The organism is Solibacillus daqui (genome assembly GCF_028747805.1).
GTDB lineage: Bacteria > Bacillota > Bacilli > Bacillales_A > Planococcaceae > Solibacillus > Solibacillus daqui.
Genome location: NZ_CP114887.1, coordinates 3,599,042 through 3,714,384 on the forward strand (window position 1 = coordinate 3,599,042; position 115,343 = coordinate 3,714,384).

General features: G+C 38.9%; 87 protein-coding genes, 6 rRNA genes, 1 pseudogene and 4 riboswitches (2 of these 98 running past the window's edge). Of the genes and pseudogenes, 15 read left to right on the plus strand and 79 right to left on the minus strand.

The window, feature by feature from the left end; translation table 11 throughout:
* From O7776_RS17670 to O7776_RS17700, 7 genes are all read right to left on the minus strand, one after another.
* Positions 1-1,481, minus strand: the 5' portion of a protein-coding gene (locus O7776_RS17670; RefSeq protein ID WP_274308245.1) for a hypothetical protein. 43 nt of this gene lie to the left of the window's left edge; the window shows 1,481 of its 1,524 coding nt (coding positions 1-1,481); the start codon lies at positions 1,479-1,481; its stop codon lies off the left edge, out of view.
* 77 nt (positions 1,482-1,558) lie between these two features.
* Positions 1,559-2,533 (minus strand): Gfo/Idh/MocA family protein, encoded by a 975-nt coding sequence (locus O7776_RS17675; RefSeq protein ID WP_274308247.1) that lies wholly within the window; start codon positions 2,531-2,533, stop codon positions 1,559-1,561.
* Positions 2,533-3,162 carry a peptide ABC transporter substrate-binding protein gene (locus tag O7776_RS17680; protein ID WP_274308248.1) on the minus strand — a complete coding sequence of 210 codons (630 nt, stop codon included), beginning with the start codon at positions 3,160-3,162 and terminating at the stop codon, positions 2,533-2,535. Before O7776_RS17680 ends, O7776_RS17675 begins: the two co-directional genes overlap by 1 nt.
* A gap of 8 nt (positions 3,163-3,170) precedes the next feature.
* Positions 3,171-4,223 carry a Gfo/Idh/MocA family protein gene (locus O7776_RS17685; protein WP_274308249.1) on the minus strand — a complete coding sequence of 351 codons (1,053 nt, stop codon included), beginning with the start codon at positions 4,221-4,223 and terminating at the stop codon, positions 3,171-3,173.
* A 1-nt stretch (position 4,224) separates the two neighbouring features.
* A complete protein-coding gene (locus O7776_RS17690; RefSeq protein ID WP_274308250.1) occupies positions 4,225-5,238 on the minus strand; it encodes a zinc-dependent alcohol dehydrogenase in 1,014 nt (337 codons plus the stop codon).
* Positions 5,231-6,286 carry a dihydrodipicolinate synthase family protein gene (locus tag O7776_RS17695; protein WP_274308251.1) on the minus strand — a complete coding sequence of 352 codons (1,056 nt, stop codon included), beginning with the start codon at positions 6,284-6,286 and terminating at the stop codon, positions 5,231-5,233. Before O7776_RS17695 ends, O7776_RS17690 begins: the two co-directional genes overlap by 8 nt.
* A 1-nt stretch (position 6,287) precedes the next feature.
* A complete protein-coding gene (locus tag O7776_RS17700) occupies positions 6,288-7,304 on the minus strand; it encodes an NAD-dependent epimerase/dehydratase family protein (protein ID WP_274308252.1) in 1,017 nt (338 codons plus the stop codon).
* Between the two features lie 80 nt (positions 7,305-7,384).
* Here O7776_RS17700 and O7776_RS17705 point away from each other — a divergent pair, with 80 nt between their 5' ends.
* A complete protein-coding gene (locus tag O7776_RS17705) occupies positions 7,385-8,680 on the plus strand; it encodes a helix-turn-helix domain-containing protein (protein ID WP_274308253.1) in 1,296 nt (431 codons plus the stop codon).
* 1 nt (position 8,681) lies between these two features.
* On the opposite strand, the gene O7776_RS17710 is transcribed toward O7776_RS17705, so the two are convergent.
* The 4 genes from O7776_RS17710 to O7776_RS17725 form a co-directional block, all read right to left on the minus strand.
* Positions 8,682-9,509 carry a Gfo/Idh/MocA family oxidoreductase gene (locus tag O7776_RS17710; RefSeq protein ID WP_274308254.1) on the minus strand — a complete coding sequence of 276 codons (828 nt, stop codon included), beginning with the start codon at positions 9,507-9,509 and terminating at the stop codon, positions 8,682-8,684.
* Positions 9,510-9,519: 10 nt separating this feature from the next.
* Entirely contained in the window at positions 9,520-10,323 is an 804-nt protein-coding gene (locus tag O7776_RS17715) for a carbohydrate ABC transporter permease (protein ID WP_274308255.1), read from the minus strand.
* A 24-nt stretch (positions 10,324-10,347) separates the two neighbouring features.
* A complete protein-coding gene (locus O7776_RS17720; protein WP_274308256.1) occupies positions 10,348-11,277 on the minus strand; it encodes a carbohydrate ABC transporter permease in 930 nt (309 codons plus the stop codon).
* 69 nt (positions 11,278-11,346) lie between these two features.
* The gene (locus O7776_RS17725; protein ID WP_274308257.1) at positions 11,347-12,669 is read right to left on the minus strand and encodes a sugar ABC transporter substrate-binding protein; all 1,323 of its coding nucleotides are present in this window, start codon (positions 12,667-12,669) and stop codon (positions 11,347-11,349) included.
* A 189-nt stretch (positions 12,670-12,858) separates the two neighbouring features.
* Here O7776_RS17725 and O7776_RS17730 point away from each other — a divergent pair, with 189 nt between their 5' ends.
* Both O7776_RS17730 and O7776_RS17735 read left to right on the plus strand, forming a co-directional pair.
* Positions 12,859-13,479 carry a YesL family protein gene (locus tag O7776_RS17730; protein ID WP_274308258.1) on the plus strand — a complete coding sequence of 207 codons (621 nt, stop codon included), beginning with the start codon at positions 12,859-12,861 and terminating at the stop codon, positions 13,477-13,479.
* Positions 13,476-14,384 (plus strand): alpha/beta hydrolase, encoded by a 909-nt coding sequence (locus tag O7776_RS17735; RefSeq protein WP_274308259.1) that lies wholly within the window; start codon positions 13,476-13,478, stop codon positions 14,382-14,384. Before O7776_RS17730 ends, O7776_RS17735 begins: the two co-directional genes overlap by 4 nt.
* Positions 14,385-14,453: 69 nt before the next feature.
* On the opposite strand, the gene O7776_RS17740 is transcribed toward O7776_RS17735, so the two are convergent.
* The 14 genes from O7776_RS17740 to O7776_RS17805 all read right to left on the minus strand — a co-directional run bounded on the left by O7776_RS17740 (position 14,454) and on the right by O7776_RS17805 (position 31,684).
* Positions 14,454-15,326 carry a GNAT family N-acetyltransferase gene (locus O7776_RS17740; protein WP_274308260.1) on the minus strand — a complete coding sequence of 291 codons (873 nt, stop codon included), beginning with the start codon at positions 15,324-15,326 and terminating at the stop codon, positions 14,454-14,456.
* Positions 15,313-16,512, minus strand: a complete 1,200-nt coding sequence (gene nagA, locus O7776_RS17745) for an N-acetylglucosamine-6-phosphate deacetylase (protein WP_274308261.1) — start codon at positions 16,510-16,512, stop codon at positions 15,313-15,315. The genes O7776_RS17740 and nagA overlap by 14 nt, the downstream gene beginning before the upstream one ends.
* 165 nt (positions 16,513-16,677) lie before the next feature.
* Positions 16,678-18,123, minus strand: coding sequence for an Asp-tRNA(Asn)/Glu-tRNA(Gln) amidotransferase subunit GatB (gatB, locus tag O7776_RS17750; protein WP_274308262.1), 1,446 nt, complete (start codon positions 18,121-18,123; stop codon positions 16,678-16,680).
* Position 18,124: 1 nt separating this feature from the next.
* Positions 18,125-19,588 (minus strand): Asp-tRNA(Asn)/Glu-tRNA(Gln) amidotransferase subunit GatA, encoded by a 1,464-nt coding sequence (gene gatA, locus O7776_RS17755; protein WP_274308263.1) that lies wholly within the window; start codon positions 19,586-19,588, stop codon positions 18,125-18,127.
* A gap of 17 nt (positions 19,589-19,605) precedes the next feature.
* On the minus strand, positions 19,606-19,896 hold the full coding sequence (gatC, locus tag O7776_RS17760) for an Asp-tRNA(Asn)/Glu-tRNA(Gln) amidotransferase subunit GatC (protein ID WP_274308264.1): 291 nt from the start codon (positions 19,894-19,896) through the stop codon (positions 19,606-19,608).
* A 209-nt stretch (positions 19,897-20,105) separates the two neighbouring features.
* Entirely contained in the window at positions 20,106-21,281 is a 1,176-nt protein-coding gene (locus O7776_RS17765) for a CamS family sex pheromone protein (RefSeq protein ID WP_274308265.1), read from the minus strand.
* Positions 21,282-21,299: 18 nt separating this feature from the next.
* Positions 21,300-23,297, minus strand: a complete 1,998-nt coding sequence (ligA, locus tag O7776_RS17770) for an NAD-dependent DNA ligase LigA (protein ID WP_274308266.1) — start codon at positions 23,295-23,297, stop codon at positions 21,300-21,302.
* Positions 23,298-23,310: 13 nt separating this feature from the next.
* Positions 23,311-25,563 carry a DNA helicase PcrA gene (gene pcrA, locus O7776_RS17775; RefSeq protein WP_274308267.1) on the minus strand — a complete coding sequence of 751 codons (2,253 nt, stop codon included), beginning with the start codon at positions 25,561-25,563 and terminating at the stop codon, positions 23,311-23,313.
* A 51-nt stretch (positions 25,564-25,614) separates the two neighbouring features.
* Positions 25,615-26,307: a heptaprenylglyceryl phosphate synthase gene (pcrB, locus tag O7776_RS17780; protein ID WP_274308268.1), complete on the minus strand. Its 693-nt coding sequence runs from the start codon at positions 26,305-26,307 to the stop codon at positions 25,615-25,617.
* Positions 26,308-26,477: 170 nt separating this feature from the next.
* On the minus strand, positions 26,478-26,792 hold the full coding sequence (locus tag O7776_RS17785) for a YerC/YecD family TrpR-related protein (RefSeq protein WP_241370251.1): 315 nt from the start codon (positions 26,790-26,792) through the stop codon (positions 26,478-26,480).
* Positions 26,793-26,811: 19 nt separating this feature from the next.
* Positions 26,812-27,873 carry a DUF3048 domain-containing protein gene (locus O7776_RS17790; protein ID WP_274308269.1) on the minus strand — a complete coding sequence of 354 codons (1,062 nt, stop codon included), beginning with the start codon at positions 27,871-27,873 and terminating at the stop codon, positions 26,812-26,814.
* A 26-nt stretch (positions 27,874-27,899) separates the two neighbouring features.
* A complete protein-coding gene (locus O7776_RS17795) occupies positions 27,900-29,630 on the minus strand; it encodes an adenine deaminase C-terminal domain-containing protein (RefSeq protein WP_274308270.1) in 1,731 nt (576 codons plus the stop codon).
* A gap of 380 nt (positions 29,631-30,010) precedes the next feature.
* Entirely contained in the window at positions 30,011-30,208 is a 198-nt protein-coding gene (locus tag O7776_RS17800; protein WP_274308271.1) for a hypothetical protein, read from the minus strand.
* A 483-nt stretch (positions 30,209-30,691) separates the two neighbouring features.
* Positions 30,692-31,684 carry a hypothetical protein gene (locus tag O7776_RS17805; protein ID WP_274308272.1) on the minus strand — a complete coding sequence of 331 codons (993 nt, stop codon included), beginning with the start codon at positions 31,682-31,684 and terminating at the stop codon, positions 30,692-30,694.
* Positions 31,685-31,931: 247 nt separating this feature from the next.
* On the opposite strand from O7776_RS17805, the gene O7776_RS17810 reads away from it, so the two are divergent.
* The 4 genes from O7776_RS17810 to O7776_RS17825 all read left to right on the plus strand — a co-directional run bounded on the left by O7776_RS17810 (position 31,932) and on the right by O7776_RS17825 (position 34,442).
* Positions 31,932-32,567, plus strand: a complete 636-nt coding sequence (locus O7776_RS17810; protein ID WP_274308273.1) for a BMQ_0737 family morphogenetic spore coat protein — start codon at positions 31,932-31,934, stop codon at positions 32,565-32,567.
* 133 nt (positions 32,568-32,700) lie between these two features.
* Positions 32,701-33,261 (plus strand): hypothetical protein, encoded by a 561-nt coding sequence (locus O7776_RS17815; protein ID WP_274310540.1) that lies wholly within the window; start codon positions 32,701-32,703, stop codon positions 33,259-33,261.
* A gap of 2 nt (positions 33,262-33,263) precedes the next feature.
* A complete protein-coding gene (locus tag O7776_RS17820; protein WP_274308274.1) occupies positions 33,264-33,593 on the plus strand; it encodes a hypothetical protein in 330 nt (109 codons plus the stop codon).
* A 75-nt stretch (positions 33,594-33,668) separates the two neighbouring features.
* Positions 33,669-34,442 (plus strand): coiled-coil domain-containing 22 family protein, encoded by a 774-nt coding sequence (locus tag O7776_RS17825; RefSeq protein ID WP_274308275.1) that lies wholly within the window; start codon positions 33,669-33,671, stop codon positions 34,440-34,442.
* Between the two features lie 682 nt (positions 34,443-35,124).
* On the opposite strand, the gene purD is transcribed toward O7776_RS17825, so the two are convergent.
* The 30 genes from purD to qoxA form a co-directional block, all read right to left on the minus strand.
* A complete protein-coding gene (purD, locus tag O7776_RS17830; protein ID WP_274308276.1) occupies positions 35,125-36,375 on the minus strand; it encodes a phosphoribosylamine--glycine ligase in 1,251 nt (416 codons plus the stop codon).
* 400 nt (positions 36,376-36,775) lie between these two features.
* Positions 36,776-38,311, minus strand: coding sequence for a bifunctional phosphoribosylaminoimidazolecarboxamide formyltransferase/IMP cyclohydrolase (purH, locus tag O7776_RS17835; protein WP_274308277.1), 1,536 nt, complete (start codon positions 38,309-38,311; stop codon positions 36,776-36,778).
* Positions 38,312-38,385: 74 nt separating this feature from the next.
* Positions 38,386-38,952, minus strand: a complete 567-nt coding sequence (purN, locus tag O7776_RS17840) for a phosphoribosylglycinamide formyltransferase (protein ID WP_274308278.1) — start codon at positions 38,950-38,952, stop codon at positions 38,386-38,388.
* Positions 38,952-40,007 (minus strand): phosphoribosylformylglycinamidine cyclo-ligase, encoded by a 1,056-nt coding sequence (gene purM / locus O7776_RS17845; RefSeq protein WP_274308279.1) that lies wholly within the window; start codon positions 40,005-40,007, stop codon positions 38,952-38,954. Before purM ends, purN begins: the two co-directional genes overlap by 1 nt.
* Before the next feature lie 164 nt (positions 40,008-40,171).
* A complete protein-coding gene (purF, locus tag O7776_RS17850; RefSeq protein WP_274308280.1) occupies positions 40,172-41,590 on the minus strand; it encodes an amidophosphoribosyltransferase in 1,419 nt (472 codons plus the stop codon).
* Positions 41,566-43,797 carry a phosphoribosylformylglycinamidine synthase subunit PurL gene (gene purL / locus O7776_RS17855; RefSeq protein WP_274308281.1) on the minus strand — a complete coding sequence of 744 codons (2,232 nt, stop codon included), beginning with the start codon at positions 43,795-43,797 and terminating at the stop codon, positions 41,566-41,568. Before purL ends, purF begins: the two co-directional genes overlap by 25 nt.
* Positions 43,784-44,467 carry a phosphoribosylformylglycinamidine synthase subunit PurQ gene (gene purQ / locus O7776_RS17860; protein ID WP_274308282.1) on the minus strand — a complete coding sequence of 228 codons (684 nt, stop codon included), beginning with the start codon at positions 44,465-44,467 and terminating at the stop codon, positions 43,784-43,786. Before purQ ends, purL begins: the two co-directional genes overlap by 14 nt.
* A 4-nt stretch (positions 44,468-44,471) precedes the next feature.
* Positions 44,472-44,717, minus strand: coding sequence for a phosphoribosylformylglycinamidine synthase subunit PurS (gene purS, locus O7776_RS17865; protein ID WP_274308283.1), 246 nt, complete (start codon positions 44,715-44,717; stop codon positions 44,472-44,474).
* A gap of 3 nt (positions 44,718-44,720) precedes the next feature.
* On the minus strand, positions 44,721-45,431 hold the full coding sequence (gene purC, locus O7776_RS17870; RefSeq protein WP_274308284.1) for a phosphoribosylaminoimidazolesuccinocarboxamide synthase: 711 nt from the start codon (positions 45,429-45,431) through the stop codon (positions 44,721-44,723).
* Positions 45,432-45,461: 30 nt separating this feature from the next.
* On the minus strand, positions 45,462-46,763 hold the full coding sequence (purB, locus tag O7776_RS17875; RefSeq protein WP_274308285.1) for an adenylosuccinate lyase: 1,302 nt from the start codon (positions 46,761-46,763) through the stop codon (positions 45,462-45,464).
* 15 nt (positions 46,764-46,778) lie between these two features.
* A complete protein-coding gene (gene purK / locus O7776_RS17880) occupies positions 46,779-47,903 on the minus strand; it encodes a 5-(carboxyamino)imidazole ribonucleotide synthase (RefSeq protein ID WP_274308286.1) in 1,125 nt (374 codons plus the stop codon).
* Positions 47,900-48,388: a 5-(carboxyamino)imidazole ribonucleotide mutase gene (gene purE / locus O7776_RS17885; protein ID WP_274308287.1), complete on the minus strand. Its 489-nt coding sequence runs from the start codon at positions 48,386-48,388 to the stop codon at positions 47,900-47,902. Before purE ends, purK begins: the two co-directional genes overlap by 4 nt.
* A 282-nt stretch (positions 48,389-48,670) precedes the next feature.
* Positions 48,671-48,770, minus strand: a riboswitch (purine riboswitch).
* Between the two features lie 98 nt (positions 48,771-48,868).
* Entirely contained in the window at positions 48,869-49,057 is a 189-nt protein-coding gene (locus O7776_RS17890; RefSeq protein ID WP_241370231.1) for an NETI motif-containing protein, read from the minus strand.
* Between the two features lie 148 nt (positions 49,058-49,205).
* A complete protein-coding gene (locus O7776_RS17895; protein WP_274308288.1) occupies positions 49,206-50,243 on the minus strand; it encodes a LolA family protein in 1,038 nt (345 codons plus the stop codon).
* Positions 50,240-51,682, minus strand: a complete 1,443-nt coding sequence (locus O7776_RS17900; RefSeq protein ID WP_274308289.1) for a sensor histidine kinase — start codon at positions 51,680-51,682, stop codon at positions 50,240-50,242. The genes O7776_RS17895 and O7776_RS17900 overlap by 4 nt, the downstream gene beginning before the upstream one ends.
* A complete protein-coding gene (locus tag O7776_RS17905; protein WP_241370228.1) occupies positions 51,679-52,374 on the minus strand; it encodes a response regulator transcription factor in 696 nt (231 codons plus the stop codon). Before O7776_RS17905 ends, O7776_RS17900 begins: the two co-directional genes overlap by 4 nt.
* A gap of 417 nt (positions 52,375-52,791) precedes the next feature.
* Positions 52,792-53,769: a hypothetical protein gene (locus O7776_RS17910; protein ID WP_274308290.1), complete on the minus strand. Its 978-nt coding sequence runs from the start codon at positions 53,767-53,769 to the stop codon at positions 52,792-52,794.
* A 162-nt stretch (positions 53,770-53,931) separates the two neighbouring features.
* Positions 53,932-54,047, minus strand: a 5S ribosomal RNA gene (gene rrf / locus O7776_RS17915).
* A gap of 64 nt (positions 54,048-54,111) precedes the next feature.
* Positions 54,112-57,039 (minus strand): 23S ribosomal RNA (locus tag O7776_RS17920).
* A 304-nt stretch (positions 57,040-57,343) separates the two neighbouring features.
* A 16S ribosomal RNA gene (locus O7776_RS17925) occupies positions 57,344-58,896 on the minus strand.
* Together the 16S, 23S and 5S rRNA genes form the textbook arrangement of a ribosomal RNA operon.
* Before the next feature lie 955 nt (positions 58,897-59,851).
* Positions 59,852-61,882, minus strand: coding sequence for a methyl-accepting chemotaxis protein (locus O7776_RS17930; protein ID WP_274308291.1), 2,031 nt, complete (start codon positions 61,880-61,882; stop codon positions 59,852-59,854).
* Positions 61,883-62,315: 433 nt separating this feature from the next.
* A 5S ribosomal RNA gene (gene rrf / locus O7776_RS17935) occupies positions 62,316-62,431 on the minus strand.
* Between the two features lie 64 nt (positions 62,432-62,495).
* Positions 62,496-65,423 (minus strand): 23S ribosomal RNA (locus tag O7776_RS17940).
* Positions 65,424-65,727: 304 nt separating this feature from the next.
* A 16S ribosomal RNA gene (locus O7776_RS17945) occupies positions 65,728-67,279 on the minus strand.
* 886 nt (positions 67,280-68,165) lie between these two features.
* Complete coding sequence (locus O7776_RS17950; protein ID WP_274308292.1) at positions 68,166-69,497, minus strand: NCS2 family permease; 1,332 nt, start codon at positions 69,495-69,497, stop codon at positions 68,166-68,168.
* Between the two features lie 139 nt (positions 69,498-69,636).
* A riboswitch (purine riboswitch) is annotated at positions 69,637-69,738 on the minus strand.
* 286 nt (positions 69,739-70,024) lie between these two features.
* Positions 70,025-71,215, minus strand: coding sequence for an MFS transporter (locus tag O7776_RS17955; RefSeq protein WP_274308293.1), 1,191 nt, complete (start codon positions 71,213-71,215; stop codon positions 70,025-70,027).
* Between the two features lie 376 nt (positions 71,216-71,591).
* Positions 71,592-71,876, minus strand: coding sequence for a cytochrome aa3 quinol oxidase subunit IV (gene qoxD, locus O7776_RS17960; RefSeq protein WP_274308294.1), 285 nt, complete (start codon positions 71,874-71,876; stop codon positions 71,592-71,594).
* Between the two features lies 1 nt (position 71,877).
* Positions 71,878-72,477 (minus strand): cytochrome aa3 quinol oxidase subunit III, encoded by a 600-nt coding sequence (gene qoxC, locus O7776_RS17965; protein ID WP_241371157.1) that lies wholly within the window; start codon positions 72,475-72,477, stop codon positions 71,878-71,880.
* On the minus strand, positions 72,474-74,420 hold the full coding sequence (gene qoxB / locus O7776_RS17970) for a cytochrome aa3 quinol oxidase subunit I (protein WP_274308295.1): 1,947 nt from the start codon (positions 74,418-74,420) through the stop codon (positions 72,474-72,476). The genes qoxC and qoxB overlap by 4 nt, the downstream gene beginning before the upstream one ends.
* A 38-nt stretch (positions 74,421-74,458) precedes the next feature.
* Positions 74,459-75,328, minus strand: coding sequence for a cytochrome aa3 quinol oxidase subunit II (qoxA, locus tag O7776_RS17975; RefSeq protein WP_274308296.1), 870 nt, complete (start codon positions 75,326-75,328; stop codon positions 74,459-74,461).
* 331 nt (positions 75,329-75,659) lie between these two features.
* Between qoxA and pdxR the strand changes: the two genes are divergently transcribed.
* Positions 75,660-77,105 carry a MocR-like pyridoxine biosynthesis transcription factor PdxR gene (pdxR, locus tag O7776_RS17980; protein ID WP_274308297.1) on the plus strand — a complete coding sequence of 482 codons (1,446 nt, stop codon included), beginning with the start codon at positions 75,660-75,662 and terminating at the stop codon, positions 77,103-77,105.
* A gap of 674 nt (positions 77,106-77,779) precedes the next feature.
* Complete coding sequence (locus O7776_RS17985; protein ID WP_274308298.1) at positions 77,780-78,124, plus strand: transposase family protein; 345 nt, start codon at positions 77,780-77,782, stop codon at positions 78,122-78,124.
* 137 nt (positions 78,125-78,261) lie between these two features.
* Here the strand turns inward: O7776_RS17985 and O7776_RS17990 are convergent, their stop codons facing one another.
* The 7 genes from O7776_RS17990 to O7776_RS18020 form a co-directional block, all read right to left on the minus strand.
* Complete coding sequence (locus tag O7776_RS17990) at positions 78,262-78,411, minus strand: hypothetical protein (RefSeq protein ID WP_274308299.1); 150 nt, start codon at positions 78,409-78,411, stop codon at positions 78,262-78,264.
* Positions 78,412-78,774: 363 nt separating this feature from the next.
* Positions 78,775-80,328: a glutamine-hydrolyzing GMP synthase gene (gene guaA, locus O7776_RS17995; RefSeq protein WP_274310541.1), complete on the minus strand. Its 1,554-nt coding sequence runs from the start codon at positions 80,326-80,328 to the stop codon at positions 78,775-78,777.
* Positions 80,329-80,446: 118 nt separating this feature from the next.
* Positions 80,447-80,548: riboswitch (purine riboswitch) on the minus strand.
* Positions 80,549-80,786: 238 nt separating this feature from the next.
* Positions 80,787-82,097: a glutamine-hydrolyzing GMP synthase gene (gene guaA, locus O7776_RS18000; protein ID WP_274310542.1), complete on the minus strand. Its 1,311-nt coding sequence runs from the start codon at positions 82,095-82,097 to the stop codon at positions 80,787-80,789.
* A 117-nt stretch (positions 82,098-82,214) separates the two neighbouring features.
* Positions 82,215-84,371, minus strand: a complete 2,157-nt coding sequence (locus tag O7776_RS18005; RefSeq protein WP_274308300.1) for a transglutaminase-like domain-containing protein — start codon at positions 84,369-84,371, stop codon at positions 82,215-82,217.
* Positions 84,368-85,546, minus strand: a complete 1,179-nt coding sequence (locus O7776_RS18010; protein WP_274308301.1) for a DUF58 domain-containing protein — start codon at positions 85,544-85,546, stop codon at positions 84,368-84,370. Before O7776_RS18010 ends, O7776_RS18005 begins: the two co-directional genes overlap by 4 nt.
* Positions 85,543-86,487, minus strand: a complete 945-nt coding sequence (locus tag O7776_RS18015; protein WP_274308302.1) for an AAA family ATPase — start codon at positions 86,485-86,487, stop codon at positions 85,543-85,545. Before O7776_RS18015 ends, O7776_RS18010 begins: the two co-directional genes overlap by 4 nt.
* Before the next feature lie 164 nt (positions 86,488-86,651).
* Positions 86,652-86,990 (minus strand): hypothetical protein, encoded by a 339-nt coding sequence (locus tag O7776_RS18020; protein WP_274308303.1) that lies wholly within the window; start codon positions 86,988-86,990, stop codon positions 86,652-86,654.
* A 329-nt stretch (positions 86,991-87,319) separates the two neighbouring features.
* On the opposite strand from O7776_RS18020, the gene O7776_RS18025 reads away from it, so the two are divergent.
* Complete coding sequence (locus O7776_RS18025; RefSeq protein WP_274308304.1) at positions 87,320-88,063, plus strand: DUF4230 domain-containing protein; 744 nt, start codon at positions 87,320-87,322, stop codon at positions 88,061-88,063.
* 82 nt (positions 88,064-88,145) lie between these two features.
* On the opposite strand, the gene nadE is transcribed toward O7776_RS18025, so the two are convergent.
* Together nadE and O7776_RS18035 are read right to left on the minus strand one after the other, a co-directional pair.
* Positions 88,146-88,970: an NAD(+) synthase gene (gene nadE, locus O7776_RS18030; protein WP_274308305.1), complete on the minus strand. Its 825-nt coding sequence runs from the start codon at positions 88,968-88,970 to the stop codon at positions 88,146-88,148.
* Between the two features lie 13 nt (positions 88,971-88,983).
* Positions 88,984-90,453, minus strand: a complete 1,470-nt coding sequence (locus O7776_RS18035) for a nicotinate phosphoribosyltransferase (protein ID WP_274308306.1) — start codon at positions 90,451-90,453, stop codon at positions 88,984-88,986.
* Positions 90,454-90,839: 386 nt separating this feature from the next.
* On the opposite strand from O7776_RS18035, the gene O7776_RS18040 reads away from it, so the two are divergent.
* The 4 genes from O7776_RS18040 (at position 90,840) to O7776_RS18055 (ending at position 94,507) form a co-directional block, all read left to right on the plus strand.
* On the plus strand, positions 90,840-91,181 hold the full coding sequence (locus O7776_RS18040; protein ID WP_241371144.1) for a P-II family nitrogen regulator: 342 nt from the start codon (positions 90,840-90,842) through the stop codon (positions 91,179-91,181).
* A 30-nt stretch (positions 91,182-91,211) separates the two neighbouring features.
* Entirely contained in the window at positions 91,212-92,519 is a 1,308-nt protein-coding gene (locus tag O7776_RS18045) for an ammonium transporter (RefSeq protein ID WP_274308307.1), read from the plus strand.
* 213 nt (positions 92,520-92,732) lie between these two features.
* Positions 92,733-93,455 (plus strand): ABC transporter ATP-binding protein, encoded by a 723-nt coding sequence (locus O7776_RS18050; protein WP_274308308.1) that lies wholly within the window; start codon positions 92,733-92,735, stop codon positions 93,453-93,455.
* Between the two features lie 80 nt (positions 93,456-93,535).
* Entirely contained in the window at positions 93,536-94,507 is a 972-nt protein-coding gene (locus O7776_RS18055) for a proline dehydrogenase family protein (protein ID WP_274308309.1), read from the plus strand.
* Positions 94,508-94,552: 45 nt separating this feature from the next.
* On the opposite strand, the gene O7776_RS18060 is transcribed toward O7776_RS18055, so the two are convergent.
* The 15 genes and pseudogenes from O7776_RS18060 to O7776_RS18130 all read right to left on the minus strand — a co-directional run bounded on the left by O7776_RS18060 (position 94,553) and on the right by O7776_RS18130 (position 114,581).
* Complete coding sequence (locus O7776_RS18060; RefSeq protein WP_274308310.1) at positions 94,553-95,002, minus strand: helix-turn-helix domain-containing protein; 450 nt, start codon at positions 95,000-95,002, stop codon at positions 94,553-94,555.
* A 185-nt stretch (positions 95,003-95,187) separates the two neighbouring features.
* Positions 95,188-95,793 carry a response regulator transcription factor gene (locus O7776_RS18065; protein ID WP_241371139.1) on the minus strand — a complete coding sequence of 202 codons (606 nt, stop codon included), beginning with the start codon at positions 95,791-95,793 and terminating at the stop codon, positions 95,188-95,190.
* The gene (locus O7776_RS18070) at positions 95,790-96,926 is read right to left on the minus strand and encodes a sensor histidine kinase (RefSeq protein ID WP_274308311.1); all 1,137 of its coding nucleotides are present in this window, start codon (positions 96,924-96,926) and stop codon (positions 95,790-95,792) included. The genes O7776_RS18065 and O7776_RS18070 overlap by 4 nt, the downstream gene beginning before the upstream one ends.
* Before the next feature lie 80 nt (positions 96,927-97,006).
* Positions 97,007-98,041: a Delta(5) desaturase DesA gene (gene desA / locus O7776_RS18075; protein ID WP_274308312.1), complete on the minus strand. Its 1,035-nt coding sequence runs from the start codon at positions 98,039-98,041 to the stop codon at positions 97,007-97,009.
* A 155-nt stretch (positions 98,042-98,196) separates the two neighbouring features.
* Positions 98,197-99,303 carry a GerAB/ArcD/ProY family transporter gene (locus tag O7776_RS18080; protein ID WP_274308313.1) on the minus strand — a complete coding sequence of 369 codons (1,107 nt, stop codon included), beginning with the start codon at positions 99,301-99,303 and terminating at the stop codon, positions 98,197-98,199.
* 84 nt (positions 99,304-99,387) lie between these two features.
* Positions 99,388-100,575 (minus strand): Ger(x)C family spore germination protein, encoded by a 1,188-nt coding sequence (locus O7776_RS18085; protein WP_274308314.1) that lies wholly within the window; start codon positions 100,573-100,575, stop codon positions 99,388-99,390.
* Positions 100,576-100,596: 21 nt separating this feature from the next.
* A pseudogene (locus O7776_RS18090) lies at positions 100,597-102,204 on the minus strand (spore germination protein).
* A 450-nt stretch (positions 102,205-102,654) separates the two neighbouring features.
* Positions 102,655-103,167, minus strand: a complete 513-nt coding sequence (locus O7776_RS18095) for a GNAT family N-acetyltransferase (RefSeq protein WP_274308315.1) — start codon at positions 103,165-103,167, stop codon at positions 102,655-102,657.
* Between the two features lie 188 nt (positions 103,168-103,355).
* A complete protein-coding gene (gene metH / locus O7776_RS18100) occupies positions 103,356-106,787 on the minus strand; it encodes a methionine synthase (protein ID WP_274308316.1) in 3,432 nt (1,143 codons plus the stop codon).
* Positions 106,780-108,624, minus strand: coding sequence for a bifunctional homocysteine S-methyltransferase/methylenetetrahydrofolate reductase (locus O7776_RS18105; protein ID WP_274308317.1), 1,845 nt, complete (start codon positions 108,622-108,624; stop codon positions 106,780-106,782). The genes metH and O7776_RS18105 overlap by 8 nt, the downstream gene beginning before the upstream one ends.
* Positions 108,625-108,729: 105 nt before the next feature.
* Positions 108,730-108,828: riboswitch (SAM riboswitch) on the minus strand.
* Positions 108,829-108,980: 152 nt separating this feature from the next.
* Positions 108,981-110,366 (minus strand): protoporphyrinogen oxidase, encoded by a 1,386-nt coding sequence (gene hemG, locus O7776_RS18110; RefSeq protein WP_274308318.1) that lies wholly within the window; start codon positions 110,364-110,366, stop codon positions 108,981-108,983.
* A gap of 148 nt (positions 110,367-110,514) precedes the next feature.
* On the minus strand, positions 110,515-111,810 hold the full coding sequence (locus O7776_RS18115; RefSeq protein ID WP_274308319.1) for a globin-coupled sensor protein: 1,296 nt from the start codon (positions 111,808-111,810) through the stop codon (positions 110,515-110,517).
* Positions 111,811-112,253: 443 nt separating this feature from the next.
* Entirely contained in the window at positions 112,254-112,739 is a 486-nt protein-coding gene (locus O7776_RS18120; RefSeq protein ID WP_274308320.1) for a chemotaxis protein, read from the minus strand.
* A gap of 131 nt (positions 112,740-112,870) precedes the next feature.
* The gene (locus tag O7776_RS18125; protein WP_274308321.1) at positions 112,871-113,689 is read right to left on the minus strand and encodes a tetratricopeptide repeat protein; all 819 of its coding nucleotides are present in this window, start codon (positions 113,687-113,689) and stop codon (positions 112,871-112,873) included.
* Between the two features lie 4 nt (positions 113,690-113,693).
* On the minus strand, positions 113,694-114,581 hold the full coding sequence (locus tag O7776_RS18130; RefSeq protein WP_274308322.1) for a LysR family transcriptional regulator: 888 nt from the start codon (positions 114,579-114,581) through the stop codon (positions 113,694-113,696).
* Between the two features lie 195 nt (positions 114,582-114,776).
* Between O7776_RS18130 and O7776_RS18135 the strand changes: the two genes are divergently transcribed.
* On the plus strand, positions 114,777-115,343 hold the 5' portion of the coding sequence (locus tag O7776_RS18135) for an alpha/beta hydrolase (RefSeq protein ID WP_274308323.1). 180 nt of this gene lie beyond the right edge of the window; the window shows 567 of its 747 coding nt (coding positions 1-567); the start codon lies at positions 114,777-114,779; the stop codon falls past the right edge of the window.

Genomic DNA, 115,343 nt, shown 5'->3' on the forward strand with positions numbered 1-115,343 from the left:
TTTAAAGCTTGAGCATAATGTTGTAAAGGTGCTTCTGGACTTGCTTGCTCGATGACTTGTTCAACAGCCGTAAGCATTTGAATAACGTCCGATTTTGCTTCTGGATTTTTCGCTTCCACGACACGGCTAGGGAAAAACTTTGCATTGAATTGACTATTTTGTCCAAGCTGATGCTCGATTTGCTGTGCGAACTGTTGCATAGACTCTGATAAAAGATGTGGTATCGTTTCAAGTCCTTCCCACAATGAACGGGCAAATACAATATTATTTAACTGCTGGTATTGCTGATAATCATAATTTCCCATATGCGCTTGTGCTTTTGCCACTTTATGCAATGGTACAACCAAGTTCACCATGCCATCACAGCCTAGCTCTTCATAACGGTCAACATCTACTGCAATTTGTTTAAATAGTAATGGGAATAATTCGCTTAACATGAAATGATCACTGTAGTATTCAAACACCGTAATGGATTTTTCAGTTGCTTGTCGCCAATCCTCTAAACTTTGCCAAGCACGTACATCGCGTTCAGATTCATAGCTTTTTGTATAATCACGTCCCCAATACGCATATAAAATATCCGTTGTGCCTACTCGCTGTTGTTTTCGTTCAAGCATTTCCCAGCTTAATCCTGCATTATAAACGATGTGCTCTACATCCACTTGTAAGCCAACCTGTTGTAAAGCTAGTTGTACTTTTTCTGCAAAGGCAATATAGCGAGTTAAAAATTGAACAGCTCCCTCTCCTATTGCCCCTACATCTTCTGGCCATAAGGAAATACGGCGAATTGCTGGCTCGTTTTTGCAATACGAAACAATGAGTTCAATTACTTGTTGTTGTGCCTGCTCATCTTGTAAAAAATCATGGTTTTTTATCGCATGAGCCGTTGTAAATTCTGTTTCTTCACCAATTAAGTCATTGACAGCACCATCTGCAGCTGCTTTGCCCGTTACTTGAAGTCCTCTAGCTTTTGCAATTAAATAACGTAGGCTATGTCCACCTAATGTTACTTCAATGCCGCGCTTTCGTATGTCTTCAAAAAGCGCGTCCTTCACTTCATCCCATAAGAAAAATGTGAAAAATACTTCATTTAATCCATTTTTCGTTCCAACATCGAGCATACTTTTTAAAAATGGTACATCATCAATCGTTTCAAACACATTCCCACGACGTGTAAATCTCGGCTTGCCCACATATACGCCGTCAATCCCAACCGCTTCAATCGTTTGCTGCTTCTTTAAATCAAGGAAGAGAATCCCTTCCACCTTTTCAATAAAGCGATACACCCCATACAAAATGGCACGACTTGAATTGCCTCGAATAACATATTGATTGTCTTGCTGAATCATTTCAAAGTGATCATCTGTTAGTCCCATATCAACGTATTCAAAATGAACTGGTTTTTCACCTGTGTAATAGCTGTTTAATTCAGTTAACGCAAATTGTTCGATTTCATTTTGAATTTTAATTGATGTGTTCATATGCTCTATCCCCTTTGTTGTTATTTCTCGTAATTCAACAAAAAGGATACTCTTAACGGAGTACCCTTTTCATTTATTTATACAATTACTGCTTGCTTTTTAGCGTTCGATTCATAAGCTGCCAATGCAATTTCTAAGGATTTCAATCCATCATATCCAGAAATAAGTGGCTTTCTTCCTTGTTGAATAGCCTGTAAAAAATCAACGATTAATTCAAAATCTGTATTATTTCCACTATATAAATGCGTGATCGATTTTTCGCCTTTACTATATAAGTTTAGCTTTTCATTAAATACATCGACTTTACGGGTTGCTTTCGTTCCGATAATTTCAATCATGACATCGCCCCAAGTCGGAAATTGTGGAAAGCGTGACCAACTCGCATCATGTGAAGCAATTACACCATTTTCAAAAACAATGGTCATAATCCCTGCATCATCGGTATCAAGCTCGGTAAAGTAACGATTTGCAAACGCACTAACTTCGGCTACTTCACTATTTAAATACCAGCGCATAATGTCTACCATATGCACGGTATGGTCCAAAACAGCTCCTCCACCCGCTAATTGCTCATCGATAAACCAGCCGCCCGGATTTTGGCCACGATTTGTAGAACGTATCGCGACAATATCTCCAAGCTCTCCTGCTTCAATCGCCTGTTTGACATCTCGAATTGCCGCACTGTAACGCACAGGATAAGCAATTGACAGTTGCACCTCATTTTGATCACAAACTGCAATCATATCCTTTGCATCTTCAACTGTTGTAGCAATCGGCTTTTCACATAAAATATGCTTTTTCGCCTTTGCAGCCGCAATAACCATTTCTTTATGCAATATATTTTCACTACATACGAGCACAACATCAATTGGTTGCGCTAAAAATAATTGAATATCTGTAAAAAAAGGTACCTCATATTGCTCACTCGCCTGTTGACCACGGTTGTTATCCGTATCATAAATCGCGGTTAATGTTGCCCCAGGTATCCTTTTAATCGCATCGGCATAGCTTGTTGCATGAATGTGTGCAAAGCTCATAATCCCAATATTCATCACTGTTCACCTCGTTGTAGTAACGCTTGAATTTTTTTTAGCTTTTCATCATAGCTCACGTCCCAAGAAATCGCATGTTCAACAATTGCCTCAACATGTTTATACAGATTATGATTATTGCTTGAATCCCCTGTCATTTGGGCACTATCAAACTCCACAATATGTTGGTGACTGCTCCATTCAAATTCAATACGCGCTTCGCCATGCATATATTCTAAATGAGCCATAATTTGCTCTCCGAATTCACACAGCACGATGACATATTTTGTAGCACCGATTGCATTGGAACGAACCTTGATGTTGCGAACAGGACCGTACCATTCCTCTAAAGCAAGCAAGTCCTCTTCAATTGGAAAGGCATTTTCTGTTGTTCGGCGAATCCGAATTACACCTTTTACAACATCATGTGCCTTTAATACTTGATACAGTTGAAGCGCAAATGAATACGACCATAAATCAAAGTAAATGAAGCCTTCATGTTGCAACAACGAAAATGGTTTATATGCCTCTGTAGTTGGTTGCTTTAAAATCGTAATGGTATTTGGCTCATGTCGAATTTCAGATGTAAAGTTGTACAATGGTGAGTGCATTAAAATTTGTTCGTTATTTGGTAATACGATTTGTACCATTTCATCACCTACAATTTAATTTCTTGTCCCGTAGCGGCTGATTCATAAATCGCTGTTAACATTTTCATAACGGCCACACCATCTTCTACTGGAGAGATGGGTTGCTTGCCCGTTAGACAACAATCCACAAAATGATGGATTTCGTTCGTGAAAGCACCTTCAAAATCAAAACCAAGCGCATCAATTTGCGGCGTAATGTTTAGGATTGTCTCATGTCGTTCTTGTACAATTACTAACTTAGGCTCAATTTCTGCGCCACCCTTTTCTCCGTAAAGCTTTACCGATATTTCATCTTGCTTTGCCTGCAATGTAAAACTCACATCTACAAATAAAGAGGCACCATTTTCAAAACGAATTAATGCATTCGATAAATCCTCCACATCATTCAGTTCTGCATTATAATCTGCTGCTTTATAAAACGATAAATTTTCGATATGCGCACGATTTCCTAATTTCTTATATGTATTACCTGAAACAGAAATCGGCTTTGGCTTGCCCATCAAGTACCAGCAAAGATCGACCATATGCACACCTAAATCCATTAGTGGGCCACCACCTGATTTTGATACATCGCTAAACCAGCCACCAGGATTCCCTAATCGGCGCAAGCAAGAAGCTTTTGCATAATAAAGTTCCCCTAATTCATTGGCATCAATAAACTTCTTTAATACCCCAACATTCGTGGCAAATCGGCGTACATAACCTACTTGTAAAATTTTATTCGATTTTTTTACAGCCTCTTCAATGGCATAGGCTTCATCCATACTGATACTTAAAGGTTTTTCAAGTAATACATGCTTACCGCTTTCTAATGCTTTAATGGCAAGCGCTGCATGAGAATTATTCCATGTACAAATGCTAACTGCCGCTACTTCTTCGTTTGCCAATAATTCATCAACATTTGTATAAAGCTTTGTCACTTTATACTTTTCACCTAACTGATGTAATCTGTGTTCATTTTGGTCACAAACCGCTACTAGCTCTACTTCTGGATGTGCAGAATAAGGACCTAAATGAAATTCAGAAATCGAACCGCCACCAATAACGCCAACTTTCAACATGTTAGTTTCCTCCTGAATAGTCGAGAACAGCCGTTAATGCTTCACTCGTTACTAATTTTTCATAGACGCTTGCCGATTGTTCAAATGGGATTTGTAATTGAACAAAATCAGAAACATCAATTGCTTCTCGTTCTAACAGACGAATATACGCAGCTAAATTGCGTCCCTCTGTCCAACGCACATAATGATATGGATAATCGATTGCCTCTTTTTCGTAGCGAGCATCATAACGACCAGGGCCACCAGCGCGAGAAATTGTAATAATTGCTTCTTTTGCAAAAAGTTGTTCTCGATTAAATTCGGGTTCTACATCTCCAACAATGACAATTCGTCCCTGTTTACGCACCCATTCTAAACTTCGGGCTGTTGTTTCTGAATGCTTCCCACCTGCGCAAAGAAGAACGGCATCTACACCTTGTCCATTTGTAAATTTTTCAATATGTTGCTCCATTTGTTGTAAATCTGAAAAAACTTCAATGCCAGCTATATGTTGTAGCATCGACGCACGTTTTTCATTAGGTTCATAACAAATGACATCATAGCTTGCCGCAGCACAAATTTTAGCAATCATTTGACCAAGAACACCTAGCCCAATTACAACAATGGATTCACCAAATTGAAGCTGCGCCTGACGAATCGCATGAATCGCAATCGTACCATGTGCGGCAAATGCTGCATGCTTTAAAGCTACGTTTGGCGGGCATTTCACAACAAGTGTTTGCGGAACAGCTAACAGTTCCATATGGCCAACATACGGTGCACCGTAGCACGCAACAACATCTCCAACTTGAAACGCTGTAACAGATTGGCCAATTGCTTTGACAACGCCAACCGCACTATAGCCTAGCTGTCGGACACCTTCTTTACTTCCTTCAATTAACAATTTTTCTGTGCCGGGGGAAACGGCTGTATAGCGCGTTTCAACTAGTACCGCTGAAGGAAATAATTCTGGTTGTTCAATTTCTACTAATTTTGTCATACCATCATGTGCCTGTAGCGCTTTCACATTACTCACCTGATTTCCATTTTGCTAAATTCGCTTTGACAAAGTCATCATCATGTAAGTGTGGGTACATTTCATATACGCGTGTAATTTCTTCTGCCTGCCCCTCACTTAACACTTCATGATCCGCTAAACACCAATTGCCTTTTAATAGTCCTTGTCTCGTTAGCACTTCATTAATCCCTGCAATACTGCCTTTAAATCCATTCGCTGGATCGAAAAATGCAGCATTTGCATCCGTTACTTCGATTGCTTTTGTTAACCATGCTGAATAAATTTGATCATTTTCGCGCGCTGCTTTAATGTCTTCAAAATAGTGTACAGCGGTTTTCGCCCAAACAGACCAATGCCCTAATAAACCGCCAACAATTCGTTTTTTCACCGTTTCACCATTAATTGTAAATGCATATTCCGACAATAAATCAACAAGGATATTGTCATCATTTCCTGTGTAGAGTGCAATTTCATCGCGACGTTTGCTGCAACATACTGCACGTACAACATCCAATGTTTGATAACGATTGAATGGCGCCATTTTAATCGCACAAACATTATCGATATTCGCCAACTCTTGCCAAAATTGATACGTAAATACACGTCCACCAACAGATGGCTGTAAGTAAAATCCTACTACTGGAATAATTTTTGCAATTTCTCGTGTGCGCTCCAATAGTTGTTGTTCTGTTAAATGAGCTAAACCTCCCATGCTTAATAGCGCTAAATCATAGCCTAAATTTTTTAAAATCATTGCCTCTTGAATCGCTTGTTCTAAAGGTCCACAAACGCCTCCAATTTTAATGAAGGAATCTGGTACATTTGCTTTCTTCATTTCTTCAATCGCTAATGTTAGAACACGCTCATATAAATTGAACTGTGGATCACGAATTTCAAACTGTGTAGTATGAACACCGACAGCTAAGCCACCAACACCTGCATCAATATAGTATTTTGTTAAAGCGCGCTGACTTACTTCGTCTAACGATTTATCTTCGTTTAATGCGAGTGGATGAGCGGGAATAAACGCACCATCAAACAATGCTTTCTTAACTGCTTCATTCATATTAATACGCCCCTTTTCGTTCTTGAAAATGCGTTGGTTTATTTAGTGTAGCACCATCTGCTTGCACCCAGTTCGCCACTAAATCTAACATTTGCTCTAATGTCACACGTGGATAACCAAACAATTTATGTGCATGAGATGCCGTATTTAACAGTGCAGTTGGCTGTTCTTCACCAACAATTTTTGCCTCTTTGCCAAAGCGCTTCGCAAATTCTTTTGTTAACCAACGTACAGATAATGTTTCTGGACCCGTTACATTTAAAATTTTCACTGGTGATTCACAATGTAATAATGAACGAATGGCATATTCATTTGCATCGCCTTGCCAAATCACGTTGACACTTCCCATCGTGACATCAACGGGCTCATCGTTGTATACGGATTTTGCAATTTCTAATAAAACGCCATAGCGTAGATCAATCGCATAGTTTAATCGGAACATTACCATTTTTGTTTGGAAGCGATTTGAAAAGTTCGTGAAAATTCGTTCGCGTCCTAATGTTGACATCGCATATTCTCCAATTGGAACAGGTGTTACATCTTCTGCACAGTTGCCCGCTGTTACAGGTGTGAATGGATAAATATTTCCTGATGAAAAGACGACAATATTAGAATTTTTATATTTATCAGCAACACGACCCGGCACATACGTGTTCATCGCCCATGTAAAATGCTCATTATTGATTGTACCGAATTTATTTCCTGCCATAAAAATAACGTTTGGCACATCTGGTAATTGAGCTAGTTGTGCTTCATCTAGTAAATCGCAAGTGATTGTTTCAATCCCAGCGTCTTCTAATTCTTGCTTCATTTCTTGATTCGAAAATCGCGCAACACCGATAATACGCTTCTCTATGTCTGCCTCTTGTACAGCACGTTTCGCCATTTTCGCTAATGTTGGTCCCATCTTGCCAGCGATTCCTAAAATTAATATGTCACCATCTATTTTTTTCATATCCTCTACAAGCGCTGCAGAAGGTCTCGTCATAAATTCTTCCAATTTTTCAATCGTTTGCATAACAAACACTCCTATACAATTTGAATATTATTACATTTTTTCGTAGAATTGTTATAGTACAAAGTCTTGGAGGCGCTAACATGACAAATCACAACACACTATATACCTCTCAAAGTTTAGTAGCAATTATTAGTCCTGAAATGATGCTCCCCGCTATTAAAGAATCTTTGCGAGGATTTCCAAGTATCCAAGCACAGTATTTTATACTGCATGATTCGTTACTAACAGAGGAATTAATAACATTTATTACACAATACGAAATGCTGGTAATTGCCGATCCTTTTATCTATCACCAACTAAAAAACTATGATTCTTCATTGAAGTTATATCAACTAAATAGCCGAGCAATCCAGCTTTATCAGTTGCTATTAACACATCAAATTACAAAAGAAGAAAAGTCGTACAGCTTTGATTTCATGCAAGAAAGTGATATTTTGGCGATTACGCATCAGCTTCACCAAAAAATCGATTATGTTTTTTCAACAGATGTAGCAATTGAACAAATTGTTGAAAATCATATTTCTTATGCCAAACAAGGTTATCACCCCGTCACTACTGTTGCAGCCGTATATGAAAAATTACAGTCTTTAAATTTAGCTAGTGACTATTTAATTCCTACAAAGCAGGAAATGATTGTCGCATTTGAACGCGTACTCCTTGCAAGTAAAAGTCGGCAAAATAAGGAGAATCAAATTGTTTATGGTATTATCCAATTTGAAGCAATTGCGTCGCAAGATCATTCAAAAGTGAAGCAAATTTTGCAACAGTTTTCTCAACAAATGGATGGACACCTTATTACGCTAAATCCTTTGCAATATAGCTTTATTACGACACGCGGCCAATTCGAGCGCGAAACGCTTGGCTACAAACACTTACCGCTTCTTTCTCAGTTCAAAGAAGAACTACATATTAATTGTACGATTGGTATTGGCTTTGGTATAAATGCCTATGAATCTGGACGCCATGCAAAGCAAGCGCTTTACCAAGCTAATGATAATGGTCCAAATGTCTGTTATATTGTCCGTGAAGATAGCCGTGTCATCGGTCCCATTGATACGACCGTCTTTATTAACTACGAACAATACCCTTTAGCTATTACCGATTTGCAGTTACTAGAACGTGCCGAAAAGGCTGGCATGTCTGCATCGTATATTTCAAAATTAATGGGACGAATTACAAAGCATCAAAAATATATTTATACAGCAGAGGAATTAGCCCAAACATTGAATATTACGTTACGCAGTGCGAATCGCATCTTGCTAAAATGGTTGGATGCAGGGCTAGTCGATATTATTGGCGAGGAAAAAGTAGCCCATCGAGGTCGCCCGAAGCGCATCTATTTCATGCAGTTTTTAGAAGAACTTAAAAATCAGTAATTCATTTTGCATGCTGTGTCATCTTTTCAAGGATACGAATAATTTGAAGTGTTTCGGCTAATGCGATCGGGCTTTGTTTTGTCATGAAAAATCGTTCCATTTCATCTATGAGTCGATCATAAAAATGCAAATCACCTTCTGCAATTGTGTACATTTCACTCAATGATGAGGTATGTGTCACAAATTGAAAGCTTTGACGATTTTGTAAATAGCCGCGAATGGTTGAAACTGTATCATCTTCAAATCGTACCGTAATGAAATGCTGCTGTTGATGATTATGTACCGAAACATCCTTTATCGGGATTTTCTTTAATACACATATCATTTCTAATGCATGAATTCCGTAATAAAAATAATCATTTGGTTCGAGCATCGGGAGCGGAGCACTAATATCCACCGCCTCGATGCATTTATTTTTTACTGCTTGTACAGGATCTGCAAAGCGTAAAGCGGAACTACTCATTAATGGAATCGCTTGTTCACTTGCCAGTTTTATAATGGCAATCGCCTCTACGCTATTTTGTGCGAATGGCTTATCAATAAAGACAGGCTTTTTGCATGAAACAAGCTGCTTGAATTGTTCGAAATGCTGTGTCGCATCAACAGAAGTAATTATGAATGCGTCACACTGTGTTTGCATTTGCTCCAGCGTTTCTACAAAAGGTATACCGATTTGCTGCATTTGTGCGGAAATCGTGTCAATCCTTGTTTTACTAAATGCAATGGTAGATCCACCTTGATACGCAATGATTTGATGTCCTTTTGCTAGCAGTCGCTCAGAAAAAGCTACTGCATGAGACGAATCCGTTCCAATGATTCCAATTTTCATCCAATGCCTCCTATTTAATACCTGACATTGTGATTCCTTCCGTGAAATAACGTTGGAAGAAAATAAAGATTAAAAATGTCGGAATAAATGAAATCGTTGCTCCGGCCATTTCAACACCGAAGTTTCCTTCTTTCCCAAGCATTGAAGCAAGGCCGACTGTTACTGGGAACATTTTTTCATTCGTTAAGTAAATTAATGGTTGGAATAAATCATTCCAATTTGAAATGAAGGCAAATGTACCAACCGTTGCGATGACCGGAAATGATAGTGGAAAAATAATTTTAAAGAAAATTTGCCAGTCATTTGCTCCATCAATGTACGCCGCTTCCTCCAAATCTTTCGGAATCCCTTGTAAAAATTGACGAACTAAAAATACACCCATAATCGCCCAAAGCTCTGGAACGATTAGTGCCCAATACGTATTAATCCAACCAAAATCAGCGAACATAATGTATTTAGGAATAATAAATAGCTGCTGTGGAATCATAATAACCGCCATGAAAATCCAGAAAATTGTTTCTTTCCCCCAAAATTGCTTTTTTGCAAAGATATATCCAAGAAGGGCGGCAAAAAGCATTTGTGTAATTACTGGAATAATCGTAATGACGATAGAGTTCCAAATCCAGCGAATAAAAATACCATTTGTAAAAATCGTTACATAGTTTTGTATAGAAGGATCCGTTGGTAGCCAGAATAGTGGATCAATTTGTGCTTGCTTAACTTCTTTTAATGAACCAAACACCATTACAACGAATGGTAAAATGAAGATAATTGCCAAAATTGCTAACGCTGTATACGAGATTATTTTTTTCATTTATCTGCTCCTCCCCGCACCAGCTTAATAATGATTTGGGTCTTTCCCAATGTATTTTCGTTGGATTAACGAAATAATTAAAATGATGAAGAATAATACATAAGACAATACAGCTGCGTAGCTTAAATTTAAGCTCGTAAAACCTTGGTGATATAAGTAATACACAATTGTTGTCGTTGCATAGTTAGGTCCACCATTTGTTAATAAGAACGCCGAATCGAAAATTTGGAATGAACCAATTGTCGTTGTAATCGCCACATAAAAGTGAATTGGCTTTAACATTGGGAATGTTACTTTCCAAAAAGTCTTCCAGGAATTCGCTCCATCAATACGAGCCGCTTCATATAAATGACGGTCGATTGATTGTAATCCAGCATAGTAGTAAATCATCGTTGTACCGGCTACTTTGAATATACTTAGCCCAGCTAATACGATAAGCGCTTGTGAAGAGCTCGACAAAAATAGCTGTGGATCAATTCCAGCAAAACCAATTAAGTAGTTAATGAAGCCATCGTCTGTACCACGGAATAACCAGCCCCAAATACCTGCAATAATTACGAACGATGTAACTACCGGTAGGAAGAATAATCCTTTAAAGAAGCCTGAAAACTTGACACCTGAACTAATAATTAACGCTAATACTAAGCCTAACGCCATAGTAGGTACTATATAGTAGATGGAAAATTTCACTGTATTCCATATTGCTTTCCACGCGATTTCATCATCTAATAATGTTTTCCAATGTTTTAGCCCTACGAATTCAGGGTCGCCAATTATTTTCCAATCATGGAAAGTTAAATAAAAACTTAACGCAAACGGGTAAACTTGAAAGATAATAAAGTGAATAATAACAGGAATGAGCACGACATAGACTAATAGATTTTTGTTAAATTCACGCTTAATTTTAGCACCGAGCGACTGCTTATTCTCCTGTTTAGATGTTGTAGCGTTCACGTGTCTCACCCTTTCTGGACATTAAGTAAGGAGAGAGTTTGATCACTAAGACCAAACTCTCATTATTTGTTATTTGTTAATTAACTTATCAATTGCATCTGCTGACTTATCTGCAGCTTCTTGAGGCGTTTGTTTACCTTCTAACATTGCTTGAATTTCAGCTTGAACTAGAGGCATAATATTACGTCCTTCTGGGTGAATAACACCTGGTTTTGCATATTTCGTGTATTCTGATAATTGCGCCATGAATGGCTGTGCCTCGAAAATGTCTTTCGCTTCATCACGAGTTGGAATGTATTGTGTAATGTTGTTGAATGTACGTTGGTTTTCAGCATTTGTTATATATTTCATAAATTCTGCAGCTGCTTCTGGATTTTTAGAAATCGCAGAACCTACGAACATACCTACAGTACCATATGTTAATTGCTCAGCATCTTTTAATGGTGGAGCAATAACAAATTCGAATGGTTTTTCAGCTAATAGGTAGTTTACTGAGATACCAGAACCGTTTACTGCTAATAATTTTCCGCCGTAGTATAGAGAATCATGTTCTAAAGCTGTAATTGAATCTTGTGGAATCCAACCTTTTGTATACATTTCGTTAATTAACTCGAATGCTTTTACTGATTCTGGTGAGTTAATTAAAATGTTGTTATCTGCATCAATTACATTCCCGCCAGCTTGCCACAAGAATGGATAGATTGTGTTGTTTAATGAACCACCACCAGCATAAGAGAACGCATAGTAACCCGCTGCTTTTGCTTTTTCTGCTAATGCTTTAAACTCATCCCAATTCGTAGGTAAGCTGTTTTCATCAACACCAAGCTCCTTTAAAATATCTTTGTTATAAATTAAAGATTCAGCTGTTTGTAAAATTGGCATACCATATTGTTTGCCTTTCCAACTTGTTGCTTCAATCGCTGTTGGGACAAATCCACTTAATTCTTCTTGGGATACATATTGTGAAATATCTAAAATTAATTGTTGTTCTGCGTATTGTGGCATTTGGTCTGGAATAACGTAGAATACGTCTGGACCTTGGCCAGCTGCTAACGCTGTTAAGATTTTTTGATCACGGTTTGCCCATGGAATTTGTTCAAAGTTTACTTTTACGCCTGTGTCAGCTTCAAAGTTTGCTACTAAGTCTTTCCACATATCGCCTTCACCAGTTGTACCATCTGTATATGGATGTGCCCATACCGTAATTTCTCCCGATAATTTTGATGCATCTCCGTTGTTTGTGTTAGCGCTTCCATTATCAGTCGTACCACTCGATGAATTATCTGATCCATTTGAAGTATCTTCCATGTCATCGTTACATGCTGCCATAACAACTGAAATAACTAGAACTAAGAATAATAGCCCGAACTTTTTAAAAATAGAATTTTTCATTATGAATCCCCCTTATTTATAAAATAATTAACCCCTTACTCAAAATAACATTTACTGAATTTGTAATTGCTATTTTTTTCAGACTACAAAAAATTCTATCCTAACTCAAGTCCATTAAAAGTCCTTAATTTGATTTTTATTATTTTTCTGAAAATATATTTTATAATAAAGTGTAAAGGAGGGCATTATATGACATTTTGGGAAGGTTTTCATACCTTAGGTGTAAAGCTATTAAAAATTGTGTACCTAAATTTTTTATGGCTGTTCTTTTCGATGCTTGGATTTTTTATATTTGGGCTTTTTCCAGCAACGATTGCCCTATTTACCGTTATCCGTCAATTATTACGTGAAGTTGAAAAACCGATTTCACAAACATTCTGGCAAACTTATAAAAAAGAATGGCTACGTGGAAATGGTTATGCTGCAATCAGTTATGTAGTCATCGCTATTTTAGCAATTGATTTTTACGCGATTTATTCATTTGAGTTTTTAACGATTTTGCTCATTCCAACAATGATCATTGCTTTTCTCGTTTTCGGGACACTGTGCTTCTTTTTCCCAGTGTATGTTCATTTTGAGCTATCATTCTTCACAACAATTAAACAAGCATTTTTATTTACATTAACTTCACCTTTCACGGTATTATTAAATGCTTGTATAGTGTTGTTGATGTATGGCGTCTTTAATCTACTTCCGGGGGCCATTCCATTATTTGCAGGCAGCGTGCTTAGCTACTGCATGATGCAATTTTCAATGCGTGCCTTCAAAAAAATTGAACAAAAGAAATTAAAAGAGGCGGTTTCTACATGAACGGTTTACATCCAGAACTGGTGACAATTTACGAAAATAAATTAAACAATACCGTTACTTTTGAGCAATTTATTGCCAATCGTTCGTTCACTCATTTTTCGGAGCAGCCGATTGATACGAATGGTTGCGTCATCGAGGAAATCATGCTTGATAAACTTCGTGTCATTTACATAAAGCCAAAACAGGCACATAAAAATGCACCATGCTTCATTTGGTTTCATGGGGGCGGAATGGTATTCGGAAATCCAGATGATAGCATTTCGTATTTGCTTGATTTTGTTCATAAGTTCCAAGCAGTTGTCCTTATACCGCAATACCGATTAGCCCCGGAACATCCTTATCCTGCAGCATTAGAAGATGGCTATAACATGCTTCTATGGGCAAATAAACAAGCGCAAAGCTTAAAAATAAACCGCGAGAAAATTATTGTTTGTGGTGGGAGTGCAGGTGGAAATTTAGCATTAGCTGTGACATTAAAAGCACGCGATGAACAAGGACCATCTATTGCTGGGGTATTGCCGTTGTATCCAATGCTTGATTGGCAAACTCGCCCATTCCATAAGCAATTTACTTCTCCTGGTCTTTGGAATGTAGAGAAAAATGAAAAAAGTTGGATGGCCTATTTGAAAAACTGCCAAAAAGTGCCGCCATATGCATCACCATTTTATGCCGCATTGCATGAGTTACCGCCAATTTATACGTTCATTGGCACACATGACCTATTTTTTGAAGAGGTTTGTGAATTTGTTGAGAAGCTAAATAATTCGAAAACGACTATTATATTTGATATTTATGAAGGCTGCTTCCACGGCTTTGATTTAGAAAATGTTCCAATTGCGAAAACAGCCAAAAAAAGGTTGTTGGACGTGACGGAGGAGATATTAAATAAGGTTGTGACTAAATAAACATACACTAATAAATACAATTTTTCTCCGCGGTGAAAAATTGTATTTTTTTGTCTCTAACTCATTTTCTCATGCTAATCCGCTATATGGATATAACACATCATTTGGATAGTGGAGATTACTTTGTTCCTTCACAAACATCGCGCCCTCATCCTGGAAAATTCCTTGCTGTACGGGTACTTTTAAATTTTCAGGAGTAAAACATAATTCGACCATTTTTTCCTGAATCGGTAAACTTTCAATAATCTCTAGTAAATCAACATATTGTTTTGAAATAACATCAATGAGTTGGAAATACCCGTTCTGCTCCTTTGCAATCACAAAAGCATTGAATTTCGGTACGTAATAAATGGCATCCTTATATTGTGTTAATGCATGGAACATGACAATATTTTCATTTTGTAACATGCTCATTTTCGAGCTAATTGGCATACGGTGTTTCGTCGTTTCGTAAAATAATTTACGAGCAGCTTCATCCGAAATATCTACTTTTTTTACTTCCGTCGGCTGCAGATTTAAATCCTTCGTTTCGATCATAAATGTTGCTTGTCTACGTGTTTCAAAGCCGAATTTCGGATAAAAATTAAGCACGGTTTCGTTCGCAAATAAGTAAATAATTGCAGCATCTGCTGTATCTTCTATCACTTTCTCCATCAGCTTTCGAGATAAGCCTTGTCCCTGAAACGCTGAATTCGTCATAACTGTTCCAATTTGAATGGCTTGATATGTTTTTCCTTCTACTAGCATCGTCCCAATATTTGCAGATACATTGGCTACAATTCTCCCATCCACTTCAAAAGCATACGGACAATACGTGTTATCCCAATAGCCTAAAGCGTCCCAATGTTCAAATTCAAGGTCAAATGTCTCTTTCGCTAATTGAAGAAAGCTTTGTTTCAGTTGAACATTATTACGAATTGCCTCACCTTTAATGAAATTCATTTAATAACCTCTTTTTCAATTTTGTATTTTGATAGACTATTTTTCCTTCGCAAACTGTTAGTACAACTTCCTCTTGTTCGTTTAAGACATATAAATCGGCATCTTTTCCAACAGCAATGGAGCCTTTATCATTAGCAAGCCCTAAAAGTTTTGCACTATTTGTTGCAGTTAATTTTGCTAATGTAACATCCGATAATTTAAGCCATTGTTTCATATTTTTGCGAGCTAAATTTAAATTAAGTGTACTGCCTGCTATATTTTCTTTCCCCACTAACTTACATAGTCCATTTTCCACCTGCACTTGTTGTCCACCTAAATCATAAATACCATCCGACAAATCGGCCGCACGCATACTATCAGAAATTAAAATCATCCGTTCTTCACCCACTGTATCAAATAAAAAGCGGATCATTTTCGGGTGGATATGATACCCATCTGCAATGATTTCAATCATACTATCACTTTGTAGCAGCGCAATTTGCAATCCAGGCTCGCGATGATGAATTGCACGCATCCCATTGCTAAAATGTGTGGCATTTTGAATAAGCTGCTTATTTAATACTGTTTGTGTTTGTTCGAACGTAGCATCTGAATGACCAATTGATCCAACAATCTGCTTTGATTTAAAATAATTACATAGTGAATGGTCTTCGTCTAATTCCGCTGCAATCGTTACAAGCTTAATCGTTTGTTGCGCTGCTTGCTCGATTTGGGTAAATAGCTCAACTGAAGGCTTTATAATAAATTGATCGGACTGTGCCCCTTTTTGAATCGGGTTGATAAACGGTCCTTCTAAATGGATACCAATTATTTTTGCGCCATTTACCTGTTCTTTATTTTGTGCAATCGTTTGTACGACTGATTTTACTAATTCAACATCGGCAGTCATTGTTGTAGCTAAAAAACTCGTTACACCATATTTAGCAAGTGATGTACTAATGGTTTGTAAGCTTTCACCCGTTCCATCCATCGCATCGGCACCCGCTATACCATGAATATGCTGATCAATCATGCCGGGCATTAGTTTAAAATTAGGCTCTGCATGCACAATCTCACAGTCAGCTGGTAGCTGCTTTGCATCACAGATTTGACAAATTTTTTTGCCTTCAATGACAACGTATTGATTTTCTAATATTTGTTGCTCTGTCACAATTTGTAACGGACCTATCCCCCATATTTTTTCCATTTCCCCATCTCCCCTTGTTGAAGCTATTTTACTTAATGATGTTTGCTCATTTCATTTCCAATTATTAACTGATTCAATACTATCTATCAAGTGTTTCATAGCAAAAATATTTTTTCGTCAAAAAAACGACAGCCTATTTTTAGACTGTCGTTGCATAGAGAAGAATTAACGTTTATTTAATTCTTCCATTAAAATTTGGTTTGTTAATTGTGGATTTGCTTGACCTTTTGAAGCTTTCATAATTTGGCCAAGAAGCGCTTTAATTGCACGCTCGTTACCGCCTAAGAAATCTGCTACTGATTTTGCATCGTTATCAAGAACTGTTGTAACGAAGCCACGGATTACTTCTGGATCAGAAATTTGAACTAAGCCTTTTTCTTTCACGATTTTCGCTGCGTCGCCACCGTTTTCAACAAGTTCAGTGAATACTTTTTTCGCGATTTTAGAAGAAATTGTGCCATCAGAAATTAACTTGATCATACCTGCTAAGTTTTCTGGTGTTAATGCTGTATCTTTTAACTCTTTCTGCTCAGCATTTAAGTACGCAGAAATATCACCCATTAACCAGTTCGCCGCTAATTTCGCATCTGCACCAGCAGCTGCTGTTGCATCGAAGAAATCAGAAATCTCTTTGTTAACAACAAGTACGTTTGCATCATACTCTGTTAAGCCTAACTCAGAAATGTAGCGTTCTTTACGTGCATCTGGTAATTCAGGAATTGATTGACGTACGCGCTCAACCCACTCGTCAGAAATCGAAAGACGTACTAAATCTGGCTCTGGGAAGTAACGGTAATCGTCCGTACCTTCTTTAACACGCATTAAAATTGTTTTACCTGTTTTTTCGTCATAACGACGTGTTTCTTGCTCGATTTCACCACCGCTAGAAAGTACTTGTGCTTGACGAATTTCTTCGTGCTCAAGACCTTTACGTACGAAGTTAAATGAGTTTAAGTTTTTAAGTTCTGCTTTTGTACCGAATTCTTCTTGACCATATGGACGTAAAGAAATGTTGGCATCACAACGTAATGAACCTTCCTCCATACGCACGTCTGATACGCCTGAATATTGGATAATTGATTTTACTTTTTCAAGGTATGCATATGCTTCGTCTGGCGTGCGGATGTCTGGCTCAGAAACAATTTCAACAAGTGGCGTACCTTGACGGTTTAAGTCAACTAAAGAGTAGCCATCTGCGTGCGTTAATTTACCTGCATCTTCTTCCATGTGAAGACGTGTAATACCTATTTTCTTTTTATAACCTGGTGTTTCACCTTTAGCTGGAATTTCGATTTCAACCCAACCATTTTTACCGATTGGCTTATCAAATTGTGAAATTTGGTAAGCTTTCGGATTATCTGGATAGAAGTAGTTTTTACGGTCAAACTTTGTCTCTTGTTCGATTTCCATATTTAATGCTAAAGAAGCGCGCATCGCATAGTCTACTACTTCTTTATTTAATACTGGTAAAACGCCTGGATAACCAAGGTCAATTACAGTAGTGTTTGTATTAGGCTCAGCACCAAAGTGGTTTGGTGAAGCTGAGAAAATTTTAGACTTAGTTTTTAATTCCACGTGAATTTCTAAGCCGATGACTGTTTCAAAGTTCATATTATTTTACCTCCCATAGCGCTGGAGTTTGTGTGTTAAAGTCTGTTTGTTGCTCATACGCATAAGCAACGCGGTAAAGTGTTTCCTCGTCGAAGTGTTTACCGATAATTTGTAAACCTAATGGTAAGCCATTTTCGAATCCACATGGGATCGAAATCGCTGGTACACCCGCTAAGTTAATAGGAATCGTTAAAATATCGTTTGCGTACATTGTAAGTGGATCATCTACGTTTGCACCAATTTCGAATGCTGGTGTTGGCGCAGTTGGTCCAATAATTACGTCATAGTTTTCGAAAACTGTGTCGTAATCTTGTTTGATTAATGTACGTACTTGTTGTGCTTTTTTGTAGTAAGCATCGTACGTACCTGCTGATAATGAGTACGTACCAAGCATGATACGACGTTTTACTTCGTCACCGAAGCCTTCAGCACGTGTGTTTTTGTAAAGCTCTAATAAGTTTTTCGCGTTGTCTGTGCGGTAACCGTAACGAATACCATCGAAACGAGAAAGGTTAGAAGAAGCTTCTGAAGATGAAAGAATGTAGTAAGCTGCTAATGCGTATTTAGAGTGTGGTAAAGAAACCTCTTCTACAGTAGCGCCTTGAGCCTTTAATACTTCTAATGCATCAAGAACGGATTGTTTCGCTGCTTCGCCAACGCCTTCACCAAGGAATTCTTTTGGCACAGCGATTTTTAAGCCTTTGATGTTACCATCTAAAGCTGCTGCGTAGTTAGGCACTGGTACGTCAGCTGATGTTGAGTCCATTTCGTCTACGCCTGAGATTGCTTCTAAAAGTAATGCGTTATCTGTAACATTGCGTGTAATTGGTCCGATTTGGTCTAAAGAAGATGCGAATGCAACTAAACCAAAACGAGATACACGACCATATGTAGGTTTCATCCCTACAACACCACAGTAAGCTGCTGGTTGACGGATTGAACCACCTGTATCAGAACCTAATGAGAATGGTACTTCACCTGCTGCTACTGCAGCTGCAGATGCACCTGAAGAGCCACCTGGTACGTGTTTTGTATTCCATGGATTTTTCGTTGTTTTGAATGCTGAGTTTTCATTTGAAGAACCCATCGCAAATTCATCCATGTTTAATTTACCAATTGTAATCATGCCCGCATCGCGTAATTTTTTCACGATTGTCGCATCATAAATTGGCATGAAGCCTTCTAGGATTTTAGAAGCACAAGTCGTTTCTAAACCTTCAGTTACGATGTTATCTTTAACCCCGATCGGCATACCGAATAATGGGCCGCGCTCCTCGAAAGGAACTTTATCTAATTCTGCAGCTTTTGCAGTTGCTTGTTCTTTATTTAATGCTAAGAAAGCTTGTACATCGCCGTCTAACTTTTCTACACGGTCAAATGCTTCTTTTGTTAAGTCCGCAATTGTTAGTTCGCCAGACTTTAAGCTCTCTTGTAATTGTGCTGATGTGCGCTCAAATACTGTCATGCGTTCATTTCCTCCTATTACTCCATAATTGATGGTACTTTAATTTGACCAGTTTCTTGTTCTTTTACATTTAGCATTACTTTTTCGCGTGATAAACCTTCTTTTGCTACGTCTTCGCGAAGTACGTTTACTAATGGTAAAACGTGAGAAGTAGGCTCTACGTTTGTTGTATCTAATTCATTTAACTGCTCTGCGAAGTCAGTAATTTTACCTAATTGTTCAGCAAATTTCTCTGCTTCTTCTTCTGTGATGGCAAGACGAGCTAAATTCGCTACGTGTTTTACTTCTTCTTTTGATAATTTTGCCATTTGTTACACCTCCAAAATTCGTTTAGACCATGCTTATTATCATATCATTTTTCACTCTAAAAATCTGCGCTTCACTTAAAAATTAACGAAAGAGACGCATCACGTAGATGTTTTTTCGTCAAATTAATGCATTAGTGAAGTGAAGTGTATTTTCTCTTAACAAAGCAAAAATACCACGCTACTTTAAGCATGGTATTTTTGCACAAAATTTACTCATAAATATGCACAAACGGCTCGTCATTGTTTGGTTCTTTAATAATTAAGACTTCTGGTCCGTTTACCGATGTAATGCTGACCGTAATATGCAGATCAAGTGGTAAATGGCTGAGCATTAAGCCTGTCAAATATTGTGTAAAGCCTGTAATTTCAGCTGTTCCATAAAATTGGATTGGAATTTCAATATCAAGCTTTTGAATTTTTTTATTTTGATAGAAGCCTGTTGCAAATATACTAGTAAAGTTTGAGAAGTACTTATCAACATCTTGCTTAAAGTTCATAAATTTTGTGTTCATGTCACGGTATACATCATCAGGCGAATTCATTGGGAATGTGACATATTTTTCGTTAATGTCCTCCCAATCACCTAATGCTGTTTTACCACTATCAGCAAAGTTATACGTCAAATATGAACCTGGAACAATTGAATTACGTTCTTCCTGTTTAAAGAGGGCCACTGTAATCGGAATATCCGCTAATTCTGAACGTGCGCGTAATCGGTTAACAACCTCTTGTGCAATCTTTTTACCTTCTTTAATCAGCTCATCTTCGGGAATTTTTTGTTCATAAAACTCACCGTATTGCTCTTTTTGATAATAGTAAACTGAGTTTAATGCAAGACCAATAGACATCCCTGCAAGCTTTACTTTATTATCATCTGTTTTAGTTAAATAATTTTGCTCGATGATGTGTGCTAAATAAACAGGTGCTTCCGTTGCTCTAACCGTTGCTTCCATTTCTTCACCTGTTTTTTCATCAATACTTGATGGATTTAAACCTTGATATTCAGGGCCTTTATCCGTTGTTTGATTTGGACGAGCTAACCAATATTTTAGCGTTTCTTCATCTAAATATTGGCCTTCTTGGAAATAATATTTTTCTGTGTCGAAGAAATTTTGAGAAATACGCATTAAGCCGGTTTCGACTTCTTTCATATCATATTTCGTATAAATATTCGAAACGACTAACCCACGACTTGCGCTTTCCTTGTAAGGAATTAGCGTACGATAAGATTTATCGCTAATTTGCATGTTTGGGATAATCGTAGTTTCCACCTGTTGAGTAGAGTCCGATTCCTGTGTGAGCTCTGTTTCAGGTGTAATTTTTGGTGTACACGCTGATAGCATCACAGCTGCAATCATCGCCGGTATCCAGCGGTAACGTTTCATGAGAACAAGTCCCCTTTACTATAGTAATTGGTCGATTAGGCGTAGTTCATCCCAAATTTCAATGCCGAGACTTTGCGCCTTTTCAAGCTTTGAGCCGGCATCTTCACCTACGATAACAAGATCGGTTTTTTTACTTACACTCCCTGCTACAATTCCACCTAACTGTTCTATTTTCGCCTTTGCTTCGTTACGTGTCAATTGCTGTAGTTTTCCTGTAAGTACAATTGTTTTTCCGGCAAATGGGTTAGTACCCACTTCCACAACTACTTTTTTGCCTTTGTATGTCATATTAATGCCGCGGTCTTTTAGGCGGTTGATTAATTCCTGAATTTGCTCATTTGCAAAATATGCTACTACTGATTCTGCCATTTTATCGCCAATTTCGTGAATATCCTTCAGTTGCTCGACTGTTGCTAGCATTAATGCATCCATCGTTTCAAAGTGTTCTGCTAAAATTTTCGCTGCCTTCTCCCCAACGTGACGAACACCTAACCCAAATAATAAACGCTCGAGTGAATTGTCCTTGGATTTGGCAACAGCATCTACTAAGTTTGTTGCAGATTTTTGTCCCATACGTTCTAGGTTTACAAGCTGCTCGATCGTTAAATCATAAAGACCTGACACATCTTGAATATAGTTTTCACGCAGTAACTGCTCTACTACTTTTTCACCTAGCCCATCAATATTCATCGCATTACGCGATACGAAATGCTTCACGCCCTCTGCAATTTGTGCTGGACAAAGCGGGTTCACGCAGCGTAATGCTACGTCTGTTTCGATTCGTACTACTTCTTCGTCACAAGCCGGGCAGTGTGTGGGCATTTGATAAGGTATCGCATCTTCTGGACGCTGTTCTACGATGACACCAACTATTTGCGGAATGATATCGCCTGCTTTACGCACAATGACCGTATCCCCAAGGCGAATATCCTTTTCACGAATTAAGTCTTCGTTGTGCAGTGAAGCACGGCTAACCGTTGTTCCTGCAACAAGTACAGGCGTTAAGATCGCAGTTGGTGTTATTACACCTGTGCGGCCTACTGTTAGTTCAATATCTATAAGCTTTGTCACAACTTCTTCTGCTGGGAACTTATAAGCAATTGCCCAGCGCGGTGATTTTGCGGTAAAGCCTAATTCATCTTGCTGTGCATAAGCATTTACCTTAATAACAATGCCATCAATTTCATAAGCTAAATTTGGGCGTGCCTCTGTCCACTTTTCTATAAACGCTAAAACGTCGTCAATTGTTTCACAGTATTCACGTTCTTTATTAGAAGGGAAACCTAAGTTTTCTAAGTACTTCAGCATCTCCCAATGACCAGCCATACCGTAACTCTCACCGTCGCCACCAATCGAATAAATAAATGTTGATAAATTACGGCTGGCGGCAATTTTTGGATCTAGCTGTCGTAGTGAGCCTGCTGCGGCATTACGTGGGTTGGCAAATAATTCTTCGCCGTTTTCGATACGACGAGTATTTAATTGTTCAAACGATTTTTTCGGCATATACGCTTCCCCACGTACTTCGATTGTTACCGGTTTTTTTAATCGTAGTGGAATGGCTTTAATCGTTTTTAAGTTCGCTGTAATATCCTCACCAACAGAGCCATCACCACGCGTTGCCCCTTGTACAAACACACCGTTTTCATAGCGTAGTGAAATCGCTAAACCATCGATTTTCAATTCACACACATACGAATAATTTGAACCGATCGCTTGAGCAATTTTTCGGTCAAAGTCGCGTAAATCTGCTTCATTAAAGGCATTCGATAAACTTAGCATCGCCGTTTGATGTGTTACTTTTTGGAAGCCCTCAAGTACCGCGCCACCAACACGTTGCGTAGGAGAGTCTACATAAATAAATTGTGGATTCGCTTCTTCTAGCGCAATTAACTCATGTAGTAGCTGATCGTACACGCTATCTTCTACAAGTGGCTTATCTTCTACATAATACGCATAGCCATATTCATGAAGTAGCTTATTTAGCTCCGCAATTCGTTGTTCAATTTCATTCATTAAGTTTTTCCTCCTAAGCCTTTGTAATCGGTGCGAACTTTGCAAGCAATCGTTTAATTCCTGTTGGTGCTGGGAATGCGATATCTAGTTCCATTCCGTCACCCTCCCCTTTTACACTGACGACCATACCTATGCCCCATTTACCATGAGATGCTTTGTCGCCAACCTTCCAGTCAAACTGATTGCCACCAGTAGAATTTAAGCGGGAAATTTGTGAAGATGGCTTTTGTATTTCGCCAAGTGAGCGCGCGCGATCGTAGCGGTTTGAAGAAAACGGTAATGAGCTATCGCGGTAGCTATTTGCGTTACTGCGTGTTACTTGTTCTATTACTTCTTCATCAATTTCACGTAAAAAGCGGGACGGAGCATTGTAGCCTGTACGACCAAAAATCGTACGTGATCCTGCACAAGTTAAATACAAACGCTGTTCTGCACGCGTTGCTCCTACGTACATTAAACGGCGCTCCTCAGCCATTTCTTCTTCATTTTCAAGTGAGCGTGAATGTGGGAAAATATTTTCCTCCATTCCAATAATGAACACAATCGGAAATTCTAGCCCTTTCGCTGCGTGCATTGTCATTAATATAATAGAGCCTTTCTTTTGCTCTTCTTCATCTAATGTATCAATATCCGCGACAAGTGCTAAATCAGTTAAAAATGCGACTAATGATTGGTCTTCACTACGCGCTTCAAACGCTTGTGTGACAGTTAAAAACTCTTCAATATTTTCTAAACGGCTTTCCGCTTCAATGGACTTCTCACCTTTTAGCATTTGGCGGTAGCCTGATTTTTCGAGTACTTCTTCTACGATTTCAGTCACAGAAAGCTCTTGCTGTCGCTCACTTAATGAACGAATCATATTGTAAAATGCTTCAGCTGATGCGGCCGCCTTGCCTGTTAAGCCCATAAACACTAGCTCGCCCATCGCGTCAAAAATCGAACGGTCTTGTTCTAGTGCATAGCCAAGCATCTTATCGAATGACGTAGCACCAATTGAACGCTTTGGCTCATTAATAATGCGAGCTAACGATAAGTCGTCGTCATTGTTTGCAATTAAACGTAAATAAGCAAGTAAGTCTTTAATTTCTTTGCGGTCGTAGAATTTTGTACCTCCCACGATTTGATAGTTCATATTCGATTTCACAAGTACATCCTCGATTACACGCGACTGAGCATTTGTGCGATAAAGTATAGCAAAATCGTCTAACTTATAGTTATCCCCTTGCATCAACTTTTGTATTGTGCGCACAACGTATTGCGCTTCGTCCTGCTCATTGCCCGCCTTATAAAGCTGCACTTTTTCACCTTCAGGATTATCTGTACGTAGAACCTTTTTATAGCGATTTTTATTATTTTTAATAACGCTATTCGCTGCTTGTAAAATACGTTGTGTCGAACGGTAATTCTGCTCAAGCATAATGACTTTCGCGTCTTTGTAGTCTTTTTCAAACGATAAAATATTTGTAATATCGGCACCACGCCAACGATAAATCGATTGATCCGAATCCCCTACCACGCAAATATTGCGGAACTTTTTCGCTAGCATTTGAACTAATAAGTATTGTGTTTTGTTTGTGTCCTGATACTCATCAACATGAATATACTGGAACTTATTTTGGTAAAATTCTAATACGTCTGGCGCTTCTTTAAATAAGCGAATTGTTAGCATAATTAAATCATCAAAATCGACACTTTGATTTTGTTTTAGGCGTTTTTGATAGCCTTTATACACTTGCGCCACAATTTTTTCGAATGGATTATGCGGGTTCATATTGGTTTCGAACCCACTTGCCGTAATGCATTCATTTTTCGCGGAGCTAATCGTATTCAAAATTGCACGTGGATCGTATTTTTTCGGGTCGATATTGTCCTGCTTTAAAATGTTTTTAATAACAGTTAACTGGTCAGAGCTATCTAATATCGAGAAGCTCTTTGAGTAGCCGATACGGTCGATATTGCGACGTAAAATACGCACACACATCGAGTGGAATGTCGATACCCACATGCTTTCTGTCGTACCGTTTCCTAAAATGCCATCAATACGCTCACGCATTTCGCGCGCCGCCTTGTTTGTAAATGTAATCGCTAAGATTTTTGATGGATATACTTCACGTTCAACGACTAAATACGCGATACGGTGCGTTAGTACACGTGTTTTTCCTGAGCCAGCACCCGCCATAATCAATAGCGGGCCTTCTGTAGTTTTTACTGCTTCGGCTTGCTGTGAATTCATGCCTGTCAGTAAATTTTTTGCTATGTGCTCCATACCGCAACCTCCTATAAAAAGAACGTTCGTTCCCATTTGTTCTATTGTAATTTATTTTACTGTATTTTTCACGGCTTGTACTGTTTTTAATGCAGCTTTTAAATCATCATAAATAATATTGCCAACTACAACTGTATCTGCATAAGCTGCCATCTCTTTAGCCTGTTCTACCGACGTAATGCCTCCACCGTAAAACAGCTTTGTATTTTCTAGTACTTCGGCAGTAGCCTTCACCATCTCGACATCACCATATGCACCACTATATTCTAAATAGAAAATTGGTAGTTTGAAATAATTTTCTGCCATGCGTGCATAAGCAACAACATCATCTTCGGTTAAATCTGTCTTGGCACTCGTTACTTGTGCCACTTTGCAATCTGGATTTAGTACACAATACCCTTCAGCAACAAGCTCTTCCCAAATTAGAACATCGCCAAATTCTTTTATTGCTTCATGATGTAAATCTTTCACCCATTTAGTATCGGTACTATTTAATACTGAGGGAATGAAGTAAAAATCATAGCCAGCCGAGATGCTTTCGACATCAGAAATTTCAAGCGCAACCGGCACAGAATAACGTCGCACACGTACTAATAAATCAAGCACGCCATCAAGCGTAACATCATCCGTACCACCTACTAAAATCACATCTGTACCCGATTCACAAATTTGCTCTAACGCCTCATCTGAAATTTCCTTCGCAGGGTCTAATTTAAACACATGACGCCAAGATAAATAATCCATTTTAATTTCCACCTATCTCTAAAATTTATATTAACGTTTTTAAGTCATTTCTTTATAATTGCGACTATCTAATAGTATAACGAATCTAAGAAAAATATTAAAAGACTGAGCGAATAAATTTGCTCAGTCTTTTAAGCCTAATCCTATTATTTATATGGATGAGCTGTTTGTTACTTTGAAGTAAATGGCTTTTCATCTGGATAAAGACGACCAAGCATTTCATCATAAGTATCATTACCGTAATCGAAGCAGCGACGAACGCGTGAAATCGTTGCTGTTGAAGCACCTGTTTCTTTTTTGATTGTCTCATACGTTTTCTTTAAACGTAATAAATGTGCTACTTCAAAACGCTGTGCTAATGATTGGATTTCACTAATCGTGCATAAATCATCAAAAAATTTATAGCATTCCTCAATATCTTTTAATTCTAGAACCGCTTTAAATAACTGATCTGTTTGATGACCGCGAATCTTTTCAACCTGCATGTAGCCCACCATTCCCTCTCTACTCTGAATATGTAACAGCCGTCGTTAAGCCTGGTGTTGTTGGCACAAAATGAATCCACGTATTCCCTGGTACGAGCTTCACATCTGTCCCATCTTCTTCTACAGCGACTAACAAACCGTCTGCATTTTTCCATTTCACTTCACGCACTGTACCAGCTTGTGCTACGTACGCATTGCCGCCACCTGTAATCGTAATATCTCGTCGACCTTCACTATCAATTATTCGGTGTGGCATTTCAAAAAATAGAACATTGGCCAATTCAATCGATTCATTCGTTTCATAATCAATTGTTTCAGCATTTGCTGAATAACGTGTATAACGATTTGTTTCGGCATCATAAACATAATGACTATTGAATGAACCGCCATTATTATATTTCATCGTTACCTCGTTAGCAGTTACTCCTATTTTAACACTATCTTCGGCTTCATAAAATGGATATGACACTTTTTTCTGATAAAGTAATGAAGCCCCTACTTTTTCTGCACCGGCGACTACATTTTCTCCAGTAATATAGGAATTATGAGGTGCTTTTCTTTCAGATGAACGTTTAAAAAACGTGCCATCATATTGCATTCCATTCATATGATCTACTACTTTTCTATCTAACATTGCTTTGGCTTCTGGGCTATAACCATGCGCAATGTAAAAGGCATCTAATCCTGTAGCAATATCAATAAAATACGAACGTGCACTTCGAATAGGTCCAATCGATTCTGGAATTTCGGATTGGTATAACGCTAAAAATCGTGTGACATCCCCTTCTGCCAACATTTCATAAATAACATCCGCAGCAGCAAGTCCTGATTGCGGGCGAGCTTGTGGATGATTATTTATCGTTACTATTATTGGTCTTGTCGTTACTTCTTCTGCAACGCGCTCTCCTGTAAATGGCGTTACATATGGTAACTCTTCGGAAACCTCAAGTTCCTCTTCAATTGTTTCAATTTCATCTTGCTCAGCTTCTTTTACGGGCTCCTGTGCTTGCTCTTTATCGGAACAGCCTGAAATAATAGCTGCACTCAACATTGCGAAAACGAGTAAATTACGTTTTTTCATGCTAACCACCTCCCTAGAATGTTTGATTAACGCATTATGGCCGGTAACATCACCGTATTTTTCATAACATCAAAAATACCGCGCGTCGTAATTCGAATATATGGTAAATGCGTAGATTGTAAAAATAATAGTGTATAGATTGCATCTGAATGATGGTACCCACGTTGCTTTAATGCTTGCTTTAATTCAACTTCCAGAGGGATTAGCTCCTGAACATCACCATCATACACACTACCTGCTAATGCTAACGGAATTTTTACGATAACTTGTCCATCTTCAACAAGCACAATTCCACCGTTCATTTTTTTTAGTTCTTTGAAGGCATGTAGCATTTCATGCATACTTTTCCCAATTAAAATAATATCCCCCGTATTCGAATACGAAGATGCAAAGCCCTTCACATGTGTTGCAAAGCCTTTTATCATCGTATTAATACGCCATTTACCATGACGATCTACAAGCATTAAATAACTTTCGTCATGATTCGTTGATAATACATTATTGTGACCTTGGCCTTTCACACTATAAGGCTTCGTAATAACATCATTGACCATCTCAATTCCGATTGGCATCGAAAATTGGAAGTCAGCTTCATGTAAATCAAAGTCCAATGCTAGTTCGCCAAATACCGATAAGTCTGTTTTTGGGAAAGCATGTGTGTCTACCCCTTCTTTTTTCAACCAAACCCCTTTCGATAAAACTGCTTCTGGAGTTGGTGAAAGTTCGTCTGTTAAAATATTGATATTTGCATAGCGACCTGTTGCAATTAAACCATGTAGATTTGTCATATTGTAATAGCGAGCGACGTTATAAGCTGCCATATTATAGGCATCTACTGGACGTACACCTGCATCAAGTGCGGCACGAATACATTTATCAATCACTCCGTCTTGATGGAAGCTCGGTGTTGAACCATCTGTCGTCATCATTAAATGATCGAATACATCGTAACCCTTATCGACAATAGCCTTTAACAGTTGCGGTAAATCCGGGCGAATCGAAGAATAACGTAGTGTCACCGCATAACCATGCTGCAAACGCATTTCTACATCTTCAATTGTCATCGATTCATGATCACCATCAACACCAAATAAACGCATCTTTGTTAATGTTTTTTCTGATGCTCCCGGTAAATGCCCTTCAATTTTTTTCCCTTTATGCTTGGCTGCCTGAATCCAGTACAACATTTGGTCGTCCCCGCGCATTAGACGTGGCCAGCCCGTAAGCTCTCCGCCCATAATAACATCATGACGCTCAAGCCATTCCATAACTGACGCATTCGAATAAAGCTCTCCCTCATTTTCGAGCTCCGTTTGCGAATCAAAACGGCTCCACCAATAAAAAGAAAACGGCAGCTCACTTAACTCGTCCATAAAAGAAAACGCTTTCTTATTTCCTATAGATGAAACAAACGTCATATTGTCAGAAATAAACGTCGTCGTACCACTTTGTGCACAAAACTTCGCAAAGCTATGTGGATTATAGAGCTGGAACGGGTGCACATGCGGTTCGATATAGCCTGGCACAACCTTTTTCCCTGCTACATCAATTATTTCTGTTCCTTCTATATTAGAGGGCATTTCCTTCCCTACATAAACAATGCGATCATCGGCAATCCAAATGTTGCCTGTCACCCATGTTTTTAGCATGCTATGTAAATAGTTTGCGTTTTGTAGTACTAAATTAGGAGCGGCATGCCCATCAATAATACTAACTTGTTTTCGTATATTATTTATTTTCCATTTAATTTCTGGCATTTTAACGCTCCTTTCAAATTTGAATTGGATGAATTAAATATATTCATATCATTTTTATGCAATTCAACAAATTTTAGATATTTTCTAACATATTTTCATCGTAACATAGCACTTTCCTAAAGCAAAGTATTTGCAAGTAAATATTTGGATAATTTGATGTGTATTCTTTTAATGAAATCGTATGCTAGAAATTATTCATAGAAAAAATGGTAACGAGATATCTCCATTACCATTTTCACTTTTTTATATTTAAGAAATCGTAATACCTCTACTTGCTCCACTAGTAGGATTTACGACTGCAGCAATACCAGTTCCTGAAACAGAAATACCCACTATTTCAGGAAATGTTGTAACAAGAGCTGTAATATTATCTGTCCCTACTAAATTAGCCTTAGTATCTTAATCTTCTTAGCTAGGTGCTGCATTGCTAGATCATGAGCATGATGATGATGATGATGACGATTCACAATGTCTTCTGCGCGATGATGATGATGATGATGATGATTCATGTCTTCTGCGCGATGATGACGATGACGATTCATCATGTCTTCTGCACGATGATGACGATGACGATTCATCATGTCTTCTGCGGTGACAATGGCTATGGCTATGGCTTCCGCAATGACAATGGCCATGGTGCCTAATGTCAGCTGCATTTACTGCTCTAAATGGTCCTAATGAGGAACATGGAGACCCACAATGAACTCTTCTGTGCCTAGAACTACCACTGAAACCGCTATGCATACAATTACACATATTGCTCACCTCCCTTCCCCCCTATTTTATTCATTGAAAAAATAGAGACTAAGGGCAATCAACTAGTAAATTTTTTTAGGAAATTTATCTTTATTCACTTAGTTTATTGTCATACAATGTCCACTCGTTAAGTTAGAAATGGTGTTAACAGTACTTTAGTTTTTAATGAACAAAGCGATGAGAGTGGACGAAGGCAATGAAAGCACATTTAAAGAAGCTACCGCCTACAAAATACAGGAAGCAGCTTCATCAGTAGGCTAGATTATTGTATATGATAGGCCATATTTATATTCCAAGCATAAGTGCTATTTACGGAAAATATTAAAAATCGAGGAGCTCTTCTGTTTTTTACTTTCAACATTTGAAGACTCTAATTGTTTGATTATTTTTTCGGGTGGTGTTTCAGGTGGAGATTGATGTTGTTGTTCTAGCACTATTGTGTCATTGTTAGATTCACTAATAGGCTTATCACTACTAAATGTGTCTGGGTCTGTTTTTTCATTTTCGTGATAGATTGAAGGGGAGTCATTCGTTTTCTCTTCCTCATTTGCAACACTAGTAGAATGGTAACCGTTCACTATATTACTTGTCGGGATATTTCGATTTTCCCCAAAGTTTCTAAATTGAATAGAGGCTTCTTCTAAATTATTCTTATTTAATCCAGTATAAACAGTATTTTGTTGATTATTATTCGATTGATAGTAACTTTGGTCAAAATAATGCCGATCGTTTGGATTTAATATTAATTCAGTTTGATCGACAGACGCAATGTCTTCTTCATTTTTTTGAAGTTCAATAACCTTAGTAGGCAAATTTCGTAACTGAATATACGATGGCTGATAAGGGGCATTAGATGCTTGATCATTTGGAGGTGTTTTATCATCATTACTTTCCGATATACCGTCAACTTTTTTTACTTGAGGTTCTTTTTGGTTAGCCATAGAATCTTTCCCTAGCTTTTCTTCGCTTTTACTTGTTTTTATTTCATTCGAAAATTTTGAAATCTCTTCACTCATCTCTTTGACTGTTTGATTAAGTACGGATAATTGAAGAGCAAATTGTTTAAACTGTTCTTCATATATTTCACTTTGTACATAATGTTTTCCATCGAACGTATTGGTGAAATCTTCAATATTAGATATTTGCATTTTTAGTGCATCAAATTCCCTCTTTATAATTAGATAATCATCAGAGTAATTCCCCATTTTTAATGTCAGTAAAGCACCTCTATATCCTGAAATTTTCTGTTTTAACTTCTCAATTTCGTGAAGAGTAGTATTCGACGAAGAATCTTCCATTGTAATTCACTCCTTTTTAGTACACATCTATATGTATGTTATTGAAGTGAGTTACTGTATGTTACACCGTAAACAATAAGCAGGAATCTTTACTTATTAAGGAATTACTGCTTTCAACAAGATCATTTTTTCCATATTCCCATAATTATTTAAATCCCTTAATCAAACTATTTCTTTGCCTATACAATTAGCTAGGGGACGTCATAATATACAAACGAAAGATAAAATATTTGGAGGTGTTTAAAAAATGCAAGAACAAATGCCATCTCATGCAAAGGAATTAATTTGCATCAATGTCGAAAAAGTTTACGATTGGGTTGTCAAAGATCTGTCATTCGAAATTTTCCCAACGAGTCCAATTAAATTCAAAAATTTACCAGACTGCACAAGAGCGTCTGACGTGGTTAGCGTCACATGCCAAATATGTCCATCATCAACTGATCCTGTTGTTATTAAGAATCGTGAAAATCGTACGTTTACAATTGACGGATCATCCGTTCGCTTACAGCAGCTTACAATTCAAAAGAACTTTGAAGTAACGATCTGTGTTACTCTAACAAATGGAATGACGTACAAAAGCTGCCCTTTCACTTATTCACGCAATGAACATGTTGTAATGTGTGCACCAAAAGGAACAAATGTAGACGTTACTTATACAGAGCTTGACTGCTTCGTATCCTCTACAGGTTCAATAACTAATATTCATGACGATAAAATCACGTTTTCAAATTTAGTGCTGTCAATTTCAGTGTGTCAAAGCATCCAATCTACATTCCCAGTAACAGTCGAGTTTTTAGCAAATTACTGTGAACCAAGAGCAGATATATCATCTACTTGCTCGCCACCTTCTCGACCAGATAATTGTTCGATAGTCTTTCCATAGTATTTGTAAGCTGTGCTAATTCTAACTTAATGGTCATAAAATAAAGAAAGGGGAATCCCTTTCTTTATTTTGCTTACATAAGCAAATGCAATGCATATTCTTAAATTCCCCATAAGGAGGAGTAAATTTGGCAATGTCCCAGAGCCATCTAGAAGTAAAGATTAATACACTTCAAAAGCAAACTAAATCCTATCTACGAGAAATAAAAGAACATATCGAGAAGCTTCCGAAATCTCAAAATATTAATATAATAAGTTATTTTACTTCTTCTCTAAATATTTCCCATAAGCTTGAACAAGAAAGCATATGTTTGGGCTCTTATCATATTTACAATATCGGTAATGAACCAATACTTAATCCATATATATCTATTATAATACCGGAGAACTCCCCGTTTTCTTTTACCGGTAGATATGTTCGTGAAGAATTCAGCCAAAGTTTTAAGGGACCAATTGATTGGATACGCTTAGCAAATAGCACAAACAAAAATGAATTTCTGCTGAAACCGCTTAGTAAAATGGAGCTTAAACCGAATGAAATTATCTCATTTTCAAATTTTCAAATTAAGTGGTTACCAAACGAATCATACTCAGGTAGTATTACCGGTTTTACCTATTGTGATCAATTTCAAGATGGCATAGCTGCGGTCAACCCCATCAATCTGAGTGTCATCAGCCTTGGACAGGAGGAATAGCCTTGAATCACTTTGACGAAGAAGAGCATGTTGGGGCCATACCAATAGAAGAAATTTTAAGACAATTTACAAAAGAACACTTTTCCGATTTAAAACATCAAGAAAATAATAATAGCTTTATGTTTTTAGAAAAAAGTTCCCTGAATTTATTATTAACTTTTCTATTATCGAAAACACAAACTGAACCACCTACAACTCCCGAAATAAATGACGAACTACAGGCTAAAAGTAAGGCGTTAGAATTAAAGGCTATAGAAGAAATTGATCAATTAATTAATGATAATGAAAAGGAATTTCAAGCCATCCTTCGTTTATTAAAAGAAATTACTTGATTGGAGGGATAAACCGTAGCAAACGAAAGCCTTCAAAATAAAGACACGCTTCAATTACAACAAATGATCATCTTTTTGAAATCTGAACTTGTGAAATCTCAAAATGAAATCGATAAATTTCAAAAGAATGATTACTATTCCTTGGCCATTAGTCTTGAACAGGAAAATAACCTATTAACCAATCAGAAAAAAGAACTGTCGAGGGAACTTCTCAATTTAAAGAGAACTTTTGAAAAGGAAATGAATAAACTTCACGAGGATATTCAATCTCGTGAAAATCAGAGACTAAAATTAATCTCGTCTATTAGGGCGTTAGTACAAAAGAAAAATGAATTGCTAGAAGAAAATAAAAAGTTAACAAAGACCATTAAAGAAACTCGGAAAGAAGAAGTGGTCCTGCCTAACCTTCACTCACCGGAACACATTGCAAAAGGCTATGTAAAAGCAATTGAAAATATCGACAATACCTTACACGATTTTATCCAAAAAAATTCTCAGCAGCTGACTTTAATAAATGATGAATTGTTAAAAAATAGAAGTGAAGTTATCGATATTAATCTATATTTATTAAAAGAGATAAAAAATAAAAGCAATAAAATAGATATGCTCATGCGTGAAATTGAAGATCTAAAAGAACAACATTATAAACAGCTTCTATCCTTCTTAGATAACAAACCTACCGATAGTTCCGCGGCTCTCCCACAGTTAGATACTCCAGTACAAAAAGAATTATCTCAAGCAACAAACTTCGAAGATCAGCTAGACGAAAAATTACGTATACTAGATGATTTGGAGAGCGAACTGAATCAACTTGCTAAAAAGGTTGATAAGCATAAAGTCGACAATTAAATTAAAGAAGGTATTTATTATTAGATACTACTCATGATGAGTATTCCCTAATACAAAATTTGGAATAAAGTACATTTATCTAATATAATCCGTTCTGCTACGCTACGGGGGACGCTTTCCTGAGGGCGTGGCTACAACTAACTTGTATGTGCCTCTTACGGTGGCACATACAAGTGGATTTTCCGCGCACGCTTAATCCTCTAGGAGTCGCCCCCTTCACTTCGCGGCACTCTACTATAAAGTTAAAATTGGTTTCTATTACAAAGAACTTGAATAAAATGTGAATCTAGCTCTGTTATTGAAATAAAGTAAAAATTTTTCTAATAATGATTTTATTTTTGACGCAATAAAAGTAGCTAATTTTATTAGTGTAGCTAACCTTTAACCAAAGTTTCAATATTAATACAGAGCAATATTTTATTCAGCACCGCCGCCTCGCGATAGCGCAAGCGGCAACATTGGACTCTTTTACCTTTACTAAAACGTAACATTTTAATTTGGTGGGCCTTGCATGCGGCATTAAAGACAGTAGTATGGACACGTACCACGTGGCCATAACGCTGTCATGCCGTAGCCCTCCCAAAATAAGTAGATTGCACTTAATCCATTTTCTGTTAGTAAATTCACTCAATATTAGATACTAATAAAAGGGCGATACTTTTTACGTATCGCCCCTCTTAAATTATTTAAAAGTTCTCCAGCCAATGTCGCTACGGAAGAAGAAGCTAGTCCATTCTTTTTTTGCAAGCTCTGCATATACTTTCTCTTGGGCTTCTTTTAAATTTGCTGCTTCCGCTGCTACTAATAGCACTCGTCCGCCATTTCCTACATATTGACCATCGACTAGCTTTGTACCTGCGTGATATACCGGTAATCCCAAATCAGTCAACTCTGGCAATTTATTTCCTTTCACAACATCTCCAGGATACCCTTCTGCTGCTACAACAACACCAAGCATCGCTTCTTCCTTCCACTTTAAAGCAAATGGCTTTTCTGTCATTAAGCTCATCATAAATTCACCGAAATCCGATGCCATACGTGGTAATACTACTTGCGTTTCAGGGTCGCCGAAGCGTGCGTTGAATTCAATTACCTTTGGACCTTTTGAAGTTAAAATTAAGCCGGCATATAGAATTCCTGTAAACGATACCCCTTCAGCTTCCATTGCTTTTACGGTTGGCTCAACGATTGTGTCATACGCAACTTTTACAATGTCTTCTGAAATTTGTGGTACTGGTGAATACGCACCCATACCGCCCGTATTTGGTCCTTTATCACCGTCATACGCTCGCTTATGATCCTGTGCGATAACCATCGGATAAATTTGACCTTTATGTACAAATGACATAAAGCTGAACTCCTCACCATCAAGGAATTCCTCAATTACGACGCGAGATGAAGAATCACCAAAGCGTTGATTACCAATCATATCTTCAACCGCTTCAATTGCTTCTTGCTCTGTCATTGCCACGATTACGCCTTTACCAGCAGCTAAACCATCTGCCTTAATAACGATTGGCGCACCTTGTTCTTTAATATAGGCAACTGCCTTGTCTGCTTCTGTAAAAGTTTCATGCGCAGCCGTCGGAATGCCGTACTTGTTCATAATTTCCTTTGCATAGGATTTCGAGCCTTCAATTTGTGCTGCTGCTTTTGTTGGACCGAATATAACTAAGCCTTGCTCATTGAAGTAATCAACAATGCCTTCCGCTAATGGTTGTTCAGGACCAACGAATGTTAAAGCTACTTTATTTTCCTTTGCAAAGTCAGCTAATTTTGCGAAATCTAATGCATCGATTGCTACGATTTCTGCGTCTTGCTTCATACCGTCATTACCTGGTGCGACAAAAACTTTTTCTACTGATGGTGCGTTGTTAAATTGTTTAGCGATTGCATGCTCGCGACCGCCACTACCGATTACAAGAATGTTCATATATGAGCTCTCCTTCTAATGAAAAATTGGTAATAAAAAAACGCCCGCCAAAAATTAGGCGAGCGTTTTTCATTAATGGTCGTTGACACTGCGCTACCCGACCAAAAGTAGCACTGTGCTTATTACAATCAATGATCATTTGTTATCAACGGTGCATCCCCCGGCCAAAGTTGATGCAAGTTAATAATTATATTTTTCCGATGAGGACCCGGCCAAGAATCGCTACATCGTCTTATTTATCCCTCTTCCGGCCAGAAAGAAGAATAAATAATGCATTTGCAAACGCTTCTGCTAACGTCCGGCCAGAACATTAGCGAAACATTATTCTATTATAAAGCTATAGTAAAAATTTCGCCACTAAATTTACTTCAGATATCAAGTTTTGTGCATACTTCACAAATTAGTGTTTAAAGTGACGAACACCTGTGAACACCATTGTAATACCTGCTTTGTTTGCAGCATCAATTGAATCTTGATCTTTAATTGAGCCACCTGGTTGGATAATTGCTGTAATACCTGCTGCAATTGCTGCTTCTACAGTATCCGCCATTGGGAAGAATGCATCCGATGCAAGTGCTGCGCCTTTTGCTTTTTCGCCCGCTTGTTCGAATGCGATTTTTGCCGCACCTACACGATTCATCTGACCAGCGCCAACACCTAACGTCATTTGCTTGTCTGTTACAACGATTGCATTTGATTTTACATGTTTTACAACTGCCCAGCCAAGTTGTAACGCTTCCCACTCTTCTTCTGTTGGTTCGCGATCTGTTACAACTTTAATGTCTGCATTCCCAAAGCCAAAACGGTCTGGCTCTTGAACAAGTAGACCACCTTCAACTGATACAACGTTGAACTCGTCTTGTTTCGCTTGTGCAAAGTCGATTGTTAATAGGCGAATGTTTTTCTTCGCTTGTAAAATTTCTAATGCTTCTGCTGTAAAGCTTGGCGCAATGATAATTTCTAAGAAAATGCCTGATAATTTTTCTGCAGTCGCTTTATCCACTTCCATGTTTAGTGCAATAATGCCACCAAAAATTGAAGTTGAATCTGCTTCGTATGCTTTATCGAATGCTTCTTCAATTGTTACACCTGTACCTACACCACAAGGATTCATATGCTTTACCGCTACGGCTGCTGGCATTTCGAATTCTTTTACGATTTGAAGCGCTGCATTTGCATCTTGAATATTGTTGTACGATAACTCTTTACCGTGTAATTGCGTTGCATAGGCAATCGAGAAGTCCGAGCCTAAACGTTTTGCGTAGAACGCTGCTTTTTGGTGAGGGTTTTCACCGTAGCGCAATGTTTGTTTTAACTCATACGTTAATGTTAAGTTTTCTGGGAACTCTTCACCAATCGCACTTGTTAAATGGTTTGAAATATACGAATCATAAGCCGCAGTATGACGGAATACCTTTGCTGCTAATCGACGGCGTGTTTCTAATGTAGTTTTACCATCTGCTTTTAATTCTTCTAAAACAGTAGCGTAGTCTGTGCTATCCACGATTACTGTTACATAATCATGGTTTTTAGCTGCTGAACGTAGCATTGTTGGACCACCGATATCGATGTTTTCGATTGCGTCATCCCAAGATACGTTTGGTTTTGAAATTGTTTCTACGAATGGGTAAAGGTTTACACATACGATTTCGATAGGCTCAATACCGTGCTGCTCCATTTGTGCAACGTGTGAGGGCTCATCAAATTTCCCTAATAGACCACCATGAATCATTGGATTTAATGTTTTTACACGGCCATCTAAGATTTCTGGAAATTTTGTTACTTCGTCAACCGCTGTTACGGGTACGTTGTTGTCTTGTAATAATTTTTTTGTTCCACCTGTAGAAAGTACTTCATAGCCAAGTGCTACTAATTCTTTTGCAAATTCTAAAATTCCATTTTTATCTGAAACACTAATAAGTGCACGTTTCGTCACGACTAGGTCCCCCAATTTTATTGTTTTCATATCCGGTAAGCGCAAGCCCTCTCATGGAGCGACTTAGGCGGAAATTATTGTTCAAATAACTGCTTTAATGTATTCGTATAAAGTGCATGTTCTAATGTGTGAACACGTGTTTCTGTTCCTTCACGGTCACCTTCAATTACGTCAACTGCGCCTTGTGCGATAATTGTTCCTGTATCCATCCCGGCATCGACATAATGTACTGTTACACCGGTTACTTTAACACCATGCGCCATTGCTTGACCAATGGCATCTTTACCTGGAAATGATGGAAGCAAAGATGGGTGAATGTTTATGATGTGGTTTTCGTAAGCCGCTAATAAAGTCTCTCCAACTAAGCGCATATAGCCCGCTAATACAATCCACTCAACATCTTTTTCTTTCAGGTACTCAATGATTTTTGCTTCATAGGCCGCTTTGTTTTCATACGTTTTCGGCGCTAGCTCCACTACTGGAATGCCGAAATTATTTGCACGTGTGACAACAAATGCACCTGGCTTATCTGTAATAACAAGCTCGATATTGGCATTTAATTCGCCGTGCGCAATTGCTTCTTGAATTGCTTGGAAGTTTGAACCACTTCCCGAAGCAAACACTGCAATTTTCGTTGTCATTACACTAGGCTCCCATCATGCTCGCCTTTGAATATTACACCTTCACCTTTTACAACGCGCCCAATAGTGTATGCTTTTTCACCATTTGCTTCTGCTGCTGAGATTACTTTTTCTACTTCACTTGATGGTACAGCCATGACAAAACCAATCCCCATGTTAAATACATTGTAAAGGTCTTTATCTGCTAATTGGCCTTTGTCTTTTAAAAATTCAAAAATGCGTAATACTGGCCAAGTACCTAAATCGATTTCAGTTGCTAATCCTTCTGGCATCATTCGTGGTAAGTTTTCATAGAAGCCACCACCAGTTACGTGCGCACAGCCATGAACATCTGCCGCTTTAAGAGCTGCTAAAACAGGCTTTGCATATAACTTTGTCGGTACTAATAACGCTTCACCAATCGGACCTAAATCTTCATAGCCTTCTACTACAGCATCTACCGCATAATCATTGTCTGCAAATACGATTTTACGTACTAACGAATAACCGTTTGAGTGTACGCCGCTTGATGCAAGACCAACTAATACGTCACCTTCTGCGATATTTTCACCAGTAATAATGTCTGCTTTCTCACAAGCTCCTACCGCAAAGCCAGCTAAATCGTACTCATCTTCTTCATAAAGACCTGGCATTTCCGCTGTTTCGCCACCAATTAATGCTGCACCAGATTGCACACAGCCATCTGCTACACCTTTAACAATTTGCTCGATTTTTGCAGGTTCTGCTTTTCCAACCGCTACATAATCAAGGAAATAAAGTGGTTCCGCGCCTTGTGCAACGATATCGTTAACACACATTGCGACACAGTCTACACCGATTGTATCGTGCTTATCGACCATGAATGCTAGCTTTAACTTTGTCCCAACACCGTCTGTACCTGAAATAAGAACTGGTTCTTTTAAGTTCAGTGCAGATAAATCAAACATACCGCCAAAGCCGCCGAATGTGCCCATCACACCTAAACGATTTGTGCGCTCAACGTGTGATTTCATACGTTTTACTGCTTCATAACCTGCTTCAATATTAACGCCTGCTTGTTCATATGCTTTTGACATAATGTACTTGCTCCTCCTTTAGAAAAACACATTTCGCGCCAAATAGCGCGAAATGATGTCTTTACTTATGTGGATTTCCTTGAAAAAGTTATACTTTCATATCCACCAAATAATGAGAAGTGCACCCCTCGCATAAGCGAAAGAATGCACTCCTCACTTACCTTTTAACAGTCTTTTTCATGTGGTAATACTGTGTCTGGGAAAATTTCTGTTGGATATTTCCCTGTAAAGCACGCTAAGCAAAGCCCACCATTTTCGTCTTCAAATGGGCGATTTGTTGCTTTTACCATTCCTTCAACTGATAAGAATGTTAACGTATCTGCTCCAATTGCTTCACGAATTTCTTCAACATTATGGCTTGAGGCAATTAACTCTTCATGTGTCGATGTATCGATTCCATAAAAACACGGATCTGTCATTGGCGGAGAAGAAATTACAACATGTACTTCTGCTGCGCCTGCATCTTTTAACATACGAACAATTCGTTTTGAAGTTGTACCGCGTACGATTGAATCGTCTACCATTACAACGCGTTTTCCTTTTACTACTTGAACAACTGGCGAAAGCTTCATTTTCACACCACGTTCACGTAATTCTTGCGTTGGCTGGATAAATGTACGACCAACATAACGGTTTTTAATTAAACCAAGCTCATACGGAATCCCACTTTCCTCTGAGAAACCAATCGCTGCAGAAATCGATGAATCTGGAACGCCTGTCACAACATCTGCTTCAATATGTGCGCATTCACGTGCAAGCTCTTTTCCCATACGTTTACGTGCCATATGAACGTTGACATTGTCGATATTCGAATCTGGACGTGCTAAATACACATATTCCATCGCACACATTGTACGTTTATCTTTTTCTACAAAGCTATCTACTTCAATACCTTTATCAGAAATGACTAACAGTTCCCCAGGCTCTATATCTCGAACAAATTCTGCACCGATTAAATCAAATGCACAAGTTTCAGAAGCAACTACGTATGCCTCACCAAGTTTCCCTAACGAAAGCGGGCGTAAACCATTACGGTCACGTGCAACAATCATTTGATTTTTCGTTAAAATAATAATTGAGAAAGCACCCTTTAATAACGATAACGCTTCTTTTACTTTTGAACGGAATGGAGATTGCTTTGATTTTTTAATTAAATGCACGACTACTTCCGTATCAGAAGTAGAATTAAACAAACTACCAGAGCGCTCTAAAAATTGCTTTAAATGATTCGCGTTCACTAAGTTTCCGTTATGCGCAATTGCTAACGAGCCTGTAGATGAACGGAATAACAGTGGTTGAACATTTTCTAGTCCCTTCCCACCTGCAGTTGCGTATCGTGCATGGGCGATTGCAGCATGACCTGTTGCTTTTCGTAATTTTTCTTCATTAAATACTTCATTTACAAGCCCTTCACCGCGTACAGCACTAAACTGATTCCCGTCTGTTGTGACGATACCAGCTCCTTCTTGTCCACGATGTTGCAATGCGTGTAAGCCATAATAACTTAATTGGGCTGCATCTTGGTTACCCCAAATGCCAAACACGCCACATTCTTCATTTAAGCCTCTGATTTCAGCAAGCATGGGATTGCTCCTTTCCAAGCAGAACGGAATTCCTCCACAGTACCGTCAACAAGTACGCCAGTTTCACCGTTAATTGTTAGTTTTGCGTCTTCTGTTACTGTACCGATTTTTTGTACATCTATTACAATTGCTTCAAATGCTTCTACATTTTCTGCTTTAACTGTTAACACAAAACGTGATTGTGATTCAGCAAATAAAGCCGTTGTTGCTGAGCCAGTTAATGTTGCTTCAATACCTAAGCCTTTTGCAGCAAATGTTTTTTCTGCTAGTGCTACGGCAACACCGCCTTCAGAAACGTCATGTGCAGATTGTACAAGTCCTGCACGAATCGCTGCTAAAATAGCTTGTTGACGAGCTGCTTCGACTGTTAAATCGATTGCTGGTGCTTTACCAGAAATATTACCATCGATTAATTTTTGTAATTCAGAGCCACCAAATTCAGTAGTTGTTTCACCAATTACGTACACTACATCACCAGCAGCTTTTACTTCTTGTGTTGTTACATGTTTTAAATCTGTTACTAAACCAACCATACCGATTGTTGGTGTTGGATAAACCGCTTCACCTGAACGTTCGTTGTACATCGATACGTTACCACCAATTACTGGTGCATCTAATGCTAAACATGCTTCCGCGATACCGTCAGCTGATTTTTGAATTTGCCAGAAGATCTCTGGTTTTTCCGGGTTACCGAAGTTTAAGCAGTCTGTAATCGCAAGTGGTTGTCCACCTGAACATACGATGTTACGTGCTGCTTCAGCAACTGCGATTTTTCCACCCGTTGTTGGATCTAAATAGATATAGCGAGAGTTACAGTCTGTTGTCATCGCTAATCCTTTATTTGTGCCACGTACACGTAATACAGCAGCGTCAGAACCTGGTGCTACTACTGTGTTTGTGCGTACTTGATAGTCATATTGATCGTAAACCCACTCTTTAGAAGCAACTGTTGGCGCTTTTAATAGTGAAGTTAACGTAGCTTTGTAATCTGTTACTAGTGGTTCGGCGTTTTCCATCGCTTGGAACTCAGCAAAGTAAGCTGGCTCTGCTTCAGGCATAATGTAAACTGGTGCATCCTCAGCAAGTGCATCTGCTGGTACTTCTGCTACCACTTCACCGCCATGTAATAAACGAAGCATTTTATCTTCTGTTACACGACCTACCGCTACTGCATCTAAGTCATATTTATCGAAAATCGCTTTAATTTCTTCTTCACGACCTGCTTTTACAACGATTAACATACGTTCTTGTGATTCAGATAACATCATTTCGTAAGCTGTCATGTTTGTTTCACGTTGCGGTACTAAGTCTAAATTCATTTCTACTCCTGTACCAGCTTTTGAAGCCATCTCTGCTGAAGATGAAGTTAAACCAGCCGCACCCATATCTTGAATACCTACTAGCGCGTCTGATTTTACAACCTCTAAACAAGCTTCAAGGAGAAGTTTTTCCATGAATGGGTCACCAACTTGTACAGCTGAGCGACTTTCTTCTGTATCTTCCGTTAATTCTTCAGAAGAGAATGTTGCACCGTGAATACCGTCACGACCTGTTTTTGCACCAACATACATCACTGTGTTACCTACACCTGCTGCAACACCTTTTTGAATGTCTTTATGGTCGATTAAACCAACACACATCGCGTTTACAAGTGGATTTCCTTCGTAGCATGGGTCGAACTGAATTTCTCCACCTACAGTTGGAATCCCGATACAGTTACCATAACCAGCGATACCCGCAACAACTTCTTCAAATAAGTATTTACCGCGCGCTGATTTTAACTCACCGAAACGTAAAGAGTTCAGCATCGCTATTGGACGTGCACCCATAGAGAATACGTCACGGATAATACCGCCTACACCTGTTGCTGCACCTTGGTATGGCTCAATTGCAGACGGGTGGTTATGTGATTCCATTTTGAATACAACCGCTTGCTCGTCACCAATGTCAACGATACCAGCACCTTCACCAGGACCTTGTAATACTTGAGGACCTTTTGTTGGGAATTTGCGTAATACTGGCTTCGATTTTTTGTATGAGCAGTGTTCAGACCACATTACTGAAAATAGGCCTGTTTCTGTCCAGTTTGGAATACGACCTAATTTTTCAATCGCTAAATCAAACTCTGCATCTGTCATACCCATGTCCGCATAAAGACGTCGCTCTTTAATTTGTTCTGGTGATGGCTCGAATTTAGTTGTTGACATGTTGTTCCCTCCACTGCTTAACAATTGATTTGAATAATTTAACACCGTCAGCACCGCCAACGATTTCGTTCGCTGCACGCTCTGGGTGAGGCATCATACCAAGTACGTTACCTTCTTTGTTAATGATTCCAGCAATATCCGCTAAAGAACCGTTTGGATTTTCACCTTCATATGTGAATGCGATTTGGTTATTCGCCTTAAGCTCTGCTAATGTTTCCTCGTCACAGTAGTAGTTTCCTTCACCGTGTGCGATTGGAATATTGATTACTTCGCCAGCTTCGTACTGGTTTGTGAACAATGTGTCGTTGTTTTCAACTTTTAATTGCACAGTGCGACACATGAATTTCAAGTTTTTGTTGCGGATTAACGCGCCAGGTAAAAGATTCGCTTCTGTTAAAATTTGAAATCCGTTACATACGCCTAATACTGGCTTGCCTGCTGCTGCGAAATCTTTTAAAGCTTTCATTACGTTTGATTGGTTCGCCATTGCGCCACAACGTAAGTAGTCACCATATGAGAAACCACCTGGAACTAATGCACCGTCAAAGCCTTCTAAAGAACTTTCCGTGTGCCAAACGTATTCTACTTCTTCACCTAATTCGTCTTTAATCGCATGATACATGTCGACGTCACAGTTAGACCCTGGGAAAACGAGTACTGCAAATTTCATAGTATTATGCCTCCTCGATTTCGTAACGATATTTCTCGATTACCGTGTTAGTTAATACTTTTTCGCACATTTCTTTTACGATTGCATCTACATCACGAGCAGTATCACCGATTTCCACTTCTAAATATTTTCCAATACGAACATCTTTAACTTCACCATAACCGATTTTTTCTAATGAACCTTGAACAGCTGAACCTTGTGGGTCTAAAATACTTTCTTTTAATGTTACGTAAATTTTAACTTTCTTCATGACTTATTTGCCTCCAAGTTTTTGTAAAATAATTTCGTATACTTCAGTAATACTGCCAAGATCACGGCGGAATACGTCTTTATCAAGCTTTTGATTTGTTTCAGAGTCCCATAAACGACAAGTGTCAGGAGAAATTTCATCGGCAAGAAGTACATTGCCATCCTTGTCACGACCAAATTCTAATTTAAAGTCGACTAATGTCACACCAACTGCAGAAAAGATTGGACGTAGCACTTCATTTACTTGCAGAGCTTTGTCGTATAAATCTTGTACTTCCTTTGGTGTTGCAATACCTAACACATCGATATGCTCCGTTGTAATAAGTGGATCACCTAAAGCATCGTCTTTGTAATATAACTCAACGATTGTGCGCTTTAAGCTTGTCCCTTCTTCAAAGCCTAGACGCTTTGCTAAACTTCCCGCAGCGATATTGCGTGTTACTACTTCAATTGGAATAATTTCGACTTTACGTACAAGCTGTTCGTTATCTGAAAGGCGTTTCACGAAATGTGACGCAATTCCTTTTTCTTGTAGTTTTTCGAAAATTAAAGTCGTGATTTGGTTATTTAAATTTCCTTTACCAGCAATTTCAGCTTTTTTCTCGCCGTTAAATGCTGTAGCACTATCTTTATATTCAACAAATAGAATTTCTTCATCCTGTGTTGTGTATAATCGTTTTGCTTTACCTTCGTACAAAAGTTGACCTTTTTCCATGACGTATTCCTCCAAAAAATTAATAGTTGATTAGTTAAGTCCTAAACGTTCGAAAATGAAATCGACATTTTGAATGTGATAGTTGTAATCGAAGCATTCGTTGATTTCTTCAGGAGAAAGATATGAAGTAATCTTTTCGCTAGCTTCTACTAATGGACGGAACTGTGTTTGCTCATCCCATGCACGTGCTGTTAACGGTTGAACCGTATCATACGCTTCTTCACGAACTAAACCTTTATCAATTAATGCAAGTAGGATACGTTGAGAGTAAATTAAACCAAATGTACGCTCCATATTGCGTTTCATATTTTCAGGGAATACTGATAAGTTTTCGATAATGCTGCCGAAACGATTTAACATGTAGTTTAATGTAATCGTTGCATCTGGAATAATGACACGTTCTGCTGATGAGTGTGAAATATCACGTTCATGCCAAAGTGACACGTTCTCGAAAGCAGTTAGCATATAGCCGCGCATTAAGCGTGCCATACCTGTCATATTTTCAGAGCCGATTGGGTTACGTTTATGCGGCATTGCCGAAGAACCTTTTTGACCTTTTGCAAAGCCTTCTTCTACTTCACGTGTTTCAGACTTCTGTAATCCGCGCACTTCTGTTGCAAACTTTTCAATGGAAGTGGCAATTAACGCAAGTGTCGAGAAGTACTGTGCATGGCGGTCACGTTGTAATGTTTGTGTTGAAATTGGTGCAGCAGCTAAGCCAAGATGCTCACATACATACGCTTCAACTCGAGGATCGATATTGGCATATGTACCAACTGCGCCACTCATTTTACCTGTTTCAATCACTTTTGCCGCCGCTTCGAAGCGCTCAATATTACGCTTCATTTCTTCGTACCAAAGAGCAAGCTTTAAACCAAATGTTGTTGGCTCTGCATGCACACCATGTGTACGACCCATGCAAACGGTATTTTTATGTTCTTGTGCTTTGTTCTTAATGATAGCTAAAAATTTTGTTAAATCTTTGCGAAGGATGTCATTCGCTTGTTTAATTAAGTAAGATAATGCTGTATCTACTACATCTGTAGAAGTTAAGCCGTAATGTACCCATTTACGTTCTTCACCAAGTGCAGGTGTTTCAGAGACAGCGCGAGTGAACGCAACTACGTCATGACGCGTTTCCTTTTCGATTTCATAAATTCGATTGATATCGAAGTCGGCATTCGCACGTAATTTAATAACATCTTCTTTTGGAATTTCGCCAATTTCAGCCCAAGCTTCACAAGCTAAAATTTCTACTTCAAGCCAAGCTCGATATTTATTTTCTTCAGTCCAAATTGCGCCCATTTCGGGACGAGTATAACGTTCAATCATATTTTTATGCTCCTTCTACTCTGGCCAAATACCAGATTCCTTGATTTGTTTTAATGTCGTATTTAAATCTTTTGTCATGATTGTTACATGACCCATTTTACGATTAACTTTTGCTTCTGATTTACCGTAAAGGTGTACGGACCAATCTGGATATTTCGAAATAGAGTTTGTTAAAGATACAACATGCTGACCTAGCACATTCACCATGATTGATGGTGCCCATAATTTTGGTTTACGTAATGGCCATCCACATACAGCACGAATATGCTGTGTGAATTGTGAAATATTGCACGCCTCAATTGAGTAATGACCAGAGTTATGTGGTCGCGGTGCGCATTCGTTGATGACAATGCTACCATCTTCAAGTACGAACATTTCTACTGCTAATGTGCCGACTAGCTGTAAGTAGTCTGCAATTTTCATTGCCGCTTCTTCTGCTAACACTGCTGTGTTAGCTTCGATGCGTGCAGGTACAATTGTTTCATGTAAAATATGATTGACATGAATGTTTTCGCCTACTGGCAAGCAGTATGTTTCGCCATGTCCATTGCGCTGAACAATAACGGAAATTTCTTTCGTAAATGGTACAAAGCCTTCTGCAATGCATTGTGAATGTTCAAATAAACCTCGTGCAAGTGACAAATCATCTTCTGATTTTAACAGCTGTTGTCCTTTGCCATCATAGCCTCCGCGCGCCGTTTTTACGATACATGGGTAGCCAATCTCATGAATTTGTGCTGTAAGCTGTTCATAAGTATCTGCCACAACATACGGTGCTACCGGGCAACCAGCCTTAACAATCATCGCTTTTTCAGTTACACGATTTTGTGTAATTCGAACAAGCTCTGCGCCTTGTGGAACATAGGCAATTTGTGTAAGACGCTTTAAGCCTTCGTAATCGATATTTTCAAATTCATAGGTAATCACGTCACTTACTTCTGCTAATTCCTCAAGCGCTGCCTCGTCATCATAAGCTGCTACAATGCGAATGTCTGCTACTTGTCCACAAGGTGAATCCATTGTTGGCTCTAAAACAGCAATTTTATACCCAGCTTCTTTTGCTGCCACCGCCATCATTCGACCAAGCTGACCGCCACCAATTATGCCGATCGTTTGTCCAGGATAAATCATTTTTGTCACGTTAGGTCACCTGTGCTTTCTAAAACTTGTGCTTTTGTTGCTTCACGACGCGCGTCAAGCTTTGCTGCAAGTTCTACATCAAAGGCTCCTAAAATTTGAGCAGCTAGCAAACCAGCATTTGTTGCGCCAGCTTTGCCAATTGCGACAGTTGCTACTGGTACACCGCCCGGCATTTGTACGATTGACAGTAGGGAATCAAGGCCATTTAATGCACGAGATTGTACTGGTACACCAATAACCGGTAATGTCGTTTTTGCTGCAACCATCCCTGGTAAGTGGGCAGCCCCACCTGCTCCAGCAATGATCACTTGGATACCACGGCTACGTGCACTCTCTGCATATTCAAACATTAAATCAGGTGTGCGATGCGCAGAGACAACCTGCTTTTCATAAGGTACTTCAAGCTCCTCTAAAATGTCGCACGCATGCTTCATTGATTCCCAGTCACTTGAACTTCCCATAATAACGCCAATTTTCGGATTCATGAGTTTCGCTCCTTTAAACATCTTCTCCACTTACGTTTCGCTTTATTTATCCTAATTCAGTAAAACTCACTGATTGTAGATAATTCCTCGGCAGGTGTGATAGATTTTTTTCGAACACTCCTAAAAAATCTGTACACTATTTCGCTAAGGCGTAATTTACTTAATAAAAAAATCCCCAAATAAACTACTCTCTACGCATGAGAAAGCAGATTACTTGAGGACTTTTTAGAAAAGAATATGAAGATGATAGCATCCCGATCCACACCCTTTAAATTAATCGTACCAAAAGTTGCTTTCCCACATAGTCCGGTATTTACGGTGCCGGGTAGAGACACTAGAGCCATATTCTCTAGCATATATGAGGGATAAAATGTTTTTCCTGTACACATTTTAACAAGGCTTCCACAGAAAATCAATGCAAAAATGCGAACAATAAATTTTAGTGAAACAATATTGTTCGGTTTTGAATCGTTATTCTAATTATTCTTCATACAATATGCCTTTGAATTGAATTTTTTGACGTAAGTATACCGGTTCTCCATTTACTTCCTCAAAAACAGGTTCTTCTTTACGTCCAAATGGCATATAACCATCCTCCTTCATTCGGTCAAGACATTGCTCGATTGTTTCACTTTCTTGTACTTCATACCATACTTGCTTTTTGGTCAAACTGGTCATCCTTCCGACTTTAAATATCGCTCTAACTATAACATTTTACACAATATGCTACCTAATAGAACGAGTTAAATTTGTGAACGAACTGTCACAATTTTTGTGGAATTAAAAAGAGGAGTACTATTTCAGCACTCCTCGTTGTTTATTTTGTGAATTCCATTTGCTCAGTAATTGCTAACACTTGTTCAAATGTTAAATCGGGATTTTCAAAGATGACATTGTAACGTAAACCTTGTTCATCCCATTGCAGTAACTTGAAGTACTCCGAATCCATCTTTGTCCCTTGTTGTTTACGCACTTCAATTGTATCCTCCTCATCACCTATTTGTTCTATAGGTTTAAATACAGATAACGTAAATTGTGGCTCATCATTTTTCGTATAGGTTAAAGCAATCTCTCCTGTATCGGGCATGTTCATATCTTCAATACTTTCTAATTTATAACCCGTCGATTCAGGAACGATTAAAAACGTACCTAATTTTTCAGTCGCTTCTTCCATTGTTAATTGCGCAGGTGGCTCATTTTTTACCATTTCTATGGTCGCATCTTCTGGTAAATCTGCTACAAATAGCTCATCTTTAATTTTGGCATTTGGCTCAAACTTTGTGAACTCTACTGTCATCGCCATGTCTTCACTTGAAGTAACTGATTTTAAGGTCATCCACGTCTTTTTATCGACCCAAATTTCCATATCGCCATATAACGAGCCGGACTTTTTCTCCTTCGCAATTAAATGATAAGTCTCATGCCCTGCGATTTTTTCTTGTTCACCAATTGTAATATCATGTGAATCCTGAACTTGCTCTAATAGGCGTAGTGCCTGCTCTTTTAATGTAAGCTGTACAAAGCCATCACCATTTGATGAAATATCCATAATCATTGCGGTATTTGTTGATTTCGTATAGGAAGTTAATGTTTTCCCATCATTAATGGCCAGCGACTCCTCACCTGTTGAATCAATAATTTCCACACGATTTTTGCCGTTCTTTGCCCATTGCTTTGAAAGAACTTCTGTTCCATCTTCCATCGTAATATTATATTCTGCATAATACGAAGTTAGCTCAGATGTTTCTTGCATCGCCTGATTTAAAATTTCTTGAGGTGAATGCTCCTCTGTGCTGCTACATGCTGCTAATGATAATGTTAAAATGAGTGCTGCTGAATAAATCACTTTTTTCATAGTTCTCGCTCCTCGATTTTTGGTAGCCATATGATCATGGCGGTTTTATTTGATTGTGAAACTGCCTGAATAGTTCCGTTATGCTTTTCAATAATTTGTTTGGCAATGCTTAATCCTAGCCCCGCTCCACGTTGCCCTACACTACTGCGCGACTCATCTAATTGATGCAGTGGTTCAAATATTTGCTGACACTGCTGTTCGGTAAGCATCACCCCACTATTTTCAATCACCATATATAAGCCCTCATTCGTAAAATATTGGATTAAATGGCTCCATTCACGCGGAATGACCTCGCTTTCAAACGCAGCTATCGCAATATCGCCTCCGATATTGGTATACGTCCAAGCATTCGATACAACATTGTCGACAACACGCATTAGCTGTTTCGGATTGACCAAATAATTATTTTCAAGCTGAATCATCGTTAATCCCTTAAAGCCTTTTTCTATACTAATCTGTTCATAATCACTAAGCAGCATCTCGAAAAATTCACGACCATCTACTTCTACAAGCTCCATATCATACGTATTCGACTGTAGCAATGTAAACATCATTAAATCATCCAGTAACTGCTTCATAAAATCCGATTTGCCGTGAATGATTTGCAAATATTCCTGTTGTTCCCGTTCACTTAGCTTCCCTGCAAGCAAGCTCTCTGTATAGGCTTGAATCGATGTTAGCGGCGTTTTTAAATCATGCGAAAGACTGGCAATCATAAATTCCTTTTGACGCTGCTCACTATTTAGCTTGTCTCGTGTTGCAACGATCTCCAGTTGCATCATTTGAAAATTATCCGTTAGCTCACCTAACTCATCTTTTTGAACAGCCAATGTTGTAGTAGGCTCCCCTTTTGCAAAGAAGCGCATTTGTTCAATTAACTGCTTTACTGGACGATTTAAACGGTGATTTAAAAAATACACGACTGCACTATATACTAGAAGCAACACAATGATTAAGCTCCCAATTACAAACGCTGATTTTGAATTTACTTCCTCCAGCCACTCCGTACGAGCAAGTGTAATTTTATAGACGCCTTTAATTGCACCATCTTTATATACAGGTTCTTTATAAACAAAAGTTTTATAGTTTTGCTTAAGCTCATACAAGTTTTTATACAATGAACTTCTCGCTTCAAAATTGCTATATGCGCTCAGCGGATCGGAAGAATAATAAATTTTGCCATTTGGGCTATACAGTGTAATCATTAATTGATTGGATGTTAATGCTTCAATTTTTTCAAAACGTTGCTGGCTCGTATAAAGGGCTTGGTTGCTTAATAGTTTTTTTAACTCTGTCACCTGCGACCATGTATTAAAATATTCATCTACATTTTTGTCTTGATAATAGGCATTGATCGACACATATAACCCGTAAAATGCACCAAGTGGAATGAGCATGACAAGCAAATAAGTTAACAATAACCATGATTTAATTTTCATAGTTGCTCACCGATAAAACGGTAACCCTTTCCCCAAACCGTTTCAATGAAATAAGGTTTTCTAACTGGATCATTTAATTTTTCGCGTAACGCTTTGATATGTACGGTCACCGTATGTGTTTGATCGAGTTCCGTCTGTTGCCATACATGCGTATAAAGTGCCTGTTTCGTAAACACTTCTAATGGATGCTGTACGAATACTTTTAACAGTGCATATTCCTTTTGTGTTAAATTTACTTTCTCTTCGTGCACATAGACGAGCTCTTTACTAAGGTCCATCATTAAGCCCTGTGTAAATTGTAATTTTTCCTCTTGCACATTTACTTTATTGTATCGTTGCCAACGTCTTAATTGAGATCGAACACGAGCCTTTAGCTCTTCTAACGAAAACGGTTTGGCTAAATAATCGTCGGCGTCTTGCAAGCCTTCTACTTTATCAGCATCTTCGCTTTTTGCACTTATCATAATAATCGGTACGTCACTTTGCAGACGGATATGCTCAATCATTGTCAGCCCATCCATTTCAGGCATCATCCAATCAACAAGCACTAACGAATAGCTGCCGGCAGAAAAATCTTCTAATCCTTCAATACCTGTCGTTGCCCACGTCACAAAATAACCTTCCTTCGTTAACGTATCCTTTATAATTCGTGCAATTTCACGATCATCTTCTACTAAAAGAATTTGCTCCATTTAGTTCGCCTCCTGTAATTACTATAACAATCATTTAATTGGAAATTGGTAACTTTATAATTTCTTTATTTTTTAGTATAACTTTTATCCCGCATTAAGGGACAATAGGTTGAGCCACTGTCCCTAAAAGCTCGATTGATAAAGGTTAATGCTCGTTGGGGGATGAGGAAAACCCCCAACGAACAAAGTTTTACTTTTTCCAAATAAAAAAGGAGCTGTCCAAAAAGTGATTCTTTTTGGACAGTGCTCCACTCATGTGTCAATTATCGGCTGTGGTGGTTCTTCTGCGATTGTCAGAAATAGGAACAAATTCTAAAACCCTCACTTCATGTGACAACGCATTCATGAACAGCATCGTGCTAGCCTCCATCCTCAGCACAAAGGAGGCGTCCCGAAATTGCTTTCAGGACGCCCCCTTCAATGTATACGTTCTCCTGCACGGTTATACCCCTGGCGATCATAGCCATCACTATTAAAGCCTTCTCTGTCTAAGCCTATACTATCAAACCCCGATCGGTTGTAGCCTTCCTTATCATAACCTTCTTTATTAAAACCACTTTGGTCATAGCCTTCTCTATTATAGCCTTCTCCATTAAATCCTTGCTTATTATATCCATCCTTGTCATAACCAAGTTCATTATAGCCCTGTGCGTTAAAGCCTTCTTGTGTTTTGCCATTTCGATTATAGCCTTGTTTATCGTAGCCCTCTCGATTGAAGCCTTCCCGGTCATAGCCTTTCTTATTGAAACCAGCCTGGTCATAACCTTCTATATCAATTCCCGCAACAGTAAAGCCCTCTCGATTATAGCCCTTTTTGTTGTAGCCTTCTCGACTATACCCATCCTTGTCATACCCCGCCCGATTATAGCCATCTTCATGAAAGCCTGCTCGATTGTAACCCATCTGATTAAAACCACCGCGATTATAACCATCTCGGTCCAAACCGTCTTTATTAAAACCATGTACATTAAAACCTTTATTATCTAAGCGTGTACCATTTTTATGGATACCCTCTTTATTAAATCCATATTTATTGATTCCTTTTCGGTTAAAACCATCTTTGTCATAGTTATCTTTACTAAAGCCGTCCTTATAAAATCCTTCTCGATTCCAACCTTCTTTATTGAAGCCTAATGAATCATAGCCAAAGCAATCATATCCAGCAATATATTTTTTCCCGGTTAAATGGATTCCTTTTGCATCGAACCCATTATCGTCATAATATTTCCGATTGCGTGTTTTGCCATTTTCGCCAAAGCCACGTACATCATAACCATGATCATCATATTTCGTACCATTTTTATGAATACCATATACATTAAAGCCACGATCGTCATACTGTTGTTCAGGTAGCAAAGATTTAGATGAAAATAACTTTTTTAAAAATCCAACCATACGCAATCAAACCTTTGTTTAAATTTATCTTCATTTTACCTTATTCAGTAAGAAATACATACTATTTATTTTGAAGCTATTCCATTTCTAAAGAACTATTTTCTATAGTAATCTTAATTAAAGCACAAAAAAACCACTGATTACTCAGTGGTTTTTATTCGTGCGAAGCGACGTTCTACTCTCACAGGGGGAAACCCCCAACTACCATCGACGCTAAAGAGCTTAACTTCTGTGTTCGGTATGGGAACAGGTGTGACCTCTTTGCCATCATCACTTCACTTATTAAATTGAAAGATTGTTCTTTCAAAACTGGATAAACGTTTCATTGATATTCATAAACATGTGGTTAAGTCCTCGACCGATTAGTATTCGTCAGCTACATGTGTCGCCACACTTCCACCTCGAACCTATCTACCTGATCGTCTTTCAGGGGTCTTACTTACTTGCGTAATGGGAAATCTCATCTTGAGGGGGCTTCATGCTTAGATGCTTTCAGCACTTATCCCGTCCACACATAGCTACCCAGCGATGCCTTTGGCAAGACAACTGGTACACCAGCGGTGTGTCCATCCCGGTCCTCTCGTACTAAGGACAGCTCCTCTCAAATTTCCTACGCCCACGACGGATAGGGACCGAACTGTCTCACGACGTTCTGAACCCAGCTCGCGTACCGCTTTAATGGGCGAACAGCCCAACCCTTGGGACCGACTACAGCCCCAGGATGCGATGAGCCGACATCGAGGTGCCAAACCTCCCCGTCGATGTGGACTCTTGGGGGAGATAAGCCTGTTATCCCCGGGGTAGCTTTTATCCGTTGAGCGATGGCCCTTCCATGCGGAACCACCGGATCACTAAGCCCGTCTTTCGACCCTGCTCGACTTGTAGGTCTCGCAGTCAAGCTCCCTTATGCCTTTACACTCTACGAATGATTTCCAACCATTCTGAGGGAACCTTTGGGCGCCTCCGTTACCTTTTAGGAGGCGACCGCCCCAGTCAAACTGTCCGCCTGACACTGTCTCCTACCCCGCTAAGGGGCATGGGTTAGAAGTTCAATACAACCAGGGTAGTATCCCACCGACGCCTCCTTCGAAGCTGGCGCTCCGAGATCTCTGGCTCCTACCTATCCTGTACAAGTTGTACCAAAATTCAATATCAAGCTACAGTAAAGCTCCACGGGGTCTTTCCGTCCTGTCGCGGGTAACCTGCATCTTCACAGGTACTATAATTTCACCGAGTCTCTCGTTGAGACAGTGCCCAGATCGTTACGCCTTTCGTGCGGGTCGGAACTTACCCGACAAGGAATTTCGCTACCTTAGGACCGTTATAGTTACGGCCGCCGTTTACTGGGGCTTCAATTCGCAGCTTCGCTTGCGCTTACCACTCCTCTTAACCTTCCAGCACCGGGCAGGCGTCAGCCCCTATACGTCACCTTACGGTTTTGCAGAGACCTGTGTTTTTGCTAAACAGTCGCCTGGGCCTATTCACTGCGGCTCTCTCGGGCTATACACCCTACCAGAGCACCCCTTCTCCCGAAGTTACGGGGTCATTTTGCCGAGTTCCTTAACGAGAGTTCTCTCGCACACCTTAGGATTCTCTCCTCGACTACCTGTGTCGGTTTGCGGTACGGGTACCTCCCACCTCGATAGAGGCTTTTCTTGGCAGTGTGAGATCAGGAACTTCCTCCATACGGAGTCGTCATCACAGCTCAATGTTAAAGTACGCGGATTTGCCTACGCACACATCTTACTGCTTGAACAGAGACAACCAACGCTCTGCTTACCCTACCCTACTGCGTCCCCCCATTTCTCAAACGGTGGGGAGGTAGTACAGGAATATCAACCTGTTATCCATCGCCTACGCCTATCGGCCTCGGCTTAGGTCCCGACTAACCCTGAGCGGACGAGCCTTCCTCAGGAAACCTTAGTCATACGGTGCATGGGATTCTCACCCATGTTTCGCTACTCATACCGGCATTCTCACTTCTAAGCGCTCCACCAGTCCTTCCGGTCTGACTTCAACGCCCTTAGAACGCTCTCCTACCACGCATACCAATGGTATGCATCCACAGCTTCGGTGAATCGTTTAGCCCCGATACATTTTCGGCGCAGCGTCACTCGACCAGTGAGCTATTACGCACTCTTTAAATGATGGCTGCTTCTAAGCCAACATCCTGGTTGTCTAAGCAACGCCACATCCTTTTCCACTTAACGATTACTTTGGGACCTTAGCTGGTGGTCTGGGCTGTTTCCCTTTTGACTACGGATCTTATCACTCGCAGTCTGACTCCCGTGTATAAATATCCGGCATTCGGAGTTTGTCTGAATTCGGTAAAGCGAGATGCCCCCTAGTCCAAACAGTGCTCTACCTCCGGTATTCTCAATCACGAGGCTAGCCCTAAAGCTATTTCGGAGAGAACCAGCTATCTCCAAGTTCGATTGGAATTTCTCCGCTACCCACACCTCATCCCCGCACTTTTCAACGTGCGTGGGTTCGGACCTCCAGTAAGTGTTACCTCACCTTCATCCTGGACATGGGTAGATCACCTGGTTTCGGGTCTACGACCACGTACTAATTCGCCCTATTCAGACTCGCTTTCGCTGCGGCTCCGTCTTATCAACTTAACCTCGCACGTAATCGTAACTCGCCGGTTCATTCTACAAAAGGCACGCTATCACCCATTAACGGGCTCTAACTACTTGTAGGCACACGGTTTCAGGATCTATTTCACTCCCCTTCCGGGGTGCTTTTCACCTTTCCCTCACGGTACTGGTTCACTATCGGTCACTAGGTAGTATTTAGCCTTGGGAGATGGTCCTCCCGGATTCCGACGGAATTTCACGTGTTCCGCCGTACTCAGGATCCACTCTGGAGGGACTGAACTTTTGACTACAGGGCTTTTACCTTGTTTCGCGGACCTTTCCAAGTCGCTTCGTCTAATCCAATCTTTTGTAACTCCGTATAGAGTGTCCTACAACCCCAAAGAGCAAGCTCTTTGGTTTGGGCTCTTCCCGTTTCGCTCGCCGCTACTCAGGGAATCGAATTTTCTTTCTGTTCCTGCAGGTACTTAGATGTTTCAGTTCCCTGCGTCTGTCCTCATCACGCTATGTATTCACGTGTAGATACTATCCGATTAAAGATAGTGGGTTCCCCCATTCGGAAATCCCCGGATCAAAGCTTACTTACAGCTCCCCGAGGCATATCGGTGTTAGTGCCGTCCTTCATCGACTCCTAGTGCCAAGGCATCCACCGTGCGCCCTTATTAACTTAACCAAAAGTTAAACTTACTTAAAAAGTAAGATTTTAAGGATATTGCACGATCAATTTCTTGATCTATGTTTGTTTATTACTTATCAATGTCGTTTTATCCAGTTTTCAAAGAACAAAGCAGCTGACTTCAATCACATCGTGATTAAGCTTCACTGAATTTGCTTCATGCAGTCTTGCGACGATAGTGCTAGCAGCAAGAGCAAATATTTTTTTGAAGTATTCCATTCAATTAAGAATGAACCTTCAAAACTGAACAGCAACCGTTAATGTTTCATTCCCTAGGAATGAATTCCGAAAATATCCTTAGAAAGGAGGTGATCCAGCCGCACCTTCCGATACGGCTACCTTGTTACGACTTCACCCCAATCATCTATCCCACCTTCGGCGGCTGGCTCCATAAAGGTTACCTCACCGACTTCGGGTGTTACAAACTCTCGTGGTGTGACGGGCGGTGTGTACAAGGCCCGGGAACGTATTCACCGCGGCATGCTGATCCGCGATTACTAGCGATTCCGGCTTCATGTAGGCGAGTTGCAGCCTACAATCCGAACTGAGAACGGTTTTATCGGATTAGCTCCCCCTCGCGGGTTGGCAACCGTTTGTACCGTCCATTGTAGCACGTGTGTAGCCCAGGTCATAAGGGGCATGATGATTTGACGTCATCCCCACCTTCCTCCGGTTTATCACCGGCAGTCTCCTTAGAGTGCCCAACTAAATGATGGCAACTAAGAACAAGGGTTGCGCTCGTTGCGGGACTTAACCCAACATCTCACGACACGAGCTGACGACAACCATGCACCACCTGTCACCGTTGTCCCCGAAGGGAAAACTGTATCTCTACAGTGGTCAATGGGATGTCAAGACCTGGTAAGGTTCTTCGCGTTGCTTCGAATTAAACCACATGCTCCACCGCTTGTGCGGGCCCCCGTCAATTCCTTTGAGTTTCAGTCTTGCGACCGTACTCCCCAGGCGGAGTGCTTAATGCGTTAGCTGCAGCACTGAGGGGCGGAAACCCCCCAACACTTAGCACTCATCGTTTACGGCGTGGACTACCAGGGTATCTAATCCTGTTTGCTCCCCACGCTTTCGCGCCTCAGTGTCAGTTACAGACCAGATAGTCGCCTTCGCCACTGGTGTTCCTCCAAATCTCTACGCATTTCACCGCTACACTTGGAATTCCACTATCCTCTTCTGCACTCAAGTTCCCCAGTTTCCAATGACCCTCCCCGGTTGAGCCGGGGGCTTTCACATCAGACTTAAGGAACCACCTGCGCGCGCTTTACGCCCAATAATTCCGGACAACGCTTGCCACCTACGTATTACCGCGGCTGCTGGCACGTAGTTAGCCGTGGCTTTCTAACAAGGTACCGTCAAGGTAGCGCCAGTTACTACGCTACTTGTTCTTCCCTTGCAACAGAGTTTTACGAACCGAAATCCTTCTTCACTCACGCGGCGTTGCTCCATCAGACTTTCGTCCATTGTGGAAGATTCCCTACTGCTGCCTCCCGTAGGAGTCTGGGCCGTGTCTCAGTCCCAGTGTGGCCGATCACCCTCTCAGGTCGGCTACGCATCGTCGCCTTGGTGAGCCGTTACCTCACCAACTAGCTAATGCGCCGCGGGTCCATCCTATAGTGATAGCCGAAACCATCTTTCAACTTCCAACCATGTGGTTCAAAGTATTATCCGGTATTAGCTCCGGTTTCCCGAAGTTATCCCAGTCTATAGGGTAGGTTACCCACGTGTTACTCACCCGTCCGCCGCTAACGTCATTGGAGCAAGCTCCAAATCCATTCGCTCGACTTGCATGTATTAGGCACGCCGCCAGCGTTCGTCCTGAGCCAGGATCAAACTCTCCATAAAAGTAGTTTGAAAGCTCATTTGCTTTGCTAGCGATTCTAACAATTAAGTTAGAAATCATTTTTGCTTCATTTAAGAAGCTGTATTCATTAACGTTGCTTGTTCAGTTTTCAAGGTTCATGTTGTTGTCGTTTGTGACAACTTTTATATCTTACCATCTTTAAAACATTATGTCAACATTTTATTTAGATGATGTTTTCGATATTGTTTGTCGCCCTTGCGACTTATAATAATATATCACTATATTATTATTTTGGCAACATAAATTTTTATCTTTAAATTTAATTTAATATAGAAACCTAGTATATTTTAATCCTACGATAAAATTTCTATAGCCAATCCCCCGAATTATTCACGAAAACCCAAACTCTCAAGAATTTGAGTAGAATTCTCATATAAAAATTCATTCGTCAGGTGAAAATAGCCAAATGAGAGAAAAGTTAAAATGATTCTTAGGAAAAACTAATTTTTGAGCAGACTTCTCCCTTGGTGCGGGTTCGATTTTTAAAAAATTCGATTTAGTTCATTTCGAGATGCCATAATCGTGCATTAGCCATAAAGTACTGGTCACTCGCCGCTAAACGAGGCAAGAAAAAAGCACTCGTTGCCATATCGCATCGAATGCTTCGGATCATTTACTCCATGCTACAGAACAAGGAGCCGTTCAAAGAACCACCAATAACTTAGTATAACCAAAACCAAAAAGTTTTATTCAAAGTTACCCCATCACAGGTAGCTCTGTTTTCTTATTGGCTTTTTCAGGTCACAACTAGCATTACCTAGCCTAATCAAGATTATTCAGATTCATAAGGAATTATTTACTTTCACAGAAAATTGCTTGAACGTAATCTCTTTCTCTTGCTCTCCGTGTATCTCTTATATTCTTTTGAATCGTTATCGCAGCAAATACTTTTAATAATCGTAAGCTATCAAAAATTGCAGTCCTTTCAAATACAAACTAAACGTTAAATTTCCCTGTTTCTTCCTGAAGACTTTGTGCGAGCATTGCAAGTTGCTCAGAGGCTACCGCCATTTCATTCATTGTGGACGATTGTTCCTCTGTGATAGCTGATACATTTAATGTGTGCTCGTTTGTTGCTATTGCCTGTTCTCTTATTGCTTGTACGGTTACAATTACCTCTGTAAGCTTCCCGTAAGCATTTGTTGTGTTATGACTAGTCTCTTCAATCGTTCTTTTTAAATCTTGAATAGCATTTGTAATCGTATCAAACGTTACTCCTGCTTGTTGAACAGAATCAATACCGTTATGTGCAATTGTACGACTTTGTTCCATCATTGAGACCGCTTCGTTGATTTGATCTTGAATATTACGCACCAGCTTAGCGATGTCCTGTGAGGCATGGCCTGTTTGCTCGGCAAGGGCCTTTACTTCCCCAGCCACCACTGCAAAACCTTTTCCTGCTTCTCCAGCACGCGCTGCTTCAATAGCTGCATTTAAAGATAACAAGTTTGTTTGGTCAGTAATAGATGAAATAAGTTGGCTCATCGTGTTAATTTGTGCGGATTGATCCTTTAAACTATTTACTAGGTTAGCACTGTTCTCCACTTGTATATGTAGCTGTGTAATCTCATCAACAAATGTGCGAATTTGTTTTGAGCCGCCCGCTGCAATATCAGATGTTGTTGTCGATTTTTGAACAGCATTTTCTAAAACATTCACTACACCGTGCATATCATTAGCTAGTACAGTCGTTACGGATTCTAACTGTTCACTAACGACATGCTGTTTACTTGTATTTTCCGCGACATCCTGCATAGATGTAGCTACATTTGTAATAGATAGATTGACCTCTTGCACACTTGCAGTTAGCTCCTCTGCCGTCGATGCAACAATTTCTGACTCAGACAATATTCGCTGGACCATACCCCCTAATGATTGCTGAGAATGATTGTAGTATTGGGCCATCTCACCAAATTCATCCTTTGTATCGGCAGCCATCGTTTGCGTTAAATCGCCATTTGCTAGACTACCTAAATAACCATTCATATTTTGTACTTCACTGCGTATATAGCGTGCAATTAAGAAAATGACGATAGCAATGAGTAATATTAGTACAATACTTGCAATAATTTGTTGATATAGCATTGCTTGTACCTCACTATAAAGCTCACTGGTTGGCACAAGTAAAACGAGCTTCCATGGCATACCGTCAATTTGCTTGTATTGTAACGTATATTCTTCGTCATCGATTGTTATTTCTATTAAATCTTCCACATTTGCTAACTTTTCAATAGGCATATTCAAGTAATTTTGAACTGTTTCATTATTCACTTTTTCCGGATCAGGATGCGTTAAAAATTTTCCGCTGTCTTCCATTAAAAAGGCATATCCACTTTCTCGGATAGTGACGTCTGATACGATGGATTGAATAGAATTGAGCACGTAATCTGCTGTAATAACCCCGATTGGCTCATTACCTTTTACTAATTGAATACCAAATGAAATAAACATTTCCCCTAACGCTTCATCAAAATAGGGCTCCGTGTATGTAACTTCTGCTGATTTTAAGCTATTTGTATACCACTCCTGTGTATGAAAATCATATGATGGATCTTCATAAATGTCCGTATAGATAACTTTTTCGCCATCCTTATGGGCGTAGGGTCCAAAAAGTTCGCCATTTGCAACATCCTTCTCTAACCAAAATCCCATACCATATGTTTCTTTGTTTGATGGAAGTAATTGCTCTACGAAGCGTACAAATTGTTCCCTTTTCATAGGCTTATCTATTGATTCTATTGCAGACTTTGCACTATACATGAGCTGTTTATGCGAATATAATTTATTTTCAACTGAATTACTTACATTATCCGACAATAATGACATTTCATTTTCAATAGAATTTTCCAGTTCATTCGATGCACCCAAATAGTTAATGATAGACATACTCACTAGAAATATTGTAATAATAGGAATAAGTATACCAATTTTTGTGACAATCTTGAGATTCCCTAATAATTTCTTCATTCACTTTCTCCCTTTTGACCTTGATTCTTTGCACATTTTTCTTTCATAGTATACTGGATAAAAGTTTCATTAGTATATTATTTTTGTAATTTTTTTCATTTCTCACTGAACTTAAACTGAATTGGTCTTTAATTATTATGTGTGCCCACAACTTTAAGGCTGGTACAATTACAAGCGCATTCACGGATAGTTCAAATAATGACTAACGGTGCGACGAAGTACTTTTGATATTAAAAAAAAGTTGCCTATTTGTTAGAAAACCATAAAAAAGACAGCTCACTAGATAAATTAACCCGAATTATTCACAGGAATCTAAAATCCTGTGAATTTTAGTAGGTTTATAATTTGAAAGTTAATTCTGAGAGAAAAATAGCCGGATGAGCAAAGAGTTAAAAACAAAAAAACCACTGATTACTCAGTGGTTTTCATTCGTGCGAAGCGACGTTCTACTCTCACAGGGGGAAACCCCCAACTACCATCGACGCTAAAGAGCTTAACTTCTGTGTTCGGTATGGGAACAGGTGTGACCTCTTTGCCATCATCACTTCACTTATTAAATTGAAAGATTGTTCTTTCAAAACTGGATAAACGTTTCATTGATATTCATAAACATGTGGTTAAGTCCTCGACCGATTAGTATTCGTCAGCTACATGTGTCGCCACACTTCCACCTCGAACCTATCTACCTGATCGTCTTTCAGGGGTCTTACTTACTTGCGTAATGGGAAATCTCATCTTGAGGGGGCTTCATGCTTAGATGCTTTCAGCACTTATCCCGTCCACACATAGCTACCCAGCGATGCCTTTGGCAAGACAACTGGTACACCAGCGGTGTGTCCATCCCGGTCCTCTCGTACTAAGGACAGCTCCTCTCAAATTTCCTACGCCCACGACGGATAGGGACCGAACTGTCTCACGACGTTCTGAACCCAGCTCGCGTACCGCTTTAATGGGCGAACAGCCCAACCCTTGGGACCGACTACAGCCCCAGGATGCGATGAGCCGACATCGAGGTGCCAAACCTCCCCGTCGATGTGGACTCTTGGGGGAGATAAGCCTGTTATCCCCGGGGTAGCTTTTATCCGTTGAGCGATGGCCCTTCCATGCGGAACCACCGGATCACTAAGCCCGTCTTTCGACCCTGCTCGACTTGTAGGTCTCGCAGTCAAGCTCCCTTATGCCTTTACACTCTACGAATGATTTCCAACCATTCTGAGGGAACCTTTGGGCGCCTCCGTTACCTTTTAGGAGGCGACCGCCCCAGTCAAACTGTCCGCCTGACACTGTCTCCTACCCCGCTAAGGGGCATGGGTTAGAAGTTCAATACAACCAGGGTAGTATCCCACCGACGCCTCCTTCGAAGCTGGCGCTCCGAGATCTCTGGCTCCTACCTATCCTGTACAAGTTGTACCAAAATTCAATATCAAGCTACAGTAAAGCTCCACGGGGTCTTTCCGTCCTGTCGCGGGTAACCTGCATCTTCACAGGTACTATAATTTCACCGAGTCTCTCGTTGAGACAGTGCCCAGATCGTTACGCCTTTCGTGCGGGTCGGAACTTACCCGACAAGGAATTTCGCTACCTTAGGACCGTTATAGTTACGGCCGCCGTTTACTGGGGCTTCAATTCGCAGCTTCGCTTGCGCTAACCACTCCTCTTAACCTTCCAGCACCGGGCAGGCGTCAGCCCCTATACGTCACCTTACGGTTTTGCAGAGACCTGTGTTTTTGCTAAACAGTCGCCTGGGCCTATTCACTGCGGCTCTCTCGGGCTATACACCCTACCAGAGCACCCCTTCTCCCGAAGTTACGGGGTCATTTTGCCGAGTTCCTTAACGAGAGTTCTCTCGCACACCTTAGGATTCTCTCCTCGACTACCTGTGTCGGTTTGCGGTACGGGTACCTCCCACCTCGATAGAGGCTTTTCTTGGCAGTGTGAGATCAGGAACTTCCTCCATACGGAGTCGTCATCACAGCTCAATGTTAAAGTACGCGGATTTGCCTACGCACACACCTTACTGCTTGAACAGAGACAACCAACGCTCTGCTTACCCTACCCTACTGCGTCCCCCCATTTCTCAAACGGTGGGGAGGTAGTACAGGAATATCAACCTGTTATCCATCGCCTACGCCTATCGGCCTCGGCTTAGGTCCCGACTAACCCTGAGCGGACGAGCCTTCCTCAGGAAACCTTAGTCATACGGTGCATGGGATTCTCACCCATGTTTCGCTACTCATACCGGCATTCTCACTTCTAAGCGCTCCACCAGTCCTTCCGGTCTGACTTCAACGCCCTTAGAACGCTCTCCTACCACGCATACCAATGGTATGCATCCACAGCTTCGGTGAATCGTTTAGCCCCGATACATTTTCGGCGCAGCGTCACTCGACCAGTGAGCTATTACGCACTCTTTAAATGATGGCTGCTTCTAAGCCAACATCCTGGTTGTCTAAGCAACGCCACATCCTTTTCCACTTAACGATTACTTTGGGACCTTAGCTGGTGGTCTGGGCTGTTTCCCTTTTGACTACGGATCTTATCACTCGCAGTCTGACTCCCGTGTATAAATATCCGGCATTCGGAGTTTGTCTGAATTCGGTAAAGCGAGATGCCCCCTAGTCCAAACAGTGCTCTACCTCCGGTATTCTCAATCACGAGGCTAGCCCTAAAGCTATTTCGGAGAGAACCAGCTATCTCCAAGTTCGATTGGAATTTCTCCGCTACCCACACCTCATCCCCGCACTTTTCAACGTGCGTGGGTTCGGACCTCCAGTAAGTGTTACCTCACCTTCATCCTGGACATGGGTAGATCACCTGGTTTCGGGTCTACGACCACGTACTAATTCGCCCTATTCAGACTCGCTTTCGCTGCGGCTCCGTCTTATCAACTTAACCTCGCACGTAATCGTAACTCGCCGGTTCATTCTACAAAAGGCACGCTATCACCCATTAACGGGCTCTAACTACTTGTAGGCACACGGTTTCAGGATCTATTTCACTCCCCTTCCGGGGTGCTTTTCACCTTTCCCTCACGGTACTGGTTCACTATCGGTCACTAGGTAGTATTTAGCCTTGGGAGATGGTCCTCCCGGATTCCGACGGAATTTCACGTGTTCCGCCGTACTCAGGATCCACTCTGGAGGGACTGAACTTTTGACTACAGGGCTTTTACCTTGTTTCGCGGACCTTTCCAAGTCGCTTCGTCTAATCCAATCTTTTGTAACTCCGTATAGAGTGTCCTACAACCCCAAAGAGCAAGCTCTTTGGTTTGGGCTCTTCCCGTTTCGCTCGCCGCTACTCAGGGAATCGAATTTTCTTTCTGTTCCTGCAGGTACTTAGATGTTTCAGTTCCCTGCGTCTGTCCTCATCACGCTATGTATTCACGTGTAGATACTATCCGATTAAAGATAGTGGGTTCCCCCATTCGGAAATCCCCGGATCAAAGCTTACTTACAGCTCCCCGAGGCATATCGGTGTTAGTGCCGTCCTTCATCGACTCCTAGTGCCAAGGCATCCACCGTGCGCCCTTATTAACTTAACCAAAAGTTAAACTTACTTAAAAAGTAAGATTTTAAGGATATTGCACGATCAATTTCTTGATCTATGTTTGTTTATTACTTATCAATGTCGTTTTATCCAGTTTTCAAAGAACAAAGCAGCTGACTTCAATCACATCGTGATTAAGCTTCACTGAATTTGCTTCATGCAGTCTTGCGACGATAGTGCTAGCAGCAAGAGCAAATATTTTTTTGAAGTATTCCATTCAATTAAGAATGAACCTTCAAAACTGAACAGCAACCGTTAATGTTTCATTCCCTAGGAATGAATTCCGAAAATATCCTTAGAAAGGAGGTGATCCAGCCGCACCTTCCGATACGGCTACCTTGTTACGACTTCACCCCAATCATCTATCCCACCTTCGGCGGCTGGCTCCATAAAGGTTACCTCACCGACTTCGGGTGTTACAAACTCTCGTGGTGTGACGGGCGGTGTGTACAAGGCCCGGGAACGTATTCACCGCGGCATGCTGATCCGCGATTACTAGCGATTCCGGCTTCATGTAGGCGAGTTGCAGCCTACAATCCGAACTGAGAACGGTTTTATCGGATTAGCTCCCCCTCGCGGGTTGGCAACCGTTTGTACCGTCCATTGTAGCACGTGTGTAGCCCAGGTCATAAGGGGCATGATGATTTGACGTCATCCCCACCTTCCTCCGGTTTATCACCGGCAGTCTCCTTAGAGTGCCCAACTAAATGATGGCAACTAAGAACAAGGGTTGCGCTCGTTGCGGGACTTAACCCAACATCTCACGACACGAGCTGACGACAACCATGCACCACCTGTCACCGTTGTCCCCGAAGGGAAAACTGTATCTCTACAGTGGTCAATGGGATGTCAAGACCTGGTAAGGTTCTTCGCGTTGCTTCGAATTAAACCACATGCTCCACCGCTTGTGCGGGCCCCCGTCAATTCCTTTGAGTTTCAGTCTTGCGACCGTACTCCCCAGGCGGAGTGCTTAATGCGTTAGCTGCAGCACTGAGGGGCGGAAACCCCCCAACACTTAGCACTCATCGTTTACGGCGTGGACTACCAGGGTATCTAATCCTGTTTGCTCCCCACGCTTTCGCGCCTCAGTGTCAGTTACAGACCAGATAGTCGCCTTCGCCACTGGTGTTCCTCCAAATCTCTACGCATTTCACCGCTACACTTGGAATTCCACTATCCTCTTCTGCACTCAAGTTCCCCAGTTTCCAATGACCCTCCCCGGTTGAGCCGGGGCTTTCACATCAGACTTAAGGAACCACCTGCGCGCGCTTTACGCCCAATAATTCCGGACAACGCTTGCCACCTACGTATTACCGCGGCTGCTGGCACGTAGTTAGCCGTGGCTTTCTAACAAGGTACCGTCAAGGTAGCGCCAGTTACTACGCTACTTGTTCTTCCCTTGCAACAGAGTTTTACGAACCGAAATCCTTCTTCACTCACGCGGCGTTGCTCCATCAGACTTTCGTCCATTGTGGAAGATTCCCTACTGCTGCCTCCCGTAGGAGTCTGGGCCGTGTCTCAGTCCCAGTGTGGCCGATCACCCTCTCAGGTCGGCTACGCATCGTCGCCTTGGTGAGCCGTTACCTCACCAACTAGCTAATGCGCCGCGGGTCCATCCTATAGTGATAGCCGAAACCATCTTTCAACTTCCAACCATGTGGTTCAAAGTATTATCCGGTATTAGCTCCGGTTTCCCGAAGTTATCCCAGTCTATAGGGTAGGTTACCCACGTGTTACTCACCCGTCCGCCGCTAACGTCATTGGAGCAAGCTCCAAATCCATTCGCTCGACTTGCATGTATTAGGCACGCCGCCAGCGTTCGTCCTGAGCCAGGATCAAACTCTCCATAAAAGTAGTTTGAAAGCTCATTTGCTTTGCTAGCGATTCTAACAATTAAGTTAGATATCATTTTTGCTTCATTTAAGAAGCTGTATTCATTAACGTTGCTTGTTCAGTTTTCAAGGTTCATGTGTTAGTCGTTTGTGCGACTGTTTCATATCTTACCGAAGTTGTTTTTGTTTGTCAACAACTTTTTAAAATAATTTAATTTGTGTTGTTTTCGTTTGTTTCGTAACAACGTGTTTAACTATACACCCATAATATCAATTTGCACAACCCTTTATTTTAAAAAAGAATTTTCTGATTTTTATTAGAGTGTTTAATATGAGTTTCTTCTATTATATATAAAGTAAAGTTAATTTACTTGTCAGTTTAAATTAATTTTATTCCTCATGAAATATAACATTATAAAATAGATAATTTCATCTTTCGACTAATCGTTTTCATTCAATGTTATTCGTAAAATGCAATTAATTTTTCATTAAAGACGTTTAATTCATCAACTTCTATATTTTATTTTTCCTAGTTTACACAAACTTCAAATTAGAATGAACCAATGCCATTACGCTTTATTGAACAATCTATTCCAAAATCATGTATGGAAGTAAACTTTCGCTCGGCGAAGAAAAGATAATTGGGGGGAGCTAAATTCATAATAATAGCAAAGCCTGCCACTCTTTCTATCTTTACAATAAATAATTTTCTGGTTTTCCATATGCACTCCTTTGGTAGCACGACATCTACTTATATAACTTCTTATTATTGTTTCGATAATTGATAATTTGATCCATCATTCGCCCTCCTCTCTGCACTTCTTATATATATATATTGTTAACATGTTTTAACAAGAGAAAAAAGCTATCTAGACATTTGACTAGATAGCTTGAAGTTTGTATTGTTAGTGCGCGGCTGTTGCTAAGTATAGTAAGAAAATTGCACCGAATACGTACATAATCGGGTGAACTTCTTTTGCACGGCCGGCTACGATCATTGTTAATGGATAGAATACGAAACCAACTGCTACACCAGTTGCAATTGAGAATGTTAATGGCATCATTAACATTGTAAAGAACGCTGGTACTGCTATTTCGAATTTTTCCCACTCGATTTTACCTAAAGATGCAACCATTAATACACCTACAACGATTAGCGCTGGTGCTGTTACTGCTGAAGTTACAACAGATAAAACTGGTAAGAAGAATAATGCTAATAAGAAACATACGCCTGTTACAACAGCAGCTAAACCAGAACGAGCACCTGCTGCTACACCCGAAGAAGACTCTACAAATGAAGTTACAGTTGAAGTACCAAAAATAGAACCTGCGATTGTTGCAATTGAGTCAGAAATTAACGCTTTACCTGCACGTGGTAATTTGTTGTCTTTAACAAGTCCAGCTTGATTCGCTACAGCCATTAAAGTACCTGCATTGTCGAAGAAGTCAACAAATAAGAATGTTAAGATTACTGATAACATTGATAATGTATAGAACTCTGCGTCACCGAATGCTGAGAATAATGCACCGAATGTTGGTTCTAATGATGGAGGCATTGCTACAATTGATGAAGGCATATCTACTTGACCGAAGATAATACCTACGATTGCTGTAATTGCCATCCCAATGAATACACCAGCTTTCATGCCGCGTACTAAGAAAATAACTGTAATAACAAGACCAAAGATTGCTAATAATACTTGAGGTTCTGTTAAGTTACCAATACCAACAAACGTTGCTGGGTTTGCTACTACGATTCCTGCATTTTTTAAACCGATGAATGCGATGAATAAACCAATACCCGCGCCTACAGCTAATTTTAATTCCATTGGGATTGCGTTAATTAATTTTTCACGTAGACCAGTTAATGTTAATAGTAAGAAAAATACCCCTGATACAAATACTGCTGCTAAAGCGTGTTGCCATGGGCTACCATTTGTTAAAACTACTGTGTATGCAAAGAATGCGTTTAAACCAAGACCTGGCGCTAACGCTAATGGGTACTTCGCTAAGAAGCCCATTACAAACGAACCAACTGCTGCTGATAATGCCGTTGCTACGAATACTGCACCGTAATCCATACGCATTGCATCTGGAAGATCCGGAACATCTGCTAATGTTAACGTTAATGGGTTAACAATAAGGATGTAAGCCATCGCTAAGAATGTAGTGAAACCACCTAAAATTTCGCGGCGGTAATTCGTTCCAAGTTTATCAAACTCGAAATACTTTTTCATAATGAAATTTTCCTCCGTATTGTCGTCTTACAATAACTTGAACTTATCGACTCTTAAATATACAAAAAGACACGCGGAACAAAAAGCCGCATGTCTACGATTCAAGGAAAATAAGTACTATACTCAAATATAAAAGTACTGAAACTTATTAATAAATCGTAGTCGAATCATTTACGGTGATTCGGTAGAAACTCACGGGCCATATTCCCGACATTATACGACGACGTATTTAATTTATAATAGTAATATATCATTTCATTTTTCTAATTTCAACCCTATTTCCGAACGTTTTTTATTTTTATATAATTATAGTTCGTGAAATTCCCCCTCTATTACTAATTTTTTGATTTTTTCAGCATTATTATAACTTTTGTAGACAAATTATTGAAAGTTTTGTTTTACCAAAACCCGAACATTCTATGTCATTATCTTTAATTTTCACCGTGATTTCCAAAATCATTAGAAAGTCTTATGTTTTTCTATCCAAAAAAGTAGTCGGGTTATACTCCCCAAACTACTTCGTCTTCTCACTCAAATGCGAGTGAATATTTTTTCGATTTTAAATAAAGCATAAAGAATATTGTTAGCATTAAACTAAATAAGCCAAATGCTAAACCTGTAATCGGCAGGCCAAACCAATCAAGCAATGCACCCGTTGACAGTAGCACTAATTGGAACAATGTTTGGTCGATCATATTTCGGAAGGCAAAAAAGCGCCCGTGATACTCAGTTGGCATTTGCTTTTGGAAAATCGTCATCGTCGTTGGGAAAAAACAGCCAACCGCAAAGCCAAATACAGCGAAAATAACAACATTCATTATTTCAATTGTCGAGAAAAATAGTAGCGACTGTAGGACACCAATCAGTAATGCTAAGCTGAACATCATCGTCCCCGTTTTCATTCGTATCCCCAAATACTTTACAGCAATTGCCCCTAACATAAAGCCGACACCTTCTACTGTATACAATAAACCTGAAATACTAGTTGAATTGTGCATTTGTGCAATTTTCATAATCATTAAGTTGAACGAGCCTAAAAATAATATCGGCACAACAATTAACACAAGAGTTACAAGTACAACAGGATATTGTTTCAATACAGGTAACACCTCTTTGAAACTACCACTTTCCTTCTTTTTCGTTTTACTTTCCACTGTACTCTCATCAATATGTAAGAAGAATAATGTAACTAATACGACTGCATACATAATAAGTGATACGACATATAGCCAAATTAAATCCACATAAGCTATGAATAATCCGGCGGCGGCTGCACCAACAATACGTGATAATGTGCGCGCATTCATATGCCAGCCATTTAATGAAAGCAAATCTTTTTTATCAACAATCTTTGGTATGATCGATTGAATTGCAGGCATAAAGAACGTCGCTGCTATTTGAAGCAGTATTAAAAAGACAATCATCAAGAGAACTGAATCGAACGCAATCGCCGCAAACATCACAAATACAGTAATTACACGTGCAATTGACGAACCTATGAGCACCTTTTTCTTGCTCGATGCATCGATGATTTTACCAGCTAATGGTGCGACAATTACCCCTGCAAGCATCCCGATCGCCAATATAACCGATTTATGAAAGTCGGAGGCAACAAACTCCGACATAAAAGCTAAATTACCAATGATTCCGGCCCAAAGACCAAGCCCTACAACAAATTCACCAATAAGCACTATCCACACATTTCGATTACGCCACATAATTTCCCCTCCTTTTTCTAATTTTCACTATCTTTCATTTTATAAAATTTCGAGTCACTAAACAATAGACCACCTGTAATTGTTAGTCGAAGTTAATTGCTATTGGTAGAAAAAATTACGTTGTTGTATTTTTCAATTATCTTATCAAGATAGGTGCATGAAACTTGATTGGCGACGATTTAACGATTGCGAAAATACCTCTAAAGTTACGAAGACGAGATTTCTCAAACTATTCCATTCCCTATTCTAGTAGCTTATACAAAAAAACACTCTTATATTGATTTGTACACATCGTTACATCATCAATAGAGAGTGTTTCTTTCAGTTAACTTCACAGTTGTGAGATTGTTTATCTACCTTTTTAAAAAACTATTTGTTACATATAACCCCAAATCATCGTTAACAGTGTTCCAAAAACTGTGACCAGTCCAATAAATACTGCATAGAACAAATTCGTAAAAATTGCGCTTCGTTCTTCTGTTTCCCCAGCGTGCATGAAAACAATTAGTTGTAAACCAGCTTGAATAAATGCTGTAATTAATAAAATCGTCATCGCAATATCGAACGATGCATCTAAAAAGTAAACACTCAATGCAACAGCAGTTAAAATTAGTGATGAAACAAATCCTAATACTTGATTACGCGGAAAAATATCACCCATATTATGACACCAATCCTTTCAAGTATACGAAGCTAAAAATAAAGATCCAAACGACATCTAAGAAATGCCAGTATAAAGAGAAGATAAACGATTTGTTTGTTGTTTCATGCGTAATGCCTCGTTTTTTAATTTGACTAACAATTAAAACACCCCATACAATCCCGAATGTTACGTGTGCACCATGAGTACCTAATGTTGTTAGTAATATCGCGGTGAATGCACTCGTTTGGAGGCCTGCTCCTACATGGTAGTAATGCATAAATTCATATATTTCTATACTTAAAAACCCTAACCCCAGTAAAAGCGTAATGACAAAAAATGTGATCATTACTTTTTGGCGTTTTAAACGCATCGCATGTATAGCTAAGCCAATCGTAAAGCTACTCGTTAATAAGATAAACGTTTCCAACATGACTGGTGTGATTTCAAAAATTTCTGCACCAGTTGGTCCATTCCCCGTTCGATCGACCAGCGTAAAATAACCTGCAAATAAAGTACCAAACAGCATGATTTCTGCGCCTAAAAAGATCCAGAAGCCCAAAATATTTGCTCGGTTTTGCAGTGTACCATATTCTAATGGACGCGAGTTATCAATTTTCATCGTCTAGCACCTGCCGCTTGTTCAATTTTTTTAATTTCTTCAACTTCGATATAGCGCCCATGATCTTTTTCTAACGATCGATGTATTAGGCAAGCAAAAATACCAATTGTTGAAATAAGGACCGGAATCCATAAAGCAAAGACAAATGAGAAGCCCCAAACAAAGAAAATACATCCTAAAATAAATGGCATACCGCTATTATTCGGCATATGAATTTTTGTATAAGGTTCTCTATAAAGGACATGTCCGTTCTCTTTTGCATCCCAAAATGCTTCTGTTGAGTCGACTGTTGGTACAATTGCGAAGTTATATTCCGGAATCGGCGTATGCGTTGCCCATTCTAATGAACGTGCATTCCATGGATCACTTGGAATATTTCGTGTTGCATAACGTGTACTATGATAAACATTGTAAACAAGTAACACAAAACCACTAGCTAGTCCAATGGCGCCAACAAAGGAAATCATATTGTAAATCGTAAAACCTGTTGATTCGGAATACGTATACATTCTGCGGGCTTGACCATCTAAACCCGAGAAAAACATCGGCATAAAGGCTAATAACGTACTCATTGAAATAACCCATGCCTCAATTTTTCCTAATTTATCATTTAGCATGAAGTTAAAGAATTTCGGCCAGTAGTAATGTAAGCCTGCTAACATCGCAAATACGACACCAGGAATAATTACCATATGGAAGTGCGCTACTAAAAACATTGTATTATGGTATTGATAATCTGCTGCTGACATCCCTAGCATGACACCTGTTACTCCTCCAATTGTAAAGATCGGAATGAATAAAAGTGTGTACAGCATTGGTGTTGAAATAGTGATTTTCCCTTTCCAAAGGGTAAATAACCAGTTAAAGATTTTAACCCCGGTTGGAACGGCAATCGCCATCGTTGTAATCGAGAAAATACTGTTTGTTAAAGCACCTTGCCCCATTGTGAAGAAATGGTGTGTCCATACTAAGAACGATAATAACGAAATAATAACCATAGATGCGACCATCGATTTATGACCGTATAAGTTACGCTGTGAGAAGGTCGCTATAATTTCACTATATATACCGAACGCCGGTAAAATAAGGATATAAACTTCAGGATGTCCCCAAACCCAGAAGAAGTTTGCCCATAGCATATCCATACCGCCATTCGTCGTTGTAAAGAAGTTTGTCATGAATAAACGATCCATCGTTCCCATTAATAAAGCAATCGTTAATACCGGGAATGCGAATACAATAATGACATTGGCAGTAAGTGCTGACCAAGTAAACATTGGCATCTTCATTAATGTCATACCTGGTGCACGGAATAACAAAATAGTTGTAATAAAGTTAATCCCTGTAATTAGTGTCCCTAACCCAGAAATCTGTAAGGCGAACATATAATAGTTTGTTCCGACAGATTCGCTAAATTCATTACCAGCTAGTGGGAAGTAAGAAGTCCACCCTGCATCTGGGGATCCTCCAATGACGAAAGAAATATTTAATAACATTGCTCCTACAAAGAACAACCAAAAACTAAGTGCATTTAATCTTGGAAATGCTACATCACGAGCACCTATTTGTAGAGGCACTAGTAAATTCATAAATGCCATTATGAAAGGCATCGCCATAAAAATAATCATGACCAAACCATGTGTTGTAAAAATTTCATTATAGTGTTGGGCATCTAATAATGTGTTTTCCGGCTGCGCTAATTGAGCACGCATCATAATGGCATCGACACCACCACGGAATAACATCGCGATTGCTGATATTAAATACATAATCGCAATCTTTTTATGGTCGACGGTCGTTAACCACTCTCTCCATAAGTAACCCCATAACTTAAAGTAAGTTAAGCCTACAATAATCCCTACTGTAACAAGGACAATCGCAACCATCGAAGCATATATCGCTGGACTAGGATGCGGTACAGCAAATCGTTCAAAAAATTCCATAAGTGACTAGCTCCTTTCGAGCATCTAAATTTAATCCATTATTCATGAGTTTCATGTTCATTTTGCTCCTCACTTCCTCCGTGATTATGTTCAGGTGGTGGTAAAAAGGTTAAATGTGTTCCTGTAAATGTGGAACGTCCAACATGACCTGGCTCTAATAATTCCTCAAACTTAACTTCAGTTAACGGCTCTGCATTACTGTGAACCTCGTTAACCCACTCATCAAATTCTTCTTGCGATACAGCTGTTACATCAAATGTATTTTCTGCGAATCCTTTGCCATTAAAATTGGCGTTACGTCCCATATACTCCCCTGGTTGAGAGGCTGCAAGATGCAATGTATTAACCATGTCGGCCATTGCATATTTTTGTCCACCTAATTGTGGAATCCAAAAACTTGTAATTGGTCCATAGGAATACAGTTTAAATTCTAATGGGCGTTCTGCTGGAATGTATAAATAGTTTACTGTTTCTATATTCTGTTCTGGATAACTGAAATGCCATTTCCAATTGGATGTAGATGCATAAATCACAAGCGGTTCTTCATTTGCATATTCTTCTGGCGGATTTTCCACCTTATTGTTACTATCAACCGAAACGAAAGACAAATAAATAACAATTAAAACTGGAATTCCTACACATATGAGTTCAACAAGCAAGTTTCCTTCAATGTGTGGTGGTTTATAATCGGCCGGCTGTTTTGATGCTCGATATTTATAAACCATATATGCAAGAATTATAAAGACAATAAAAACAATTGCCGACATAATGCCGATTGATAAAATAATATCTTTTGCCTGTGTTTGTGCTTGTGGTCCTTTAGGATCTAACACTAATAAAGGTTCGCATCCAGCTAACATAATGAAACTCATTAAAAAGGATGCAAATAAAATAGGTTTTTTTAACATGTATAAACCCCTTTCTATTAATCGGGAGAATATAGCATGAAATATGAGGTTTTTTGTGGAAGTTGTAGTGTCTGTCTTAATCGACTTTAATACTAGTCCCCTTCACTTAAGAAAACAACAAAATTAACACTTTGTCATGAATTAGTAATAATTTAATGATTTCTTTGGATTTCACACAATTACTAAAAGCATTTTTTTATCTATTATGATATTTTATTATGTTATGTTTTAAAAAACCTAAGTGGATGGGTAAAATACAATATAATTGGATGGTTATTTTCAAGACATTTTCAGTTATTATGTTTAACCACTAAAAAAAAGGATGATGGATATGCATTTTCAAATAGATCGTTCACTAAAAACACCCCTTTATAAACAAATCGCCAAGTATATCGAAGAAGAAATTTTAGATGGCACCCTCCCTACAGACAAGCCATTACCTTCTGAACGAACACTTGCAGCCGAATTAGGTGTTAATCGAAGCACAGTTGTTACTGCCTATGACGAGCTAGAAGCAGAAGGTTTAATCCAACGAATTCAAGGGGCAGGCACTATGGTTACTAGAGACATATGGGGAATGACTAAAAAAAGAATCCCCCGTTGGAATCAATACATTGAGGCAGGTAGCTATTTACCAAATACCCCCATTGCCCAAAAAATTAGGAAACATACTGCAGAAGATACGCTCATAAACCTAGCCTCAGGAGAACTTTCTGCCGATTTATTTCCCTTAGCCGCTTTACGGAACATTATGGCAACGCGTTCCTTTATCGGCCACTTAGGTTATGATCATCCGTTAGGGAATGTTAATTTACGCCAAACAATAGCTAAGCATCTTACCCATTCAAGGGATATTAAAACCGATGACAACCACATATTAATTACATCCGGTGCACAGCAAGCCATCCATCTTATTATTGAATGTTTACTAAAACAAGGTGATTCTGTCGTGATTGAAGATCCTTCCTATCATTACGATTTACAAATTTTCAAATCTGCAGGTATTCAAACGTTTTTTTTACCCGCTGGAAAAGATGGCATTGATCCTCAAGGACTAATTAAATTGCATAAACGTCACCGTATACGGATGATTTTTCTTAACCCTATTTTTCAAAATCCAACAGGAACATTGCTCAGTATAGAACGCCGAAAAGAAATTTTAGATTTTTCCGCAGAATACGGCATTCCCATTATAGAAGACGATCCATACAGTTTAACCGCATTCTCACACGAAAAAATGAGCACGCTAAAATCATTGGATATGAACGGAAACGTGTTATATGTTAGCTCTTTATCTAAAATTGTAGCTAGCGGTCTACGTATCGGTTGGATTAATGGACCCAAATCCGTAATTGAGCGTATTTCCGATGTAAAGCAGCAAGTAGATTTCGGTCATGCTAGTTACAATCAATGGATTGCAAATGATTTTTTAGAATCACCCTTTTTTGAAGCACATATAAACGAACTGCGAAACAAATTAAAAACTCGTCGGGATCATTTGATTTATTATCTTAACTTCTATTTGCAAGATAAAGTGGAATTTGAAATTCCTGAAGGTGGCATCCATCTTTGGTGTAAATTTAAAGAAGAAATTGATGAAGTCAAACTATTAGAGGAAAGTATGAAACAAGGCGTAATTTTTGTACCTGGTTCAACGATGGGAACTAAAAAAGGGTATATCCGCCTCACTTTCGCGCGTGAAAAAGAAGAAAATATTAAGGAAGGCGTTTACCGTTTATCAAAAGCATTGGGAAAAATTTCAAAGTGGATGGGCTAAAACAATGGATATTGGATGGGGATTAACTTCTTTTTTTTAGCTAAGATAAATTTGTGGAAAACAAATCCACGATATAGCTGAAGTGAAGAGCATTTGTAGAGGTTGTCAGTCTTAATCAAACTTAACTATCTATACAATCAGTATCTTCAATTTGGTAGTACGAGGTCGTGAATGTTGAGGACTCGCAACTTGTGGAAGAGTCGCAGTTTCTTCAGACATTGTTTACGATTTAGTAGATTAATCAATCTTATGGCTATAATTGCATCTATATAATTTTTTCTTTATCGCTTAATATAATAAAAATATTATTAGATTGTCCGTACATTGTTCGGAAGACGATTAAGAGTAGCTTTCATATTTATCTAATTTGTATATACCTCTATTTCATACATGATTATAAATTGATAAGTTTTTTCGAGATCTATCCGAATATTTGATAAGCGAAAGATAAAAGATCACACGCAGGTCAGACTGCAAGATTGACTGCAAGATGTAATATTATCATTAAGTGATTTCTACCAACTACTATGTAACATTTGAGCTACTGATTTTATTTTATCAGTAGCTCTTTTTATTTTTTTATAAACGAAATGCTGTTTGATTAAAATTGAGTTTTCATTCACATTTACAAACGAATTGGGTTTGAGTGAATTTATATAAAGGATGTGTCAATAATGAACTACATTTTATCAGAGCTTGATATGGAATTAGATTTAGAAATAATTCATCATGAATTAACACCAACAGAAGTCAATTTATTTATTGAATCGATGACTGTTACCGCTACATGTCCTAAGTGTTTACAAATTAGTCATCGCAAACACGGACAAAGTTTACGAAAAATTCGCGACATACCTATTTCAAAAAAAGACGTCTACCTTTATATTCGGTTGAATAAATGGTATTGCACAAATCCCTCATGCCCTTGCAAATATTTCACAGAATCAACTAGGATTGCACCCGCATATCAACGCTCTACTTTAAGAGCTACACATTTTTACAAAAAAGCTGGATTATAAATTAAAGTGTTTGATACGTAACAGAGCTAAAAAAGTAATTTGTGTTCTGTAATTACTATATTTTTCACATTCCGCCCCCTTTACAGTGAATAAGAAAAACATAGGGAGATTTTAGTCTTCCTATGTTTTCATTCATATTATTTATCTGTTTGTTTTTGCTTTTTTTTAAAATACTCCGCACGTATTTTTTCAAGTTGCTGCTTTTTATCAAATTTGGCAGGCTTGTTTTTTTCATGATACTTTGTCACAGCCACCTGACCTTTGGTATCTAATTGATATTTCCCCACTTTGTTCACCTACTTTTCTTGTCTTTAAAGAAAATCTATCAACAAATATAATATACCTTATTTTATTGAAGTAAACCTTTTTACTTTATTACTGTACTGCCTAACCTTGCATATATTAGTAAAAACTTAGTTAAATGATTAGCCAAATGTTATTCATTATACTTATCTTTACGACTTTAAAATTGCTGATTCATTTTAAAGTCAATAATCAAGTCACTAATTTTAACTAAAATAAAAAATCTCGTTTAGTAATTTATTATAAATAACTAAACGAGATTTTAATTTTTGAAATATAAATAGTTATATGTTAGACATTATTATGACTGCGTTAATAACCTGCTTAGTTTATATTATCAAACAGTACTATTCCCACTCAATAGTAGCTGGTGGCTTAGAAGTAATATCATACAGTACGCGGTTAACGCCTGTTACTTCGTTAACAATACGTACAGAGATTTTCTCTAACACGTCATATGGAATACGTGCCCAGTCAGAAGTCATACCGTCGATCGATGTTACGCCGCGGATACCGATTGCGTAGTCGTACGTACGGCCATCGCCCATTACGCCTACTGAACGGATGTCTGGTAATACCGCGAAGTATTGCCAAATGTCGCGCTCAAGACCTGCGTTTTTGATTTCTTCACGTAGGATGAAGTCAGCTTCACGTACGATTTCTAATTTTTCTTCCGTTACTTCGCCAAGCACACGGATACCTAAACCTGGGCCTGGGAATGGTTGACGCCATACTACTGCTTCTGGAAGACCTAATTCTAAACCTAAAGCGCGTACTTCGTCTTTGAATAATGTATTTAATGGCTCGATTAATTCGAACTTCATGTCTTCTGGTAATCCACCTACGTTATGGTGAGATTTAATTGTTTGGGCAGTTGCTGTACCTGACTCGATGATGTCTGTGTAAAGCGTGCCTTGTGCTAAGAAGTCCATGTTTTCAAGTTTTGCTGATTCTTCGTCAAATACGTAGATAAATTCGTTACCGATGATTTTACGTTTTTGCTCTGGATCAGAAACACCAGCAAGCTTGTTCATGAAACGCTCACGTGCATCAATTTTGATTAATTTCATGTCGAAGTCTTCTGTGAAAGTTTTCATAACTTGCTCAACTTCGCCTTTACGGTTTAAGTTGTGGTCTACGAACATACAAGTTAATTGGTCACCAATTGCTTTGTGGATTAAAACTGCAACTACTGATGAGTCAACACCGCCTGATAACGCACAAAGAACTTGCTTGTCTCCTACTTGCTCACGGATTTTTGCGATTTCGATGTCGATGAAGTTCGCCATTGACCAGTCACCTTTTGCACCACAAACATTGAATACAAAGTTTTTCAGTAAGTCATTACCGTATACAGAGTGACGTACTTCTGGGTGGAATTGTACAGCGTATAATTTACGTTCTGTGTTTGCCATTGCAGCGATTGGACACGCTGGGCTTGTTGCAATTACTTCAAAGCCTTCCGGAACAGCTGTAACATGGTCACCATGACTCATCCAAACAACTTGGTTTTTCGGTAAATCGCCGAATAATAAGTTATTTGTTGTTACATCAATTTCTGCTTTACCGTATTCACGCGTTTCCGCACCTTCTACTTTACCACCTTGTGTATGCGCCATTAGCTGCATGCCGTAGCAAATACCTAAAATCGGTAAACCTAATTCAAAAATCGCCGGATCTACTTTGAATGCAGACTCATCATAAACAGAGTTCGGACCACCTGAGAATACGATTCCTACAGCATTCATTCCTTTAATGTCCTCTGCAGTAATTGTATGCGGGTGCAATTCAGAGAACACACCAAATTCACGGATACGACGCGTAATTAATTGGTTGAACTGACTTCCGAAGTCAAGAACGACAATTTTTTCTTGCTCTTTTAATAAAGGAGTTGACACAATTTTTCACCTCTTCAAAATTTATTGTGGCCAATATTTAAGAAAAAACGCGTAAGAAAATAAATTTCTACGCGTTCATATTTCATCTCTTTTGCCGATAGATACAGCTATCCCGTGAAAGAAATAGCGCAACTACCGTCATAGATAAGTTATTTAAGGTAACTTAGTAGAAACATCTGGACCCTATTTCCAGACTTATATGAAGGCACACTTTTTATTTTTTAAATTTTACTCTTTACAAAAAACAAAATCAACAGCTAACCATATTGATTTAATATTCTTATTTTTCCACAAAGTATTGCAAACCACGAAAAAACGTGTTCGAAAACAATTTCGTAACACGTTTTTTGTAATAGTTTCCTTACATTGGATGTAACTATTGATATAACTATTTATCGTGCGGCTGTCGCTTCGCTTTCGCCGCAAAATTATTTCGCTCCTTAACGGAGAGCGAAATAATTTCACTCCCACTCAATTGTGCCGCCTGGTTTTGGCGATAAATCGTAGCATACGCGGTTGACATGCTTTACTTCATTAATGATACGGTCTGTAATTTTTAATAAAATTGGCCATTCAATTTGTTCGATTGATGCCGTCATTGCGTCAATTGTATTTACTGCACGAATAATTACTGGATATTCGTACGTACGTTCATTGTTGCGAACACCAACCGATTTGAAGTTTGGTACAACCGTAAAGTATTGCCACACTTTTTGATCTAATCCTGCAAGTGCAAATTCTTCACGTAAAATGGCATCTGATTCACGTACTGCTTCAAGACGCTCTGGCTCGATTTCACCTAAAACGCGCACACCTAATCCCGGACCTGGGAATGGTTGACGGTATACCATATCATGAGGTAAACCTAATTCAACACCACATGCACGTACTTCGTCTTTGAAAAGTTGGAATAATGGTTCAACTAATTCAAATTGTAAATCCTCTGGTAATCCACCTACATTGTGATGTGATTTAACAACTTTATGTGTCTTCGTACCTGATTCTACGATATCTGGGTAAATTGTTCCTTGGGCTAAGAAATCAATACCTTCTTGCTTACGTGCTTCTTCTTCAAACACACGGATAAATTCATTCCCGATAATTTTACGTTTTTCTTCTGGTTCACTTACACCTTTTAACTTACCTAAAAAGCGCTCACTTGCGTCTACGTAAACAAGGTTTTCTTCCAGATCCTTTTCGAACATAGCGATAACGCCTTCAGATTCATTTTTACGCATTAAACCATGATTAACGTGTACACAAACTAATTGCTTACCAATTGCTTTAATAAGTAATGCTGCTACAACTGAAGAATCCACGCCTCCTGAAAGCGCTAAAAGCACCTTTTTATCTCCAACTTGTTGGCGAATTAATGCTACTTGATCTTCAATGAAGTTTTTCATATTCCAGTTTGCTTCTGCCTTGCATATCTCAAAAACGAACTCCTTTAAAAAGGCTTTCGTTTCTTCTTCGTTTGGCCATTTATCTAAAGTTTGTGATGCTTGAGTAGATGGGTGCTCTACGCTAATAACAGGAATGTTTAAATTATAAATTTCAGCTAATACGTCGATTGCTTCTCCATCAACGATATTGTTTACACCGCCATTTAAAATAATCCCTTTTACTGTTTTTAAACCTTGGATATTTTGCGCAGTAATATCATGTGGGTGAATCTCACTATATACACCTAATTCACGAATCCAACGAGCTATCGTTGTATTTTCACTGCTACCTAAATCCAATACTAAAATATTATCCTGCTTCAACCTGATACAACCTCCTCTTAATCCTACTAATTCTACCCTGTTTTTCTTGTTTTACCAAATGTTTTTTAGATTCTTCGTTTGGTTCTGAAATGAGCACAATGATTATAGCAGATGGGTATCCAATCAATTACTCGTACGATTGATTAAATACTCCCAGTTTTCTTTTACTTTAGTTGTATCAAAATTATGTGAATTGCCGGCGTAAATATATTGCTCATACACAGCTGTTAGCTCACTCATTTTTGTTGTTTCAAGCGCACGGTCCACACGAATTGCGAAATTTTGCAATGTCTCATACGTACCACGTTTTAAGTAGATTCGTTCAAGCTGCTTTAACAATACAAAATATACATTCTCAAATTGATCCGGATTATTTAACTTCGAACGGTTCATTTGCACAGCAAGTTTTGGTTGCCATTTCCCGCGCATACGCCATGCAATAATTGCACCTACAATGAGCACTGCCGTTAAAACATAAAGCACCCATTTATATTTCGCAAAATCAATCGCCAATTTTTTGTTTCCACCAGCCGTTGTTTCTTGCTTTTCTGGCTGAGGGCGCTCTACTTCTGGCGTTTCAGGTTCTGGTAATTGTTCTTCACCTGGTGCTATTTCGATATCATAGTCAATGTTCATCGGGTTACTAAAACCAATTGTCGGCTCAAATGGCATCCAACCAATGCCGTCTATATAAGCCTCTACCCATGAATGGGCATCATTGTTCGTCACGCGGTAGGTCGTCATACCGTCACTTGATGCCACACGCTCACCACTCGCAAAACCTTTTACCCATCGCGCTTGAATACCAACTGAACGTAACATTACAACCATCGAAGTTGAGAAATTATCACAGTAGCCCAACATTGTTTCGAATAAAAATTGATCGACATAATCCTCATCTTTTGCCGGCTGTGATACATTTTTCGTTTCATATTTGAATCCACTACGCGCGAAATAACTTTCAATCGCACGTGCTTTATCATAAACACTTTCATAACCGCCCGTTATTTCGTGCGCTAAATCAATTACACGCCTTGGCAGCTGTTCTGGCAGTTGCAAATAACGCTGGTCAGATTCTGTTGAGGACACCGTTTCCTTCAATGCTGTATAATTATATTCTGGCTGTTGGAACGTAATTTCATAATTAGTTGGTTCTTCTCCCTCGCCTAACTGACCGTTCAACAACCAATTTATTTTTTCGTTTGCCTCATTAAACCTTAAATTATTTGCATTTGGATCGTCTGTCCAGTAACCCGTTGTCCCATAAGCTTGTAGTAAAAAGTCATATTCCCCCATCGAATGAACTTCAACCTTTTGAGGTTCCACATCCCCCGGCATAATCGACAAACCGATTGGATCAGTAAATTGTAAATGAGATATAGCGTCTTGCTCACTCGTATGAAGCCAGCCCTTTGACGTATAATAATCCTTCGTTTCTACACGCCAATATTGACGAATCGGCGTTTCAATTTCATATACAACCGTATCGTCACCGACAAATGGCCCCCCTAAACTTTCGTCATTATCACCATAACCAACTGTTGCGACCGAACCGCTAGATGATGAATCACCTAATCCAACCATTCCCTTCATATAAGGAACAGGGTCTGGCCATTGCGGCTCGGCTTTTGGTAAAAACGTCGCGGCAAGCCCTGCTATTGTGACAAACAAAATAATCGGAGTTGCAAATAGTAAATAGCTCCCCCAATCCTTTTGCATATTGGCTGATTGCATTAACCGTTTTATAAATAAAAGTGATGTTAGCACAAGTCCCAAGATCATCACTTTTATAATTGCTACCGTGCCATCATATTCTGTAAAAGTATCGAGCGTTCCGATAAAAAACACAGTCAACACAAGGAAATAATAAACCGTATGACGCACGCTCACCCAATGCTGAATTAAATAAATGAGCATCCATATTAAAATAAAGAAAAGGCTCGTTCGAAATGGGTCACTTACTAAAACCCAATCTCCTGTTATTAATACATCAACATTGTAACGCAGCTCATTCGATAAAAACTGCATCGTCGTCAATTCGCCTCTGTTATAAACACTTACAATAAACCACGTTATATATAGTATTTTCAGCGACCACGATATAATAATTGGTAAATTAAATACGCCAATGGTTAAACAAATTGCCATAAACAATAGGAATTGTGTGAAATAGCCTGTATTTGTTAGCTGCACAATCGGCATTAACCATTCACGCAGAATCAGTAAAATAATAATGTAGAAAACAGCTAATTCTATTTTTTCGGGTGTGCTTCGTTTCATAGCGATTCCACCTCCGATTGCAGATGTGCCAGCTCTTTAATAATATGCACTTCATTTTGATTTTTTAGATGCACTGGCTCGGCTTCACCATTTACAACAAAGCACACAATTTTGCCCACGCTTTTAGTGCTCGCATTTAGTGCTTCTTGTAGCTCTGGCATCCATTCACCTGTAATGATGATGACAACCGAGCGACTCATTACCTTTTGTTCTTCAAATAATAAACGCTCTACACCAAACTGCGCATCTGGCTGTACCTTAACAAAATGCTGCAGGACCTTTTTGAATTGACTTTCTGTTTTGATAACTGGTGCAAAGTAACGGTCTGTCCCCGCACTTAAAAACGAGATATCCCCGCGCTCTTTCATCGTTTTATGAATATACGATGCTGCAAACTCCACCACTTGTTCAAAGTTCTTTTGTACAGCACGGTCAATTAACACAAATGTATTTTGTGCATTACGGTCCTCAAATTCCTTCGTACGCAGCTCTCCATTTTTCGCAAATGACTTCCAATGAATCCATGAAAAACGATCCCCTGGTACGTATTCACGCACACCGGTTGCCATTGTCGTATCTTTAATAAGTGAATAGCGTGCTTGACTCGCCCCTTGATCATACTGCATCACAATTTGTTCCGTTTTGACATCGTAAATTTTTGGATACACTAAAAACATTTGCGGATGCTCAATGACCACTTGACGAATCGTCCATCCAAAGAAATCTGTACACATCACTTCAATTCCATTAAAATGATGCTCGCCTCGTTTTAAATCGTGTAATTCATATGTCCACTCGAACTCACTTTTCCAACCAACTAAAAATAACTTCGTAGCATGGCTATTTACCCCCTCAAAAAAGGCAGCATCCATAGCCATTTCTCGTGCAGTCATAAAGACAATTGGAAACCAACTTTTATTGCGAAAGCGTACTGTCACCTCTATTGTATCGCCTCGTTCAATCGCTTCTTTCGATAATGCCCGTGACACTTGTTGTATGCGGATCGGTACAATTGCTAGCAAAATGGAGTAAATGGAAAATGGTAAAATCGTAAAAAATACAAACCAACTCACAAATCCACCTTGGAACATCGCGTAGCAATATGTAATGATTAATAGCGCAATTACCGTTAACAGTCTACCTCCATGCTGAAAGAAGTATCGGATTTTTTTCATTCCACAACATACCTTTTCACAGGCACATTCACAAATCGGAGCACACGATTAATTACCTGTTCCTCTGTCACGCCCTCATAGCGCGCCTCTGGTTTTAAAATTAAACGGTGACCAAATACAAACTTCGTTAAATACTGCACATCATCTGGAACAACATAATCGCGCCCTTTCATAAAGGCATAGCTTTGCGCAGCACGCATTAACGCAATCGAAGCACGTGGACTCACACCTAAATACACATGTTCGTGATAGCGTGTATGTTGCGCTAGCGATACGATATATTCTTTAATATTGTCCTCTACATGCACTTGTTTCACTTGTTTTTTCAGTTCAATTAATTGTTCAATCGACAGTACAGCAGCAATTTCATCAATTGGCACTGAATTTTCTGCACGGCGTAGCACTTCTATTTCTTCATCTTTTGTTGGATAACCCATTCTAATTTTTAGTAAAAAGCGGTCTAACTGCGCTTCTGGTAAAGGGTATGTCCCTTCATATTCAATCGGGTTTTGCGTAGCCATGACAAAGAACGGCTTTGGCAATGAAAGCGTCTCACCATCTACAGTAATTGACGATTCTTCCATACTTTCTAGTAGGGCTGCTTGTGTTTTCGGCGATGTACGGTTAATTTCATCGGCTAATACGATGTTACCGACAATCGGTCCTGGGCGAAATTCAAATTGTAATGTTTTTGGATTATATACCGATACCCCAATTACATCAGAAGGTAGTAAATCTGGCGTAAATTGAATACGCTTAAAGCTTGCACCTAGAGACTTGGAAAGCGCGCGCACCATCATCGTTTTTCCTACGCCCGGCACATCCTCTAATAATAAATGCCCCCCCGCAAGCAAAGACACGATACTTAACTCCGCAATCTCACGTTTCCCTATCATCACTTTTTCGATATTTCTGATAATTCTTTCGATTTGTTCGTTCATCTAGTAGCCCTCCTCAATAGACATTCTATTATGCCAAACACATAGTTCAAGCATAACGAAAACAAAATGCGAGTACAAGAATAAATATAGATATATTTGGAAATCTAAAATAATTGGAAAGCAAAATAAAATCACCTAACTAAATTATCGATTAGTCAGGTGATTCAAATAGATGTTTTATATGTCATGATGCGACGGTTGTATTTATTGACTGTATTTGCACGTGATGTAAATTGAGACAGTTGATTCAAGGTTACAGCAGATTCGGCATTAAATTGCATGCCCTTTACAATTAATCGCGCTTTGTTTGGTACAAGCTTTTTTGCGCGCTGTTGTGGTTTTTTCTGTTTGTTTTTTTGCTGCTGCAGTTGCTCGCGCGGATTACGGTATTGATCGTGCATGCCGCTATTTATCGCATCGGCAAAATGCGTATCCGATAAAATTGTCCGCGTAGAATTACGATGTATCGAACTTGTTGTTTGTCCAACTCGGGATGTTCTCATACCATTGCCTCCTTGTAGGCTTGTTAGGTATTTATATCGACAAATTCACAAAAATGTTAAATATAATTAAGCCATGTGCAGCTATACAGCTAAATAACACTAAGATATAGGGGTGTTATATAGGATTTTACACCTAGAGGTTTTTTACTCAATGAGTATAGACGAATCGCTAGACTCTTACCAAATCCTAAATTGGTTTTTTATTAGACCAACCTCAAGCTATGTGAATGAACCGATTATTTATAGTATAATAGTTCAAAAATATTTGAATACATATCAAAAAAATCAAACTTCTTGAAATTAAGAAGGGAAAGTGTGGTGGCCATACCATGAGTAAAAAAGAAGAAGCATTAACACAATTTGAGGATGTACTAAAGGAACTGAAAAAGGGCGAAGAAGAAAGTGCTGCTACTAGCGTTGTAGGACAGAGTAGAGGAAACGTCAATATTTCAGGGGCATTATTTAAGCTTGTTTTTAAATTTTGGGGAAGGAAAATTCTCTTTATTCTATTACTTTCCATAGTCGTCGTCTCTGGAATCATTTGGTCATTCTCTGGAAGTACATATAAAAAGGAAAGTACAACATTTGTAGAGCATATTCAAGAATTAGCAACACTTGCGACAGCTAAAGCACACGTAAAAGTAGTCATTGAAGAAGAGGATAATAAGCTATTCGGTCATGATATCCCCGTTAATTTTCCAGGTACAAAAAGAGAAATATTATTAATTGTTCCTGCCACAGTCATCGCAGGAGTTGACCTTAAAGGGGTCACTTCAGATGATATAAAAGTTAACGACAAGGAAAAGGCATTAGAAATCAGCCTACCACGGGCAACGCTTATTCAGGAGCCCGCAATTCAGATGGATAACGTCCAAACTTTCTCAGACGAAGGACTATTCCGTGGGGAAATAAAATGGGATCAAGGGTTTAACCTAGCAGCTGAAGCACAGGAAGAAATTAAAGACGAAGCCATTGAAATAGGCTTATTAGAATCCGCAGAGAAAAGTGCTGAGAAAGTCCTTAAAGAATTTTTCAGCAACCTTGGTTATACTGCGGAAATAACATTTAAGTAAATCGAAAATCTATTAACTTCAGACATACAAAAAGCAAGGGAGTGTCCAAGAAATACTTCTCGGACACTCCCTTCTCTAGCTATTATTTCCAAAAATCATCAAATACCGTAATCGGTAAATGGCGTTTGTGCATCGAGCGTTTGTAGTGACCTTCTAACGTTTCGCGTGCTTGGTCAGGAATTTCTTTCCCTTCTAAGTAATCATCAATCTGCTCATACGTCACACCTAAAGCTACTTCATCTGGTAACGACGGGCGATCTTCTTCTAAATCGGCAGTTGGTACTTTTTCGAATAAATGAACAGGACATTCAAGTTTTTTTAAAATTTGGCGGCCTTGTCGTTTATTTAAACGGAAAATCGGCATTAAATCCGCGCCTCCATCACCAAATTTCGTAAAGAAACCGGTAATCGCTTCTGCTGCATGGTCTGTTCCTAAAACAACCGCACCATTCATCGCAGCGATTGAAAACTGTACCTTCATACGTTCACGGGCTTTTTCATTACCCTTTGCAAAATCACTTAGTTCGATACCGGTATTAGCTAATGCACGGACACTTGCATCCACTGCTTCTTTAATATTTACGGTATAAATTTTTGTCGGCTGAATATAATCAAGCGCGTCTTGGCAATCTTGCTCATCGGCTTGTACACCATACGGTAATCGTACCGCCCAAAAAGAGTATTTTGCTTGGGCTGCCTCTGCGTTTAATTCATCCACCGCCATTTGTGCTAGTTTTCCTGTTAGCGTAGAATCCTGCCCACCGCTAATCCCTAGAACAAAACCTTTTACGAAGCTGTGCTTTTTGGCATAATCCTTTAAAAAGTCTATAGATCGGCGAATTTCTTGCTCAACATCAATTTGTGGTAATACATTTAATTCTTCTATAATTTGTTGTTGTAACGACATAGCTCAACACTCCTTAGTTTTGTTCGAGTTCTGTTACCATATCGCGCGCTTCCCTAATATTACGCATTTTGTTATCCCAGCATTTTTGACTTAAGTCTACTGGGTATTCCTCTGGATTTAAAGAACGCTTATATTCATCCCATAGTAGCTTTAAATTATTTTTCACATATTGTCGAATATCCATTAGTTCCGGATTTTTGTAAACAACTTCACCATGATCAATTACTAGTTGATGCATCTCTTTCGCTTCAAAGTTTGTGACAAATTTTGATACGAATGTATGCACAGGGTGGAACATTTTAATACGGTTTTCAGCCTGTGGATTTTCATCCGCCATTGTAATATAGTCACCTTCAGATTTACCGTTTTTCTTATTAATAATACGGAACACTTTTTTCAAGCCTGGTGTTGTTACTTTTTCGGCGTTTGCTGAAATTTTGATTGTATCTTCCATTTCACCATTTTCATTTTCAATCGACACCATTTTATAAACTGCACCTAGAGCTGGTTGATCATAAGCCGTAATAAGCTTTGTGCCGATTCCCCACGAATCTACACGCGCTCCCTGTGATTTTAAATTTAAAATTGTGTATTCATCTAAATCATTTGAAACGACAACTTTGGCATTCGGGAACCCAGCTTCATCCAGCATACGACGTGCCTCTTTTGATAAGAAGGCAATGTCACCACTGTCTAAACGGATTCCGATGAAGTTAATTTTATCACCTAGCTCTTTCGCTACTTTAATCGCAGTTGGTACACCCGACTTTAGTGTATTATACGTATCCACTAAAAACACACAATCTTTATGACGTTTTGCATAGGAATGGAAGGCATCGTAATCATTTTTGTATGCTTGGACTAATGCGTGTGCATGCGTTCCTGCTACTGGAATATTAAATAACTTACCTGCACGGACATTTGATGTTGATTCAAAGCCACCAATGATCGATGCACGCGCTCCCCAAATTGCTGCATCCATTTCTTGTGCACGGCGTGTACCGAATTCCATCGCCACTTCATCTTGTACAACTTGTTTAATACGGCTTGCTTTTGTCGCAATCAATGTTTGATAGTTTACGATATTAAGTAGCGCCGTTTCGATTAATTGCGCTTCGACAAGCGGAGCTTCAATGCGCACAATTGGCTCATTCGCAAATACAAGCTCCCCTTCCACCATTGAATACATCGAACCAGTAAAACGAATTGTTTTTAAATACTCAATAAAATCAGCTTCATAATGCAGCTCATCTCGTAAGTAAGCAATATCTGTTTCGCTTAATTTAAAGTTTTTCAAATAATCTAGCATGCGTTCTAATCCTGCGAATACCGCATAGCCATTTCCGAATGGTAACTTTCTAAAATATAGCTCAAATACAGCTTTACGGTTATGAATTCCGTCAGCCCAATAACTTTCTGCCATATTAATTTGATACAAGTCTGTATGCAAAGCTAAACTATCGTCTACATACTTTTCTGTCATGATGAGTTCCCTTCTTCCAAAAACATAATTAGTCATAGTATACACTATCTCCAAATATTTCGACCTATGAACGACTTAAATACACAATGTTACATTTCTTCACATTAACTCCCCAAAAAACATCCCCCCTAATATCACAATGAAAATACATCCTTGCACCGTCCATTTCGTTGCAGACTCTCGAAAAAATGGTATGTATATGTATTTCCAAAATTACGCCACCCTTTTTATTTTGGTAGCGCTTTAACACAAGGCATACCAACTATATCTCACAATTCGATAAAACTAATCGGAATTTAATGTTAGTTTTTCTCACATAAATGGATTGATTTATTTAATTTTCCACCTTATTATGTTAGATAACATAACACAAGGAGTTGTTGATCATGAAAAAAATTGAAGCAATTATTCGTCCTGAAGTGTTCGCAAAAGTTCGTGAAGGTTTAGCTCTCGAAGGAATTGATGGTTTAAGCATTTCAGAAATTGCAGGTGCAGGTCGTCAAGAAGGTCGTATCGGATTATTCCGAGGAAACTCATACTCTATGGAGTTTTCACAAAAGTTAAAGCTTGAGATGATTGTTGACAACGCCAAAGTTCAAGCAATCATCGACGTATTATTACGCGAAGCATCAACAGGTGAAGTAGGCGACGGAAAAATTTTTATCTACCCTGTAGAACAAGCAATTCGCATCCGTACAAAAGAACTTGGCTCAATCGCCATCGACTAATTTAGTTTTCCTAAAAAGGAGGAATGTTTTATGACAAACGAAGCGTTAGAACTATCAATCAATTTAGTTTGGGTTATGCTCGGTGCATTTTTCGTATTCTTCATGCATGCTGGCTTTGCAATGGTAGAGGCTGGATTTACCCGCTCTAAAAACGCTGTAAACATTTTAATGAAAAACGTTTTAACTATTTCAATCGGCGGTATCGTTTATTTCGTAGTGGGTTACGCGATTATGTTCGGCGATAGTACTGGCGGATTTATCGGAACTACTGGTTTTGCACTAAGTGGGGTAGAAGATATCGCATTTTTCGTATTCCAAGCAATGTTCGCTGCAACTTGTGCAACAATCATCTCAGGTGCTGTTGCAGAGCGTACAAACATCGTGGCATATATGGCTTTAGTCGTTGTAATGACTGCGGTTGTATATCCAGTAGTAGGTCACTGGGTATGGCAAGGTAATGGTTGGTTAACGGCTTTAGGCTTCACCGATTTCGCGGGTTCTACAGTCGTTCACTTAACTGGTGCAGTTGGTGCATTAGTTGTAGCAGCAATGGTTGGTCCACGTATTGGTAAGTATGCAAAAGGTGTTGTAAACGTTATTCCTGGTCACTCCATTCCCCTAGGTGCATTAGGTGTATTCATCTTATGGCTAGGTTGGTACGGATTTAACGGTGCTTCTACATTAGCAGCTGATCCTTCTTCTGTTCCTGGGGTTATCGCTAATACATTCTTATCAGCTTCAGCTGGTGTTATCGCAACAGCAATCTATACACGATTCCGTTATGGCTACATTGATGGTTCATTAACATTAAACGGTGCTTTAGCCGGTTTGGTAAGCATTACAGCAGGTGCTGCGAACTTAAGTATCGTTGGCGCAATAGCTGCAGGTTTTATCGGGGGTATCATTTTAGTAGAGGCTGTTCGTTTCGTCGAGCACAAATTACGCATCGATGACCCAGTAGGTGCGATTGCTGTACACGGTATCGCAGGTATTTGGGGTACATTAGCAGTTGGTTTATTCGATATCACTGGCGGAGGATTATTCTACGGCGGTGGTGCTACATTATTAGGCGTTCAAGCACTAGGTGTAGCGGCAGTTATTGCTTGGACTGCTAGTACAGTAGCAATCGCAACGTTAGTGATCAAAGCATTTATTCCATTACGCGTAACGAATGAAGAAGAAATCGAAGGCTTAGATATCGCAGAACATGGTGCATATGCATACGAAATGCAAGATATGTTTAAAGGTGTTACAAAATCAAACGATAGCTTTGCACAACGTTTAACAAACTTAGGCAAAACACCAAGTAATGCAAATGTACAAGAAAAGCGCGTTTAACAACTTACTTTAGGTTCCCGAACTCCTTGTGCTTCCCCTAAAGCATAAAGGCGCGGAGTGTGATCCCTTACACACTCTCGAATCATTCTTTCAAAATATATAAGCAAGTAAAGCATGTTCAAACCCCCAATTTGAGCATGCTTTTCTTATTTTGCAATTACGATGCCAAACGAGTATCCTAAAATATAGGGAAAAATAGCAAAGGAGTCCACCATGAACGAAAATGCAATTCAATTTCAACATGTCTGCTTCAACGCGAATGATACGAACATTATTAATGATTTAACAGCAACGATTTATAAAGGGAAAATCACCACTTTAATCGGTCCTTCAGGTGCAGGAAAAACAACTTTACTAAAACTTTGTAACGGTCTTATCACAGCAACAAGTGGCTCTATATTCATACATAACAAGCCAATCGAAGCCATTGAACCAACAACACTTAGACGCTCAGTTGGTATGGCATTACAATCCGCGCCCATTTTAAAAACAACTGTTTATGAAAACTTAGCCCTTCCCCGTAAACTACAACATAAAGAACTAACGAAAGAAGAAGCTTGTCGTTATTTACGCGATGTAGGCTTATCGGAAGATTTTTTGCTGCGCGACGCTAGCGATTTATCTGGTGGACAAAAGCAAAAACTATCTATCGCTCGTACATTAATTAATGAATCGGATATTTTATTGCTCGACGAAATCACCTCAGCTCTTGATCCAAAAGCCGTTCGCGAAATTGAGGACTTAATCGTGACTTTAAATGAGCGTTTTAGAGTAACCATTATTTGGATTACTCATAATATCGAGCAAGCCGAAAAGCTCGGTCACTATACATGGATGCTAAAAAATGGCGAACTCATTGAGGCAAATGAAACCAATCAACTATTCCATTCAATAAATGAAATTGTTCGACAATTTTTCAAACAAACACACGATTAACAGAGTGCCCATAGCAAGTTACAAAAATGACTATGGTATAATTTATAGATCACACTGACCTAGTAAAAGGAGATGTTTCCATGGCATTACGCGATTTTTTTATTTCATTATCTGAAAACGAAGCACTTAGCACAGCCGCACAAAATTACGGCTTCAAGCTTGGTGCACAACATATTGTAGCAGGGGCAAACTTACAAGAAGTCATTGAAAGTGTACGTACCTTAAATGAGCAAGGTATCGCATGTACAATTGATAATTTAGGCGAGTTCGTTACCGAGGAAGCGACAGCCACACAAGCAAAGGATGAAATTTTAGCTTTAATTGAAGCCATTCACAGCGAACAGTTAAATGCGCATATTTCGCTAAAACCTTCACAGCTCGGTCTAGATATCGATATTGATTTTTGCTACGACAACTTACGAGAAATTGTAGAACATGCCAATCAATACGGTATTTTCGTAAACTTTGATATGGAGGACAGTCCACGCCTACAAATGACGTTCGATATGATAGAAGAGCTTCAAAAATCATATAACAATGTCGGCACGGTTATTCAAGCTTACTTACACCGCGCACAAGGTGATATCGAAAACTTTAAAGATAGCCGCCTACGTGTAGTAAAAGGTGCCTACAAAGAATCAGAAGAAATCGCTTATCAAGATCAGCTAGAAATCGATATCAATTTCCTGGAGCTCATCGAATACCATTTAACACACGGTCTATTCACATCGATCGCAACACATGACCATAACATCATTAATCATGTGAAGTATTTCATAGAGCAATATAATATCCCAAAGGAAAAATTCGAATTCCAAATGCTTTACGGCTTCCGCAAAGATTTACAAGTAGAGCTTGCACGTGAAGGCTACCAAGTATGCGTATATGTACCATATGGTGAAGATTGGTACGGCTACTTTATGCGTATTCTAGCAGAACGCCCACAAAACATTAACCTTGTCACAAAGCGAGTGTTTAACAAAAAGACGAATACCGTACTAGCAGTTGCAGCAGGCGCTTTCGTACTTGGGCGCTTAACAAAACGAAAATAATAATAGCTGTGCGAGAGGTTATTGACCTTTTCGCACAGCTATTTTTTACTCTTTAAATTTCTTTCCAAGTGTATCTGTAAAAATTCCGGCCGTAATTGTTATAATGAACGGTCCAAATGCCCAAAATAATGAATCTTTAAAATAAGTAATATTCCAGTCAAATACACGATTGCCAAACGCGATTCCGATTTTCATAATAATCATTGCCGCTCCAATTAAAAAAATTGCATCAAAAACCGCTTTCCACTTTGGATAGGCTAATTGTTTCCCATCTTCAATAATTTTGTTTTTCAAAGAATGATCTCCCTTTAACAGTTCATCAATCGTAACTTCAAATAAATCACTTAAGTCGATTAACGTTTCAATCGTCGGATAGCTCTCTCCACGCTCCCATTTGGAAATCGATTGACGACTAATATGAATTTTTTCTGCAAGCTGTTGTTGTGTTAAATTCAATTTCAGCCTTTCTTCCTTTATGCGTTTTGCAAAATACATACCCTCATCTCCTACTCTAACTGTAGTATGGCTACGTAATATTTGTAAGAACGAGCTAGTAGCACTGCACGCAACTAACTGTAGCATCCTTGTCATAGCGCGGTTTTTCATTCTTTCTATTCAAATATTTGTTCACACAAAAAGAATGGTATAAACATAAAACGTTCACACCACTCTTCACTCTTTTATTTATTCCAGCCCTTTTCTTTAAAGCGGGCGATTGCTTCGATACGATTACCTACACCTAATTTGTCTAAAATTGTTGAAATGTAATTGCGCACTGTACCTGCCGATAAAAACAACTCTGCTGCAATTTCTTTTGTTGTTTTCCCTTCCGCAACTAACTCTAGCACCTGACTTTCGCGTTCTGTTAATGGATTTTCGCTATCATCCTCATAAACAAAGTCTACTAATTCCGGTGCATATATACGGCGACCATCCATAATAATACGAATTGAATTGACAAGGTCCTCAATCGGACTATCTTTTAATAAATAGCCGCGTACCCCCGCTTTTCGTGCACGCTCGAAATAGCCAGGGCGAGCAAACGTCGTTAAGATAATAATTTTACAGTTACTACCACGTAGCGCTTCCGCAGCGTCTAACCCTGTTTTAACAGGCATTTCAATGTCCATAATGCAAATGTCTGGTTGCAGTTCATTTACGAGCTCAATGGCCTCTTCTCCATTTTTCGCTAGCCCCACAACTTCCATATCTTCTTCCATGCTTAACAGCGATTTCATGGCACCAAGGAGCATTCCTTGATCTTCTGCTATTACAATTCGAATCACGCCAGTCCCTCCCTTTTCTGATGTGTAATCGCTAACGGCACTTTTAATGTCACCGTCGTCCCATCACCACTATCGATTTCTAAAGAGCCATTTAAAAACTCAATCCGCTCGTTCATTCCTTTTAAGCCATTACCGCCTTCAAATTCATTTGAGCGTTCAAAGCCAGTTCCGTTATCTTGAATTGTCATTTGAAATTCATCATCACTTTGATAAAATGTAATTCGACAAACGGTCGCCTCACTATGTTTCACAATATTCGTTACCGCTTCTTTCATGCACATACTAATTACATTTTCTGCTAAAGTAGGCATTTTAATTTCGGTTGTATCCCCATTTAAACGTAATTTAATTTGTGCTGCCTTTAAAATTTGTTCAACGCGGAATAGCTCTTCCTCGATACGTACGGCACGCATATCCGCGACTAATTCACGAACTTCCTTTAATGCAATGCTTGCCGTTTGACGAATATCTTTAATTTCTAACACAGCTTGTTGTGGATTTTTATCAATTAAACGCATCGCTAAATCACTTTTCAGACCAATCATTGATAACTTTTGACCTAATGTATCATGCAGATCACGAGCAATACGTTGGCGCTCTTCAAATACAGTCAATTCCGAAATACGTTCTCGCGCCGTCTCCAACTCACCCTCTAAGTTCTCTCGCTTTGTTTTCGAATAAAGCGTAAATGGTAGCAGGACAACACCTAATACATTAATAATAATAAACGGTGTTTGAGCTATAAATAAATCAAGGTAAATAAAATATCCCCCTACAATTGAAAGCACGGTAAATCCAATATGTAAGCCGTACATAATATAAAACCCAACGGCCTGCTTTATATTCCCAATAAAAAACGCGGTAAATAGCGATAAATACACGTAGCCAAATATTAGAGTCATCGCAATATTCAGCACCATTTGAAAGCTAATCCACATATATTTCAAACCTGGCTTTGCGCGGAATGAAAAATAGTGGCATAAAAAATAGCATAAAATAATGGCAACCCCAACAATAATTTGCCAGAGTGTAAAGGATTGAATAATAAAGAAAAATGGCATAATGCAAAAAATTATCCATATATAAATACTTAACATCGGGCTTTTCGGGATGATACTATACCAAGTTTGCATAATAGCCTCGCTTCTTTTTTATTCCTATTATATCAAAATAAGCACCCCAAACATGATTTGAGGTGCCTTACATGACAAAATTATTTTACGGCTAACTGTTTCGCGCGCATTAATTCACGTTTTGTTGCTTCTTTAAACGAAACAAAGCGGTAATTTTCTTGATCGTACAATTTATAACGAAGCGACTCTAAGCTAGTCTTTAACGTAATTGTTGTTGCACTTTGTAATGGCTTTACCGATTCATGCGCATCTTCCAATTTGTAGTTCGGAATACGTGGTGATAAATGATGCACATGGTGGAAGCCAATGTTCCCCGTTATCCATTGTAAGATTTTCGGTAATTTGTAATACGAGCTACCTTCTACAGCAGCCTTTACATAATCCCAATCTGAATCCACTTCAAAATACGAATCTTCGTATGTGTGCTGAATGTAGAATAACCAAATTCCTAAAGAACCTGCAACAAATAATGTTAAACCATGTACTAATAAAAACGTTGCCCAACCGTTTACAAAAATTAATACGGCACAAATTGCTAATAATACAATGTTCGTAAAATACGTATTTAAGCGCTCTTTACGCTTTGCATCTTTACGATTAAAACGATTTAAAACGAGTACCATAAATAACGGCCCTAAACCGAACATCACAAGTGGATTACGGTATAAACGGTAGCCTAAGCGACCAAGTTTTGATTTTTCAAGGTATTCATCTACTGTTAGCATATCGACATCGCCAATACCACGCTTGTCCAAGTTCGCGCTTGTTGCGTGGTGAATCGTATGCTCACGTTTCCATTTTTCGTATGGGAATGACGTAAGTACTCCTGTAATATTCCCGATGATGTCATTTGCTTTTTTGCTTTTGAAAAATGAACCGTGTGTACAGTCATGGAAAATAATAAATGTACGTACTACAAAGCCTGAAGCAATAATGCTACACAGCGCTGTATACCAAGGTGAATATTGTAGTAAAAAATATCCTGCACCCCAAATAAGTAATAATGGGACAAGCGTATTGAATAATTGTTGAATACTAAGGCGTGTTTCTGATTTTGCAAACGGCGCTACATCTTTTCGTAGCTGCTTCGCTTTTTCTGCATCTGTTTTAGCCATTATGAAATCCCTCTTCCCTCAAATTTGCTTAACAACATTTTATAAAAATGAGGGACATGACAACACGCGCAAACATCATCTCTTTTTTATGACATCTGTCATATGACCAGGTAACAATTCACTTCATTCAATAAAAGCGACTCTACTATTTAGGTTTACAAGCTCTCTTTTTTCAAATGTGTTTTTCGTACAGTATTGATTATGATCAACAATAGAGGTAACAATAACCCAATAGAATAGGAAAAATATATACCGATTGTCGCGTTCCAATGTTGTAGATACACGACACTTGGATACATTACAAGCGAAAGCACTACGACAACTATTCCTAGTGGGATAGTTAAAGGTTTGTATTCATTCATATTAAATATTTGTGCGAGCCCGAATACGGAAACATAAAAGTAGATTGTTGCCTTAAAATACAGGGCCATAATCCACAACCCAGCCATCAACGCCTCAATCCTCTGTATAAAATTACCGATATTTATCCGTTTCGCCAATTCATAGCTCGGATGAAATTCAGCTGCCGTACTATACGCCCCTAATACGGAAATACATAAAAATGTAAGTACAATGATTACGAATCCACTAATACAATATCCTATATAAAAAGATTTTTTTGCTTGTTTAAAATTATTAATAAAGGCAGGGAATATCATTAATATAACGATTGCATTGACAGAAGTTACTTCGATTAATGGTAAGGTAGTTTGAAAGATTGCTTTTGGTCCTACTTCAAAGATAGGCTGTATGTTTTCCAACTTAATTTCGGGTAAAATAAATAATACTAACAGAATAAAAAGAACTAAGAAAAAAAGGATAAATATTTCAGCCGACCGAGCAATTGTCTCTAAATCAAAACGAACTCCTATGACAATAACGATCGCAAAAAGGATATTAAGGGCCATCATTGGAGTATTTGGCATAAAATGAATGTTGAGAAATATTCCAGAATAGAATATTAGCTGTGCAGCATAGATATTAGACATGATTACAAACAATAGTGAAATAGCTTTACCTAGCCATTTTCCTAAAATTTTTTCGGTAATTTGGACAAAGGTGAGATTGGGAAACCATTGAGCTATTAGGCAAAATAGCCAAATAATGAATAACCCGATTATTGTCCCGACGATCGCGACAATCCATGCCGATTGTTTTGCTCCTTCAGCTAAAACAGATGGAATAATTAAAATACTCGTCCCCATTGAAAAAAACGTGACTAAAATTAAAAATTGATAAGAATTTATTTTTACATTATTCATCATTTCTTATCATGACGTCCTTTCCTTAAGGTTCTTTTATTTCTGAAAAAGTAGTTTCTACTCACTTAATTTTAAGTTTGTTTTTTATTCTTTTATCTTCTCTAAGAAAGTATTTTTTGTCGCGCCTGTCCTGTGAATGGTCAAGTCTACTTTAAGATTCGTCTTTAAATTAGAAAATTCCTCATCCCAATTATCCTTCATTTTTCCCCACTCTTTCGGGTTCGATCGATGGATGGCTTCACCAAATCCAAAGATGTCTACTTTATATTGTTTTTGTATCGATTCAATAGCCTCTTTTCCCAATTCTTTCCCTTGTTTTTCAAAATTTTTTTCAAGTTCAGCGATTGTTTCCAAGTCCTTTAGATTAATTTTACATTCTACCGCCCCTACATTCCCTTCCAATTTAACATTGATATTTATCTCAGGCTTTCCGTTATTTATGTTACCTTTAACTTCAGCTTTGGACTTAAAAATCTCTATTGTGGCTTTCCCTTCATTAGGACAAGGTACAGATCTTACTGTTGTTTTTACTGTGTTAGAGATGTAATTATATGTTACGGTTTCAATTTCATCTAACCAACCTACCAATTTATCTCCTTTAAATACGGCTAAATTATCATATTGTAAAGAAGCAGCAGGCATAATGGATTCTACATTTTGTTTGCTTGATCCTATTTTAGGATCCCCTATTAATTGAATCCCTGTTATTGCAGCTTCCTTACCATCGCTTATAAGATCTGTTATGAGCTCATCTAGATTAATACTTTTCGTACCTGCCCAAGCTTTTTCTGACACATTAAGACTTTTAAACATTTTATTGGCCGGAACGCTTTCGATAGTTGTTGTGACATTCAGTATTTCAACAGCAGGGATTTCTTTAGCAATTACAACATAGAAATCCGGTCGAATTTCCCAATCCCTAGACATTAAGTCCAAAGATTCACTTATCCCCTCTTGAGCTAATTCCTCACCAATTACAAGCATTCGTAAATGACCAGGATAAATTTTCCGTGGCGAATCCTTTGTCATTTTTCGAAATGCTTCATAAACGGTTTCCCCTCTCGCCGTATAGAGGGTAACTTGTGAACCTCCCGTACCTCCTTTTAGGGACATTTCTGAAGGTACAACTACTTGAGCAGATATTAGATATTCATCATCAACTTTATCAAATCCTATCGCCACTGCAATGGCCAGTTGATCTAATTCCCTCCGATCCCAACATCCCGAAAGAAATAAGCTGAAAAACAGGATGCCAAACACAAACTTTTTCATCGCTAAATCCCTTCATTCCTATTATTTTTTGGGTGGTGCTGGTTTTGCAGAATCAGAATCTTGTTGCCTTACCATATTTTTACTACCAATTAGCTTTGGTCGAGTAATCATTTTCCATATAGGTAAAACAGTAAATGTATCCTTTTGATCGGAAAGATTGAATGGAGCTATCGATGACATATAAGGTACGCCAAAAGAACGCAAACTACATAAATGCAATACAAGGATAATTAACCCCATAGTAATTCCAAATATACCAAATGAAGCGGCTAACGCCATGAAAATAAAACGTATTATTCTTACTGAAATTGCCATTTCATAAGAGGGAGGAACAAAACTAGTTATGGCAGTTATTGACACGATAATAACCATCATAGCTGAGATTAATCCTGCTTCAACCGCTGCTGTGCCAATAACAAATGCCCCTACTATCGACATTGCTGCACCTATAGAGCGCGGCATTCGGATTCCCGCTTCCCGCAAAATTTCAAAGGTGATTTCCATTATAAGCGCTTCAATGAATGCTGGAAATGGAACACCTTCTCGCTGGGCTGCCAAACTAATGAGGAGTGAAGGCGGCAACATAGTTTGGTGAAAGGTTGTAATTGCAATAAATACTGCTGGTGCAAGCAAAGAGATGGAAAATGCTACATATCTAAGGATACGTATAAGACTTCCGATAATGGTACGCTGATAGTAATCTTCAGGGGATTGGAAAAACTGAATGAATAACGCTGGAACGAGTAACACAAATGGTGTCCCATCTACTACAATCGCTATGCGTCCCTCTAATAGTGCAGCAGCTACAACATCCGGACGTTCTGAATTAAAAACGGTTGAAAAAGGTGAGTATTATGAATCCTGAATAAATTCCTCTATATTCCCACTTTCTAATATCCCATCAATGTTTATTCGATCCAAACGGAACCGGACTTCTTCCACTATTTTTTCATTTGCAATGTCATTAATATAAACGATGGCCGTGTTGGTTTTCGTGCGTGCTCCAATACTTTTTGACTCTATTCGAAGATTCGGATCCTTAATTTTCCAACGTATTAAAGACGTATTTATACGAAAATTTTCTGTAAATCCTTCGCGTGGTCCTCTTACTACCGTCTGGGCTGTTGGTTCAGTTACCCCACGCTCGATCCAATGTTTATTCGAAATGACTAAAACTTGTGCGTATCCGTCGATTAGAAGAATCGTATCCCCCGATAATAGACTCGTTATTATAACTTCAAGACTCGTTATTTCTTTAATTTCACCTACTGTCATCGCAACATCTTTTAATACGCTAAGAAGATTTTGCTCTGGAGAAGCTTTTTCCTGTAAATCAATATTGTTCAAATCTATCATAAGCGTTTCTAAAATGAAGTTTTGCAAAGAGGCCGTATCTGTTAATCCATCTGTATATAAAATACCGGCTTTAATGTTTCCTTGTTTCCCAATTCGAATTTTACGTACAACAATATCCGAACTTTTTCCAAGTGCTTCTTCGATCGTTTGTATGTTATGTTGTAGAGATGTTTTTAATTTTATGACTGCTTTTTGATTGGGCTCCTCAAGCGGGCTCGTTTTAGGCGGTTGAGGAATTGCTGTTTTTTTGTATTTATTTTTAAAAAACCACATATTCCCTCACCTTGTTTATCACTATATTTTTTGATTGACCATAACCATCATTAATCGTTAATCATGGACTACTATTATTTAGTGTTACTTACTTTTTCTTGTTTATACTTTGATTTTTAGTAAATTGGAGTTGTAAACATAGGAGTATTTTATCGTTTGCAACACGAATAGCCATCGACCCATAAAAAATTAGGGGCGATGGCTATTCAGAAAATACTGTTATGTAAATTTTTCGTCCAAGGATGGATGTTATATAGAATAAATTTAGGTATACACGAAAATGCCACAAACGCTTATTTAACAGCATTTTGTGGCATATTGTATGAGAGATTGTTAATTAATGTAATTCCACTAAATGCACATAATCACAACGATTTAATCGCTTAATTCAAGCATTCTTCCACAAATTGTGATTCGAAAGAGAAGCCGTAATAGTTAGTTATAATTACTTTAATTTTCTTGAGGGTTTTCTGGTCCCTGTAAATCAAGCTGATAAAATACTAAGTCTAACCAACGATTAAATTTATAGCCCGCATTGCGGATTGTTCCACTATACGTAAAGCCCAGTTTTTCATGAATGACAATACTTGCTTCATTTTCTTTGTCAATCCCTGCAACCATCGTTTTTACTTCATGCTTCGTTGCGTAATCTATTAGTGCATGCATTAATTTTGTCGCGATGCCTTTTTTGTAATGACCTTTGTGTACATATACGGAATGTTCCACTGTATAATGATACGCTGGATACGCTCGAAAGCTACCATACGTCGCATAACCCGCTACTTCACCATCAATATCAAACACCATAAGCGGTTCTCCGTTTTGTTGCTTTTGCTCAAACCACTGCATTCGTTGCTCAAGCGTTTGTTCTTTATACATATAAATTGCCGTTGAATGTAAAATATTATCATTAAAAATTTCTAAAATTGTTGGTATATCCTCTTTTGTCGCTTGTCGAATCATTGGTAAACCCCCTTAAATTTAGAAAAACCGTCCTATTCAAATTAGGACGGCTCGTTAATCAATTAAGCCCCGGTGTAATTGCGTCTGGATTCAGCTTTTCGCACAAGCAAAAAACTTCTTACCGAATTCATGACATCCACGGGGGCTTAACTTCTTTTAGCAGGCAGTTGAACACTCGCTGAAAGAAATTATACGTTAAAGTAACGCGCATCTGGATGTGCAAACACAATCGCCGATACGCTTGCTTCTGGTTCCATCATAAAGCCTTCAGTTAATTGTACACCAATTTGCTCTGGTTTAAGGACAGCAAATAATTTTTCTTGGTCTTCTAAATTTGGACATGCTGGGTAGCCGAAACTAAAGCGTTGCCCTTGATATTTCGCTGCAAAACGGTCGCGCATAGTGAAGTCCGTTGCATCTGGGAAACCCCACTGGTCGCGGATTTCCTGATGAATTCGTTCCGCAAACCCTTCTGCAAGCTCCAACGCTGTCGCTTGCAAAGCATGACTTTCTAAAAATCGACCTGCTTTTTTTAGTTCATTCGCTTTACTACTTACACCTTTCCCCGCTGTAACAACCATTAGCGCAACATAATCCATTTCTCCGCTAGCCACTGGTTTTAAATAATCAGCTAAGCATAAAAATGGGGCTGTTTGCTGACGCGGGAATGTGAAACGCTGAATTTCTGTTTTCGCATCCTCTGGGCTATAGATAACTACATCATCCCCATCTGATTGCGCTGGGTAAAACTGATACATGCCCGAAGCCTTTAATGCACCACTATTTAAATACCCTTGCACTAAATCATTTAACAAGATTGCGCGGTCATCTTGTTCCGCTATTAGCTGCTCTAAATTCCCTTTTAAACCTAAATGATGCCCAATTAATGTACGCAAATTCACATAAGGCTGCAAGTGTGCGACTGAATAATCACGTTTAATATGTGGCACTAAATCTTTCGGTGTAAATACTGGCGCATCTACTACCGTACGAACTGGCTTTTCAGCAACCGCTACTGCTGGACGTGTCGCGCGTTTCGCATCCGCCTCTAATCGCTGTTCACGAGCTGTTATTAATTCTGAAATTAACTCTTGTCGCTCATTTTCGTTCATTAAACGATTGGCCTGCTCTAGCCCCTGCATAGCATCTTTTGAATAAATCACCGGTCCATCATATTGCTCAGCAATTTTGGTTTCAGTAAAACGACGTGATAATGCAGCGCCACCTACTAATATCGGAACATCAATCCCTGCTTCTTTAAAATCTTGTGCGGTAATCACCATTTGCTGTGCCGATTTCACAAGTAAGCCTGATAACCCAACAAAGTCTGGCTTTTCTTTACGAATTGCCTCAATCAATTGAGCTGGTGTCACTTTTATTCCTAAGTCTACAACACGGTAACCATTGTTACTTAAGATAATATCAACTAAGTTTTTGCCGATGTCATGCACATCACCTTTTACCGTTGCTAATACCATTGTCCCTTTACTCGCGCTCGTGTCACCTTTTTCCATAAACTGTTCTAGATGGGCTACAGCTGCTTTCATAACACCTGCACTTTGGAGTACTTCCGCAACGATTAATTGGTTGGCATTAAACAAACGTCCAACTTCGGCCATTCCTGCCATTAGTGGTCCATTAATAATATCAAGAGGTGTATCAAATGTTTGACGTGCAGCATCTAAATCTTCAATCAGCCCTTCTTTTGTACCTTCTAAAATGTAGTATGCGAGACGTTCTTCAACCGTTGTCGGTAATTCTTTCACGACCGCGTCTTTCTTTTTATCACGATAAAAGTCGGTAAATACTGCTAATGTTTCATCGTTTGTATTGAAAATTAAATCGTTTGCTAATTTAATTTCCTCTTCTGGAATGGATGCATAACGCTCTAATTTTTCTGTATTAACTATCGCATAATCTAAGCCTGCTTGTGTACAGTGATACAAATACACCGCATTTAACACTTCACGGCCAACTGGTGGTAAACCGAATGATACATTACTTACACCAAGGACCGTTAAACAGCCCGGTAAGTTTTCTTTAATGAGACGAATGCCTTCGATTGTTTCTTCCGCAGCACCGATATACTGCTCATCCCCTGTACCAACCGGGAACATCAGTGGATCGAAAATAATATCCTCTGGTGACATGCCCCATTTTTCCATTAACAATTTATAAGAACGCTGTGCGACTTCAAGTTTTTTCTCGCGTGTAACCGCCATCCCAATTTCATCGATTGTTCCAACAACAAGCGCTGCGCCATATTTTTTTACAAGCGGCATAACCGCATCAAAGCGTTCTTCACCGTCTTCTAAGTTAATGGAGTTAATAATTGCTTTCCCCTGTGAAAACTTCAGTGCCTCTTCCATTACCTTCTCGTCCGTTGAGTCAATTACGAGCGGTACTTTTACTTTTTTCACAACTTCATGCATGAAGTTTTTCATATCCTCTACTTCATCGCGGTCTGGGTTGGCTAAACAAATATCAATAACATGCGCACCATTTTTCACTTGTGCACGGGCAATTTCAGCCGCTTCTTCAAATTTACCATCAATAATTAAGTTTTTAAATTTGCGTGAACCAATTACGTTTGTGCGTTCGCCGATAAATAATGGACGCATCGATTCATCGTATTGCAGTGGCTCAATGCCTGAAACGACATGACCATGTGTCGACTCTTGTGGCTTACGTGGTGCATAATTCGCTACCGCCTCTCGAATTGCGGCAATATGTGCCGGTGTTGTCCCACAGCAGCCCCCTACAATATTTAACCAGCCTTTTTCCGCAAAGCCTTGTAGCTTTTTCGATAAAGAATCTGGTGTTTCGTGGTAGCAGCCTTCTTCATCTGGAAGTCCAGCATTCGGATAACAGCTAATATAGCCATTTGAAAGCTCGGCTAATGAACGAATATGATCCGTCATAAATTCTGGACCTGTCGCACAGTTTAAGCCCACTGATAGCGGCTTAATATGTTCAATTGAAATATAAAATGCTTCAATAGATTGACCGGCCAATGTTGTTCCCATCGGCTCAATTGTTCCCGAAATCATAACCGGAAGCTCTTTCCCTAATTCGGTAAACGCACGATGAATAGCAATTGTTCCAGCCTTTACGTTTAACATATCTTGTGATGTTTCAAGTAGTAATAAATCTGAACCTGCTTCAATTAGTGTTTTTGCTTGTACATAGAAGTTTTCTTCCAGTTCATCAAATGTAATACCGCCTGTTACTGATAGCGTTTTTGTTGTTGGTCCGATTGCACCTGCAACAAAACGCGGCCATTCCGGTGTCGAAAATTCACGCGCTGCCTCTAATGCAAGTTCCACGGCGCGTGTATTAATTTCAACGGCTTTGTGTCCTAAATCATATTCGTTTAGTACAAGCGGTGTACCACCAAATGTATTCGTACAAATAATATCTGCCCCAGCTTCTAAATAAGCAAGGTGTACCTTTTTCAATACATCTGGACGTGTGATGACTAAGTTTTCGTTACAGCCATCTAATTCCTCGCCACCGAAATCTTCATATGTTAAGTTTTCAGCCTGTAGCATCGTCCCCATGGCACCATCGATGATTATTATTCTATTTTGTAATTGCTCATGAATTGGATGTTTAGACATGTGATTTTTCTCCTTTATGTTTCGCGTCATACTGTTTTACATGCTCCATTAACTCCAACGTCATATCATAACGTAAAAACGGAGTAATTAAATAAATCCCATTGAAATACTGACACGCTGTTTCAAGTAGCTCTTTTGCAATTGCTAGGCCCTCTTTTGTTGCTGATTCTTTATCGTTACCACATGCCGCCATACGTGCTAATACTTCGTCAGACAGCTTAATACCCGGTACTTCATGATGTAAAAATTCGGCACTTCGGGATGATGTCAGGGGCATAATCCCAATATAAATCGGCGTTTCTAAATGCTTTGTTGCCTCATAGATTTCGATAATTTTTTCTTTTGTATAGACCGGCTGCGAAATGAAATAATCTGCACCATGCTCAATTTTTTTCTCTAAGCGCTGAACTGCACGGTCTAACACACGAACATTTGGATTAAATGCCGCTGCTACAGAAAAATTCGCTTGTTTTCGTAAAGATTTCCCGGTAAATGATCCACCTTCATTTAGTTGCTTAATCAGTGAAATGAGCTCCATTGACGACACATCGTACACACTTGTTGCCCCTGGGAAATCCCCTACCTTTGTTGGGTCACCTGTTACAACTAAAATGTCATGTAACTCTAACGCATCGAGTCCCATTAAATGTGACTGGAGACCAATTAAGTTACGGTCACGACATGTTAAATGTGGTAATGAACGGACACCGTGTTCCTTTAAAATCGCTGCCATCGCAATATTACTAATTCGTGGTGATGCGAGCGAATTATCGGCCATCATTACAACATCTGCGCCTGCCTCCGATAGCTTTTTTGCACCTTCAACAAAGCCTTCGATTTCTAAATGACGTGGCGTGTCTAACTCTACAATTACTGAACGCTCTCGCTTTGCTTTTTCATGTAGTGGTTCATGCTTGCGAGGCTCTGCTACACGGACAAATTCTGTACGCCCCTTTGTTTCGGCCTTTTCTTCAATCGGACTTAAATTCGCTAAACGTTTTTTCGCAGCCGCAATATGCTTTGGTGTTGTTCCACAGCAACCGCCAATTAAACGCACACCTTGATTCACTAATTCTTCAGCGGCACGCGCAAAATAATCCGTTTCCGATTCATAGACAACACGCCCATCTTCTACATCTAAAAGTGAAGCATTCGGATAAGCGGATAAATAAGCATTCTTTGGTAGGCTTACTTGCTCAAATGCTTGAATTGTATGGAATGGACCAAGACGACAGTTGCTTCCAACAATATCTGCACCTAATCTTTCTAAATCATGTAGCGCCTCATTGAATGACATACCATTCTGCAATACGCCCGCTTCTTGCATTGTTACTTGCGCAATAATCGGAAGGTCTGTTAGCTCGCGCAATGCATGTACACAAAGCGATAATTCTTCAAAGTCATAATACGTTTCTAGTAAAAAGCCATCTGGTTCACCAGCTAATAGCACCTCAGCCTGTTCTTTAAATGTTGTTAAAATTTCTTCCAAGGTAGCATCGCTTTTACGAATCCCTCGAATTCCACCAATTGTTGCAAGCACATACTGTCCTCCTGGTGCTGCCGCGCGCTTGGCAATTGCTAGTGCAGCTTCATTAAATTCTTTAACACGCCCATCATAGCCGTAACGTGCTAGTTTAATAGCATTGGCACCATACGTATTTGTTTGAATAATGTCTGCGCCAGCCGCGATATATTCACTATGAATTTTTTCAATAATTTCAGGACGTGCAATATTCATTTCCTCATGACAATAATCTAATCCATATGAATATAATAATGTGCCAATCGCACCGTCTGCTGTTAGCACCTTTATTTTTAAATCTTCAAGTAAACCCATTGCTTTCACTCCATTATTCACAGTATTTTCAGTATTTTAGTGATACAAAAAAGCCTTCTTTTTTAAATAAAAAAGAAGGCTTCAATCATGACGAACTTAGTTCCCTTCTCATCTTCTGGCATTTGCCATCTGGATTTAGCACCTGACTTTTGTTGGTTGCTGAAGCTTCATCGGGCCAGTTCCCTCTACTTCTCTTGATAAGAATTTTATGAATTTTTCAGATAATTAAGTGAATCATACCGTTATCACACACGAACGTCAACCCTTTATGCAAATAAAGTATAACTTCCTACATTGCAAACGTTTTCTTTGTAAAGAATCGGGTTTATAATCACTTTTTAATAGGCTGTGATTATTTATACAATCTGCGCACTAATTTGTTCGGCTGTTTTTTTACCGTTTTGGATACATGCGCCAATGCCCACACCAAAATACGAGCATCCTGCTAGTAACACATTTGGATAACGAAGCGCTAATTCTTTTACAACAACACTGAGTGCTTCGTTATGCGCTAAATCATAACGTGGCATTTTGTCGATCCATTTTGTCACATTCACAACTGTCGGCTCGGCTTCAATACCAAGACTTAGCTTAATGTCCTCTAGCGCAACTTGTGTCAGCTCTTCATCTGTCATCACCGCTAATTCTTCGTAGCGCGGGTTAATGTTCTTATAAAAGAGACGAACAAGTAAATTTCCTTGTGCCGATGTGTGCTTCCATTTACGACTTGTCCATGTTGAAGCATTACATATTAAATCGGAATGATGCGAAACGATAAAACCGGTGCCATCTGCCGGGAGTACGCTATCTGCAACATCAAAGCCTACATACATCGTTAGTGCAGAAGCATTCGTGAATTTTTCAAGTTGTTGGTTAATCACAGCGTCTTGTAAAACCGCTCGAACCGTTTCATTTGGCGTTGCTAGAACAACGAAATCAGCTACAATTGTTTCGTTAGCTAGCACTACATCATATTGTTCACCGCGCTTATGGATTGCTTGAATTGCTGTGTTTTTCTTGAATTCTACTTCTGTCAGTGTTTGCTCTAAACGATCAATTATTGCCGATAAGCCTGATTTAAAAGAAATAAATTTTTTATTTGCAGCTTTGTCAAATTGCTCTTTATTTGCTTCAAAGCCTTTAATAATCGAACCATATTTGTTTTTGTAATCGACTAAGTATGGCAATGTTGAATTCAAGCTAAGTTGATATAAGTCTCCCGAATAAACACCAGCTAATACAGGGGCAATTTGATTGTGCACTATTTCTTCACCTAAAAAGTACTCTAAAAATTCACCTATTGAGCTTTCTTTTGTGAAATTGGTATTCGGCAACTGTAAATCCTCAAGCGACCGTTGCTTTCCTTCTTCTGAAATGAGCGTACTTGCCATTAATGACTCCACACTCATGGGAATGCCAAATGTCGAACCGGCAGGAATCGCGTGTAGCTCGTTATTCGTATGAATGTATGAAATTCCGGTTTCGTTGTACACAAGTTCATGTTCAAAATCAAGTTCTTGAACAAGTTCTAATACTCCAGGGTGACGTGCCACAATAGAATCAGCCCCCGTTTCCATAATGAAGCCACCTTTGTGCTCCGAATGTATTTTCCCACCTAAATACGGATTTTTTTCAACTAATACTAAACGCGCTCTTACATTATTTTCAGCAAGCTGTTTTTTCAAATAATGCAACGTCGTTAAGCCTGTGATTCCGCCACCTACCACTACTACTGTTTTCATATTCATTCTCTCCTATTAATTCGCGCTCTTGTTCTTATTTAAGTATAAGCTCTTTTAGTGAAAAATTGGACTGACGGATATTACAAATTTGTATATAAATCAATAAAAAAAACGCATATTAAAGAGTTGCTTTAACATGCGCTAATTTTTACTTTTCTAATGATTGCGAGACATTTGCTAACGCATCCGCTGCGTAAGTTACTTCATCAAAGGCACTACCTAGTTCTAAAATAACATCACCAATTTTTTTTACTTCATGTTCTACTAAATTATTTTGCGTTTTTGTCGCATCCATTGATTCCACAATTGCATTAAATTGTATTTCTGTATTGTGCATACTTTCTTCACCAACAATTACCGCTAACTTAATTTCTTCCAGAGATTTTTGAAGCTTAGTTGTACGAATATTTGTATTTTGTAATAATGCTTCTACATTAATTGCCGATTCTTTTGTTTGCTCTGAAAGCTTACGCACCTCTCCAGATACTACACCAAAGCCTTTACCCGCTTCTCCAGCACGCGCCGCTTCAATCGCCGCATTTAATGCAAGTAAATTAGTTTGGTTTGCTATATTTGTAACGATGCCCATTGTGGATTCCATTTCTTTTGAAATTTCCGTTAGCTTGTCCATTTCCTCCGAAATCATCGCCACTGAATGTTGAATCGCATTCATACTTACCGCTTGCTGTTGGATTTGAACTTTCCCTTGATGCGCTTGCTCCGTTGTCTTTTCTGAATAATCGATGGCTTTTTTCACATAATCAACCATCACTTCTGATTGTTCAGTCAACAGTTGGAAAGAAGCATTTGTTTGTTCTGAAATAGCTGCCAAGTTAGCTGATGACCCTATGATAGCATTGCTAACTTGACGTTTCTCTTGCTCTAATTTTTCCTTAATCGCTTCAATAACATACTCAAATTCCTCAAGAACAACTTGTTGCTCAAAGTTTAACATTTTTGAAATAGCTGTAATCGTATGATAGGATTGGCTCTCCTGCTTGATATTCAGCTGTACTAAACGAATAAAATCAGTGAGTATACTTTGGAACGCACCGATATACCATTTCGTTTTTAGACCAATATGAACATGCACTCGTGCAATTTTTTTTCGCTTTTCCAAATATTCCGAGTCGATGACACCACTAAACATTTCACATATATGACGCTGTAACGTTACTTTCAAGCGGTCAACTGAGCTATGGTCATTAATAATATCTACCAAACTCTGTTCCATTCCTAAATTTGTGTAAAACGTATCCACAATTTGATCGATATTTTCATCTACATGCGGTTTAAATACTTTTAAATATTTTAAATCCTCTTCAGTTAAATTTAACATTTGTAGTTGCTTTTTTACATCTGTATTCCCTTTAACTTCTAACTTTACAGTTACTTTCTTCAAATCCACTGCTTGTACTTCGTGATTTTTTTTATAAAAAAACATCCGTGACCTCGCCTTTTCCTTTTTGTAACAAAGGGTTATTTGAACACTAATTAAAACAATATTTAACACCTTTACGCTTTCATCTAGAATGCTTTTATGTCATTAACTAAACCCTATAAAATTTTTCTCTATACAATCACTCTATTATAATTAAGCGTTAGAATCTTTAAAATACTAACTCTTCTTTTATCTAGTAATCTATGCTTTCGCACTAGATTTTTAACATAAGACTAGTTATTTCTGATTATTATAATGAAAGTATTTCACGGAATTCTTTCAAAATTTTAAACCGAAAGCCTCACAGAATTAAGTTCATATTTGGGTTTCATCACCCACTAATAGAAGGATATATGCTAATGCATGTTAAAATATGTATAATTTAATTTAAAAAAAAGTAAAAAGCCCATCACAAAACCATGTGACAAGCCTCTCATCAAACTATTCTATTGAAGAATTTTTGCTAATGTAATCATTTCTGCCTCGATAGCAGCAGAACGTTTTTCAAAATAGTGAATACGTTCTTCACTCCGATTATTTAAATGTTGTTCTGGATCTAACATATTAATTGCATCACTTACAAATAATTTTAACGTACGGATACCTGATTCAATCTTGCGGACCTCTTTCCCATAAACGATTGCCGTATTATCTGTCGTATTACCCTTTTTTATCTGAAAAATATTTGTATTAATTAATTCATCAATTTTATTGTAACGATTCATTTGTCTATCATTCATAATTTGAATTTTTTGGTTGTACTTAATAACATCTTTACTTTCTAATCCTACTTGTCCATATCCTTTTAAGTATTCAACAATCGTACATAATGTTGTTAAATTTTCTCGTTGCTCCGCTAACACTTGATTTAGACTTCGAATAGTACCCTCATCTTGACTAGAAATGGCTTGTTGAATTGAAAACATAAACATAAAAATCCCCCTCCCAGACTACTTTCTTCCACTTATATAGTACCTAGATTTTTTCCATATTAAACCTAAAATTCATCACTTTTATTCTGTTTAGCGGAAACGGTCTCATTTATGACTATATTGATATAATTTCACTTTCTTTCACGTTGAAGCTGCGTTAATTTTTGCTGCCATTTGTGAAGTTGTTCATCATTTGTACGTTCGAAAAAATCGACTAATTTTTTTGTCGCCTCTAAGTCCCCAGCAAAACTGGCCTGTTTATAATAATGAATTGCTTTTGTAGCCATGCCCCATTCAAGCTCATATATATAACCTAGGTTGAATAACGCATCGATATGAAGCTGATTGGCTGCTTGTTCAAAATATTGAATCGCTCGTGGTAAAATTGGTTGCTGCCCAAGCTCGCCTTCGAAATAGATCATCCCCATCCGGTACAAACCTTCTACATCACCACCATTAGCCGATAACCCATAATAATGAATCGCCATTTGTTCATCTACCTCTGTCCCTATGCCTTGCTCATACATCATCCCCAGTGTAAACATCGCCTCTACAACACCGTGTTCGGCTGCCTTTACAAACCACTGTAAAGCGATTTGTTCATTGATCACTGTTCCTTCACCGTTCAAATACATATCAGCTAAATTGTTCATCGCATCTGGATGCCCTAGCTGTGCTGCCCTTTCATACATCGCAAATGCATGTTCTTCATCTTCCATTTCAAAATAAACATTACCTAGCTCATACATCGCCTCAACATGACCAAGTGCCACAGCTTTTTGTAACCATAAGCTTGCATGTTCAAAATGTTGGTGCGCTTTGTATAATAACGCAATAGCAACAACGGATTGTAAGGCACCTTCTTTTGACAGTTCATAGTGCTCCAACCAATACTCTTTATCTAAATTCTGTTGGGAAAGCCACTCATTAAACTGCTGCTCTGTTTGCATAACATCACCCATCTCTATGCTTAAAATAATCTACTAAATATTGCTTGAACTCCGTAGCTGCTGGTGGTAAATAACGATTTTTTGCCCATGAAACACCTACAGAACGATAACAAGGTGGATCTAATTTTAGTCGTTTCACTTTGTAATGATCTAGACCCTTAATATTGGGAATAAGTGAAATGCCCATACCCGCGCCAACAAAGCCAGCTACAGTATGCATTTCCTCTGCCGCAAAAGCGGTTTTCAATTCGATCCCTGCATCTAAAAATAATTCATCGACTAATTGACGCAGTGAGTTTCCTTTTTTAATGGCGATGAATGTTTCATTTTGAACATCTTCTATTTTCACTTCTGTACGCTTTGATAATGGATGTGTCGTTGGGACAATCACAAACAGCTCTTCAACGAATAGTTCCTCTGTTTCAATATCAATAACTTTTGATTCTATTTTTTGTGAAAGGCATAAATCAATTGCCCCTTCCTCCAAACGCTTCAATAAATTAAGAGAGGTTGCTTGCGTTAAAGAAAATTGCATGTTCGGAAATTGCTTTGTCGTTGCTGCAATGAGTTCTGGCACAATTTCCATGCCTAATGTATGAATAAAACCAAATGATACTTCACCTGATCCTGGCTTTATAATATCTTCAAATTCCTCACGAATACGTTCATATTCCCCCAAAATAATTTCTACACTTTGTAAAAAAAGCTCACCAAAACGATTTAAATAAATTGAGCGACCTTCACGATTAAATAACGGTACACCTAGCTGTTGTTCGATGCTCGCAATAGACTTACTTAACGCCGGTTGGGAAATTGCTAAAACTTCAGCAGCCCGCGTCATATGTTGCATTGTAGCAACGGTTTTGAAATATTGAAGCTGTTCCATCTCCATTTTTTATACCTCACATCATTAATAACTTTTTCGAATCAATATAATAAGAATAATAAATTGTACTTATGGTTTATTAGCTATATAATAATCGTTAGCAAATAGTTTTCATATCAAAATTTATTTTATTTATCAATAGTTTTTTTAATAAATTCACAAAATAGACATAATTCACTTCACGAAGGAGCCGAAAAGACAATGAAACTCATCGCGCCGAAACCTTTTACAATTGAAGCAGGAAATCGGGCTGTTCTTTTATTACATGGTTTTACCGGTAATACAAATGATGTAAAACGTTTAGGAAAATATTTAGCTGATCGTAACTATACGGTGCATGCCCCTTTATATAAAGGTCATGGTGCTGGTCCTGATCTATTAATTCAATCAAATCCAATTGAATGGTGGAATAGTGTTATCGAAGGCTACGATGAGTTAAAAAATCGTGGCTACGATGAAATTGCTGTAGCCGGTGTTTCTCTTGGTGGTATTTTCTCATTAAAACTCGGTGAAGAACGTCCAACACAAGCAATTGTTACGATGTCTGCTCCTGCTACGGCAAAATCTACAGATAGCTTACAAAATCGCATCGTCGATTATGCAATTAACTATAAAAAATTAGCTGGTACGTACGACGAAGCTATCGATAGCCGTACAAAAATTGCTGAGTTAATGGAAATGCCTTCGTTAAATTATTTACAAAGCATGATTAACGAAACAAGCGAAAAATTAAATGTCATTCAAACACCTGTTCACATTTTACGTGGA

Coding starts and splice junctions, on each gene's coding strand:
- O7776_RS17675 (WP_274308247.1), bottom strand. CDS start 2,533: ATGAATATTGGGATTATGAGCTTTGCACACATTCATGCAACAAGCTAT.
- O7776_RS17680 (WP_274308248.1), bottom strand. CDS start 3,162: ATGGTACAAATCGTATTACCAAATAACGAACAAATTTTAATGCACTCA.
- O7776_RS17685 (WP_274308249.1), bottom strand. CDS start 4,223: ATGTTGAAAGTTGGCGTTATTGGTGGCGGTTCGATTTCTGAATTTCAT.
- O7776_RS17695 (WP_274308251.1), bottom strand. CDS start 6,286: ATGAATGAAGCAGTTAAGAAAGCATTGTTTGATGGTGCGTTTATTCCC.
- O7776_RS17700 (WP_274308252.1), bottom strand. CDS start 7,304: ATGCAAACGATTGAAAAATTGGAAGAATTTATGACGAGACCTTCTGCA.
- O7776_RS17705 (WP_274308253.1), top strand. CDS start 7,385: ATGACAAATCACAACACACTATATACCTCTCAAAGTTTAGTAGCAATT.
- O7776_RS17710 (WP_274308254.1), bottom strand. CDS start 9,509: ATGAAAATTGGAATCATTGGAACGGATTCGTCTCATGCAGTAGCTTTT.
- O7776_RS17715 (WP_274308255.1), bottom strand. CDS start 10,323: ATGAAAAAAATAATCTCGTATACAGCGTTAGCAATTTTGGCAATTATC.
- O7776_RS17725 (WP_274308257.1), bottom strand. CDS start 12,669: ATGAAAAATTCTATTTTTAAAAAGTTCGGGCTATTATTCTTAGTTCTA.
- O7776_RS17730 (WP_274308258.1), top strand. CDS start 12,859: ATGACATTTTGGGAAGGTTTTCATACCTTAGGTGTAAAGCTATTAAAA.
- O7776_RS17735 (WP_274308259.1), top strand. CDS start 13,476: ATGAACGGTTTACATCCAGAACTGGTGACAATTTACGAAAATAAATTA.
- O7776_RS17740 (WP_274308260.1), bottom strand. CDS start 15,326: ATGAATTTCATTAAAGGTGAGGCAATTCGTAATAATGTTCAACTGAAA.
- nagA (WP_274308261.1), bottom strand. CDS start 16,512: ATGGAAAAAATATGGGGGATAGGTCCGTTACAAATTGTGACAGAGCAA.
- gatB (WP_274308262.1), bottom strand. CDS start 18,123: ATGAACTTTGAAACAGTCATCGGCTTAGAAATTCACGTGGAATTAAAA.
- gatA (WP_274308263.1), bottom strand. CDS start 19,588: ATGACAGTATTTGAGCGCACATCAGCACAATTACAAGAGAGCTTAAAG.
- gatC (WP_274308264.1), bottom strand. CDS start 19,896: ATGGCAAAATTATCAAAAGAAGAAGTAAAACACGTAGCGAATTTAGCT.
- O7776_RS17765 (WP_274308265.1), bottom strand. CDS start 21,281: ATGAAACGTTACCGCTGGATACCGGCGATGATTGCAGCTGTGATGCTA.
- ligA (WP_274308266.1), bottom strand. CDS start 23,297: ATGAATGAAATTGAACAACGAATTGCGGAGCTAAATAAGCTACTTCAT.
- pcrA (WP_274308267.1), bottom strand. CDS start 25,563: ATGGAGCACATAGCAAAAAATTTACTGACAGGCATGAATTCACAGCAA.
- pcrB (WP_274308268.1), bottom strand. CDS start 26,307: ATGGATTATTTATCTTGGCGTCATGTGTTTAAATTAGACCCTGCGAAG.
- O7776_RS17785 (WP_241370251.1), bottom strand. CDS start 26,792: ATGCAGGTTGAAAAGATTCGCGGTCATCAAACAGATCAGTTATTTAAA.
- O7776_RS17790 (WP_274308269.1), bottom strand. CDS start 27,873: ATGAAAAAACGTAATTTACTCGTTTTCGCAATGTTGAGTGCAGCTATT.
- O7776_RS17795 (WP_274308270.1), bottom strand. CDS start 29,630: ATGCCAGAAATTAAATGGAAAATAAATAATATACGAAAACAAGTTAGT.
- O7776_RS17800 (WP_274308271.1), bottom strand. CDS start 30,208: ATGAATCGTCATCGTCATCATCGTGCAGAAGACATGATGAATCGTCAT.
- O7776_RS17805 (WP_274308272.1), bottom strand. CDS start 31,684: ATGGAAGATTCTTCGTCGAATACTACTCTTCACGAAATTGAGAAGTTA.
- O7776_RS17810 (WP_274308273.1), top strand. CDS start 31,932: ATGCAAGAACAAATGCCATCTCATGCAAAGGAATTAATTTGCATCAAT.
- O7776_RS17815 (WP_274310540.1), top strand. CDS start 32,701: ATGTCCCAGAGCCATCTAGAAGTAAAGATTAATACACTTCAAAAGCAA.
- purD (WP_274308276.1), bottom strand. CDS start 36,375: ATGAACATTCTTGTAATCGGTAGTGGCGGTCGCGAGCATGCAATCGCT.
- purN (WP_274308278.1), bottom strand. CDS start 38,952: ATGACAACGAAAATTGCAGTGTTTGCTTCGGGAAGTGGTTCAAACTTC.
- purM (WP_274308279.1), bottom strand. CDS start 40,007: ATGTCAAAAGCATATGAACAAGCAGGCGTTAATATTGAAGCAGGTTAT.
- purF (WP_274308280.1), bottom strand. CDS start 41,590: ATGCTTGCTGAAATCAGAGGCTTAAATGAAGAATGTGGCGTGTTTGGC.
- purL (WP_274308281.1), bottom strand. CDS start 43,797: ATGTCAACAACTAAATTCGAGCCATCACCAGAACAAATTAAAGAGCGA.
- purQ (WP_274308282.1), bottom strand. CDS start 44,467: ATGAAATTTGCAGTACTCGTTTTCCCAGGGTCTAACTGTGACGTCGAC.
- purS (WP_274308283.1), bottom strand. CDS start 44,717: ATGAAGAAAGTTAAAATTTACGTAACATTAAAAGAAAGTATTTTAGAC.
- purC (WP_274308284.1), bottom strand. CDS start 45,431: ATGGAAAAAGGTCAACTTTTGTACGAAGGTAAAGCAAAACGATTATAC.
- purB (WP_274308285.1), bottom strand. CDS start 46,763: ATGATTGAACGTTATACTCGTCCCGAAATGGGCGCAATTTGGACTGAA.
- purE (WP_274308287.1), bottom strand. CDS start 48,388: ATGAATCCGAAAATTGGCGTTATTATGGGAAGTTCAAGTGACTGGGAA.
- O7776_RS17895 (WP_274308288.1), bottom strand. CDS start 50,243: ATGAAAAAAGTGATTTATTCAGCAGCACTCATTTTAACATTATCATTA.
- O7776_RS17900 (WP_274308289.1), bottom strand. CDS start 51,682: ATGAAAATTAAATCATGGTTATTGTTAACTTATTTGCTTGTCATGCTC.
- O7776_RS17905 (WP_241370228.1), bottom strand. CDS start 52,374: ATGGAGCAAATTCTTTTAGTAGAAGATGATCGTGAAATTGCACGAATT.
- O7776_RS17910 (WP_274308290.1), bottom strand. CDS start 53,769: ATGGTTGGATTTTTAAAAAAGTTATTTTCATCTAAATCTTTGCTACCT.
- O7776_RS17930 (WP_274308291.1), bottom strand. CDS start 61,882: ATGAAGAAATTATTAGGGAATCTCAAGATTGTCACAAAAATTGGTATA.
- O7776_RS17950 (WP_274308292.1), bottom strand. CDS start 69,497: ATGAAAAAGTATTTCGAGTTTGATAAACTTGGAACGAATTACCGCCGC.
- O7776_RS17955 (WP_274308293.1), bottom strand. CDS start 71,215: ATGTGGCGTAATCGAAATGTGTGGATAGTGCTTATTGGTGAATTTGTT.
- qoxD (WP_274308294.1), bottom strand. CDS start 71,876: ATGGGTGATATTTTTCCGCGTAATCAAGTATTAGGATTTGTTTCATCA.
- qoxC (WP_241371157.1), bottom strand. CDS start 72,477: ATGAAAATTGATAACTCGCGTCCATTAGAATATGGTACACTGCAAAAC.
- qoxB (WP_274308295.1), bottom strand. CDS start 74,420: ATGGAATTTTTTGAACGATTTGCTGTACCGCATCCTAGTCCAGCGATA.
- qoxA (WP_274308296.1), bottom strand. CDS start 75,328: ATGTTAAAAAAACCTATTTTATTTGCATCCTTTTTAATGAGTTTCATT.
- pdxR (WP_274308297.1), top strand. CDS start 75,660: ATGCATTTTCAAATAGATCGTTCACTAAAAACACCCCTTTATAAACAA.
- O7776_RS17985 (WP_274308298.1), top strand. CDS start 77,780: ATGAACTACATTTTATCAGAGCTTGATATGGAATTAGATTTAGAAATA.
- O7776_RS18005 (WP_274308300.1), bottom strand. CDS start 84,371: ATGAAACGAAGCACACCCGAAAAAATAGAATTAGCTGTTTTCTACATT.
- O7776_RS18010 (WP_274308301.1), bottom strand. CDS start 85,546: ATGAAAAAAATCCGATACTTCTTTCAGCATGGAGGTAGACTGTTAACG.
- O7776_RS18015 (WP_274308302.1), bottom strand. CDS start 86,487: ATGAACGAACAAATCGAAAGAATTATCAGAAATATCGAAAAAGTGATG.
- O7776_RS18020 (WP_274308303.1), bottom strand. CDS start 86,990: ATGAGAACATCCCGAGTTGGACAAACAACAAGTTCGATACATCGTAAT.
- O7776_RS18025 (WP_274308304.1), top strand. CDS start 87,320: ATGAGTAAAAAAGAAGAAGCATTAACACAATTTGAGGATGTACTAAAG.
- nadE (WP_274308305.1), bottom strand. CDS start 88,970: ATGTCGTTACAACAACAAATTATAGAAGAATTAAATGTATTACCACAA.
- O7776_RS18035 (WP_274308306.1), bottom strand. CDS start 90,453: ATGACAGAAAAGTATGTAGACGATAGTTTAGCTTTGCATACAGACTTG.
- O7776_RS18040 (WP_241371144.1), top strand. CDS start 90,840: ATGAAAAAAATTGAAGCAATTATTCGTCCTGAAGTGTTCGCAAAAGTT.
- O7776_RS18045 (WP_274308307.1), top strand. CDS start 91,212: ATGACAAACGAAGCGTTAGAACTATCAATCAATTTAGTTTGGGTTATG.
- O7776_RS18050 (WP_274308308.1), top strand. CDS start 92,733: ATGAACGAAAATGCAATTCAATTTCAACATGTCTGCTTCAACGCGAAT.
- O7776_RS18055 (WP_274308309.1), top strand. CDS start 93,536: ATGGCATTACGCGATTTTTTTATTTCATTATCTGAAAACGAAGCACTT.
- O7776_RS18060 (WP_274308310.1), bottom strand. CDS start 95,002: ATGTATTTTGCAAAACGCATAAAGGAAGAAAGGCTGAAATTGAATTTA.
- O7776_RS18070 (WP_274308311.1), bottom strand. CDS start 96,926: ATGCAAACTTGGTATAGTATCATCCCGAAAAGCCCGATGTTAAGTATT.
- desA (WP_274308312.1), bottom strand. CDS start 98,041: ATGGCTAAAACAGATGCAGAAAAAGCGAAGCAGCTACGAAAAGATGTA.
- O7776_RS18080 (WP_274308313.1), bottom strand. CDS start 99,303: ATGAATAATGTAAAAATAAATTCTTATCAATTTTTAATTTTAGTCACG.
- O7776_RS18085 (WP_274308314.1), bottom strand. CDS start 100,575: ATGAAAAAGTTTGTGTTTGGCATCCTGTTTTTCAGCTTATTTCTTTCG.
- O7776_RS18095 (WP_274308315.1), bottom strand. CDS start 103,167: ATGATTCGACAAGCGACAAAAGAGGATATACCAACAATTTTAGAAATT.
- metH (WP_274308316.1), bottom strand. CDS start 106,787: ATGTCTAAACATCCAATTCATGAGCAATTACAAAATAGAATAATAATC.
- O7776_RS18105 (WP_274308317.1), bottom strand. CDS start 108,624: ATGGGTTTACTTGAAGATTTAAAAATAAAGGTGCTAACAGCAGACGGT.
- hemG (WP_274308318.1), bottom strand. CDS start 110,366: ATGAAAACAGTAGTAGTGGTAGGTGGCGGAATCACAGGCTTAACGACG.
- O7776_RS18115 (WP_274308319.1), bottom strand. CDS start 111,810: ATGTTTTTTTATAAAAAAAATCACGAAGTACAAGCAGTGGATTTGAAG.
- O7776_RS18120 (WP_274308320.1), bottom strand. CDS start 112,739: ATGTTTATGTTTTCAATTCAACAAGCCATTTCTAGTCAAGATGAGGGT.
- O7776_RS18125 (WP_274308321.1), bottom strand. CDS start 113,689: ATGCAAACAGAGCAGCAGTTTAATGAGTGGCTTTCCCAACAGAATTTA.
- O7776_RS18130 (WP_274308322.1), bottom strand. CDS start 114,581: ATGGAGATGGAACAGCTTCAATATTTCAAAACCGTTGCTACAATGCAA.